Here is a 112,632-nt window from a genome sequence, read left to right on the forward strand (position 1 = left end):
CGAACTCAGTAGTGAAATGCAATAGCGCCGATGGTAGTGTGGGAGTTCCCATGTGAGAGTAGGACATCATCAAGCTTTTATTTAGAGAAACCCGTAGCGAAAGCTACGGGTTTTTTAACCTCTAATGATTAAATAATTATTAAGTTGTTTAACCATTAAAGGTTTTTATCTGGTAACCATAGCATTGTAGAACCACCTGATTCCATGCCGAACTCAGTAGTGAAATGCAATAGCGCCGATGGTAGTGTGGGAGTTCCCATGTGAGAGTAGGACATTACCAGATTCTTATTTAAGCCCTTGTCTAGCGACAAGGGCTTTTTTCGTTTACAGTAGTTTTATTTTATTTATCTATGTTTGAACCCACGTTAACTTGGCAGAATGCTAAGAAAAGAGCTGAAGTGATACATCAGATCAGATCCTTTTTTTATCAAAAAGGTGTTGTTGAAGTAGAAACGCCTTTATTATCACAAGGTACAGTGACAGATAGATACATGGAAGCCTTCTCCACTCAACCTAATGGTACTGCGCCATCACCCACTTATTATTTACAAACTTCGCCAGAATTTGCAATGAAAAGGCTTTTATCTGCGGGTTACAAAGATATTTATCAACTCTGTAAAGCTTTTAGAGATGAAGAACAAGGCAGGTATCATAATCCTGAATTTACTATTCTTGAATGGTATCGTGTTGGTATTGATCACCGAGAGTTAATGAAAGAAGTTGATGCTTTATTAATGTCAGTATTAGCTTGCAAGTCATCAGAAATTATTACTTATAGAAATATTTTTATTAATGAGCTAGCAATCGATCCTTTACTTGCAAGTGTGGAGCAATTGAAACATTTGCTTTATGAAAAAGGGGTTGAAGGAGATTGGATTGTAAATGAAGTGGATAAGGATATTTTGCTACAGGTGTTATTTTCTGAGTGTATTGAAAAAAATATCGGGCAAGATAAACCTTGTATCGTCTATGAATTTCCAGCATCACAAGCATCCCTTGCTAAAATTTGCCAAGAGAATCCGAAAGTCTCTGAAAGATTCGAGGTATATTTTAAAGGTATTGAACTCGCGAATGGCTTTCATGAGCTACGCGATGCTACAGAGCAATTAGCACGGTTTGAACGAGATAATATCCACAGGGTTAACGAAGGAAAAGAGGCTAAACCGATTGATAAACGTTTCATACAAGCTCTAGAATCAGGGTTACCAAGTTGCTCAGGGGTCGCATTAGGTATCGATAGACTTTTGATGATTGCGTTAGGTTTAAACCATATTGAACAGTCAATCTGTTTTATGTTTAATAATGCTTAATAGTTTATATTGTGACAATGTATCATGTGTGATATTATCTCATTAATTACTTAGGATAAGGTTAAGTTCATTGTGTTAGATAGAATTGGTATTACAGCGACATCTCTATGTGCATTACATTGCATATTGCTGCCTGTTATCTTACCTGCACTTCCTTTATTGGGGTTAAGCTTCTTAGCTGACCATACTTGGGAGCATGTATTTTTACTTGTGACAGGTATTCTTGGTTCTATAGCAATGTTTTCAGGGTTTAAACGCTATCACAAAAGGTTATATCCATTTTACTTGCTGATTTTAGGTCTAGTAATTTACTGGATGAAGCATGACTTTTCTGAACAAGCACAGCCTTTCTTTATCATAATAGGGGCAACGTTAATTGTTGCAGCCCATGTGATTAATCTGAAGCTTTGTAATAATTGTAAACGCTGTGATGAACATGGTTGTTCAAGCTAGAGCTTGACGTTAAAGTTTTAAATCTTTTAACTTCCTAGTTAGTGTATTCCTGCCCCAACCAAGTTTTTTTGCCGCTTCTTGTTTATGGCCATTGGTTATTTTTAGGGCAGCTTGTATCATTATTTTTTCAAATTCCGGCAGCGCTTCTTCTAATATTCCGTTCTCTCCTGACGATAATTTTTCATTAGCCCATTGTTTAAGAAGTAGTTGCCAACTTACGCCTTCAGCATCGTAGCTGATAGCTTCTTGAGTGAGCTCGCTTGGTAAGTCTTCTAGGTGAATCTCTTTACTACTTGCCATAACAGTTAAAAATCGACAAATATTTTCAAGTTGTCTGACATTGCCTGGCCAATCAAATTGCTTAAGGTATTCGACAGTAGGTTTGTCTAGTGTTTTCGTTTCAACGCTTAGTTCAATGGCGGCATGTTTAAGAAAGTGTTCACACAGTTGTGGGATATCTTCTCTACGTTCACGTAAACTCGGAATATGAATTCTGATAACATTTAATCGATGGAACAAGTCTTCTCTAAAGTCACCAGAACGAACTTTATCTTCTAAATTTTGATGTGTCGCCGCAAGTATACGAACGTCTACTTGAATAGGGGAGTGACCACCTACTCGATAGAATTGCCCGTCGGCTAATACTCTTAATAATCGAGTTTGAATATCTAGCGGCATATCGCCAATTTCATCAAGAAATAAGGTGCCATTATGTGCTTGTTCGAATCGACCTTGTCTTACTGAATTCGCGCCAGTGAATGCGCCTTTTTCGTGTCCGAATAATTCTGATTCGATCAAATCTTTCGGAATTGCTGCCATATTAAGTGGAATGAAAGGTTCTTTTGCCCTAGGGCTGTGCATATGCAATGCATGGGCGACAAGTTCTTTACCTGTTCCTGACTCACCATTTATTAAAACACTGATACTAGATCGAGATAACCGTCCGATAGCTCGAAAAACTTCTTGCATAGCAGGTGCTTCACCAATTATGCCAACAGCGGCTGAGCTGGGTGCATCTTGACGCGTTTTCGCTTTTACTTCGTGTGCATGAGCTAAGGCACGTTTGCTTAATGCAAGTGCCTCATCAATATCAAATGGTTTAGGTAAGTATTCGAATGCCCCACCCTGATACGCATTAACTGCGCTATCTAAGTCTGAGTGCGCGGTCATAATGATCACAGGAATATCAGGAAAACGTAAATTTATATCATTTAATAACTCCATACCATCGATATTAGGCATGCGAATATCAGATATGATCACTTCGGGTTGGCCGTGATCTAGAGCAGTTAACACATTTTCTGCACTATCAAATGACGCGGAACTGATATTTGCATTTGCAAAGGCTTTTTCTAATACCCAACGAATGGAACTGTCATCGTCTACAACCCAAATTTGTTCTGTAATCATGGCGTTTTATCTTCTGAAATTGGTAATAAAATAATAAATTCGGTATGACCCGGGCGACTAATACAGGAAATTTTCCCTTTGTGTTGGTTTATGAGCGTTTGTGAAATAGCAAGGCCTAAGCCAGTGCCATTAGAGCGTCCTGAAACCATAGGATAGAATAAGGTGTCTTGAATTTTACTTGGGATGCCAGGCCCATTATCGATAATGCTAATTTGTGCCGCAAGTTTAATGCGACGGCCATTAATCGTTTTATTACTGGCAGCGCGTGTTTTTAATCGCACTACACCACTTTCGCCGATAACTTGAATGGCATTACTGACTATGTTTAGTAACGCTTGCTGTATTTTATCAGCATCAAATTTTATGTCTGGTAACGAAGGGTCGTAATCTTTAATAATTTTGATGTCGTGAGGATTATTGAAGCTAACAAGCTGAGCAACTTTTTCCAGTATAAGGTGAATATTTTGACTGTTAAAATCTGGCAATTGATTAGGGCCTAATAAGCGATCAACTAAATTTGTTAACCTGTCTGCTTGTTCAATAATCATTGCTGTGTATTCTTGTTGATCTGGCGTAAGTTCTTTATTGAGTAGTTGAGCAGCACCTCGTAAGCCACCAAGTGGATTTTTTATTTCGTGCGCTAAACCGCGAATTAAATCACGCGCAGACTCCCACTGTTGATGCTGAAATGCTTCTTCACTAATTTGTTTTTGTTGATCAATTTGTTTAATTTCAAGCAATATAAACGGAGCGTTATCTAAGGAAAATGAGGAAGCTGTTAGTTCAACGGTGATTACACGTTTATCAAAAAACTCTAACACAACATCACTATCACTAAACTCTTGGCCTGAGGTCAACAGTTGTTTTAAACGTATACTACTAATGGGGCTATTAAAAAAAACATGTTGTAAACTTTGATTGCGCAACTTGTTAAGGCTTTTAACTAATAATGCTTCGGTAGCTGGATTTGCGTATTGAATGTTTAATTGGCTATCAAGCACAATCACAGCCGTTACCATATGATTGGGTAAATTCTGTTGATAATATAATTTTGCTGTTGCGTCTAATTTTTTTGTACTAGGCATAAAACCTCTATGCACTAAAATGGTGCGAATATTTTTTAGTGTAAAGTTAAAACCTATTTATTGCACGATTATATCGGCTAATTAGCGCTTATTTTTGAAGCTCTGTGCATATAAAAGGTTATTTGCTTAGACGATGCAATAACCTTGCCTTTCTCATTAAGGAGAGATAATTTTAATTGATGCTCGCCCCTGTCAATATTAGACAGCCTAAACTGAGCATAGCTTTGCGGAGAGTTGTAAGGTTTATTATCGAGTAAAAGTTGAATAGTGTGCCCTTGTTTAAATAAGGGTTTTATTCTACCTTGCACCAAAAGAGAACCAGTATTGTCTCGAATAGTTTGTTTATTGCTAGGTTGGGTAATTTCGACATTGAATTTATCTTCGATTACTTTAGGCTTTATATCAAGAATGGATGTATCCACATGGGTAGAGATAATGTTTTTTTCTTGAACCTCAACTTCTTCAGCGCCGGGGCGTGGGGTATCTGAATAAACGACTTTGCCAGATTCATCAACCCAAACATAGACCTTGGTAGATGCAGCATCAGCCACTTGTGAGAAAGAGATGCAAAGCATTAGAGCACAAATTAAATAGATATTTTTCAATGTGTACTCCTTTTAAATAAATCGATTACCTTTTAATCTATCGAAAAAATATCAAATTAGCTACAAAAAAGCTCACCGAAGTGAGCTTTTTCTTTAATCTCAGTAAATTACTGATTAAAGGCTGTAATACATTTGGAACTCAACTGGGTGAGTTGTCATATTTAGTGTTTCAACTTCTTCACGCTTTAAGCCGATATATGCATTTATCATATCTGTATCCATTACGCCGCCAGCTGTTAAGAAATCATTATCTGCTTCAAGTGCGTCTAGCGCTTCTTCAAGCGATGAGGCGACTTGTGGGATCGCTGCTGCTTCTTCTGCAGGCAGGTCGTACAAGTCTTTGTCCATTGCATCACCAGGATGGATTTTATTTTTGATACCGTCTAGGCCAGCCATTAACATTGCAGAGAATGCTAAGTAAGGGTTAGCTGTAGGATCAGGGAAACGTGCTTCAATACGACGTGCTTTCGGTGAAGGCACCACTGGAATACGAATAGATGCTGAGCGGTTACGTGCAGAGTAAGCAAGCATTACAGGCGCTTCAAAACCTGGTACTAAACGTTTGTATGAGTTAGTTGAAGCATTAGTAAATGCGTTTAATGCTTTAGCATGCTTAATGATACCACCGATGTAATAAAGTGCAGTTTCAGAAAGTCCGCCATACTTATCACCAGCAAAAAGGTTAACGCCGTCTTTTGCTAGTGATTGATGTACATGCATACCAGTGCCGTTGTCACCTACAAGTGGTTTAGGCATGAAAGTCGCTGTTTTACCGTAAGCATGTGCAACGTTATGAACAACATACTTGTAGATTTGTACTTCATCAGCCTTTTTAACCATGGTGTTAAAACGACATGCGATTTCGTTTTGGCCAGCTGTTGCTACTTCATGGTGATGTGCTTCAACAACTAAGCCCATTTCTTCCATAACTAAACACATTGCTGAACGTAAATCTTGTGAAGAATCAACAGGTGCTACTGGGAAATAACCACCTTTTACACCTGGACGATGGCCAGTGTTGCCATCTTCATAAGAAGTGTTTGAATTCCAGGCTGCTTCTTTATCGTCGATTGAATAGCTTGCACCGCTCATGTCTGCTTTGAATTTAACGTCATCGAATACGAAAAACTCTGGTTCAGGACCAATCAGTACTGTGTCTGCTATACCTGTAGAGCGCATGTACTCTTCAGCGCGATGTGCTACTGAACGAGGATCACGGCTATAACCTTGCATTGTTCCTGGTTCAACGATGTCACAACGAATGTTTAAGGTAACTTCTTCTGTGAATGGGTCTAAAACAGCAGTCGATGCGTCAGGCATTAATACCATGTCTGATTCGTTAATGCCTTTCCAGCCTGCAATTGAAGAGCCATCAAACATTTTTCCATCTTCGAAGAAATCTTCATCAACTTGATGGTACGGTAATGAAACGTGTTGTTCTTTACCTTTTGAATCAGTAAAACGTAAGTCAACGAACTTAACGTCATTTTCTTTGATTAAGTCTAATACTGCTTGTGACATGAGTGTCTCCAGTGAAATGAACAAAATTAATATAAATGCTTGTACCGCATTTTGCTTTGCTAGGGTGTAAGCTAAAAGTGTGCCAAGCGATAACTTGTTGTAATATAAGTTCTTTTGTAAAACTAAGTTTTGCCATTGCACCAAGATGATCCTTACCTTGCATCTGTATGGTGCAATAGCAGTGTAAGAGACAATGCGTTATTTTTCTAGCAAATGAAATTTATATTTCATTATATTTTCATTGTTAGGGAGACTGCTGTACAATACGCGCCCAATTGAAGCCCTTTGAGCAAATTCCAGTGTTAGATAAATTACGTAACATCGCTATTATAGCCCACGTTGACCATGGTAAAACTACCTTGGTTGATAAATTATTAGATCAATCAGGTACATTAGATTCAAGAACAGATCTTGAAGAACGTGTGATGGACTCAAACGATATCGAAAAAGAACGCGGTATCACCATTTTGGCTAAAAATACAGCCATTAATTGGAAAGACTACAGAGTGAACATTGTGGATACTCCTGGTCACGCTGATTTCGGTGGTGAAGTTGAGCGTGTAATGTCGATGGTTGATTCTGTACTACTTATTGTAGATGCACAGGAAGGCCCTATGCCGCAAACACGCTTTGTAACGCAAAAAGCCTTTGCTCAAGGGTTAAAGCCTATTGTTGTTATTAACAAAATTGACAAACCTGGTGCTCGTGCTGAATGGGTAATGGATCAAGTATTTGACTTATTCGATAACCTTGGTGCTACAGATGAACAATTAGACTTTCAGGTTGTTTATGCCTCAGCAATTAATGGTTGGGCATCTTTAGAAGAAGGTGAAGAAGGCGCAGATATGACGCCGCTTTTCCAAACAATTGTTGATCAAGTACCTGCACCAGAAGCAGATCCTGAAGGTGCATTTCAAATGCAGATTTCTCAATTAGATTACAGCTCTTATTTAGGCGTAATCGGTGTTGGTCGTATCACTCGCGGTACTGTTAAACCTAACCAACAAGTGACTGTTCAGGGTGCTACTGGAAAAATACACAATGGCAAGGTAGGAAAAGTATTTGGCTACTTAGGCTTAGAGCGTCACGAAACAGATTTAGCTGAAGCTGGTGATATTATTGCTATTACGGGTTTAGGCGAATTAAAAATATCAGATACAATTTGCTGTCCAAATGAAGTTGCACCTTTACCACCGTTATCTGTTGATGAACCTACAGTAACAATGACATTCCAAGTAAATACATCACCTTTTTCAGGTAAAGAAGGTAAGTATGTTACTTCGCGTAATATCAAAGATCGTTTAGATAAAGAACTTGTTCATAATGTTGCTTTACGCGTTGAACAATTAGACGATCCAGATAAATTCAAAGTGTCTGGCCGTGGCGAACTTCATTTAGGTATTTTAATTGAAAATATGCGTCGTGAAGGTTATGAATTAGCTGTTTCTCGTCCTGAAGTTATTATGCGTGAAGTAGATGGTCAAATTGAAGAGCCTTATGAAACAGTAACAATTGATGTTGAAGAAGAACATCAAGGTTCAATCATGGAAAAAATGGGCTTACGTAAAGCGGAGCTTACTGACATGGCCCCTGATGGTAAAGGTCGTATTCGCATGGACTTTATCATGCCAAGCCGTGGTTTAATTGGTTTCCAAACTGAGTTTATGACATTAACGTCAGGTTCTGGTTTGATTTATCATACGTTCTTCGAGTATGGACCACATAAAGGCGGTGAAATTGGCCAACGCTTGAACGGTGTAATGATCGCTAATGCTACGGGTAAGGCGTTAACTAATGCTTTATTCAATCTACAGGAACGTGGTCGTTTAATGATTGGTCATGGTGTTGAAGTTTATGAAGGTATGGTCATCGGTATTCATAGCCGTGATAATGACCTGACAGTAAATGCCCTTAAAGGTAAGCAGTTAACTAACGTACGTGCGTCAGGAACTGACGAAGCGCAAGTGTTAACACCGCCAATCTTGATGACATTAGAGCAAGCATTAGAATTTATTGATGACGATGAGCTTGTTGAAGTAACACCAGAGAATATTCGTATTCGTAAGAAATGGTTAAAAGAGTCTGATAGAAAGCGTGAAAGTAGAACGGCTAAAAAGTCATAGTTTTATTTATTCGCAATAAATTAGCAATAAAAATACCGCGTAATTCGCGGTATTTTTTTGCCTTTTAAAACTGTTATGGTGTTGTGTTCGGCTTGCAATATCTATCGCTGTAGTGACTGAAGAACGTTTCATTTTTATACGTGAAACAGTAGTAGGAAAATATGTAAAATACGATGTAATGCCATTTCGTCTAAGAAAGTGAGTGCTTAGCGAGAATTTAAAGGTGTAGAAGCACAGGTTAGTTGTTCCCGACCTAACTTAAGCGCCTACATCCTTCTACGCAAGGCACTGATTGCAGAGAATAGTTATTCTATTGTTAAAATCAATTTAATAGTAAGGTAAGTCAAAGCAGCAGAGTTTGTGAGATATATCTCAAGCTGCTGTCAGCATTTTGATTATTCTCTATCATATATATCCAGTAGTGCTTTTTAACCTTTTAATTTTAATAGGTTTTACTTTTTTTGAGTTTTGGTTTGTGTTTTCTAATAACTTAAGGATATTAATGCTCGCTGGCTGAATGCTCATTCAGTGCTACACTTATTTCCATAGTAAATACCTGATCTTGAATGCTATGGAGTGGTTAGCAAGGGGTGTAGTAATGGAAAGAAATAACATAAACAGGTTAAATGTGCTTTTTGAAAAAGCGATGTCTAACCAAGCAAATTTACTGGAGCGTAAAGAGCTGAATCGGCTTTATCAAGCGTTTATTGATGACGGACGTGATAAACCAAAAGCTACGGTTATTAGGCATGAACACATAAAAGTAGCAATTGGATAAGAGAATAAACATAACAATAACGATAAAAGGAATTAAAGATGTCTCCTGAGCAACTTAAAAAGCTGCATTCACTAAGCCAACTCTTTAGGGACGGGCAAGCAGGAAGTGAACAAGTGAAAGAGTTATCTGAGCTGTTAGCCTCGATAAATCATCATTTTGATCCAGATAATGATCTCGCGAGTGAAGAAAGATTAACGATAAGAAACAGAGTAAATTAATTTACTCTGTTTTTAATGTCTCAATAAATGCTTGAGAATCATCTATTGAACGATTCATTTGTTCTATTAATTGAGCAACATTTTGTTTGATACTGGTATATTCAGCGTTTAATGAACCAATTGCTTTGGCGTTTAAGTTATGTTTCAAATATAACATGTTGTCTTGTAACGCAGATAAAACAGGTTGCATTTTATCTTTGGCACGATGCATTGCACTGATAACATTTTTATAGCGACGCTCAGTGTCACGAAGTTGCACTTGGCTTTGTTGTTTGTACTGCTGATTAGAAAATTGTTCTATCTCATCTTGCCATTCATCGAAGAGAGCCTGAGCCACATCTTCAATGAGTGAAATGCGTTCGGCAACATCATCTGCAGCTTCTTTACTTGATTCATAATGATCTTTACTGCGTTCATAGTGTGATTGTAGCTCGCCACCTTCAAAATTCATCAACTTGGTAAATTGCTCAAGTGCATCTTGAAACTCTTGCTTAGCCTCTTCTTGCGAATCTGTCGCCTTTTCTACGCGATCAATGAGAATATCACGCTTATGTGTACCAACTTTTTCCATCGCGGAATAATAGGCAGATTGACAACCAACGAGAATAAATAGCGATATTATTCCCATCAATTTAATAGGTTTATTACAGAACATGATAATTAACTTCTAAATTTTGCGGCATCAATAATTGCCCATACGTGAAAAATAAACCCAGGTATTGCCATGAAAAATAGAATTCCTGTTGCTGCTAAAGAGTAATTTACCCAAGTAAGCAAGAAAAAAATAATTGCTGCAAGTATTCTTCCTTGCACTAATTGACCTAAGCCTGCGATAAAAAAACTACAGATAGCGGCTAATACATTACCACCAGAACCTTGACTAGACATAATTTCTCCTTTTGTATTTTTAAACTACAGTAAAGCTATGGTAGGCTTTCATCAGTAAACCATCATATACTCTATCATTAAACGATGTCACTAATTATGCAATATGAGCTTTGTAAATAAAATTGTAAATTCTCAACAATGGGTTTCGATTAGCCAATTTATCGTGTTTTTTGTTAAACGTTTATTCGTTGAGCAAATTCATGTGAATGCAGGTTATTTAGCATATGTCACCTTAATGTCGTTGGTGCCATTAGTGGTGGTCATGTTATCTGTAATGACGGCATTTCCGATTTTTAGTGAAATTAAAATTATCATTGAAAATTTTGTTTATCAAAATTTCTTACCTGCTGCCGGTGATGTTGTACGGGAGCACATTACTGGATTTGCAACAAATGCTTCTAAAATGTCAGCAGTGGCAATTACCTTTTTATTTGTGTTTGCTCTGATGTTAATTTCAGCTATTGATAAAACATTGAATAAATTATGGCGAGTGTCTAAAAAAAGACGTTTGATCACTGCTTTTTCTATGTATTGGATGGTATTAACATTAGGTCCTGTACTGGTTGGCAGTAGTATTGCTGCAACATCTTATGTCGTTTCATTTATGTCATTAGATGGCTATGAACTGTTTGGGCTTGATCATATTGTAATGCGTTTAGTACCACTACTTACATCGGTCGCGGCTTTTCTTATCATTTATTTAGTGATCCCAAATAAATATATTCCTTTTAAATATGCAATATCTGGTGCAACACTTGCGGCAATATTATTTGAAATTGCGAAGAAAGGATTTGCTTTTTATGTTACACAGCTTCCTTCCTATCAAGCTATATATGGAGCTTTAGCGACGATACCTATATTGTTTTTGTGGGTTTACTTGTCTTGGCTTATTGTGCTGTTTGGCGCAATTTTTACTGTGTGTTTGCAAGATTTTAAAACAGAATCTGCCGCAGAGGAGCAATAGAAAGTGACTAGAATATTAAACCCCAAAATATCTCCCTTTCATACTGAATTTGTTGATGTAGGTGAACAACATCAAATTTACCTAGAACAAGCTGGTAATGTAAAAGGTATTCCTGTTCTTTACTTACATGGCGGACCTGGCGGCGGTACTAGCGAAAATCATCGACGATATTTTGATCCTGAAAAATATCACTATATTAGTTTTGATCAACGAGGCTGCGGTCAATCTACGCCAGCGGCTGAAATTGAGAATAATACGTCTGAAAAGCTCATTGATGATATTGAATTTATTCGCCGTCATTTAAAGATAGAACAATGGCTAGTGGTTGGTGGTTCTTGGGGAACAACGCTCGCTTTATTATATGGCATTGAACACCCACAACGTGTTTTAGGTTTTATATTACGAGGTGTCTTCTTAGCCACTCAGCAAGAATACAATTGGTTGTACAAACCTGATGGTGTACAAGGCTTTTTTCCTGATTATTATCAAGATTTCATATCACCATTAGATGAAGCTCAAAAGTTAGATCCTATCAAAGGATATGGAGATATTTTCGCGGGTGATAATGAACTAGCAAAAAGTGCAGCTTGTAAAGCATGGTATTTATGGGAGCTAAGACTTTCAAGTATTGAACATCCTCCATTAGGGCTTTCCCAAGTTGAAGATTTTCATCAGGCCTGTTGTATGGCGAAAATATCACAGCATTATTTCCAACAAAAAAGCTTTATTAAAGAAAATTATATCATTGAAAATATTAATAAAATTTCTAATATACCTGCCATTGTTATACATGGTCGCTATGATATGGTATGCCAACTTCAACAAGCGTATAAACTTGTTGAACATTGGCCAAGCGCTCGTTTGCAAATATTACCGCAAGCAGGGCACAGCGGTTTTGAAAGCCAGACAATTGACGCAATGTGTAAAGCAACAGATGTTATGGCAGATTTTTTAAGAGATAAGTAAATATGATTGCATTAATTCAGCGTGTTAGCCAAGCTTCTGTTGACGTTGAGCACAACACTGTGGGCAAAATAGAAAAAGGTTTGTTGGTGTTATTAGCGATTGAACCAGAAGATAACGAAGCGAAAGCAACTCGGCTTGCTGAGCGTGTGGCCGGTTATCGAGTGTTTGAAGATGATAATGGAAAAATGAATCTTAACGTTGCTCAAGCAGAAGGCGATATTTTAGTCATTTCTCAGTTTACCCTTGCGGCAGATACCTCAAGAGGTATGCGCCCAAGCTTTACTGGTGCAGCAGCACCTGAATTTAGTAAAAAATTATATCAATATTTTTGTCAGCAGTTACGAGAAAAAGGCTTTCGTGTACCTACGGGAGTTTTTGGTGCAGACATGAAAGTAAGCTTGCTCAACGATGGCCCTGTCACTTTTCAATTAACGATCTAAGCTACGGTGTAGCCAAAGTTTACGCGCGCGATTTACGTATCGTGGGGGAATGTATTTGTTTTCTTTTTCACAAGCGTTGCTCGGATGTAAGTGAACAATTATGTTTTTATAGTGCGGCACTTGAAAGTAAATAAGTGAACGTGTTCGTTTTATTTTATTTAGCCGCTGTAAAGTTTCATTAACTTTATTATTTGAGTGATTTGAAATGTTTAACGTAAACCAGTTTTGTTCATTTGATTGATCTATCATTGATTCAATTAACGGCCATTCGTCATCATTTTTTTGTGAAGAAAATATATCATAAATGAGCCAGTCTACGCCTGACGTTGAATGATTTAACAGCCACTGTTTTACCGATTGTTGATGAATCAAATAAGGATGATTATTAGGGTTAAAATACTGTTGAAAGCACGCTATCACCTCATTACTCTGCTCAATACTTTCGATGACACTGTTTGGCGATATATGCGATAGAAAACGTAATAAATTTCCACCGCCTAAGCCAAACTCCACTACACGTTTAGGCACGATAAATAGTAAAGGCAACATCATGAAATACTGGTGTGGTAATGTTAAAACGAAAGGCTTGCGTTTTAACATAATACTTTGTGTTGTTTGTCCGAAGTTTAACCAACGGTAGTGCGAATTTTCTACAATGGATAACGAAAATTTGTTATTTAGATAATAACGTACCTTTCCTTGTTGTAAATGTGATTCTAATTTCATTTAATACTTTATTAACGACACTCTATTTACAGCATAGACAATGATTTCATGTATCGCTCCTCAAACGCAGGAACAATTTAAACAATACTACGCTTTACGCTGGCAAGAATTACGAGCTCCATGGCAACAACCTAAGGGTAGTGAGCAAGATGAGCTTGAAAAGACTGCTTTTCACCGTATGCTTGTTGATGAGCAAGGTAAAGTTTATGCTGTTGGTCGGCTGCATATCGATAACAAATGGCAGGGTCATATCCGGTACGTAGCAACAGACAAACATCAGCAAGGAAAAGGACTTGGTAAAACAATAATGCTGGCGTTAGAGCAGCTAGCAAAAGCGCATGGTGTGCATACTATCACTTTGAACGCGCGTGAAAATGCATTATGTTTTTACCAGAATATTGGCTATACAACGAAATCTATCGCGCATAAACTTTACAATGACATACAACATTTTTCGATGGAAAAAAGGTTAACTGAAATACCAGAGAATCAATGTTCATTGATCAAATCATTACAGCACATATGGCATAACACCATACCGCTAAGTAAAGTGATGGGTATTACCGCTGATTTTTATGATGGTAATACTTTTTTAACGCATTGTGATATTGCAATTAATAAGAACATTCATCAAACAATGTTTGCTGGCAGTATTTATACTTTAGCCACCTTAACGGGTTGGGGGTGGGTTTATCTACAAATTAATGCACAAAATGTTCAAGGAGATATTGTGCTTGCAGATGGAAAAATCAAATATTTTAAACCTATACCAGATGGAGCCAATGGGGTGATTGAACGTGAGAATACTTCAGGTGATGCATTGCTAACAGAGCAACAAGGTAAAACTAGTTTTATCGTTGAAGTTGGCATATATACAGGAGATACCTTAGCCGCTCAATTTAAAGGTAAATATGTGGTGGTAACGAAACGATGAGAAGGTTTTGGTTAATTTTTTCTTTTATTTCAAGCTTTAGCTATGCTCAACATGAGATAGAGCATGTACTTGATAATTTTCATAAAGCAGCAGGTGCCGCTGATTTTACAGGCTATTTCGCCTTATTGGCTAACGACAGTATTTTTCTTGGAACTGATGCTACAGAGCGTTGGGATAAAGCGAGTTTTAAAGCCTTTGCAAAACCACACTTTGATAAAGGAAACGGTTGGCTTTATCAGCCGACACACAGAAATATTACCATCATAGAAGCGAATAAAATCGCAATGTTTGATGAGTTGTTAACAAATGAATTTTATGGTCAATGTAGAGGCTCAGGAATCATTGTAAAACGTGAAGGGCATTGGAAAATTTTGCAATATAATTTATCAATCCCGGTACCAAATAAGCTTTCAAATCAAGTGGTATCAATCATTAACGGTTCAAAAAACAAGTGAGAATAACGAGCAATGGCTAATAAGCAAGACGCTATCAATATAAAAAAACCATCTGTTGGGATTATCGGCTGTGGTTGGTTGGGCTTAGCGTTAGCGAAAAAGTGTTTAGAGAAATCAATTAACGTGATAGCTACAACACAAAGTGAAACAAGTTTAACAACAGTAAAAGCGCATGGCTTGCATGGTCATTTGTTAAGTTTGCCTTTAGCACCTAATGATACGAATCAATATGCTGTTTTTGATCAGGATATTTTAATCGTTTGCTTTCCTCCTAAGCTTCGAAATGGTCAGAAAAACTATGTTCAAAAAATCAAAAATATCGTTAAATTTTCGAAAAATAGTCATGTTCGAAAAGTTGTGTTGATCAGTACGACTGCAGTTTATCAAGGGCATACCGGTGAAGTTGATGAAAACACGCCGTTAAAGCTTGATATTGAAAAAGTAGCGATACTCGCGCAAGCTGAGCAGCAAATTTGTTCGATTAATGATGACTGTGTCGTGTTAAGGTGTGCTGGGTTGGTCGGCCCAGAAAGATACCCAGGGAACTTTTTTACTAAAGGAAAAGTGGTAAAATCACCGAATGCATACGTGAACTTAGTCCATCAGTTTGATGTTGTTGAGCAAATATTCGCTTTTATCACGCAGCAATTACCTGGCGGAATATATAATTGTGTCAGTGAAATGCAGGTTACCAAACAACACTTTTATGAAATAGCTGCTAAATTAGCGGGAAAGCCAAGCCCCGTATTTGATCAATTATCTGAACTTGATTTAGGAAAATATGTTTTAGCAAATAAGCTACGCCAAATATCACCCGTACAACATCAATATGATGATCTGATTGCGTGGTTATCAACTCCCCAGAATGATTGATAGGATGTATTAATGTCAAACATCAAACAAACAAGTTTTTTTAGTCTTTGCTTATTTTTACATGTGTTTTTATTTAATTTAGTGATGGTAAATAGCAATGGCCTTCATTTTTATTGGCAAGAAAACTTAAACCATAAAGCACTTTTTGTGTATTTTTTGACGGCCTTATCAGGTGGAAGCGTATATTTTATTACGGGGCACATAAGGAAATTGGTGGCTCAGAAAGAAAACACCAATTTTGATCATGTTTGGCCAATATTGTCAGTGCTAGTGTTAAGCCTGTTGGTTTTATTATTAGCTTATTAAACCTACTTGAATGAAAACAAGTAGGCTTATGAGCAATTGTTAAACGAGCTAAATGGGTTTACTGCCTAATGTTTTAAGCCACTGTTCAAAGTCTAATAAGTTCGCAGGCAAAATTACCTTTCTGCTTTTATCGCTTAAACCTGAAAGCTTGCTGAGGTATTGTTCATTTAATTGCATTTGAATTGCCTGATCGCCACCTGGCTGTTCAATTGCTTGTGCCACTTTTTCAATGGCATTCCCTGTTGCTGTTGCAATGGCTAAAATTTCAGCCGCCTTACCTTCCGCAGTGTTAATCCTTCGCTGTTTCTCACCTTCTGAAATATTGATCATTTCGGTCATTTCACCTTCAGAACGGTTTATTCTACTTGCTTTTTCACCTAAGCTTTTTGCTAATATAGCGCGTTTTTCACGCTCAGCATTTACTTGTAACTCCATTGCATTAGTGACTGTTAGCGGAGGAGTTATATTTTTTATTTCATAACGATGAACGCGTATTCCCCAGAGTTCTCCGGCTTTATCTAATACTTCGACTACTTTAGCACTGATAATATCGCGTTCTTCGAAGGTACGATCTAAATCTAACGTGCCTATAACTGAACGGGTTGTCGTTTGTGCTAACTGCATGGCAGCAAAACGATAGTCCGTTATGCCGTAACTTGCTTTTAAAGGGTCGGTAACCTGTATATAAATCACCCCATCAACTTCGACATTAACTTCATCTTTTGAAAAGCATTCTTGAGGAGGGACATCTATGGTTTCTTCTTTTAAATCTTGTATAAAGGCCACGCGGTCAATAAAAGGTAGTAAAACATGAAATCCTGCTTCAAGAGTGCAGCGATATTTACCTAATCGCTCAATCACGTAAGCTGATTTTGTTGGTACTAAGCAAATTGCTTGAATAAACTTATAGGCTAAATATAGAAAAATAGCAGCCCAAATACCCAGTACAATAAGATCTAATTGTGAAATATTATCAGGGATCATTTCGTCGCTCCTTGCACGTTTTGCGTCACTTTATCCATACCTTCAAAGAAACCTTCAAGTTTTGCAAGCTCGGTAGGTAAAACGGAAACATCGGCAGTTTTCAATATATCACCAGTTTGTTGAATAAATTGTTCTAATAAGCGCATTCTAATCGCTTTATCACCACAGGGTTTTGAAGCCGCATTAGCAATTAATGAGATCCCTTCAGCCGTTGCTTGGGTTAAAATTTCAATTTCTGCTGCACGCCCATGTGCTTCATTTATTTGACGTTGTTTGTCACCTTCCGATAAATTGATTGCCTCTTGTCTTTGCCCTTCGGATAAGTTTATGGTCGATTCTTTTTCAGCAAGCGCTAAGGTGATTTCTGCTCTTTTTTGTCGTTCAGCTTCCATTTGTTTTTCTAAGGTATGAATAACATTGTCAGACGGGGTAATATTTCTTAGTTCGTAACGTAGTACTTTTATACCCCAAGGATCAGAAGCTTTGTCAATTTCACGAACAATGGTTTCATTGAGCGTATCGCGCTCTGAAAAGGTTTGGCTTAAATTTAATTTACCGATTTCACTTCGCATGGTAGTTTGGGCTAAATTAATGCTGGCACGCTTATAGTCTTCAATACCATAACTTGCTTTTGCGCCATCCATCACTTGAATATACACTAAGCCATCGACATTAATTTGAATGTTATCTCTTGATATACAGCTTTGAGCCGGAATATCTAACACTTGTTCGCGTGTTTCATGACGGTAAGCGACACGATCAATAAATGGAATAAGAAAGTGAATTCCTGGTTCCATGACCGCACGAAATTTACCAAGGCGCTCTATCACACAAACTTCTTTCATTTGCACAATCAACACCAACTTTACCACAATAAAAAGTAACGCAAGCAGTGCGAAAGTAAGCGTGGCTAACATAAAAACCCTCCAGGTTTTAAGGTAGTAGTAAAATTAAAAATTAGACGTTATTTAATCGGTTCAACAACTAAAGAGATGTTATCTTTACAAACGATAGTGGCTTGGCAGCCCGCTGGAATTTCAGAACCGTCACTTAGTGCTGTCCAAGATGTTCCTTGAAACGAAACTCTACCGGCATGTGTACCAGGGCCGATATTTTCGGTCACTACAACTTTTTTGCCATAGATATCGAGTTCTTCATAAATGTTGCCAATGGTTTGCTCGCCTTTGAAGAACTTTTCTGTGAAAAAATAGAGCACAAACAACAGCACAGTTGCACTAATAAACCAAGCAGTGAGAGTCAATACCCAAGTATCAAGAATGTTTTGTTGTACGCCAATGGCAACAAGTAAAGAAGCGATGCCAAGGTTCAGTAAAATTCCGCCAGGTATAAAAATTTCAAGGCAAGAGAATAAAATTGCAAGTACAATCCACGTTTCAAAATACAAAATATATTCCACTACTCACTCCTTGTTTTCTAGCTGGAAATTCGTTGTCTATGATAGACAAGTTAGTCCTAGTATAACGTAAAAAAAATGTTTCACTACTGTAATTTAAACGTTATTGTTTTTTTAGCTTAGATAACGAAGTGTCACTATATCAAGTGTTTATGAATATACGTTATACAAACAATGAAATAAAATAGAGCACAAGTGATGAACGGTTACTACGAATTGTTAACAATTTAGCTTTTTACAAGATGTAGAATGGTCGAAGTAACTTAATACCTAAAAAGCCGACGTTTTGTCGGCTTTTGTCTTTTTGCACTTTATTTAAAGCCAATTAAAAGCTAGGCAACATACCTTGAGGGATAAGTGTGTTTAAATCTGCTTCGGCAATTATACCGGATGCTTCAGCAATATCAGGCGCAAAGTATCGATCTTTGTCATAATAAGCAACATACTCACGTAAAATAGCTTTGGCTTGCTCGATAACGGTTGAACTTTTCAGTGGCGCTCTAAAGTCAAGACCTTGTGCAGCAGCAAGGTATTCAACAGCAAGAACCCCATTAGTGTTTTCTGCCATATCTGCCAGACGACGTCCGGCAAAAGCCGCCATTGAAACATGATCTTCTTGGTTTGCTGAAGTGGGTAAACTATCAACTGATGCTGGGTGAGCAAGTGATTTGTTTTCAGATGCAAGGGCCGCTGAGGTCACTTGTGCGATCATAAAGCCAGAATTAACCCCACCATTTTCAACTAAAAATGGTGGTAACTTACTTAAGTTAGCATCAATTAATAGTGCCATTCTGCGCTCAGATAGCGAACCAATTTCTGCAATAGCAAGTGCTAAATTATCTGCTGCCATTGCAACAGGCTCTGCGTGGAAATTGCCAGCAGAAATAAAATCACCTTCATTAGCAAATACTAACGGGTTATCTGTGACCCCATTTGCTTCTACTAATAATACCTCTGCAGCTTGGCGAATTTGCGTTAAACAAGCGCCCATAACTTGTGGTTGGCAACGTAGAGAGTAGGGGTCTTGCACTTTCTCACATTCAAAATGAGATTGACCAATCTGCGAATCTTCACCTAAAACGTGCCGATAAGCCGCCGCCGCATCAATTTGGCCTTGCTGACCACGAACTTGATGTACTCTATCATCAAACGGAGCGCGAGAGCCCAGGGCAGCTTCTACGGTCATAGAGCCAATGGTTACACCAGCAGCATATAAATCTTCAGCTAAAAACAGCCCTTCCAGGGCAAAAGTAGTCGATGCTTGTGTACCATTTAATAACGCTAAACCTTCTTTAGCTGCCAGTGTTATAGGTTGAAGACCAGCAATTTTTAAACCTTCTTCTGCGGATATTACTTGATCTTGGAAAGACATTTCACCTTCGCCTAACAAAGGTAGCACCATGTGAGACAATGGAGCCAAGTCTCCAGAAGCGCCAACAGAACCTTTTTTAGGAACACAAGGGTACACTTCTGCATTTAACAAAGTGATTAACGCTTGAATCACTTCTAGTCTAATACCTGAAAAACCGCGTGCTAATGAATTAATTTTTAACACCATCATTAAACGAACAGTCGCATCTTCCATATATTCGCCAAAGCCGGCAGAGTGGGATAAAACAATAGAGCGTTGTAAAAGTTCTAACTCATCTTTCTTAATGCGAGTATTGGCTAATAAACCAAATCCAGTGTTGATACCATATACTACTTGGTTTTTTTCGATAACTTCTTCTACTGCCGCAGCGCTTTTGTTGATGTTGTCAAAGGCGCTTTCGTCTAAAGAGTATTTAATACCGTCATAGCGGCTTACTGCTCGTAATACTTCAAGTGTCAGTGTACCTGGCTTTATGATTAATTCATTCATGATTAAGCTCCTTTCTTACCATTGGCACCATCAATCATTGGCAGATCTAGGCCTTGTTCTTTAGCACAATTAATCGCAATGTCATAACCAGCGTCAGCATGTCGCATAACTCCTGTACCTGGATCATTCCATAAAACACGTGCAATACGTTTTTCTGCTGCATCAGTACCGTCAGCAACGATAACTACACCAGCATGTTGACTAAAGCCCATGCCAACACCACCACCATGGTGCAAACTAACCCAAGTAGCACCACCTGAAGTGGATAATAAAGCATTGAGTAACGGCCAATCTGAAACAGCATCAGAACCGTCCATCATGCTCTCAGTTTCACGGTTTGGAGATGCAACAGAACCTGAATCTAAATGATCGCGACCAATCACTACAGGCGCTTTAAGCTCGCCATTTTTTACCATTTCATTGAATGCAACTGCAAGACGAGCGCGATCCTTCAAACCCACCCAACAAATCCTAGCGGGTAAGCCTTGAAATGCAATGCGCTCTCGTGCCATATCCAGCCAGTTGTGTAAATGAGGGTCATTAGGGATTAATTCTTTTACTTTTTGATCTGTTTTATAAATATCTTCAGGATCGCCTGATAATGCAACCCAACGGAATGGGCCAATACCTTCACAGAATAAAGGTCGTATATAGGCTGGAACAAAACCAGGGAAATCAAAGGCATTCTTGACGCCTTCTTCTAATGCCATTTGACGAATGTTATTTCCGTAATCGGTAGTTGCTGCACCAGCAGATTGCATCGCTAACATTGCTTGTACTTGAACGGCCATCGATAATTTTGCCGCTTTTACAACAGCTGCTTCATCTTTTTGACGCATTTCAGCGGCATATTCCATGCTCCAGCCTTGTGGAAGATAGCCATTTAGTGGGTCATGCGCTGATGTTTGGTCGGTGACAACATCAGGTGTTATGCTACGTTTAACTAATTCAGGATAAACGTCTGCTGCATTACCAACCAAGCCTACTGAGATTGCTTCGCCTTTTTCACAAGCGTTATTGATGATCGACAATGCTTCATCTAAGTCTGTTGCTTTTACATCAACATATCGAGTATTCAAGCGGAAGTCGATGCGTGATTCATCACATTCAACAACAAGCGCGGAAAAACCAGCCATCGTTGCAGCAAGCGGTTGTGCACCACCCATTCCACCTAAACCACCAGTTAATACCCATTTTCCGGTTGCATCACCATTAAAGTGCTGTTTTGCCATAGCAACAAAGGTTTCATAGGTTCCTTGAACTATCCCTTGAGAGCCGATGTAGATCCATGAGCCAGCGGTCATCTGGCCATACATCATTAAACCTTGTTTATCTAGCTCGTTGAAGTGCTCCCAGTTTCCCCAGTTAGGCACTAAGTTAGAGTTTGCAATAAGTACTCTAGGTGCATCAGCATGAGTACGAAAAACACCTACAGGCTTGCCAGATTGCACCAGTAGTGTTTCATCTTCTTCAAGGCGGTCTAATGTTTCTACAATTTTGTCATAACATTGCCAATCACGAGCAGCACGGCCAATGCCACCATATACAACTAATGATTGCGGATGTTCAGCAACCTCATCATCTAGGTTATTCATTAACATGCGTTTTGCTGCTTCAGTTAACCAGCTTTTAGCGGTTATTTCACTGCCACGCGCAGCACGAATTTTTCGAGTAGTATCTAATCTTTTGTCGATAGTCATGATTTGTTCCAAACGATTGAATGCGTTAAAAAGTTAAATGGCTACCAAGGCGATATTTATCACCAGGTGCCGTTAATGTTGCTAAGCTCACTACGCCCTGGCTTGACCAAGTACGACGTTTTACTTGAAGGCAAGGTGTGCTTGGAGCTATTTCTAGTAATTTGCAGTTTTCTGGTGCAGCAAGTACAGCTTCTATTTCGTGCGTTGCTTCTGTTAAAGGTGCTTCATTTGATAAATATTCATGTGGTGTAATGTTAGCGAAGTCTTGCAATAAATATTCAGGCACTAATCGTGGGTTAACAAAGCGTTGTTCGAGCTGAATAGGTTGTTTATTTTCAAGGTGTAATACTTCTGAATAAAACGCACGTTCTCCTTGTTTCATGCCTAGAAGTATTGCAAGTTCTTCGGTCACATCAACGGTGGTTAATTGAAGTTGCATTGCTTGATGTTCATGTCCGCGTTCGCCTATTTCATCAGCGATATTCCGAATCTCTAGCACAGATGATTGTGATTTAAATGTAGCGACAAAGGTGCCTGCGCCCTGAGTACGTACTAACAAACCTTGTTCAGTAAGTTCTTGTAAAGCTCTTCTTGCCGTCATACGGCTAACTGAAAATTGCTCAGCAAGTTCATTTTCCGAAGGAACTTTGCTATGTTGCTGCCAAACACCGGATTCAATCTTTTGGCAGATATGCTCTTTTATGACGGTAAACTTAGCGGCTTTTGCTTGACTCATGATTGCTTCACTTAAAGGCTATTGGTTAATGGTTGAACGCTATCTTGTATATACAATCTCATGTTTTATTAAGTGGGTCAATAGTTGTATATACAAGTTTGCAATATCTTTGTTTATTCGTTAGAGTTGCGACAATTAAAAACGTATTGTTGAGAATGTTATGAGCTTTAATGTTGCGAGTTGGCAAACTCTTTTTATCCATGTAAATGTTGCAACGATGTCACATGGTGGCGAAAACTATGGCGAAATAAAAAATGCAGCTTTGGCGATCGCACAAGGGAAAATTGCATGGATTGGTACGATGGAAAGTTTACCTGCTTATGACGTCAATAGTGTAGATGTCATCGATGGCCATGATCAATGGTTAACGCCAGGGTTAATAGATTGTCATACTCACTTGGTTTACGGCGGAAACCGTGCCAATGAATTTGAAATGCGCTTACAAGGCGCGAGTTATGAACAAATTGCCAATGCTGGCGGTGGTATTGTATCTACTGTATCTGCAACAAGAACAGCTTCTGAAGAACAATTGCTTGTTAGTGCATTGCCTCGATTAAAAGCGCTACATAACGAAGGTGTCACCACCGTCGAAATCAAATCGGGCTATGGTTTAGATACAGAAAATGAAATAAAAATGCTTAGGGTAGCTACAGCGCTCGCAAAGCATTTACCTGTTACCGTAAAACGTACGTTTCTTGGAGCACATGCGTTACCTGTTGAATATAAAAATATGCCTGATGAATATGTTGAGCTTGTTTGCAAAGATATGCTGCCAAAAGTATCGCAAGAAAAGCTCGCTGATGCTGTGGATGTGTTTTGTGAGAATATTGGATTTTCGAAGGTGCAAACTGAAAGGGTTTTTCAGGCTGCTAAACAGGCGAACTTACCCGTAAAAATACATGCAGAACAGCTTTCAAATTTAGGTGGTACTGAATTAGCAGCAAGGTTTAATGCGTTATCAGCTGATCATATTGAATACTTAGACGAGCAGGGTGTGAAAGCCATGAAGGAAAGTGGAATGACCGCAGTGTTATTGCCCGGTGCATTTTACTTTTTAAGGGAAACTCAACAACCACCGATAGATTTATTGCGTAAATATAATGTGCCTATGGCAATAGCGACAGACGCAAACCCAGGCTCATCGCCGATAAATTCATTACTATTAATGTTACACATGGCGTGTACATTGTTTCGTTTGACACCAAGTGAGGCGCTTGCTGGGGTAACATGCCATGGTGCAAATGCGCTTGGCATTGCTGACTTAAAAGGGAAGCTTGAAGTAGGCTATGATGCGGATATTGCGATGTGGAATATTCAGCAACCAGCTGAGCTTTGTTATCAATATGGTGTAAACCCTTTGACATTACTTGTAAAAGCGGGGAATACTGTTCTTTCTCGCTAATCTGCAACGATTAGTTATTGTGAAGCTAACTTTTGCTCCGGCTTGCTGTTGAAAGGTACATATGGTGATGATTGCTAATCGTTTTATTTTGCTGTTAATGATGCTTATTTTAGCGCCTTATGCCTTTGCAGCGGACAGTTTGTTCGTTGCTACTTTCCAGTTTTATCATCTTATTATTGCTTTAGTCGTCGGAGCACTACTCGCATTATTGTTAATGCAACTTATTGCCTACGGCAAAAGGCGTCAAATTCGTCAAACAAAGCACTTACCTACGACACAGACTTTTGCTCGAGATGCGGTCACGAATTTACCTGTAATGCAGCGTGGCTTAACAGTGCTTAAAAAGGTAATAAAAGAAAAAGGCGCAAATAATATCGCGGTTATCGTTTTTAAGCCGGTAAATTTTGATCAAGTGAATAATGTGCTTGGCCACCAAAACTCTGATCTAATACTGCTGCAATTTGCCTATAAAATGCAGCAAGGCTTACAAGATAAAGCGCTGTTAATCAATTTGGGAAATGATCAAAATGAGCAAATAAAGTTGTGTCGGTTACAAGGCTTAGAATTTGCTGTGCTTGTTGATAAAAGTGCTTTTCAATACCCTGAAAAAATAGTGCTTGAAGACTTATGCCAAACATTAATTAATATCGTGCCCAAAGCGATAAGTGTTAAAAGTTGCTCGTTGAATTTTGAATTAATGCTAGGAATTTGCTCAGGCACCTCGCAGCACCATGCCTCAAGTATGATGACAGATGCATGCGATGCATTATCACTTGCTGAACGTACGGGGGAAACGTTCCGCTATTATGAAACGAGTCATGCTATACATAGCAAACGTCAACTTGCTCTTATGGAAAAATTACGCAAATGTCAGCAACGAGGTGAGTTAACATCACTTATTCAGCCACAAGTATCTTTCACTCAAGATAAAATTATTGGTTTTGAGATGAAACTCGATTGGCGTAAACATTTTGATGAAAATCTATCCCAAGCAGAGTTTGAACAATTAGCATCTTATAGCAACGTATTATATCCATTGACTAAAATGTTATTCAGCGATGCCTTTGAACTCCTTGCATTAACCAAAGCGAATGGAATAACGGCAACGGTTTCGGTTAACTTAAGTAGTAGTGCGTTATTAGAAACTGAACTTGCTGACTTTATTGCACTGCAAGCAGAACAAAATGACATACCGTTAAGCCAGCTTATTGTCGAGTTACACGAAAAAGTATTACTGAGTAATGCCTATAGAGCGCGCATGATGATAGATCAATTAAAGGCGCTCGGTGCTAACATTTCAGTAGATGAATTTTCAGGCAGTTATGAAGCATTAAAGTATTTGCGTCGAGCATCAGTTTATCAAGTGAAAATTGATTGCAGTCATATTGATGATATAGCAGGTTATCGGGTTGATAAAACGATTGTTAATGCGCTGATAAACTTGATCAGAAAAATGGAAATTTCAGTGATAGGAAAAGGTATCGATAAATTATCATTGAAAGAAAATTTTGTCGCTATTGGCGGCGATATTGCTCAAGGAAAAATTATTCACGCTGGTTTACAAAAAGAACAAATTATAGATTGGTGTGTTAGCTGGCAAAACAAAACCAAGCAGCTTGGGTAGGTAATGCCAAAAAAGCTGACATTACTCTATATCAAGCGCATCTGGCGATAAAATGATACCGGTATTATCGGCATATATATGATCATCAGGTAAAAATGTAACACTGCCAAAATTGATTGGAAGATCTGTTTCGCCATGAGCTTCGTCGCTTGCACCGACTGGAATTGCAACTAAACCCTGAATACCTAAGTCGATATCTTCCAATAAGTCGACATCTCTGACACTGCCAAAACACACAATACCTTCCCAGTTATTTTTTGCAGCTGCTTCAGCGATATAACCATCGATTAGCGCACGTCTTGTCGAACCGCCACCATCAATAACTAATACCTTGCCGGTGCCATCGGTTTCAACCATCTGCGAAATTAAACCATTTGTTTCAAAACATTTAACCGTAACCACTTGTCCCCCAAAAGAACTTCTACCACCGTAATTACAAAATAGAGGTTCTACTACGTCAATTACATCGGCATACAAATTACATAATTCTGAGGTATTGTATTCCACGGGTGAATCCTTTTGTGGTTAATGATCTTACATTAGCGTTTAGTATACAGGGCTTACGGCACTTAACAAGTCGACAACAGAAATTGCACTTGTAATCAAATGTAAAAGTCGATTTAATGCGTTAATTCAAAGTAAAGACAAATTAGGTAATAGTGTAGTGATGCCAGAGAGCACATATACGGTAGGCTTTTTGTACACGTTTCAAATGTGTACTTCATTCGTGCTGGCATTTTTTCTTTATGAATATTATAAGGATGTTGATAAAGGTTTTGTGAAATATTGGGGGCTTGCTTTTACGGGATTAGCGGTAAAATATCTAGCACTAGCATGGCAAAATTTCACACCACATATTGCAGATACTACGTGGCTTAAAGTTATCATCGCGTTCATTACCCAAATGGGGGCTTACACCTTTGCGTTATTTTTTGTTTTAGGGTTTTTAGCTGCACTCAAGAAGTCTCCTGCTATTTTTAAGCATCAAAGTTGGTTACTCGGTTTAGTGTTGACGTTTTCATTAGCAGCATCCTTTGTTTTTGCTTTTGACGTAAACGCTGCTTTTAATCGTTTCTATTTACGGGTGAGCTTATTAGATTTCATTTTATCAGGGGTATTTCTCGCTGTTGCAATTTTATTGATCAATAGTCAAAAACGTTTTTTGGCTGCGAAGGTAATGGTTGTTATTTGCCTATTGTTTAGCATCCGTTATTTGATTTGTTCATTTTTGTCTGTCGTGATGCTGCGTGAAAATAATTTCGCTCAGATAGAGCTTATTTTTCGTTATTTTGATTTTGCCTGTTATGCCGTGTTGGGTGTTAATTTAATAATATGGATGCAAGGTGCTGAGAGAAGTGCTGCGGAAGTCGCGATAAGTCGCGCTAAATATATGGGGAAGCACGATTTACTTACTGGGGCATTAAACCGCGAGCAAGTGATTGAAAATATTCCATTAGCCATATCAACAGCAACCGATAAAAATCTCAAGCTGGCAATCTATTTAATTGATTTAAAAAGGTTTAAATTTATTAATGATACTTACGGTTTGAAAGTTGGAGATTTAGTGCTTGGTAAGGTTGCTAAGCGCTTAAAGCAAAGTGTGTTATTACCGCAGGTTATTGGGCGGATCAGTGGTGATTCTTTCGTTTTTGCGATCGAAATAGGTGATGAAGGCCAACTAGAAAAAGCGGCTCAACATTTACATGATGTGATTTCTCGCGCTTACCGTGTTAACAACCAAGAAATACACCTTCAAGCGAGTGTAGGCTATTGCTTAGCGCCTAGTGACGGCGATGAAGCAGAAAATTTATTACATAAAGCTAATTTAGCGCTGTTTCGCGCAGAAAATAAAAATATTCCAAGCTTACGTTATTCCGCAGGTATGCAAGCAGATGGTAGCCACTTACCTGCGGCTGAGAAGGCAATTAGATTGGGAATACAGCGAAAACAGTTTGTATTGTATTTTCAACCACAATTAAATTTAGTTTCTAACCGCATTGAAGGCGTGGAAGCACTCGTACGTTGGCAGCACCCTGAAAAGGGATTATTACAGCCTGATAGCTTTTTGCCAGATTTTGAAGCCCTTGGGCTGAATAGTGTACTTGATGGTTATGTGCTTGAACTTGCTTGTCAAACACTTGCTAACTGGTATCAAAGCTTTAAGCGACGTTTAACCATTGCTGTTAACGTCAGTGCGGCTGAGTTCCAAGATCCTGCCTTAGTTTCAAAAATACAAGGGTTGCTGCTTAAATATCAGGTTCCTTCAAAGTATATTGAGTTAGAAATCACTGAAAATGTGGTGATCACAGATATGGAGTCTGCAATGGACACCATTGTCACGTTACAAAATATGGGGATAAAAGTTTCTATTGATGACTTTGGCACCGGTTATTCTTCTTTGTCTTATTTGCGTGATCTGCCGATAGACAAAATAAAAATTGATCGTAGTTTTATTACCGATTTCGCTCGTAATGATTCTGACTTAACCATTGTTAAGTCGATGATCAAATTGTCTCATGGTTTAGGTAAACGTGTATTGGCAGAAGGAGTTGAGAATCAAGATCAACTCGCACTATTAAGAAAACTTGGCTGTGATGCCGTGCAAGGCTTTTATATCAACCGTCCGTTGACAGAAGAAAAATTAGTTAGTCAATTTTCACGCCGAGAATAAAATTGTACATAATTATAAAAAAGCGCTTACATTTCTCTCAATCTTGCCGATAAAGTCTATACTTACCTTGAACAAGTTTTACCATTAAAGGGTTGTATATATGTTGATTAAACATAAGCTAATCGCCAACACCACAATACTTGGCTTAGCAATGGTTTTTATGCTGCTGTTAATTTCGTATACCGAGTCATCTCTAGAACAAGACATCACCGTGGCCAGAACTATCGGAAATATTGAGGTGTCAGTTCTACAATTACGACGACATGAAAAAGACTTTCTTGCTCGTAAAGATTTAAAATATAAAGAAAGATTTGAAAAAACCTATAACACTCTTACCCATGATATTAACCAGCTCGAACAATTTTTAATAGATGATAATCCCCCAGAAATTGACAGAATGCGAAGTGTAATGACTGATTATGAACAGCATTTTACTAATATGATTGAAGCTCAACAACGCATAGGGCTTAATCCGCAAGATGGCCTTTATGGGGATTTACGAGCCGCAGTTCAGCATGTTGAAACGCTTATTGGTAATAAAGATCATCAAATGTTGAGCATGATGTTGCAATTACGTCGTGATGAAAAAGACTTCATGCTGCGTTTAGATGATAAATACATTTCGCGGTGGAATAACAACGTACAAAGGTTTGTCAATTACGTTAATACTAGTACGCTTGCTGCTGATACACGAGCAACCATTGTTGATAGCTTAGCGCAATATCAATCATCTTTTAAAGCATTAACTGATGCGCAGCGTGAACTAGGCTTTAAAGCGGACTTAGGGTTGATGGGGGAAATGCGGGCCGCGGTACATCAGGTGGATGAAAACCTATTATCGCTACTAAATACCAGTAAAGCATTGGTTGACAAGCACACTGACTTTGTAGGAAAAGTAGCGGTAGGGGTGTTTGCAATCGTATTACTTATTGCTGTTGCCTTTACCTACTATGTAAGTAAATCTATTTTAGATGGTGTAAACAATTTGAAAAACACCATGAATCGTGTTGCAGAAACGAAAAATCTCTCAATTATTGTTGAAACCAAAGAAAATGACGAATTAGCACAAGTGGCGAGGGTGTTTAATACTATGATCGCCAGCTTTAGAAATTTAATTGTTGAAGTGAACCATTCTGTTAATACGGTGAATACCGCAACTCGAAGTTTATCTGAAAATATTCACAAGGCAAACGAGGGTGTAGATACGCAAGTTCAGCAAACTGATTTAGTGGCAACTGCTGTTACTGAAATGGTTGCAACCGTGGAAGAAATTGCCAAGAACACCCATGAAGCTGCTGGAAAAGCGGAAACTACTCACGATAATGCACAAGCGGGGAAAACAGGCGTAGATTCTACCATTGGTCAAATAGATCACTTATCGGATACTTTATTAGAGTCAGAAAATGTCGTTAAAGAGCTCGCGAAAGATAGTGACACCATTGGCTCTGTACTTGATGTTATTCGTGGCATTGCTGAACAAACTAACTTACTTGCATTAAATGCTGCTATCGAAGCTGCTCGAGCAGGTGAGCAAGGTAGAGGGTTTGCCGTAGTAGCCGATGAAGTGAGAACCTTAGCGAGTCGTACGCAAGATTCAACACAAGAAATTGAAACCATTATCAATTCATTGCAAATGCGTACTAAAGATATAGTCACTCATATGGCTGCATGTAGAACGCAAGGCCAAGAAAGTGCGGAACAAGCAGCATCAGCGGGTAAAATGTTAGAAGAAATTACCCAAGATGTCTCAACTATTATGGATATGAATACGGCTATTGCGAGTGCTATACAACAACAAAGCACTGTTGCTCAAGAGGTCAACGAACACGTTGTTATGATCCGTGATGTGGCAGAAGAGGCTGGTCAAGCGGCTTTCCAAAATGCACAAATGAGTGAAGAAGTGTCACAACAAGCGCAGGTACTTGATAAAGAAGTTAATCAGTTTAGTGTGTAATTGGTATCACACTTTATTTTTATTAGCACAGACGAAAAAGCCATCGAAATATTTCGATGGCTTTTGTCATTTATGAAATATGAGCTATAAAATAAACCGACTTAAATCTTCATCTTGTATAACGTTATTTAAGGTTTTGTTCACGTAAGCTTCATCAATCACAACAGCTTCTCCACTTCTATCATTAGCGGAAAACGATAACTCTTCTGTTAGACGCTCTAACATGGTATGTAAACGACGCGCGCCAATATTTTCAGTGCTTTCATTTACTTGCCATGCCGCTTTTGCAATCGCTTGAATGCCGTCTTCACTGAACGATAAGTCGACGCCTTCAGTTGCTAACAATGCTGTATATTGTTCTGTTAATGAGGCACTCGGTTCGGTTAGAATTCTGACAAAATCTTCCGTTGTTAACGCTTGTAACTCAACGCGTATCGGTAAACGGCCTTGTAACTCAGGGATCAAGTCAGAAGGCTTTGCCATTTGGAAGGCACCTGATGCAATAAATAAAATGTGATCAGTTTTTACCATGCCATGCTTCGTTGAGACGGTTGAACCTTCAACGAGTGGAAGCAAATCGCGTTGTACACCTTCGCGTGACACATCTGGGCCTGAGCTATCACCGCGTTTACAAATTTTGTCTATTTCATCAACAAAGACAATACCGTTTTGTTCCACTGCTTCAAGGGCTTTTACTTTGATGTCTTCTTGATCAACAATTTTAGCTGCTTCTTCTTCTTGTAACGATTTAAACGCATCTTTAATTCTTAATTTGCGTTTATTTGTTTTTTCTGGCGATAAATTTTGAAACATGTTTTGTAGTTGCGAGGTCATATCTTCCATGCCTGGAGGTGCCATGATTTCAACGCCCATTTGCGGTGCAGCTAGCTCTAATTCAATTTCTTTATCGTCTAACTTTCCTTCACGCAGCTTTTTCCTAAATACCTGCCGTGTTGCGGTATTTTCAGAAGATTCATCGTTACCATAAGTATCGCGTGGGTTTGGTATTAAAACATCAAGAATTCGTTCTTCTGCACGTTCTTCGGCAAGATGTTTCACTCTGGCCATTTCTTGCTCTTTGGTCATTTTGAATGCCATGTCAGCAAGATCACGAATAATCGTTTCTACTTCTTTACCAACGTAACCAACTTCTGTGAACTTTGTCGCCTCTACTTTAATAAAGGGCGCATTGGCTAATTTAGCTAAACGACGTGCGATTTCTGTTTTACCAACACCTGTTGGACCAATCATGAGTATATTTTTGGGCGTTACTTCTTGGCGCAATTCATCATTTAACTGCATACGGCGCCAACGGTTTCTTAATGCAATAGCTACCGCTCTTTTTGCATCAGCTTGACCAACAATATGGCTATCTAATTCATGTACAATTTCACGTGGGGTCATATTTGACATAGATGATTCCTTTTCGCTGGTTATAGTTCGTCTAAGGTGTAACTATGGTTGGTGAATACACAGATATCACCAGCGATTTTTAATGATTTTTCAACAATTTCTGAGGCGGTTAACTCTGTATTTTCAAGTAATGCTGTTGCGGCTGATTGCGCAAAGTTTCCACCACTTCCAATCGCGATTAAATCGTGCTCTGGTTGAACAACATCGCCGTTACCGGTAATGATCAAAGAAGCTGTTTCATCAGCAACCGCTAATAATGCTTCTAATTTGCGTAATGCTCGGTCGCTACGCCAGTCTTTGGCTAACTCAACAGCAGCTTTTGTTAGGTGTCCTTGATGCATTTCGAGTTTGCTTTCAAAGCGTTCAAACAAAGTAAATGCATCTGCAGTGCCGCCAGCAAAACCAGCTAATACTTTGTTGTTATACAAACGGCGTACTTTTTTGGCATTGCCTTTCATCACGGTATTACCTAAAGAAACTTGTCCGTCTCCACCGATGGCAACTTTACCGTTTCTTCTTACTGATACAATAGTCGTCACGTTAAACCTCTACAGGTGTCTGCTAAATCATACTCACCTTAACTAAATTGCGGGAGTATAAATTAGCGAGTTAATTACATTGTAGATTAGATGGGTGCGCTTACGGGTTTTTCAAGATTAAGCGTACAATTAAGCGCAAACAACACGTTCAAAAGGGAAAGAAAGTCTGTTTGGCTTAATTGCCAAGATAGCGAGAGATAAAAATCGAGTCAGTTATCGCCATAACCAAATTTGGCAGGTGCTAATGCGGTTACCACGTAATTTATGTTTGTCGCGTTCAGCATCTCGTTTTTTATCATATGGACCTAAGTACACTTTATGCCAAGTACCATTACTACCGCTTGATGCACTAATATGAGATGACAATCCGGCAAAGGCTATGGTTGCCTTCATCTTTTCAGCTTGTTGCTGTGTTCTAAACGAGCCACATTGCATTTTCCAAGGGCCTCTGTCTTCTACGGTATACTCACCGGCATCAACTTCTTTTTCTTGTAACTGCTGAGGGTAAGCCCATTTTTCTTTTGGCGGCTCAGGTAAAGTAGTCGCCTTTTTAGTGGAGGGGTTGCTATTTACTGTTGTCGCTTCTTCAGGCGTAATATCTTTAATAGACCATAATAAATAACCAAAACCTATGCCGAATGTTAGTGCAATAACGATTAACAATTTTAATTTTGCTGTCACTACTTTTGGAGCAGGCGCTTGTTGCTTTTTATAAGGATTCTTTTTATTTTTGGTTCGGGAAACGTAATCTTGATGCGTCATTGGTTTACTACATGATAACTGAAACTTAAAGCGTGAATGGCTTATTGTAACTGAGCAAGTCAAAATTCAAAGCAATAATGAAAAATAATCGGTTTTATTTTGATATTGAAGGCCTGGTGGGCTCGTCAATATTTGTACTTACTATTTACTAAGGGGGTGTTTACCAACTTAAATCTATTGGATCTACGTCAATTGACCAACGCACTTTACTTTGACTTTCAATACTATCAACTTCAGCAAGTATTACCTGCAACGATTGATGTAACTCTTTACGAGCACCAGCCTGCACTAATAAGTGATAGCGATATTTACCCGCCTTTTTCTCCATAGCTGCAGGCATTGGGCCAGCAAGGTTACAAGTAAGCGTTAATTGACTAATATGTCGTAAAAATTGTTCAGGTAGATAAGGTGTGTTGGCTTCAGCACGAATCAATGCCTGAAAACTATAGGGCGGTAATTTAGCCCACTGACGTTCTTGCAAACCCGAGTTGGCAAATTCGGCATACCCTTGATGCACTAGTTGGTGTAATAACGGGTGTTGTGGATATTGCGTTTGAATGTATACCGTGCCTGGTTTACTGGCGCGACCCGCACGGCCAGCAACTTGTTCTAGTAGTTGTGCCATATGCTCGGCTGCACGATAATCAATGCTAAACAATGCGCCGTCAATATCGAGCATGACCACTAACGTAACATCAGGAAAGTGATGGCCCTTTGCCAGCATTTGAGTGCCAATAAGAATGTGATGTTGTTTGGCAGCTACTTGTTCTAATCGCTTACTTAGTTCACCTTTACGTCTGGTACTATCACGGTCTATTCGTACCACGCTATGATCACTAAAACGTTCTGTTAGCCATTGTTCAACTTGTTCGGTGCCTTGGCCAACAGGGTTGATCCGAATGCTGCCGCAATCAGGGCATTGTTTAGGAATTCGTTTTTGACTATTACAATGATGACAAATTAATAACCCTTGTGATTTATGCAAGGTATAAGGACGGTTGCATCGTTGACAGTCAGCCACCCAGTGGCATTCTTTACAGTTTATTGCGGGTGAAAAACCACGGCGATTAATAAAGACCAATACTTGCTCATCTTTAGCGATGGTTTGACTAATTGCTTGTACGGTTGCAGGCGTTAATCCACTTGCCATTGATTGGCCATTAACATCAATTAATTTTAACGTGGCTTGGACACTGTTACCGGGACGCTTTGTTAGTTGGTGATAACAATATTTTTTAAGGTTAGCATTTGCCAACGACTCAAAGCTTGGGGTAGCACTGCCTAGTACGATTGGAATATTTTGTTGCCTTGCGCGAATGATGGCTAAGTCACGGCCGTGATAACGAAAACTATCCTGTTGTTTAAAAGAGGGGTCGTGTTCTTCATCAACGATGATCATCCCAAGCTGTTTACAAGGCGTAAAAACCGCTGAACGCGTGCCTATGATTATGGCTGCGTTACCTTGCTTCGCGTGTTGCCAAGTGGCAAAACGTTCTTTATCGTTCAATCCTGAATGGTGTAGCACAACAGGTACATTAAAACGTTGTTCAAAACGAGCAAGCATTTGCGGCGTTAAACCTATTTCAGGGACTAATACTAGCACTTGCTTGTTTTCAGCAAGGATAGGCTCCATTGCTTGAAGGTAGACTTCTGTCTTACCGCTACCGGTAATACCATGTAAAAGATGGCATTGAAACTCAGTTTTATGCTGTGAAATTGCAGCAACAGCTACTGCTTGTTCGGTAGACAGCGACAGTTTATCTGAATTATTTAAGCTGTCTTTTCGCCAATTAAACTTAGTTAGCTCTTGCTCAACGGCATGTATAAATTGCTTTTCTTCTAATGCTGATAATTGTTGTTTACTATAACCAAGCGTTCTTAATTCGGGCCAAGTAATGTTTTGATGTTTCGCGATTAATGATAATAGTGCCGCTTGTTTCACTGCTCGTTTTTTTGTTAATTGTGCCAACACCTGAGTAACGTCGTTAGCTGATGAACGCCATACTCTTTCTTTTTCAGGCATTGAAGGCGATATTTGCCGCAATAAAACGGGTAATGCGTGCTGAAATACTTCACCGATAGGGTGTTGATAATAATGGGCACTGATGGTTAATAGTTTTATTAAGTCACTAGGAATTGCAAGTTCAGGGTTTACCCTAGATACAATAGGTTTTAGTTTTTTAAGATCAAAATCAACGTTTTCATCTGGTTGTAAGCCAATAACTACGCCGATTACTTGCCGAGAGCCAAAAGGAACTAATACCTGTTCGCCCTCTGAAATTTGAGGGTGCTGTAAAGCTTGTGGTACCAAATAAGTAAACTGCTGGCGTAGTGGTACAGGAATCGCAACTTGTACAAGAAAACAATCAGACAAAGTGAAAAACTATTATTAATGATCAGAGACACTATTTTGCTTATTATTGGCGATGATGCCAAGCGATATATTATTTGGTTATTTTTTCACTAATACGTCCTTATTTTTCTTGAATACCGACGAGTTATCAATTACTATTCGCCACCATTATTTTTTAACACGTATGGTGCTTAGCGAAATTGGTTCGACTGAGTGGCGATACGGCCCATATTTAGAGGTTTTCCATGAAAGAAGGTATCCATCCTGAGTACGTTGAAATCAAGGCACATTGTTCTTGTGGTAACGTAATCAACACTCGCTCAACGAGAGCGAAAGACATTCACCTTGACGTATGTTCAGAATGTCACCCATTTTACACTGGTAAGCAAAAAGCTGCTGAAACTGGTGGCCGCGTTGATAAATTCAACAAACGTTTTGGTGCATTAAGCAAGAAATAAGCTTAATGATGCATTTCGTTTGAGAAAAGCGCCTAGTGATGGCGCTTTTTTTATGCGTGAAACTTTTTCTTTTAAACCTTTTTTATTCATACTGCATCTAAATGATTAAACAGCCAACATGGAAAGAGCATTTGAGTAACTCTCAAGTTATTGACGCACAGCAACGCTTTTCTCAAGATCAAGACTTTGAGCTGGTAACACAAGCACAACGCGGAGAGCAACACGCGTTCATTGAATTATACCAGCGTCATCATAAACGCATATATGCGTTGTGTTGGCGAATGCTTGCAGATAAAGATAGCGCAGAAGATATTTGCCAAGAAGTATTTGTGCAAATGTGGCAAAAAATTAGTCACTTCCGTGGTGATAGCAAGTTTTCTACATGGTTTCATAGTGTCGCGACAAATGTGGTGTTAAATCATCTTCGAAAGCAAAAAACATGGATACAAAAAGTATTCAGCGTGGAAGACAAATTTGTTGAAGAGCAAACCGTTGTTATGTCTGATCATGTTGAAGTACATGAGTTAGATAAGCACATTCAACAGTTGCCAGAACGAGCGCGTATTGTGTTTGTGCTATTTGCGGTGGAAGGCTATCGACACGAAGAAATTGCTAGCATGACTGGAATGGCTGTTGGATCAAGTAAAGCTCAATATCACCGAGCTAAAACATTGTTAAAAGAAGCATTAAGTGAGTAGTAGCATGAAAAAACCGTTAACCGATAGCGAACTACAAACACAAGTAGCGCAATTACCGAAAGAGCGTACACCTGAACGAGACCTTTGGCCTGGTATAGAAAAAGCCATCGCGCAACAATCAAGTAATACAAGCAAACGACAATCATTTTACCCGGTAGCTTGGGCTGCCAGTATCGTTGTTGCAGTGGTAGTGTCTTGGTTAAGTTTAACGCCGGTCACTGACGTTACTGAACAGCAAAGCCTTGCCAAAATAATGAAGCAAGACTTTGAACAACAAAAGCAACTTATGTTAACCAGCTTAGGGCAACCTGATTTAACTCAGTTGTCATCTACAATGAAAACCCAGTTAATTGAGCTGCAAGAAGCACAGCTAGCAATACAAAAAGCACTTGCAAAAGATGAAAATAATGGTGATTTACTTAATTTATTACGTTGGACTCAAAAACAAGAGTTAGATTTGATCAAAAAGTTATACAGCCCGCAATGGCAAACAATTTAAAGGAAGGTTTATGAAAACGTTATTTTTACTGGTAGGCATATTTAGCGCTATTGTTACCTTACCTGTATTTTCAAATGATCTAATAGATGAAACCATGTCTGGTGAAGGTGTTAGCAAAGTGTACGTTGAAAATATGCGCGGTGAAGTTGCGATAAAGGGCTGGGATAAAAATCAAGTATTGGTAAAGGGTAAGCTTGATGAACATGCAAAAGCACTGGATTTTAATAAAAACGGAAGTGTTATTGATATTAAAGTGCGCATGAAAAATCATCATAACTATCGTAATAATGATGGTTCTGATTTAGTGATTATGGTGCCCAAACGCATGCGAGTAGAGTTTTCCGGGGTGTCATCTGATTTTAATTTAGAAAGTATTTCCAAAGGTATAGAAGGCAAAACCGTGAGTGGAGATATCGATATTCGCGATATTGACCATCAAATAGAAATTTCAACAGTAAGCGGCGATATTAAAAGCATTAACGCCAAAGGCAAAGTCACCATGACTACTGTCAGTGGTGAAATATCAGATAAAGCCTCAAGTGGTCGCTTGCAGCTTCGAGCAGTAAGTGGCGAAATTGATACGCAATCAAATGCGACAGAAGTTGACTTAGGTGTTGTATCAGGTGATCTAACATTTAGTTTGGCAACGGTGGATGAATTAGAATTGTCTTCAGTAAGTGGTGAAATTGAAGGTGAACTAGCATTAGCAGATAATGGTCGAGTTAAAATGTCTTCTGTTAGTGGTGATATTGCCCTAAAATTTACCGCTGATGTGAATGCAAGTTTTCGATTAAAAACACATGCAGGTGGTGATTTAATAAACCATATTACCAGTGATAAAGCGGTTGAAAGTAAGTACTCGCCAAGAGCTAAGCTTAACTTTGAGGCGGGGAACGGTAGCGCAACCGTAAAAGCAACAACCGTTAGTGGCACTATTCGCTTATTCAAATAAGTTTACCTTGAGCGGCTCATTAGCAGTCGCTCATAATCTTCTTCGCTTATTCTTTACTTAAAACGTTCTTCTAAGCCATAATACTCGCCTTAGCTTTCAGTGAATAAACGTTAGCAACGATCACTGATACAGATAAATCAATACAGGTGTATGAATGGCAGATCGCAAGCCAGCAAATTTTTCCAAAAACAATAAGAAACATGACCAATTAGTCGACGAGTTAAAGGTACCACCACATTCGCTTGAAGCCGAACAGTCTGTATTGGGCGGCTTATTGCTCGATAACGAAGCGTGGGATCGTGTTTCTGAACGTGTTGTTGCTGAAGATTTTTATAGTCGCTCTCACCGCATCGCCTTTGAAACAATTGGTTCATTGATTGAGCTTGGCGATCCTGTAGATTTGATCACGCTATCAGAAGCGTTAGAAAATGATCAAAAGCTTGATGATGCAGGCGGTTTTGTTTATCTCGCTGAAATGATGAAAAACACGCCAAGTGCGGCCAACATAACAGCCTATGCAGCCATTGTTCGGGAACGTGCAGTAACGCGTGAAATGATCGCAGTAGCTAATGAAATTGCAGAAGCCGGCTTTGATTCTCAAGGGCGTAGCAGTGCTGAACTGTTAGATTTAGCTGAAACACGTGTGTTTCAGATTGCCGAAAAAAGGGCAAATAAATCTGAAGGCCCAGAAAACATTAATAATGTGTTAGAGAAAACCGTTGACCGTATAGAAAAGCTTTATCAACAACCACATGATGGGGTAACCGGTGTTACGACCGGCTTTTCTGATCTTGATAAAATGACCGCAGGTTTACAGCCTTCTGATCTTATAATTGTGGCTGCTCGTCCTTCAATGGGTAAAACAACCTTTGCAATGAACTTGTGTGAAACCGCAGCAATGACATCAGATAAACCCTGTTTGATCTTTTCTCTCGAAATGCCGTCAGAGCAAATCATGATGAGAATGTTGGCGTCGTTAGGTCGAATAGACCAAACCAAAATACGAACAGGGCAATTAAATGACGAAGACTGGGCACGTTTGTCTTCAACCATGGGTTTGTTACTTGAAAAAGGTAAAATGTTTATTGATGACTCCGCCGGTTTAACGCCGACAGAAGTGCGTTCTCGGGCGAGACGTGTTGCACGAGATCATGGTGGCTTAAGTATGATCATGGTCGATTACCTTCAACTTATGCGAGCACCTCAGTTCTCTGATAACCGTACCTTAGAAATCGCTGAAATTTCACGCTCACTTAAAGCCTTAGCGAAAGAATTAGAGATCCCCGTCGTTGCTTTATCACAGCTAAACCGTAGTCTAGAGCAACGCTCAGACAAACGTCCTGTTAACTCAGATTTACGTGAATCAGGCTCTATTGAGCAAGATGCCGATTTAATTATGTTTATTTATCGTGATGAGGTGTATCACGATGACTCTGAATTTAAAGGGATGGCCGAAATTATCATTGGTAAGCAACGTAATGGTCCAATTGGCCGGGTACCGTTAACCTTCCAAGGGCAATTTTCTCGCTTTGATAATTATGCCGGCCCTCATGTATTAGAAGAAGATTAATTTAGTAATGAGTATTCGAAGCGCGACTGCATTAATTGACCTTGCCGCGTTACAACAAAACTATGCAGCGATAAAAGCGCAAGCGCCTAACAGCAAAATTCTCGCTGTGCTGAAAGCAAACGCTTATGGCCATGGGCTAGAGCGTATTGCAAAGGCGTTACCACAGGCTGATGCTTTTGGGGTGGCACGAATCGAAGAAGCATTAGCACTAAGAACAGATGGTATAGTCAAACCCATAGTGTTGCTTGAAGGTTTTTTTACCGCGCAAGATCTACCGATTTTAGCCGTTAACAATTTGCAAACGATTGTACATAACGAACAACAACTAACGGCTATTTTAAACGCTGATTTAGAGAAGCCTTTAAAAGTATGGTTAAAAGTTGATACGGGTATGCATCGTTTAGGCGTAAACCCTGAGCAATTTGAAGATTTTTATCAACAATTAACCGCGAGTGACAATGTACAAAATGATATTGTCGTGATGAGCCACTTAGGCTGTGCTGATGATACTCAAGATTCTGCTACCACCGAGCAACTTGCTCGCTTTAATCAGTTAACCGCCTCTTTTAGTAATGAAAAAAGCTTGGCCAATTCCGCGGGCGTATGGGCATGGCCGGAATGCCACTTTCATTGGGTTCGCCCTGGGTTAATGCTGTATGGTGTTTCTCCGATGCTTCATGATGCTAATAATAATGTTCATGACATTGTGCCGGTAATGACTTTGCAAGCGAGCTTAATTGCCATTAGAAACATTAAGGCTGGGGAAGGCGTTGGCTATGGTGCTAATTGGCGTAGTGATAAAGATACCACTATTGGTGTTATTGCCATTGGTTATGGTGACGGTTACCCACGTCATGCTGCTAATGGTACGCCAGTGTTAATAAATGGTCGCCGTGTCCCCTTAGTTGGTCGCGTATCAATGGATATGATAACCGTTGATTTAGGTCAAACATCAACGGATAACCTTGGTGATGTTGCAACACTTTGGGGCGAGTCATTAAGTGTTGCAGAGGTTGCCGCGCACGCAACTACTATTCCTTACGAATTATTATGTAATATTAGTAAGCGCGTTAATTCACGCCTTAAATAGCGTGAATTTATTAACGGTTATCTAGCAAATAAACAGTTAGCGAGTGTTTTTTGAATAGCGACAATGTCGTCACCTTTTCTTAGTTCTCTGCTGATTGGCGTATCGTGACCAGAAATATAAATTTTTAAATCTGAGTCGAGATCAAAGTGGCCGGCGCTTTCAATTTTAAAGTGAGTAATTGCTTTATATGGCACTGAGTGATATTCAACTTTACTACCTGTTAGGCCTTGTTTATCAATTAAAATTAATCGATCACTGGTGAAAATAAATTTATCACGAATTAATTTAAATCCAAGTTCAATGGTTTCATTGTTTGCTAAAATAGGTGAGAGCTCTTCGGCTAGCTCATTTACATCAACCTGTGATGCATTACCCATTAATCCTGATAAAAAGCCCATAAAATTTCCTTGTTATTGATGAGTTGTCATCAATACCATAAAACAAATTATTGTCCTTGAATAGTGGCGATGATGGTTCTTGCTTCTGCGAAATTGCGGTGTTCACCAAGATACACCCCTTGCCAAGTACCTAGGTTTAACCTTCCATGGGTAATAGGAATAGATACGCTACTACCTAACGTACTCGCTTTTATATGTGCTGGCATATCGTCAGCGCCTTCGTAAGTGTGTTGATAATACGGCGCATTTTCGGGAACAAAGGCATTAAAGTGGCGTTCTAAATCTTCTCTTACTGTTATATCCGCGTTTTCATTAATGGTTAAAGAGGCAGAAGTATGTTGAATGAAAAGATGTAACAAACCGCATTCAATGGTTGATATGTGCGGTAAGTGGTCTGTTATTTCATCAGTGATCAAATGAAACCCTCGTGATTTTGCGGGTAGCTGAAATGTTTTTTGTTGCCACATAATATTGATTACTTAAGTTCTTTAAAAGATTGTCGAATTAACGGAAGCACACTTCCAACCAACGCTGATAAATCTGATTGCTGTTGATACACTAATGATAGTGTTTTTTTCATAGGATGTTGAGTTATCCTTTTTACCTCTAATTGTTTTTGCCACGAAAAGCTATGAATTAACCAATCGGGTAACACGGCAATACCTAAACCAGCGGCCACCATTTGAGCCATTGAGTGACTATGATGAACCTGTTTAATTTGCTTTGGCGTAATTTTATTTGGCAATAGTACTTGAGTAAACACATCAAGTTCGGCCGTAGGAACAGGGTAAGTTAACAATACTTCATGACTGAAATCAGAAGCTGTTAATGCTGCTTTGTTAGCTAATTTATGGTTTTTCGGTAGAACAACTAATAATTCAAATTCGCCAATTTCTTCCACTTGATATTTATTGGAGAACTTAGTTTGGTCTGAAAAGCGCAAGTCGGCTTTGTTATCATCTTCACCGAAATAGCTGTCGATGATTTCTAATTGAACATTGTTCTCTTGTTCAATCTTGCTGATGACCGGGCTAAGCCATTGAAAGCACGCATGACAATCTATTGCTAACGATAACGTTTGATGTGGCGCGCGTCCTCCTTTTAATAGGGCAATTGTTTCATCAACACTCGGTAATACTTTTAACGCGAGCGCTAAAATAGCTTCGCCTTGAGCACTGAATTTTATTGGGTGCGTGTTTCGATGGAACAAACTGGCACCTAGACGATGTTCTAGTTCTTTTATTTGATGAGATAACGCAGATTGACTCATAAATAATTCATTGGCTGCACGTCGAACGGTGCCGTGCACAGACAGCATATGCACGGTTTTTAAATGTTTTATTTCCAACATATGAAATTATTTCCTCTTCCAGTGAAAAATATGCGTTATTCAACATGACTAATTTTTGATTATATATGTTTAAACATCTAGACGTCTATAATTAAAAGGAGAAAACATGCGTATTCACAACCTAGGATTTCCACGCATAGGTAAACAACGCGAATTAAAATTTGCCCTAGAGGCATATTGGCAAAACAATATCTCTCAACAAGAGTTATTAAAAGTTAGTCACGACATTAGAAAAGAGAACTGGTTGTTACAAGCTGAGGCTGGCGTTGATTTATTGCCTGTTGGCGATTTTGTTCATTATGATCACGTGCTAACCACAAGCTTAATGTTGGGTGTTATTCCTGAACGTTTTTCTCACACACTTGATGCGCTTGATCTAGAGTTTCAAATTGCACGCGGTAAAAGTGCAACAAGTTGTGGTTGTGCCGCTAGTGATATGACTAAATGGTTTGACACAAATTATCATTACCTTGTGCCAGAACTGGCAGAAAACCAAACATTCACTGCTGACGCATCAAGGTTACAAGCACAAATAAACCAAGCAAAAACGAATGGCTATAACATAAAGCCGGTAATACTTGGCCCTGTTACCTATTTATATTTAGCGCAAAATAGTGAAGCTAATATTAAGCATTTACCTAAGTTACTTGAAGCTTACAACGATATATTTCTGCAAATAGCACACACTGGCGTTGAATGGGTACAAATTGACGAGCCTATTTTATCGTTAGAAATTGGCCAAGAATGGCAACAGGCTATTAAAACAGCGTACCAGAAATTACAACCAGGTGACATTAAATGTTTATTAACGACATATTTTGGCAGTGTAGAGCCGCATATAGATTTGATTGCATCACTCCCTGTTCATGGTTTGCATGTTGACACTGTTGCTGAACCATTTAATGTTCAAGAGCTCGTCGCTAAATTACCAAATGATTGGGTTATCTCATTAGGGGTTGTTGATGGTAGAAACATTTGGAAAAGCCATTTAAGTAAGGTTTATCAATGGCTAAACCCGCTATATCAGCAGTTTCAAGAGCGCTTATGGATAGCACCAAGTTGCTCGCTATTACACAGCCCGGTAGATCTTGAATCTGAACAGTCACTTAATACTGAGATACAGCAATGGTTGGCGTTTGCGAAACAAAAATGCCAAGAGCTCGCATTACTAAAAACTGCGCTATTGACACAAAATACCGCAGCGTTAGATGACTACTCTAAGCCCGTTAATGAAAAACTCGCTTCAATTTTATGTCGTAATGCATGGGTAGAAAGGCGCGTTGATGGGTTAGCGTTTGATGACTATACGCGTAACGCGAACTTTGAAGATCGCAAGAAAATTCAGCAAAAACATCTCGATTTACCACTGTATCCAACGACCACTATTGGTTCATTTCCGCAAACAAAAGGTCTTCGTAAACTTCGATCTGACTGGCGAAAAGGAACCATTGATGATGTACATTACCAAGAAAGTATCTTTGAAGAAATAAAACAAGCGGTTCAGATACAGGAAGATATTGGCCTGGATGTGCTAGTTCATGGAGAGGCTGAACGCAATGATATGGTTGAATATTTCGGAGAGCAGCTAGAAGGGGTTACCTTTACTCGATTTGGTTGGGTACAAAGCTATGGTTCACGGTGTGTTAAACCACCGATTATTTATGGTGATGTAGCGCGTAAGCAGCCAATGACCACAACATGGCTCACCTATGCGCAGTCGTTAACTCAAAAGCCGGTTAAAGCAATGTTAACGGGGCCAATCACCATTTTGTCATGGTCGTTTGTACGCGAAGATAAACCCAGAGCAACCGTTGCTAAGCAAATTGCATTAGCCATTGCTGATGAAGTTACAGATTTAGAAAATGCAGGATTAAACATTATTCAGATTGATGAGCCTGCAATAAGAGAAGCGATGCCGCTCAAAAAAAGCCAATGGCAACAGTACTTTAACTGGGCAACAAAATGCTTTCGCCTAACGGTGGCAAACGCCAAAAATAGTACGCAAATACATACGCATATGTGTTATTCAGAGTTTAACGAAATTTTGCCGGCTATTAGTAGTTTAGACGCAGACGTTATCACCATTGAAACGTCGCGCTCTAACATGGCGTTACTTGGCGCATTTGAACAACAAAGATATCCAAATGATATTGGCCCTGGTGTTTATGATATTCATTCCCCGAATGTGCCAACGGTTGACTGGATTAAAACATTGATCAACAAAGCTGAGCATTATATCGAGAAAGAAAATATATGGGTGAACCCTGATTGTGGTTTGAAAACTCGACAATGGCAAGAAACAAAGCTTGCACTTAAAAACATGGTGACTGCAGCACAAGAATTAAGACAAGAAAGTTAATCGTACACGCGATTAACTTCTATTTTGGATAGTATAATAAAGCCTTGTAAAAAGGCTTTATTATTTATCGAAACTAAATTCGATATACGCTTTACCTTCTGGCGCGCTCAGTGAAATAATAACAATAGGGCCGTCTGCTTTATGGTTAATTGTATGGTTATTGCCAGACACAACCATAGGAGTTGCCATATCAAATTCGAAGCCTTTTTCGCTTAGCATTCTTTTGGCGCCACCTGTTACCATATTGGTAATTTCACCGACTAAGTCGGTAATTTCTTCATTGACTTCGTCAGGTGCTTCGCCAACCATATTTTTCATGGTTGCTAATGCTAATGGAGCATCAAATGTAATAGATAACGAGCCTTTTGTTTGCTCACTCACCATACCAATTAGACCTGATACGTCGCCCATGGCTACTTCATTTTTCTTAAGCTTAGGCTTTTCTGGGGTCAATTCCATCTGAGCCATTGTTGACATTACATTTAGCATTGACGATAAAAATGGGTTAATAAACTCTACATTCATGAAGGTACTCAAAGCCTTATCAGTTCTAGTATTCTGATTTTGCACATATAATTAGTAAATGTAAATCGAGAATACCAATTGTTATTCTAAGATACTAGCAACTTTATGCGCTTTGGCAAAAGTTATGTAAACATTTACTTCAGATTCTTGAAAATTCACATTAATTACCTAGTTGCCTGTAAGTATCGACGAGTATTGCTAATTTTACCAATAATAGTATGAAAATTTTATTATTTATCTGTTAGTAACCATTATTGGCAATCTATGCAGGCACCGTGTGCTTCTACAATTTGATGATGCACCGTGAAACCTTTTTGTCCAGCCATTTCTTTTAATGCCATATCAAAATCATTAGATTGAATTTCTTCAACTAAACCACATTTATCACATATTAATAATTGTACAGGGTGGTTACAGTCACCAAAGTGATGACATAAAACGAAGGCATTAATCGATTCAATTTTATGCACAAACCCTTGTTGGCTGAGAAAGTCTAGTGCACGATAAATCGTTGCAGGCTTTGCAGCGGGGTCGGTTTCTTTAAGTTCATCAAGTAAATCATAAGCGCCTACAGCTTTATTTCTATCTGCTAATAATTTAAATACTTGCTCTCTCGTTGGAGTAAACCTAACTTCTCTTTTTAAACAATAGGCTTTTGCTTGCTCTAACAATTTTTCAATATTCATTACATTATCGATATTTTCACTGTTTTAAATGAGTCTACCATAGAGAAAAAATGTTACCCAGCGTTTCAATGAAAACTCTTTAAATGATTGTTAATACATAGCGATTATTTTGCTTTTTCTGTATTTAGAGACGATGTTCTTTTGTTTAACGCATATAAAAAACGTATAATTACTGCAGAAGTAGCCTGATATCTTAAGAGGCTGACGTAATACTTTTATAGGCTGTTAATTAAACGTTATGATTTCTCATAAACTATCCGTTGCCCCTATGCTTGATTGGATGGATTTTCAGTAAATACAATGGTTGCAGCAAGTTATGGTGTACCTACGGTGTACGTTAGAAAAATCTAAGTTATACAATTTAACTTTTAGTACACCATTTTAAAAATTACCTCTATAAACTTTATTTAAATCAAAGACAGCTTATTTAACAGCTGTAAATACAACTGTTTAAATTTACAGTATTTATTGAATCAATTAACTTTACATAGTAAATTAATGAATCATATTATTGTATGCAATTTAAATTATAGAAGGATTAACGATGAGTACCCAAAGCGAACAATTGAACAAAAACAATGAAGATGATAAAGCTTTAGAAAAAGAAGATGCGGCAGCGAATACAGCCACTAACAATGAAACTGAACCGGAAGTTGACGGCCGAAAGGGCGGGGGCGGCGTTAAAACATAACGAGCTACGTCGATGTATTTAGATTTAATTACAGATAAAATAACAATACAAGCGTTAAGTGTAGTTATAACATTTCTTTACCTTGTTGCCTTCATTTTATCAGCGAAAAACTGGCGGTCATCTCCGTCGGTTTTTCTTTTATCATGCATATTATTTGTAAATTTCTTTATTGCCAACAATAGCCTTTATGGCTTGCTATTTGAAGAACGTGATATACCCACAGAGGTATATTATCTAAATTGGCTGCGTGACGATGTTATTAGCATTATAGCAACGATATTAAGCCACCTTATTCTAAGAGTAAAAGTTCAAAAAATAACAGTGTTCGCACTTTGGGTATTAGTTATAAACACAGTCATGTATGCAACAATGCATATAGACATAGTAGTATTGAACAATAGAACAGAACCTTGGTGGTTATGGGGCATCTATTCTGTTGTTGTTAACACCGTTGAGTTTATTGTTGCTGTGCTAATAATTGCTTTCCAATTATTGACAAATAATACAAAAAACAAGCAAAGGAGTGATTATGGGATATGATGCATTTGTTGCACTTTTAATAGTGGCAGCAATTTTCCTGTTAGTTTTTTATAAAAAATTGGAAAAACTACTTGATAATAAAGTAGATGAGCAACGGAAAAGAAAAGAAATAACTGAACACGCACATAGTTTAGTAATGGATATAGGCAACATTTTAGAAAATCACGAGGGTATAGATCAGTATCAAAATCTAAAACCCAAGTTAGAACAACTTAAACGCTATTATCGAAACAACGATAACCTAAACGTTGTACCAATTGACAGAGAACAGCAAACGGAAAAAGAACCTGTACAATTGAGAGTTGTTTAAATAACATTAACTAAGAGTCGGCATCAGCTGACTTTTTTGTTTATGGCTTCATTTAAATAAGGAAAGTTATGTCAAAAATTAGATGTGAGGTGTGCAAGGGTAAGAGTACGCCGCGTTGTGAAAAGTGCTTGCTACTTGAAGATAAGAAAGAGAAAAGCTTATCCACTACGATGAAAATAGTAAGCTGGTTTTTCGGTGTTGGTTGGGCAATATATGGTTTGCAAATAGCATTGAATACAAACATTATTGGCGGTTCATTAATTGTCATAGCTAGTTTAATTGTTATTCCATTTACTAGAAAAATAGTTAACAAATGGATGATGAAAAAAGACAATACTCTAAGTATTAATGATGGAAACGCCTTTGCTTTAGCAATTGTCAGTTTTGTTATTTATGAAGTGTTTTTTTCTCCACCTCCTACACCCGAGGAGTTAGCAGCTAATGCAGAAAGAGCAAAAATAATAGCAAAAGAAAAGCAGGAAAAAGAGAAAGCAGAAATAGCTGCTGATCGAGAAAGACAATGTCAGGAGAAAATAGCACCTTACCTTCAGGCAGAAATTTATGTTAAATATCAATTAAAGTCACCGGCTACAGCAGACTTTCCATCCTTTAATAAGAAACGAGTTGAGTATTTAGGAGATTGCACTCACAGAGTACGTTCCTATGTGGACTCTCAAAATTCTTTTGGGGCTATTGTTAGAACGCAGTATCTGGTTGAATTGAAACGAGGGGAAACCCAACACGATTGGGAATTAATTGATTTGCAGTTTCAAACCCAATAAAAAAAACCGCTAGATTTAGCGGTTTTTTATTTAAGAAAAAGTTCAACCTGTTTTTTCAGAGAAATCCAAATGATGTTGGTGTTGTGGCATCTTTTGAAGTAGTGACTTAACATCTTTTAAAATAGAGCTGCTACAGGTATCAAAGCCTATTTTATCGTCCTTAGTGAATTTAGGTTCTAACCATCCCAAATGACAAAACCATATCAAGCTATCCTCAACAGTTCTCATAAACTGCTGATCGAACTCTTCTTGCGCCAATATTTGATTAGTTAAAGCCACATCTGGTGCTTCATCACCTGGTGCAATTTGCCCAAAACTAGGGTCAGTCTTACCTGTCATAAACCAAAGAACATATTGATGACAATTAGAATTAGAAAGAATTCTCTCTAGATTTACCCCAGATATTTCACTTTGATTTTGTTCGTACTTTTTATAAGTACTTTCAGGAATACCAACTAATTGAGCAAATTTAGATTGACTCAAATCAACCGATGTACGAATTTTTTTTAATTTTTCGTAAATTTCCATTTGACACCCGCCCATATCTGGTTATATAGTTTCAGCACGAACCAAAAGTGGTTACAAACAAGTATTGTGAGAGCCATTAAAGGTTATATCGGTGCCGTATATTGCTTATAGAACAAGATATTAGCACTGATATAACCATATAAGAACCCGTAAAAGGTAAAAAGGATATCAAAAGGGATAACGATATGAACCAGAATCGTAACGTGAATAAATTAACAAATGTAAAAGGCGAAGAAATAAGCCTTAATGAAAGTTATCTAAGCATCAAAGAAGTTGTAGAAAAGTGCGGCGTTTCTCGTTCAACCATTTTACGACTTGAATCAGCAAAAAAATTCCCACCGTCACATAACATTACTGATAACCGCAAAGTTTGGTTTGAAAGTGACGTACAGCTATGGCGAACACTAGGCGCACAAGCATTCTATGCCATGTACGGAAAGCAACTAGAACAACAAGTTGCATAGGGCTTCATCATGAATATGACTTTTGCACTACTTGCACGGTTTAACACTCCAGCTGTACCGCTTAAAGATATTTGCCAAGAGTTTTTAGGGATCACCTATAAAACAGCAGAGCAAAAAGCGAAAGCGTGTGATTTACCTTTTCCAACGTTTAAAACGCGTGATTCTGAAAGGTCACCAACGTTAGTTAATGTTTCAGATTTGGGTGATTTTCTTAACCAACAGTATTCGCAAGCTCGTAAAGAGTGGGAAAGCGTAAACAGTTAATTTAAGCGAGGACGAACTAATGGCACTACCAAAAATTGATGTAATTGAACAATCGAAAAGTAATGTAGTTGAGTTGCTTGGCACAACTGACATGCCGAAAGGTTTAGTAGCAATTAAAGCGTTATTAGGTAACGCACGATTAAAAGCATCGTTTGTTTACAACCGAGTATTAAACCACCATCAACGGGCTGTGCTTTGCTACACCGCTAAACTTAACAGAAGCGCATTAGATAAAACCTTTCAAGAATTAAACAACGATGAAAGATTAGCTATTCAAAAAGCTGTTTTACAACTAGATAAAATCTACAACGCATTTAATAAAGTAAATGCAATAAGCCCTAAATTATTCCTTGAATGCGGCTATGCAGATTCAGAAGTAAAAGGAATTAGATCATGAGCAGCACAGCACGCGGCACAGTTCGCAACGCCAATGATTATTACGTCACACCACTATGGATGGTTGATGAATTTTTGGAACGCTTTGTACCAGAATATAGTATTGATGTTAATGACTCGATATTAGACCCGTGTGCAGGTGGGTGTGATAAGTATGAAATGAGCTACCCAACAGTACTCGCTAAACATGGATTTAAAGATATTACCACAATTGATATCAGGGAAGACTCAAGAGCCGAAAACAAAGGTGTTGATTACATAAAAGCATTTCTAGATTTTGACATAGATTTGGTGATCACTAATCCGTCTTTTGAGGATTCGGTAGAAATAACAAACAAAGCCTTATCTGATGTTAAAAACCGTGGATTCGTTGTGATGTTGCAGCGTTTGAATTGGCTTGGGTCTCAGAAAAGAAAGTCTTTTTGGGATGATGCGCCTTTAAGGGAAATATACGTACACCGAAAACGTGCAGGTTTTGACCCTGAAAAACCTAATAAAACAGACTCTATAGAATACGCGCACTTTGTATTCCAAAAGGGTTACCAAGGCTCAGTAAGCCTTTCAATTATTTAAACAAACAAAAAACCATTTTTAACTAAAGGAACCTTTAGCATGGCCAAACTCACTCCAAAAACAGCAAACGAACTTTATTACGACTTAACAAAGCAAGTAATTGAAACGGCAAACAACGCCATAAACCTGTTTTTAACGCGCCCGAGCACAAGCAATTTAATGCACGTTGAAGACACATTAATAGATTTAAAACCTTTCGCAAAAGTTGTTAAAGAACACCAAGGAGGCCACGCAGCATATATCGAATTACTAAAAAAATTGTCATCCGTGCAAGAACGAGGAACTGCAAATCTACTCAACGAAAACGAAATACTTTCTTACTTTGAAACCGAAGCATAAAAAGAGGGCACACCATGAATAACACTAATCAACCAAAGCACATAAGCAAGTTAGCGCGTGGCGTAATGCGCTTGAATTATCTGAAATCACACGGATTTACTGAACAAAATAATATCACCCAATACAGAGGAAAAGTAAAAAACAATAGGTTAGTTCAAACCTGTATACACACGAAAGAATTAGCGCAAAGTGCAAAACGCTTGCGTGCATTTTCTCAGCGTAATATTTGGGCTCAGTAAATGAGAGATCAGAAAGTCAACCTTGACGACTTAAACTTATCAAGTTTTGCTCGCGGCATTATCAGCACCATTGATGATGTGCGCGATCATAACTTTTTAGCGTTAGGGTTGAGTAGTATTCCTTATTCTTTGCAAACACGACTAGTTAAAGGTTATTACGACAGATACAACAAAAAACAGAGCAAAGCGCAGTACAAAGCGAACACATGGTTAAGAAGAACCATCATGAAGCTAAAACCGCGTTTTGGTGTGCTTTTTCGCATCATGCAAGAAATGCCATTGCCTTGGTATATTTTGAACAACAAAGACAAAACCAAAGAGCATGCATTTACAGCAACAAAGTACTGTATAGAAATAATGCTCGGCATAGCCGAAGAAATGCCAGACGATGCTACCGACGAAGAACGCTTAAAAGCCGCTTATCAAAAAGTTGGAGATTACGCGCAAACGGTTCAAGTCAGTTTGCAAAACTGGGAAAAAGACATTGACGATTTAAGCCTTGAAGACATGGAAGTCGCCCTACTAAAAGCAAAGTGCGAAAAGTGGTGGGCAAGAAAGCTTAAAACAGTTAGAGCACGTTATTTAGAATTGCTTGAACTTGCAACGGGCCAAGTAGGCAAAGATATATTACCCGCCAAGAAACAAGGCGTAATTAAACGCAAAGGCATTAGCCCGTACTCTTCAAAACAAGCGCAAGCAGAATATATAGAGTCGCAAAAATCAGGTAGACGTTTTTTAAAATCGTTAGAACTGCAAAGCGATAAAGGCGTAGTTATCGACATGATAGATGCGGTAGACGCTGGCATGGCGAACCCTGAAAACCGCCGAAATGAGCTAATGCTAAGAATTCGTGAAACCGAAGAACTAGCCAACGAAATGGGTTATGTAGGTGTTTTTTATACCATGACATGCCCGGGCAGATACCACCCTAATTCTGATAAGTGGGACGGCAGCACACCAAAGCAAGCACAAGCCTATTTAGTTAAAACATGGTCGCGAGGCAGATCAAAACTATCACGTTTAGGTATTAATTACTTTGGTGTTCGTGTGGCCGAGCCTCATGCAGACGGTTGCCCGCATTGGCACATGATGTTGTTTATGCCTAAAAATAAAGTGCAAACGGTTAATGCTATTTTACGTAAATATTTTATCGAGCAAGACCGTGAAGAACTATTAGGCCGCTATGGTGAAGTATCAACAAGGCTTAAAAATAGGCTAATTGCTGAACCTAATAAAAATGGTTTAGGCATAGCACACCGCTACCAAGAGTTTTCAAAGCAATGCCGATCAAACACTAAAAAAACGCAACTTTTCAAAACATATAAAACAAAGCGTCAGCAATGGGGCCTAAAGAAAAGCCAGGGTATTAAAGCCAAAGAGCCAGCAAAGTTTTATCGCACTTTTGTACCAAGATTTGAAGCTAAGTTGATCGACTCAAGCATCGGAAGTGCTGCGAGTTATCTTGCTAAATACATTTCAAAAAATGTTGATGGCCATAAAGTACTCGACCATGAAGATGACGAAACGGGCGACAACATCACCGTAAACCCAGTGCTTGCCTGGGCAAGTACCTGGGGCATTAGACAATTTCAATTCCAAGGCAGCCCAAGCGTTACTGTTTACCGTGAATTACGTAGAGTGCGCGAGCCAGTACAAGAAGAAACATTAGAACGCGTACGCGTAGCGGCTGACACTGCCCAATGGAAAGAATTTGTAAAACTTATGGGCGGCATGTGTGTTGGCCGTAATGCAAACTTTAAAACTGCTTATCAACAAACCCCGTTTGGTAATGACTATGGCGAAGTAGTGAAACGCGTTAAAGGTGTTTTTACCAATGACTGCCCTATAGCAGCTGCAGCAAACCAACTTAAAGGTGAATTCTGTATTGAGAATTACGCCACGCTTATAACCCGTGATACCGAATGGCAACGACAAGCAAAAGGCACGGGTGAACACGAGCGTTTGGGGCTTAATAACGTCAGCGCAGCTGACAGTTCTTGGACTAGTGGAAATAACTGTACGCCTTGTAGTACAGCCACGACAGCTGAAAACAAACTCAGCAAGCTAGGGATCACGCCTTTGATATTAGAAGATCTGAAAAAAGGTAAAAGGATCAAAATAAATGATCAAATTTATTACCTTTTTGGTGATCAATTACTTAGCTATAGCCCAGATGAAAAACAAGAATTACAGAAAAAAGCCGAAGTTAAACACTTTGCGCAAGTTTTTGCGCGTAAGGCTGGCAGAAAAACACCGTATGAAATTGATTATACACAAGCAAAACAGCTTGTAAGTGCCACATTTAATCACGCAGAAAACAACGGCCGAACAATGCCAAATGCTACTGATTGGCTATACGGCCAACAGCTATTAGACGGTGAAATAGAACCTGATTGGTGGGATTGATAACAAACAAACTTCAAACCGATTTGATCTTAGTGAATTTTAGTTAAAGGAAAGCTCATGACAATTAACGAAGAACAGCACGCAGCATTAGCAGTACAAGTGATTAAATTGCTGGGCCAATTGCCAAACCCAGAAAAACAAGCGGTATTAAAAACCGCGGCAACATTATTAGAACACTCATTAACAGCAGAAATTACAACACAAACGTTAATGAATCATTTTAAAAAATAAATAAGGTGTTAGAGACATGTACATATTAGAAAACGAACCACTAGATTTGAACCACTTATTAGCAGTAGTAACAGAAATGAAAAACACTGGGTAGGAACCTACCTAACACGCGTGTTTATTTCATGCTACCGCGGCAAAAGGAGCCCAATAGATTTACGTAAATTCGTAAGTCTTGACACATCAAACCAAGAACTATTCATGCAAATTATCCATATGCGTAGTTTCCCTGGTTGGAACGATGAAGATTTGTATCTATGTGAACAACACCTTAAAAAAATAGTAGGGATCAAGTAAAAGGAAAATACCACATAGTTTTATTTAACTATGTGGTACCTGCAGCATAGATTTATTTGGCTATGGAGTACTCGAGTGAGTATAGCGAAATATATCTATGCTCGATTGTAGATGGATATAGCTATACAGACAGTCATAGTCATAAAAAAACTATGTTGGCCACAATAGACAAATTTAGCTATGCCACCAGGACGCATAGACATAGTTAACTGTGTCAGCTGCTAAGAATTATTTTGGAATATACGAAAATGTCAGAGTCATATTTAGGTGCAAAAGGTGGATCAGGTGTTTACCAGGCAATTATTAACTTAATGCCACCACATGAAACGTATATTGAAGCGTTTCGAGGTACAGCCACTATTTACAGTAAAAAGGCACCTGCGCAAAAAAGCATACTGATTGATAAGAGCCAAACGACCATAGATAAATATAGCTATCCTGAAGCAATAAACTTGTGCTGTTGTGCTATTGAGTTTTTAGAAAATTTCGAGCCTGAAAACACCACGTTAATTTACTGCGACCCACCATATTTACATGAAACTAGAACAAGTAATGCAAGGTATGAATATGAAATGTCAGATGAAGATCATGCCAGGTTAATAGAAACGTTAAAGCAACTACCAGATAACGTTTATGTGATTTTATCAGGCTATAAAAACAGCCTTTACCATGGCTTGCTATACGATTGGTGGTCAAAAGAATTTCAGGCAATGACCAGGGGCGGGGTGAGAACAGAAACGGTTTGGTGCAACTTTGAACCATCAGACATTCACTATCATGCCTTTGCCGGTGAAAATTTTACCGACAGACAACGTATTCAACGTAAAGCGGCACGATGGGCTAATAACTTTAAGAACATGCCAAAGGCAGAGCAACAGGCCGTTCTAGCGGCAATGTTAGATATATAAAAATACGGAGCCAATACAATGAAAAACCAACTATCAAAAGGTGATCAATTCAACAACTGGACAGTGTTGTCATTTTCAGGAAGAAACGAAAAATGTGAACAGCATTATAAGTGCCAGTGTATTTGCGGAACAATCAGAGAAGTAAGACGAAGCAACTTAGGCAAAGTAATGGGGTGCGGCTGCGTTCGAAGAACCTACAAAGAACGTAAAGCTAACCCAAGCATACCTAAAAACATAAAAGTGAAGAATGCTGAAGTAACACCAAAAGCAAGCCAGGTAAAAAAGAAAAAAACAGTAAAGAAAGTGAACACCACCAACAAACCAACAAACATATTAATTGATCGAAAACTCGAAGAAATAAGGCTTGCTAAAGAAATACAAAGCCAATTTTCATTAACAAACTACTAAAAAAGGAAAAAATATGAGCACGCCAAGGCAAGAAGCATGCATGAGAAAAGTAGCACAGGGCATAAATGAAGCATTAGAAATTACTTACGGCCAGAAAATGGGCTTTGTGTTAGTAGCAACACCATTCAATGAAAGTAACGCTATTTCTGACTACATCGGAAATATTGATCGTGAAAACGTAATAGAACTAATGCGAGAAACCGCAGATAGATTAGAACAAAACCAAACAATACCAGCCACCCAAGGAGAAGCATAATGCAAAACAATACCGCACAAGTAATAGATAAAGGCCGAATTGTAGCTGCCGTTGATCAATACCCAGAAAAACAAAACGGACAAGTAGTAATGATACACGGTACCAACCAACCCAAAATGAAAAACAAATGGATGGCAATTGGTGAAGCAACAAAGTGGAAATATCCTGATGGAAGTACAGGCACTACCGAAAAAATTTACCTAAAGCCAGTTAATGTAAATGGCGCCTATTTTGAACAGCGTACGTTTTGGGACTCACAAAACCAACAACAACCGCAGCAACAAGGTTATCAACAACCGCAACAACAAGGTTATCAACAGCCACAACAACAAAGCTATCAACAAGCTCATAGTGGCGTGCGTTAAAAAAAGGATCACATGTCAGATATTAGAGAAATATGCAGCGTGTGCTCAAAAGAATTCTCACCCCTAGCATCGGCTAGGGGGAGAGAAGCAAGCATATGTTTAGCATGCAGAACAAAATCAAATACAACAGTGTTAAACACTAGAGTTTAACGTAACGAACAAAACAAAGCTTTGTAGAAGTTTATAAGCGTTTCAAGCTGATTTTCTTTTATAGAGTACTTTGACGGAATCTGACAATGAACAAAGGTTTAATAATCAGAAAGCAGTGGCTAGACAAGATTTTGAACAATGGTAAACATTGGGAAATGCGCTCTACACACACTAAACAACGCGGAATTATCAAGTTAATTGAAGCTGGCAGCGGCTTGATAGTTGGCGAATGTATGATTGCTGGCTCTCATAAAGTATCGCCTGATTTAGCTAGACATAGCTTTGAAGCGCATCAAGTAGAAGATTTATCACTACTCGAAAAATGGTGTTATGCATGGCGCTTATGCAACGTAAAGAAGTACGAAAAACCATTCCCATATGACCATCCGAAAGGCGCGGTTATCTGGGTAAATCTTTAATGCGCAAAAGTAGGATTGAACAATGGACGCTAAAACTTTTCAACAACAGTATCTAGGCGAGTTTGTAATATCCGAAGAAGAAAAGGTATTGCACAATTTAGCTAAGCAGTACCACGAAGAAACTGAAAATTATGATCGCATAGTATGCAGTGCTAGAAACGAAAGAGGTGTTGCGGTTCCTGTTAATGGCTGGGAGTTAGTTAATATCAATCGCAATGCAAGAGAAGTTAAAACAAGACTTCTAAAAGAAAATCCTAGCGTTTCCAGTGGTGATTTAAACAAAGCAATAAGTAATTACATTTAAGTAGGCTTAATTATGTTTAAGAGCATTTTAATTATGTTCGGGTGGCGTGGCAACACCTGCAAGCGATGTGGCTTTTGTGAAGCTGCACATTTAGATCGTACTAAACAGTGGCATCCTGATTTTGATGCGTGCCACAAATTTATATCAAGGTAGGCTTCGGCCTGCAACGAATTGTACTTAAACGGAGAATTGAAATGGCAATAAGTTTAACGAAATGGAAGGCAATGACCGACCAAGAACGTGTCGAATATCTAAGAAAAGGGATTATCAAAGTTGAACCTAGAATGGGTATACGTGCCGATTCAAAAGTCAATGACAATGAGCCAGCGGTGCTAATCAACTATTTAGCAAAATGTAGAGGTATCATGATAGGTGTGGGCGATTCAAAAGATGAAGCGTATCGAAATGGTCAGAAGTGGCTTAGTGATTATGATGGCAAATTGCCTGAATCCGCATAGTGAACGAGGAAGTAACAGTGAAACCATTTACTAATGATACGCATGGTCGAAATCATCACTACTATGCGCCAAAGGAACATAAGGTTCCAAAATCATCAAAGGACAGACGCGGTACGCGCTCAAGTAAGCGCCAAGAAAATCAACAAGTCATTCAGCAAGAAATGACTACGGAAAAGTAAAATTGTATGAATAAAATTAGTGAACTTAGGCAGCGAATTAAATCTGGTGATGAAGTTATTATCGACACAGAAGATTACAATCAGCTTCAAGCCGAGTGGATTACTCGAACAAGGTTGGACATAAGCATCAACGAACTTAAAGCTGATGCTATTGAAGAAATGATCGGGAATATGCCAGCAATCGGTTTTTGCTCAGAGCGAGAGCGCAATAACTGGATCGGTGACTACATCCATAAATTAAACACACAAAAGTAGGAACTTATGAAACCTAGAGATAATACCTGGTATTTCGTTAATTGTGTCAATCGTAAATCATCAGACATTGAGCCTGTAGAGCGTTGTTTGTTGCGAAAAGAGAGCAAGTGGTGGATTACAACAAGATTGTCATACGAAATGGACGAATGGCGTGTTGTACCGATTAAAGAATTATTCACACAAAAGCAGACAATGATGGCAAAACCACCAAAGCAACAAACCAAGCGTAAAAAGAAAAACGGTCATGCGCTTTGGTGTGATTGCCTGAAATGTACAACGAAAAAGTAGAGGTAATAAAAGTGCCAGAACAAAAAGCAGAACAAATAGGCAAGCGACTTAAAGACGAGTTCGACAAGATAACGGCGTTTGAGTCTCAGTGGCGACAACAAGAAATTTCGGGTTTAATAGATGATTTAGTATCACTAGCAAGCATAAAAGAACAGGTCGAAAAAGGAACGCAGGGATAAATTATGCCAGACTTTCAAACACCTAAATACAGAAAGCTCGCTTCTAGAAGAAAATGCAAATATCCATATATGAACAATAACTATGCTGAAAACGAAAGGTGTATAAGAATATTTGCTAAACGCCATGGATTAAAACCATATCAAGTTAATAGCAACTCAAAAAAATAGATTTAACCAATATTCAACAAATCTAACTGCTGTTCACGCGGCAGTTGTTTTAAATAAGCAGCTGCCATTTGGGCAGTGCTTGCCATTGGTGGGTTTAAGTAGTGATCAAAACCCAAGGTTACACGAAAAGTAGCACCACATTCCTTGGTATTAGTACATGAACAATACAAATGTGAAGCATGAGAACTAAGCGTTTCCTTTGAAGTTACAACAGCTTTACTTTGACAATTAGGACAATTAACGCGAGCCATACTCACCCCAAGAAAACAAGTGTAGCTGTAATTATATACAGGTCTATTTTTGTTGCAATAATATTTACCCACACACCCGAGGACAAAGAAAAATCACTCCTCTTCGCCTCCCGCGTTTATAAGAAAAATGCGAACTTTTGACATAGTTAATGACAGAGCAATTAAACAATAACAAAGTGTTTCAATTATTTATAGGATCTAAAAAAGGATCAGTATGTCAAAAGCATGACATTAAATGTCAAAAAAAGGATCGGAAAGGTTGAGAAAACTGAGTATTTATATAAACTAACTGAAATTATCACATATCAGATAAGTATTTTTATGAAATATCTATTGCAAGGATCAGAGCCAAAAGAAAAATCCAAATATTAATTTCAATGACTGGGCTGGAAAGCGAAAACATGGAACTAGCTATTATTGATCACTTAACATTTGGCATGAAACGTAGCGAAGCGGCGTTAATAAATAACGTTAAAGAATCGAATATGTGTAGAGACATAAAACTATTAAACGAGTATGCAGCAAAGCACGAACGCATGAAAGAAATAGAATGGCCAGAATATAAAGAATACAAAGAATATAAAAAAGCCCTTAGGTAAGGGCTTTAATTAATCAGTTGTTTTATTTTTAGGAGCCTCATCTTTAACGCGCCAAAATATTCTGAACAGCCGCATTAAACCGAGTGTACTTACTGCAATGCCTACTACAATGAATTCAAAATACCACGGAGCACCTTTATAGCCCATTGCTCTCCAACCTTCTGCCATTATTGGTTGAAGACCAGGAATAAAGTGAGCTATCCAAATTGAAAAAACAACAAGAATAATAAAACCATCCATAAAGGTTTCGCTACGATTTATCAGCACTTGCATATCGTAACTTATATCATTGTTTTCCTTGTTTTCTTCACGACTTGCCTTTGCATTTATTTTAGCAAGCTTTAATTTTACTTCAGCAGTTGCGACTTCTGCGGCCATTTCAGCCGCAATACGTTTTCGCTCTCTATAACTACCTGTTAAATCAGCAATGGGTGCAGTAAAGAAATCAAGGATTTTTGTAAAAAAACCCATAAATCACCTAAGTATTTAAAAAGTCACCTTCAGTGAAGTTATAAACACCTTGGCCCGTGTAATTTTCTGAATTTTGCAAAGCGCCAGTGTCTGTACAGTTTGTACCGTCCCATACCGCAAAGTGCGTAATAGTTTCACCCGCTGGAATATCAAAAACAGGCACGCCGTCTAATTCACGCAAGCCATTTGCAGCTTGTGTAACTGTAATTGCTTTACGAGCATAAGCCGGAGAACCACCCGACAATTCATTGGCCGACCCACTTGCACCAGGCGCACCGGTATGAAGTGAAATATGTGTATAAGTAATGGCATCAGCCTGCTTGTTGCGTTTGTAAACTGTAGCTGTCATAAGTCTAACTCTCTTTATTTTCTGTTGATTGAAAAACAATATCGCCCTTAAAGGCGGTTGAACGACCCATAACCGGGTCAACAATAGTTAATTCGTGGTAATACGTACCACATAAGTTTTCGCTGTCACTTTCAGAAATTGAAATAGAAAGCGTACTGGCATCGCGTGAAATACCATCATCAAGCGTTTTTGTTAATAACACCACACGCTTATTATTTGAATAAAGCTTATATAAAGCTTCACTTAAATTAGCGGTTTCGATCGCCTGACCTTCTCTAGTCACAGGCACCACAAGAACCTGATCGTTACGTTGAAGGAAATAATCACCACACAACATTAAAAAACCCCTTTGATCGTAATTTTATTATTTACATCGCAAGGCAAAACAAAGCCATTAACAATATGGCCCTCAATCACTATCTTGCGAACAACTGGCGTATACGTTTTGTTAAAACCGACAAGCGACACATCAGCATTAGATACAAGTTCAAAAACACCTGATGAATACTTAACACCAGAACCTAAAACAGAAGAAACCGACGGAACAACGAGAGCAGAAAAACCAGACTTAACACCAGAAACACTAATGCTTGCAGCACTAGTCAATGAAATAGCAGAGCTTGAACTCTTTTTACCTGCTAGAACAATACTTGAACCAGACTGCAGCGAAAAACCACCGCTTCTTGAAATAATGGTTGCCGCCGAGCCGCTAACCGTAACCGTAGCAACTACGTTAGAAGTAAAACCACCAAAAGCTTGTTTAAAACCATCCACGCTAATAACGGAAGAACAGTTAGAAACAACCTTACCTTTAGCTAACTTTTCACCTGCTAGCACAATACTTGCACCAGACTGCAGCGAAAAACCACCACTTCTTGAAATAATGGTTGCCGCAGAGCCGCTAACCGTAACCGTAGCAACTACGTTAGAAGTAAAACTACCAAAAGCTTGTTTAAACCCAGCAACCGAAACGCTAGATAAACTTGTTGAAGACAGGGCACCGCTTGAATTTTTGGCCCCGTTCGTTGATACACTAGAAGAACTAGAAGTATGAAGCTCACCAAAACCTTGTTTTATGCCATTATTAGAAACACTAGAAGAACCTGTTGAAGAAATAACACCAGAAGCATGTTTTTTGCCAATAACAACTGCGTCAGCATCGGCCAACAAAGCAAATTCACTTTTAGCAACTTTTTCACCCGCAAGCACAATGTTTGAACCAGACTGCAGAGAAAAACCACCGCTATATTCTTCAGGAGCCGCAATAGCACTTTCCAAAAAAGCGCCAATATTTTTGCCACCCGAAGCTGCACCTTCCAAGCTATTTCCAGACTTGAAAGACCAATCGTGATTTTCAGGATCCACATACTGATCAAGTAAAGAGAGGCTACGGAAACCTATGCTACCGCTTGTATCATCAGAAGCATTTTCATTGAACACCGTTGAATTACTAAGATAACAACGATTTCCGCCCGTGGAACCATAGTGAAAAACCGCGTTTCTTTCAACAGCACCATTGCCATAGCGAATGCCAGACCTAGCTATTTCAGCGTCACTAAACGTAGCAACCAAGGTATTATTGTATACATCAACATCACTGGCATTAGTCAAGATACCGTTTATATTTCCAGTAACCAGCACATTATTATATATTTCGCCATTCGTACCGCTGTCAACAAGTATAGTCCCGTACGATATGCCAGACCTGAACCAATAGTTGTTGTAGATACGAGTAAAATTATCACTCGGATTTGTTGTTCTAAAATCAGAAACTAAGTTAGTTGATGTAGCGGTATAATTAACAGTCAAGTTTCTAACAACTAAATGATGGCAACCTTCTCTACGTGTTATAAAACCATATGAACCACCACGCCCATATTCGATAACCGGGATATCGCCATTACCAGCTTTAAAGTCTTGAGCTCTTAATTCAGAAGATACCGCATCATACGTTTCAATTGTTATGAAATTTGACGCACTCGTTAATACATTAATATCAAAGGTTTTTTGCACATCATTTAATGATGATAAGTCATCTAATATTCGTGCGGTTTCAGGCTCAGTCAGTGTAGCAGGAAGTGAAGCTTTCCACGCACCAGGGCTAGAGTAATCACCACCAATACCGATAGTCTTAATGGCCATTAAACGACATCCTCAATTAATGGTAATGCTTCAGCATAATTCACTTCAACATAAGCATCATTTAACAATGGTTGGTAAAAAGGTGATCTATCATCAACAGGCTTGAAACGCTTAACTGGGAATTGGGCGCCTTCTGGTGTTAGTAATTCTTGTACTTCAACATCATTAATATTTTTATCAATAAATTTAACAATCACATATTCGCGCGGAAACTCTTCTAAATAACGCGGGTCGTTCTCTAGCATAAACTGTGATTTTTTCTGTTCAAAAACCGTTTTGCTTTCTAGCCTGCCAAATTGATGCCCTTCAGGAAACGCAGCAACAACCATTCCAGATAACCATTGCGATGGAATGTTTTTAATTAATAAATTAACAGCCATTAAAGCATCACCTCTTTTTTAACCATTTCACCGTCACTGTTTAAACGCTCATAAAGCGCCTTAGTACAGCCGAAAGCACGCGCAATATGAACAAAATCAATAAAATCTTTCTTGGTGAACGTGCCAGTTTTAAGCGTTAGCGCTGAAAAATGTGCGGTATCATCTTGAACGCTAAGCACAACTGAACCGGCAAAGTCATCACCGTATTTTTTGTGTTTTCTTAACGTCGCCACAATTGGCTTAACACTCCAACAACCAACATGAAACACCTGTTGCATTACTTAGCCTTTAAAAATGTTAAAAACTCTTTAGGATTTTGAAAAAAATACTGAACAAACTTATTCAAACCCTCCAAAATATGAGGCGCAGTATAAGCACACACCCCAATCACACCAGTGGTTAAATTACTGCCAAAATCTAACCACTCACAAAATTTAGAGGCTAAAAACGCTGAAAAAACAGCAACAATCACACCCATAAAATAATGAAAAAAAGTAAATTTCTTGCCGCTCAAATACATTTGCACCGCAGCTGCTAAAAAAGACAACACAATTAATTGCCCCCATTGTTTAAAAAAACCAACTACATCTACTAAATCAATAAAATCAAACCAATTCATTAGTACCACTTCCTTGCTAAGCGCTATTCTTCAATAGCAACAGGGTTTAAATCTGAATAATCAGGCTCTTTAAAACTAATATGCAAATGAGCGGGTAAATACTCATTCACTTGCATCATTTCTTGCTGAAGTGGTACAACTTCATTGTTGTAATAACTACGCGTAATCTTGTCTAAATCGCCAAAGCCCGGACTATCACCACTCGCTTGGCCGCTTAACGCTTCACTCGCTCGATGCATACTCAACATATCGTTAAGCGTAATTTTCTTAATACGTTCAAATTCATCTTTTGTTGAAATGTCACCAATAGGCGTTATTTTTATCGTTTTTTCAGCATCTTTAATGTTTGGGTTTTTCGTATTAATGAATAAACTTCTAAAATTACCAACGCCTTTACTGTCAGAAATAGCTTTTTTAAGGGCGGCTTCATCGTCACCATTTAAGCTAGGGTCAGCCATTGAAAAAATGAACCCCATATGCGCACCATTTTTATAATATTTACGTCTAAATAACGTTGCATCTTCATTTAATAATGCACTTTGAATACCCCCGTAATACTGTGGTATTGCGTAAATACCTTGGCGCGGGTCATATTCTTTAATTTGAATAACTTCACCAGGTTCAAAGCGTAAGATTTTGCCATTGTTTTGCAATTGCGCATAAACATCACGCGTGCTTGTATAACGCATGTTTAAAGCAGGTAAATGGCGTAACTTAATAGGCACACGAAAAGCATTTCGAATGACTTGAAAATACCCCATGCCCGACCACAAATAATCAAACGCAAACTTACTAAAATTATTTCTATTTAGAATGGGGTTCTTTTCAAACCATTTTAAAATCATATTACGTTTGAAATACAAAATAGGTGCGTGCTGGGCATTAACATCAAGCAGCTTAATAAGACCAATCAATGAAATAGGCGGGTTGTAAATACCGTTCGCATCGGCATAAATGCCCATGTATTCAGTGATACGATTATCCAAACAAGGCTCAGGATCACCAAAGCTAAAGCAATCAACACCCGAATTTGTTTTATTTTCTTTTTTTATATCATCAACCATTAAGCTGCTATTCCTATCGAAGTTCGTGTACTGTCAATGCCACCACTTAGCGGCTCATAAATTAGGGCGTGCATAATTGCCCAAGCAATATCAGCATGGCCAGTACTAGCCGTTCTGTTTGTTGCATACGTTATTTGGTCACCCACCACCTTCTTACGAATATTAATAAAGCTGCTTGCAATACCAACCGACTCTTCATCAAACTCAAGGCGCTTATTGGCGATAACATTAATCGCTTTTTGCACCAGGCGATTTTTCATAATTGGGTTGTAATGAATAGGCATGGCCATAGGGAAGAATTTTTGTATAAGCTCGAAAACACCAAGGCCAATACCAGTGGTATCAACACCAATGTGCACCACATGATACTTGCGCGTAAGGTCTTCAATTTCACGAGCCATACCTTCAAAATCGTTACCGTTTAAATTTAACGTTTCAATAATTCTAAATTTTTCACTGGCATTGGCTGGTAATGACATAACAACAACAGCTGCATTATCTCGTGTTCGTGCGGGGTCAAAACCAATTACAACTGGTTTCATTGCATATGGGCGCGGCCAACTGTGGTCAATATCTTTCCACTTGCTTGAATTACCCACACACGCCATAACTTGTTTTAAACTAAAGGCTGAATGCGCATCATCAATAAACTTGCACATAAACAAGTTGTCGAACTCGTCTTTTGAATACTCATTTTCAAGCATTTCAATATCAATGCGATCAAAACCTTGTTTAACAACATCATGCACATGCAAACGTTGTCGCCAAATACCATCCCCGCAAAGCACGCCGCTTTGTAATGCTTTATGGCTAGTATCAACATCAAATTCAGGGTCGTTACAGGCTTTAGTTTTTCTATACCATCTACCATTCCATAAATCGTAAGCTTCATGGCTAGTAACACTAGGCGTACTAAAATAAGTAATCTTAAAATCTTTGTGCGTAGCCATTGCTTGAGCTAGACCGCGTAACTCTTTAAATTTAGGGATCCAAAACACTTCATCTATATACAAATCACCACTGGCCGACTGAGCCGTGCGCGCGTTCGTACTCTTAAAGTAAAGCGTTGTCGATTTACCGCCATTATTTAACGTAAGCGGTGAACCACTTAATTCAATGTCAAAATGCTCACGGCACAACGCAATAATGTTTGCCTTAAAAATTTCAGCCTGATCACGAGAAGCCGAAATAAATATTTTATTACGACCATTAACCACCGCATCGTAAAACGCTTCAAAAGCAAAATAGAAAGTGGCACCAATTTGGCGGGGCTTTAAAATAAATCGGCTTCGGTGTTCTTGGTTATCAAACCAAAATAACTGGTGGGGGTATAACAATTCGTCTTTTAACTGGTCCAGCATTTCCTTAGTAATGCCAGACACATCATTTTTAATGCGCTTTTTACGGCGTTTTTTACCGCTCGGCTCATCGTCGTTAGCACTTTGTTTAGGCTGAGATTGACCATACTTTTTAACAATGCCCGCACTGGGCAAACGCGACTGATTTAACGCGCATTGTTGTTTCGTTAAAAAATCTAATTCTTTGTAATCAGCATCAGTTTTATTTTCACGGTCTGCTAATAAAACAATTCTACGAGCAATAGCCGTTTCAGCGTTAATTGAAGGGCACAAATCATTCCACGCACCTTCATCAGCCCACCTTCGCAACGTTCTTGCACTTGGCATACCGTCCATTTCTGATATTTCATCAAACGTGTACGAACCAAAAACATAATGGTCGCGTGCTTGTTTAATAACAGAAGGGTCATACCGAAGTTTCATTAACAATAAAGCTGCTAAAAAGTAAAAGAATAAAAGCAGTTTATATAGCTGAAAGGGTTAATTCTTTAAACACAAGCCCTAAAAAATCCTAGAAACAAAATATAGGAATTACAAAGAATTAAAACAATGGAAAGCAACAAAACGAGAGCGCAAACTTAAAATATCAAAGCATATTAATTAACACATAAAACGGCCATAGGTTCAATGAATGAAAAGTAGTTTACGCACATTACCCCAAACAATAGCCGCTGTTGGTTTAACGGTAGATGGCAGAGAAATCACTGAACAAGACATTGACGACATCGTAGAAACATACAACTACGATATGTATGGCGCCCGTATTAATTTAGATCACTACGGCAACTGGGGAGCATGGGCCGCAAGCGACTTAGGCATAGAGCTAAACGGCTGTATGCTAGGTGATGTAGTAAGCGTAAGCAAAGGTAAAACAGCAGACGGAACCACTGTATTGAATGCAATACTATGCCCAAACGAATCACTGCTAAAACTTAACCAGGCAGACCAAGCAGTATATTACAGCATTGAAATAAACCGTGACTTCATGAAAACAGGTAAAACTTATTTAACCGGTTTAGCAATGACAGACTACCCCGCATCAACCCGCACAACCCGTGCAAATTTCAACAAAAACGAAACACCAAATTCAGAACAAAATAATGAAATTACGCGTTCAACGCTAAACATAGAAACACAAAGCGAAGAAACCGCAGGATTTAAAAATATATTTAAAAATTTATTTAACAAGAAGGACGAAGAAATGAAGCCAGAACAATTTGCGCAACTACAAACCGCGTTAACTGAGCCATTAACACAGTTAGCCACTGGCTTTACTGCTATGCAAACATCAATGCAAAACATTGAAGAAAAGCTGACAGCACAGCCAACTGAAAACGAAGGTGAAAACGAAGAAAACACACCTGAAAAACCAACCGAATTTTCATTAACAGACAACGACGACTTTAAAAACGTATCTGAGCAAGTCGGCGACATGGCCACACAAATTGAAAACCTAAGTAAAAAGCTAGACCAGGCTATTGGTAATCCGGCTGGTAACACAACACCTGCCGACGAAGAAAACTTAGGCGATGCGCAATTTAACGGTATTTATTAAAAACCAAATGATCGCATTAAACATCAATTTATCTAAAAATTAAGAGTGAAAAAATGAAAGCAAAAACATCGCAATTATTTACCGCCATTATGGTTGGTTTAGCATCAAATTACGGCACAGCATCAATGAGCACACAGTTCTCAGTTGAGCCAACAGTAGAACAAAACCTTTACGACGCAATGTATGAATCAGCAGAATTCTTACAGCAAATCAATACTGCAATGGTTGATGATATAGTTGGTCAATCAGTGATCATGAGCGTTGACGGTGGCGTAACTGGCCGTGCAGGTGTAGAAGATAACCCATCAAACACTCGCCAAACTAAAGACGTATCAGGTTTAGAAAAACGTGAATACCGCTGCTATCCAGTTGAGTGCGACGTACATTTAACGTGGCAAAAAATGGATCAATGGTCAAAGTTTCCAGACTTCTTGCAACGTTATCGTAATCACGTAAAACAAGCGATTGCACTCGACATTATTAAAGTTGGGTTTAACGGCACAAGCGCAGCAAATGTAACAGACTTAGCAAGCAACCCAATGCTGCAAGATGTAAATATTGGTTGGTTACAGCTTGTTCGCCGCGATGCGTCAGAACGTGCAATTTCAGAAGGTGCAAATGCCGGTGAAATTCGTATTGGTGAGGGTGGCGACTACGAAAACCTAGACCAAGCAGTACATGACGCGTTACAAGCAATTCCAGAGCACAAACGCACAAACATGATTGCAATCATCGGCGACGAACTGTTAGCAAACGACAAAAACAAGTTGTATGCAAAGCAAGCTCACACACCAAGCGAAAAAACAAAAATTGAACTTGAACAAGTTATTGATACATACGGCGGTTTACGCACATATAAAGTGCCATTTTTCCCCGCTCGTGGAATTTTAGTAACAAGTTTCGACAACTTAAGTCATTACATACAAAGCGGTTCAACACGTACGCACATTAAAGACGTACCAGAAAAGAAACGTGTTGAAGACTATCAATCACGTAACGACTGCTTTTATGTTGAAGATTTAGAAAAAATCGTATTTTTCGAATCAGCAAACGTAAAAGTGCCAAACGCGGCAGGTAACGCTTGGGAATAGCATAACGAATCCCGGACTTACTCAAATGAGTAACGCTACCTAGTTAATCTAGGTAGCGCTTTTTAAAACATCATCACGAAGAGAATTGTTTAACATGAGCATAGTAAAAAAAGCACTAGCCAGAAAAGCAGCATCAAAAGCACGCCAACAAGGCGCAACAATTGCGCAAACGCAAGCGGTTGAAAACAACAAACCAGAAAGCGACATTAGCAACCAGGTAAAAGCAGAATTCGACATGCAAAAAATCGGCATGGAAGCCGACCTAGCTCAACTTAAACAGTTTTCAACCATTGAAGAAAAAGACCAATACAAAAGCGAAGCCTTAAAAAACAACAACCACCTTGAATACGTTGAAAAATATGTAGCAAGTGGCGGCAACCACCCAAACATCATACTTGCTTGGGTATTCATTTGGTTAATTGATCTGAAACGTTGGACGAAAGCACTAGAGCTTTTACCGCTAATGGTTTCTCAACAACAACCATTACCCACAGTATTTAACACTAAGCATTGGGGTGTGTTCGTAGCCGACCAACTCTACACAGAAGGTGCATTGCAACTTGAAAAAGGCTTAAAAAGTATTGAACAAACGCAAATTACCCAGCAATTCATTAGGTTTATCGCGCTTATAGAGCAACAAAAATACGACCTTGGCGACATTGTTGGCGGCAAAGTATATGCAATGGCAGGAAAACTAGAACAAGTACAACATAACTATGGCAATGCACTAAAGCATTATGTAACGGCCACCAGCCTCAATGATAAAGCAGGGGTTAAGAAGTCCGCGCGAGACATTGCCAAAAATCTAAACATTGAAATAGATATTTAAGAGCAGAAAAGACTCTAACGCCGGTGGGCATGCAACCTTAAACCAGTTTGATACTTATTTCTCGGTTTAACGGTTGTAGGCGCCCACACCCATTACAAACATTGTTAGCAAAGGTAAAACATGAACTTAAACGGTATGCCCCATGCAGAAATGCCAAACAACAAGGTACAAAGCGACAGCTTTTACCCACAGTTGAGCATACAAGAGCTAAGTGAAAACTACGCCATTGCCACCGAATACGGCAACAACGTAGACATGGTAACCACAAAACTCACCGAAGCAGCGTTTTTTGTTAACAATGAACTAAGCGAATACAACGTAATTAACTGGTCAACGTTCAACAAGCTAGAAGAAATAAGCAATGAAAAAATAGACGGCATCGATCGGCTAACCACGCTTTACAAAAAAGCGGTTTATTCACTTGCTAAATCAAACTTATTGATTAGCAAACTTGGCGAAACGCATCGCGACCAACAAGCAACACAAAGCGAAGTGGCAATTGACAGTAAAAAGTATTGGAAAAACCAAGCATTCAGCGCAATACGCCAAATAATGAGCGTAAGTGAAAACATAAGCGTAGAACTAATATGAAAAACAAACTACAACGCCTTGTTGCACACTTAACAACCGCCCAATACCAAGGGCGATTACTCGCAAAGCCAGGCGAATTTGACGCATGGATAGAAGGTGGCGAAATAGAGCCAAGCAGCAAAAAAATAAACGGCAACGGAATAATAGCCGCAAGAATAAATTATAGCGGCGTAATTAGCATAAACCCATGCGCAGCACCCGCAGAACTAATAGCAACATACGTAAGTTTTTGGCTGCAAGAGAACGGCGAAAAACACGAAAGCGATACGGTTGAATTTAGTGTAGACAAACTCGACGACAACAGCGTAGAGCTTGAACTAACAATTGAAAACATCAGCGAAGAAATACAACTGATCGAATCTAGCACGGGGCCATTCGTACTAAACGATAAAAAATACGATTTTGGCGAATCAAGCTTATGGATAGCTGAAACGTTCACCTTAACAGGTGAAATTGATAACGACTGAACATGCTAAGTGCAACAACGAACAAAGCACAAACTGGGCAAGTACTTAAAGAACTTAAGTTACTAACCCTTAACCCACAAAAAAGACGAAGAATATTACGTGGTGCAGGTAGAAAAGTAAGGCGAGACAGTAAAAAAAGAATAACCAAACAAAAAGATTTACAAGGCAAAACGTGGCAAGGCAGAGCAAACGGCAAAAAAACAAAAATGCTACGTAAGTTAGGTAAAAATTTACAAGTGCATACAAGCCCTAACAAAGCACAAGTAACGTTTGGCAATAAATTAGTAGGACAAATAGCAAGGGCGCATCAACAAGGGGTAACCCTTGAAATGACAGCAAAAGAAGCTGCAAAAAAATACGGAACGCCAAACAAAACAGCCAAAGCAACAAGGCAGCAAGCAAAAAGCTTAAGGCAAGAAGGTTACAAAATTAGAAAAAACAAAGGCAAAGGCTGGAAAAACCCAAGCCTTAAATGGATACAAGAAAACCTAACGTTTTATCAAGCAGGGCTAGTACTAAGAACAATGCGCGACGAGCAAAACAAAAAAACGAAGTGGTCAATACCACTACCAGAACGCTCGTTTTTAGGACAAGAAGCAAAAGAATACAAACAGTTAAAAAATTACATGTTATCTGAAGCGTTCCGCATCGGCTAACCAAACAAACTTACAGCACAGGAAAGGGTAACAACATGGCACAAGGTAAAGTTTCCGTAACGTCGGCAAACACAGGTAGCGGAGCAACGAAAGAAGTAGAACGCTCAGTATTATTCATTGGTGAAGGCACAGAAAACCTGAACACCGTTGTAGCAATTAACGCACAATCTGACTTTGATACGCTAATTAGCGATACAGATTCACCATTAAAAACACAACTACAAGCGTGGGTACGAAATGGTGATGACCTAGTAACCGGCTGGGCTATTCCCATCACGAACGGCGACAATATCATGGCAGAAATTGACAAAGCCATGGACCAAGACGTAAGCCCAGAAATTATTGTTGTTTCAACCCCAGTAACGGGAAAAGCTGACGTAGAAGCATATCAAGCAAAAATGCAAACAATTTTGGCAGCACACGCCCGAAGAATCCGTATTTTACTTGCAGCGCCAGGTTGCGACCCTGACCCAGCCACAGGCGAAACATGGGCAGAGCATAACACCGCAATTCAACCACTAATCGATGGTGTGGTAGCAGACCGAACCGCCGTAATTCCTTTACTTTACGGCGACGAACTAGGTGCTGTTACTGGCCGTTTATGTAAGCGTTCAGTCACTATTGCAGACAGCCCTATGCGTACACAAACTGGCTCATTATCGTTATTACCTTCACCAGTCGATAAAACAGGCGCACCACTGACCAACGCGGTTACCGCCGCACTAGATGCCTTGCGTTTTAGTTGTGTGCAATTTTACCCAGACTTCGATGGCATATATTTTGGTGATGTAAACATGCTAGACGCAGAAGGCGGAGACTATCAAAAAATTGAAGCAGGTCGAGTAGTAGACAAAGCAGCAAGGCAAGTACGCATTATTGCTATTTGGCAAATTAAAAACCGTCGACTAAATAACTCAAGCTCAGGCATTGCGTTTGGTAAACGCGTACTTAGTAAACCTTTACGCGACATGGCAAAAAGCATCAACTTAGGCGCTGACAAATTCCCTGGTGAAATACAAGAACCAAAAGAAGATGCAATAGGCCTAACATTCACTAGCCCAACCGAGTTACACGTATTACTGAAAGTAAAACCAATTGACTCACCAAGCACAATTTTAGTCGGCATCATGCTAGACAACGCACAGTAAGGAATAAAACATGAAATCATTAGGCGGCAAAGACTTCGACGTATTCATGGGTGACAAAATGGTACACATCAATGAAGCAACAGTAACCATTACCGACGGTAGAACACCCAAAATAGTAAGAGGCGTTCCAAAGGGATATATCGATGGGCCAGTTTCAGCAGAAGTTTCAATAAAAGTTGATCACGAAAACTTTTTACTAATCGAAGCGCAAGCACAATCAGCAGGCAGCTGGAAAGGCATTGAACCATTCGATTTATCATTTTTAGCAGAAGCCGCAGCCGGCTCTAAAAACGTAGAAGTGTTTGGCGTACTGCCATCACTTGAAGAAATTCTCAATATCAAAGCAGAAGGTGGAGAAGAGGATTTAACGACAATCAAAGGGCAAGTGGTATCACCAGACTTTGTGAAAATTAATGGTGTTCCGTACTTAACAGCCGAAGAGGTGCGCGACTTATAGCGCACACAAAACAACGCAGAAAGGTTAAAAAATGAAAAGCACACTAATCACCATAAAAAACGTATTAGCAGCGCTAAAGCATAGCCAATATCAACTATTTGAAGGTGAATTAAACCTCAATATTATTGGTGTTCGCAGCAAAAACACGCGCGCAAATACATTTAACGACATGATGTGTGTGCTTTATCAAATGAACGGCCAATGGCAATTAGTACAATATAAATGCACAACCGACCCAGGCATATACTATCGCAAAAACCCGATTAACGTTGACGGAACGGCAGTAGTAGCACCCATGCAACATAAAAGTGTATGGACCTTCGGAATGCATCAGGGTAAATACCCCGCACTTGTACAAAACAAACCGATCACCGTATTTCGTGATGGAAACAAGGACGAAACGATAGACACGGACGTCACCCTTAAAAGCGTAAAAAAACAAAAAGGCTACTTTGGTATTAATTGCCACCGAGCCAGCGAAAAAAACGAATCTAAGCAAGTGAATAAATGGAGTGCAGGTTGCCAAGTGTTAGCAAAGCCAGAAGACTTTGACGAGTTTTTAACACTCTGCCGTCAGTCGGCAAAAACATGGGGCAACACCTTTACTTACACCTTATTAGAACAACAACAGCTTGAGCAAAAATAAAAGCTAAAGCATAACCGTAACTAGAAAAAAAAAGAGAGAAACATCATGGCGTTTGAGAAAAAAATTACATTAACTGTTAATGGCGAAGACATGGTTTTTAATGTCAACGTAGCCGCTTATAACAAATATATAAACGACACAACACCAAAAGATAAAGTGAAACCCGCGTTTAATTTCATCACCGCAATTGTTGACCCAAAAAGCAGAGAAGCAGCAATAGAATTCATGAAAAAACCGGGCGGTGCCTTGCATTTACTGGGGGCAATTGTTGAAGAATACCAAGAAGACTTTGACATAACCGTAAAAAAATAACAGAGCGAGCAAAAGCCATAGGGAATAACCCAACGGAACAAATGCTCGCATATCACAGCAAATGGTTGCCAAGCTTACCGATAACCGAAGAAAGCTTGGCGCAAGCCATGTATTTAGAAAACAACAGCATAGAGCAACAAGCAATAGCAATAAATAATGGCATTTGCATGTTCTTTAAAAACAATGAATAAAAGTAAAGAGGCAAAAAAAGTGAACAATAAACAATTCAATAAAGCCACCAAAACAAGCCTGCTTTACTTTTTTTCCGCGGCTATTTCAGTAGTACTACTAACAACGATTTTTAGCCAAGTATTTAGTTAATTAGGCACACAACTAATGAGCTCATTAAGTAAATTAGAAAAACTCATGTATACCATTGGCGTAGTTGATAAAGCATCAGCACCCGTCAATAAAATCATGAGCAAAATAAATCAAATGAGCGCACAAGCAAACAAAGCACAAGATCAAATGATGAAAGGGTTTGTTGGTGCTGCAGCTGGTGGTGTGGCGCTTAACCGTTCGTTAATGCCTGCCATCGATCACATGGCAGCTCTTGGTGAAGTTCAGTCACTTGGCGTTGCGCAAAGCGGGCTAGAAAAATTAACAAAATCGGCTTTTGAATTTGGCAGTGAATTTGGTGGAAATTCAGCCGAATTTGTGCGCAGTGCTTACGACATTCAGTCAGCAATTGGAGGCTTAACAGAAAATGACCTTTCATCATTCACAAAGACTTCAAACATATTAGCAAAAGCAACAAAAGCTGACGCATCAACCATTACCAGTTACATGGGTACTATGTACGGTATCTTCGAAAAAAACGCTAATAAAATGGGAAAATCTAACTGGGTAGACAAAATAGCTGGGCAAACTGCCTCAGCAGTAAATTTGTATAAAACTACTGGTTCAGAAATGCAAGCTGCATTTTCAAACTTAAGTAATACAGGTTCCAGTGTAGGGTTAAATGCCGCTCAGCAATTTGCAATGGTTGGACAATTACAACTTGTAGCCAAGTCAGGTTCTGTTGCTGGAACGCAAGCAGAAAAATTCATACAAGGCGTTGGCAAAGCAGAGAAAATGCTAGGGTTAAAATTAACAAAAGAAAATGGCGACATGATCGCCATAGACTTAGTTCTCGGCAAAATAAACAACAAACTAAAATCATTAGGCTCTGTAGAAAAACTTGGCGTTTTAACAAAAGTATTTGGCGAACAAGGAGCCAAAGCGGTAAACGTACTTAGTGAAAAAGTAAAAGGCCTAAACTCAGATATAAAGATATTCGAAAATATACAAGACGGGTCAAAAGCTGTTGAAATGGCAAAAATAATAGCAAGCCCTTGGGATAGATTAAGCGGATCGTTCAACGCAGCTGCAACAGCAATGGGGCAAAGATTATTGCCTGTAGTTGAACCCTTTGTTGAAAAACTATCAACCGCTTTGTATGCAGTAGTAGGATTAACAGAGAGGTTCCCTATTTTAACGTCAACAATTGCCACAACCGTAGTGGGCGTAGTTGGCCTAATGACAGCAGTGGGGTTATTTAACATTGTTATGGGGCTATCTAAATACGGAATGATCGGCTTTTCAACATTCACTAAAGCATCAAGCGTGGTGCTAGGGCTATTTAGCAAAGCCGTAAAAGCATCTCGTATTGCCTTGCTAAGCTTTCATATGCAAAGCGCGCTTAGTGGTGGTGCGCTAGGTGCTATGCGTGTTGGCTTAATGGCAGCAACAACAGGGGCGTGGGCATTTACCACGGCATTACTAGCAAACCCATTAACATGGATAATCGCTGGTGGCATTGCTATTTATAAGTATTGGCAACCAATAAAAGCGCTTATGAGCGGATTTTGGGACGGATTAACACAAGGCTTTGGCCCCGTTACGCCGATATTGGCAAGCTTTATCGACAAACTAGGTTTTGTGGGTGATTTATTCTCATGGCTAGGCGAAAAAGCCAGTGGGCTAATGAGTTGGTTTAGCAACTTATTAACTCCTGTAAACCAAACTAGCGAACAATTATTAGCGGCAGGAAATGCAGGTAAAAGCTTTGGCACTACCGTAGCTAATGTTTTTAAAATGTTAACAGCACCAATGCGCGCTTGGTTTTCATTACTTAATGATGGTATTGGGTTATTAAAAACAGCTGGAACGTGGGTTGGCAGTTTATTTGGCGACGACACAAATATTACAGCAACAAAAACGAGCAAACTAGAATCACTACCCGTTAACAACGTAGTGCCTATAAATATAGCGCAAATACAAGCAGAAAAGGCCGAAAAGCAAAAAACGAAAAACAAACAGTTAGCTAAAAGCAATTACGTACAAATTGAAAAATCAGCCATTGCACAACAGTTTTCAAACTCGCTCACTAATAACAGTAACAGCAGTGATCAAAGTAAACATGTACACATTGACGGATTAACAATTAAGTCAGAAAACGCACTGGCAGACATTGAACAACTAATGGAGTTAGCCGGGTAATGTCAGAAACAACACATCACATAGATTTAAACATTGTTGAAAGTGACTTATCACTTGACGACATATTAAGCCCAACAAAACTAACAAAGCAGCAAGTTATTGCTCAAGACATAAAGCACAGAATATTAGAAAGCGGGCTACTTGTAAGGCTAGTAGGACTAAGAAACAACAATGCAATTTCAACAATATTAACCGAGTTGGAATTAATAGTAGAACAAGACGAACGGTTAATACCAGGCACTATTGAACTCTATTACAACTCAGACAAAACAATAAAAGTGCTAGCTGATACATACGACTACGGAAAAATAGAGGCAAGCAATGTCAATTAATTTAGACCTAACAAAGCAATTTACCGAACTGCTTAAACAGGCAAACATTCCTACAACCGAGCAAGAGTTTCAGGCTCAATGGGATGCGCTATTAATTGAAAACGGCTTTGAAATAAACAACCAAAGCCCGTTTAGCCCATTTTGGCGACTGCAAAAAGCATTAATCGCTAAACCAGCGAAAGAAATGGTAGACATACTCACTACACAAATTATGCCCAATACGTTTGTACTGTCAGCACAAAACGAATGGTTAGACGCAAAAGGCGCAGGCCGAAACACACCACGGCTACAAGCAGTTAAAACACAAGGGAATGTGCAAATACACAGAGTAGATAGCAGCGGCGAGCTAACGATTCAAAAGGGCACGTTAATACAAAGCACGCCAATAAATGGCGTAGTGTATCAAGTACAAACTTTATTTGATGTAACCCTAGCTGACGGGGTAGCAAGTATAAACGCACTAGTAGAAGCAACAGAATTTGGCAGTGATCATAACTTACCAGGCGGTTACTACAATAACTTTGTAATACCGATAGAAGGCGTAAGCGTAACCAACAATGATGACTGGCTAGTTAAAGCAGGCCAGTTAGTCGAATCAGATAGTAATTATCAATTGCGTATTCGTGACAAATTCGCCACAAGCGGTAATTTTCACGTTGATGCAGTGTATCGTTCTATTATTTCAGAGTTCCCAGGCATATTGGCCGACAACATAATATTTGATCACACCGCACCGCGGGGGCCAGGTAGCGCGAACGCATACGTATATTTACCCGTAGGCACAGTAACGCAAACAGTAGTAGACAGTATAAACAACCATACCGCCAGTGGCTATCATGGCCATGGCGACGACTTGTTAGTATTCGCCATACCAACAACACCAAAAAACATTGAATTGCAATACTGGCTAAAACCAAACGAAACCGACATAAAAACACAAATAGAGCAATTTATTCGCGCAGCGTTCCGTGAAAATTCAGCATATGAAGCAACAACATGCAAACCCAATGAAAACTTTAGCTTTAGTTTATTAGCATCAGAACTACATGCGCAGTTTCCGCAAATTAGCTCGCTAAACTTTATTACCAACGATTTCAATACAGGAATGAGCTTGCCAGTTATCGACACATTAACCGTGACAAAACAGGGCTAGCCATGAGCAATAATATTCAATTACCCACATGGTTAAACGGCGAACAAACCACAAAATTGGCAAAAGTGGCAAACCAGTTTTGGCAAGAATTCGAGCAAAAATTATGGTGGTGGCTTGAACAAATAAACGAAGACGAAGCCGCACTACCAATTTTAAATTTGCTCGCATGGGAACGCGACATAACAAGATTAGAAAACGAACCGGTAGAGCTTTACCGATTACGCATTAAACACGCCCTGGCAAACGCAGAAGATGCAGGTTCAACCCAAGGAATGGAAGCAATATTCAAACGTCTTGGTTTTGGTTATATGGAAATTAACGAAAGAATACCCGGTTACGACTGGGATATGGTAGGCATATCAATGATCGAATCAGAATTTGCCGACAAGCAACAGCTAGTAGAAGAACTGATAAGGCAATACGGAAGAACGTGCCGACGTTACTTTTTGCAAGTGTTAAACGTGTTGGAAATATACGTACTAGGTGGCCAAGTAGAATTTAATAAAGAGGTAGTAGGGTGAGCACATTACTAATAACAAACGCAGGGCTAAGTTACAAAGATGCCGTTTTTGCAGGCAGTGAAGTGCAAAACATAACACACTTTGTTTTTGCTAACGTTAACGGGTTACAAGAAACTGACCCAATAGACCCAAATGCAACAGTGCCAACAGCAGACGTAGTACACACTCAACCAGTTGAAATGGTATCTCAACTGAACGACAACGCAGTCGTAATAAGTTGCGCAATGGGGTACAACGTAGGCACGTTTGATTTTAACTGGTACGGCGTAATAGCGACAAAAGCAGATAATAGCGAAGTGCTCATTGCTGTTGTTCACACCAACAGCCAAACAAAAACTAAAACCGTTGGAGCCAACGCAGGTGACTACAGTGTAAAAAGCATAGTATGGCGCAGTAATTCAATAGCCGCTCAACTAAACGTTAGCTTGTCAGCACTACCATGGCAGGCAAGCCATGAAGAATTTGTAAGCAAAGCAGAATTTGACGCGCACAACCATGATGATGACAACGAACCGTTTTATGTTACAGAAGATGAAACCGCTATAACTACAAAAGACAAACTTCATGTATTTATGGATTTTGCAGATCTACAAATACCAACAGACTCAGGAAAAGCCTTTGACTTTGTTATTGATCAGTCTGTAACGCTTAGTGAATTAAACAAATGCCGACTGTTAGCACCAACAGGAAAAAAGATCATAATGAATGAAACACCTTACGACTCTATAAATATAAAGGTAAAAAACGTTAGGTATACAGCGTATAAAAACAGCAATGGGGATTACAAAATATGAGCGAGGGAACATTAAGAGCAAGTGGAAACCCAGTTACAGAACTATTTGAATTATTAAACGAAGATAATATTTCATCGCAAGAGATAATAGATTTTTGCCTTACGACAAAAGGGAAAGCAGCTATTGTTCAAGTAGATGCATTTCCTGAATTTATTGTGAGTAATGCTTCTATAGTAGATGCACTAATAAGTAACATTACGACACTAAAAATAATATTAGAAAACAGCGGTGTTACTAACAGTATTGCTAGTAACAACACTTCATTATTAAGGTTAGTAGATCTAGCCGTAAATAATTCTGCTGTATTAACATTAATTGCTGAAAAAGCAGTGATAATGAAAGCAATTGCTAATAATGATACAGCGTTAGCAAGTATATTTAGCGATTTAGCTAATCGAGAAATATTGTTTGATAGCTACACAGCAAGCCAAAATTTACTTAACACTCAAAATGCGAGAGATTGGATGCATAATAACGTTGAAGTAAGTCACAGGCAAAACGCAGGAACAACACACACCTTAAATAAAAAGTGTTATTTTTTAAAGATGTATTCACGTTGTTCAACTAGCTCTACTGCTAACGATTCATATGCTGGTGAGTTTATTGATTACGAACATACTTCAGGACTTGTTCAGTTACAACATAATGTTACTAGCACATCAGGAAGTCAGAGCACCGGAGAAAACAAAATATACAAACGCGCATTTCCTTTACAGCATTATCAATATGGTGGTGATACCTCTTTTTACACCACATCATACTTTGTTGAAATGTCAGGAGTTAACCCGTGAGATACTTACTAAACAATGAAGGACGAGTTATAGGCTCGACTAAAGATAATTTACATTCTACAGCAGTGTCAGGTTACATTCCTGAAAATGCCAATATTTACGATTACATTTACGAAGAGGGTGGTTTTGTTTATTCACCACTTAATGAACAAACCCCCGACATTATTAACATAGAAATTTCTGGTGTTTCACCAACACTAACCGGGTTTGACAACAAGCCAAACGAATACACGGTAAACGAGTTAACAGAAATTACCGCAACAGGTAGCGGATTAAACGCATTGGTGGCAATGGGACTTACAAAGTTTCGCGTGCCATTTGTGCGAACTGATACGCAGAGAAAAGCCTACATGGTGGCAACTATCGAGCAAGACGGAACGTTTAGTATAAGCATTACTTTCAAAACGGGTGGTAAGTGGATTGTCAACACAGAGTTGTTGAACTCAGAACTAACACCAGAAGAATTAGCACAGTTTAGTTTTAGCATTGACGAGCACGTTTTCAAAGTAATTTAACATGCAGAAAAGTAAAAAAAGTTACCTACTTAGGCTTCTAATAGTAATTGACGCATTTTTTAACGTGTTAGTTTTTAATGGTAGCGAAGACCATACAATTAGTGGCCGCGTAGGCTATAAAGCCCTCACAACACAAAAAAGAAAATGGTTAATACTTGAAAAGATGATCAATACATTATTCTTTTTTGATAAAAACCACTGCTACAAGTCAATAGAATGGGACGAAGTTTAACGTGCAATTTCCACCAAGCTTTAACACTGATCGTAACGGCCTAGCCGGAAAAACAACGGCAATAAATAGCATTAGTCTAAACAGTTACGAAACACCTACAGCGCTAAGTAGCGCCAAAGGTGCGTTATTACTTGCAAAAAGCATAGAAGATCTTACCAGACAGCAAAGGCCAACGTCGTGGAATGCCTTAGTGTTATATGCTATTGCAGAAAAGCCGGAACAACTTGCCGAAAAACTAGAAACCATTAACGAAAAATGCCCGTTAATGCCATTTATTAACGCCCAACAATACGCGCAAAGCTTAAGCACAATAAACGAAGACAAAACAACACCAAGCACAGGCAACGAGCAAAGCCGAGAATGGCAACAGCAAGCAGACAACCGAGCAATACCCGCGCTAAATGATGCATATAACGATGCATCACTGGCGTTAGTTGAAAGCGAAAGCCAAAACGTGATAACAACACTAGACAATGCAATAACAGAAGCAGAAACATTAAAAGCTGAACGCGACATACGTTTAGCACAAACAAAGTTTAACGCAGTAAGCACAAGCATAAAAACACAAAGCATTACGGCTAACAGTGCAAGAGGCCTAGCCAATGCCATTAAAAAAATAGGCAATAACCAAATGCATTGGGCGTACATCGTTTACACCGGAAGCACTAGCGAATTACAACCTATTACCGAGTTATTTACATGATCACATTAGACGGCTGGCAAGTACCAGGGTACGACATAAAAATAAATTGCAGCGTAAAAATTGAAAACCAAGATCTAAGTGGTGCAAGCTCCTACATTATCAATATGAATAAAGGGGTTAAAGGCGCAGTGGTAACCGTTAATGCAAAAATACCTTTTGTAGAAAAAGAAAAACTCGCAGAACTGATCAACAAAGCAAAGGCACTTGACGAGGGTGCAAGCGTCATATACACATTAAATAGCGACATAACCACAGCTTACAAAGTAAGAAAAGCTACGTTTGACGGTGAAATAAAAACAATTGAGCTAGAAAAAGCAAAAGGCTGGCAAATATCATTCAAAATGCGCGAAGTGTTAAGTAAATCAGAACGTGAACAACAAATACTCAACGCAAAAGCCGAGAGCAATACGCAGCCACAAGCCGAAAACGGACACAGTGCCATTCAAGAAAAGTTTGAAAAAACAGGCGCAGTGTAATGACAACAACAAGACTAACAAAGGTATTGTTAATTAATAACGAACCAGTAAAAAACATTGTTAGCGATACTGTACAGCTAGATTTATTTAGCCCAGGGCGCGCCATATTTACTGTAATATGCGAACAAGAGCCAAAAGGGTTGGTAGAACTGCAATTAGGGTATAAAACAAGCGAACTTACGCCGTATTTTTTAGGAGTAATTGAAAGCAAGCACCAAATAAAAAACCAATGGATATTAACGTGCCGCGAGCTCATTGGTGCATTGTCGTTCTATGTACCTATTTCAATTCGTTTTGCAACAGCTGAACAAGTACTAGCAAACATAGCAGAGCTAGGCATTGAATTCATAATACCAAACGAAGAATACATGAAAACACCAGTAGCTTGTTTTTATCACAGCGGCAACGGTATTAGCGCATTAAAACAACTGGGCAAAATATATCAAATAGAAAACTATATATTTCAACAGCAAAACAACGGCAAAATATACGTAGGAAGTTGGGACCACTCACCATGGGCCCAAGAAACAATTGAAAATTTCGACGAAAGCGTAATAAACGTAAAAAATGCAACAAACGGTGAATGCGTAGCAATACCAAAACTAAGACCGGGTATAAAAATAAACAATCGTTACATTACTGAAACAACACTAACAGGAAATAAACAAGGGTTAAAATGGTCAAAAGTTATATACGACGCTTAGTATTACGCTACTTTCCAGAAATAGGGCAACGAAAACACTTGCCGCAGTTAGCGCGTATTGAAAAAATATACGACTTGCCTACTAATGGTTCAAAAGTAAGCACAAACTTTAGACCATACAAAGCCGCAGATATTCAACTACTAAACACAGTGACTAACGAACCGCTAGAGGCTCCAATTTTTGAACAGGTAACATTAGCGACAGGCCAAGGAAACGAAAGTGGTTTATATATTGAACCCAAGGTAGGCATGCGTTGCTTAGTTCAATACATAGACGGGCTAGATTCTCACCCAGTTATTACCGCCATTTTACCATGGCAAACACTGGTGCCTGAAAACCGCGCAACCGACGTAGTAATGCAACAATCAAAGCATAGCAAAATAAAAGGCAGCAACGAAAACTGGCACATAGAAACACCAGGCGAAATAAAACAAACAAGCCAAACGTCAGAAGTTAACGCGCAAGTTCGCGAAGAAAACTACCACGAAAAACACTGCAGCATAGACACACATGCCACAAACAAAATTGACGGTAACCAAATCAATGAAATAATGGGGGCTTTAAAAACCATAGTGGGTGAAAAAGCCTTAATTATGGCGCTAGAAGACTTAACACTTGGCAGTAAAAAACAGGTCAACATTAAAGCACACGAAAACATGAACCTTGAAAGCCTTAAAAAGTTTGAAGCCAAGGCAGCACAGCTGGCAAAAGTGCAAGGTGCTACAGTATGGCTGGGTAATAATAGTGTAAACGTAGTACAAGTATTGCTAGACCTAATCGCCGTAGTTAAAGACACCAACGACACACTAGCAACACACACACATTCTGGCGCTGGCACATCACCACAAGCAACAACGTTTACAGGTTATAAAAGCGCAGCTTCAGGGCTTGAAAGTAACTTATCACCGATAACTGAATAAAACTAACCTTACGCAAATTTATCATGCAACTTATGCGGAAATAGTTGCGTGTAAACCTGCCATAAAATATTCAAATTTCTATGTCCAGTCACTTGGGCAACTTCTTCAATAGAGTAACCCTTTTCAAACAATCGACTAGCCCCTTCACGCCTTAAATCATGGTAACGCAAATCATCAATTTCTAAATCATTACGCACCAGTTGAAAACCAGCCGTAACAGAACGCGAGTTATAAGGAAAAACAAGATCACTCGTTCGAGGTTGAGACATTAAAATATCAAACGAACCGGCCAATAACGGCACAATCATATGATTACCCGTTTTTTTACGTGGGTCTTTACGATCACGAACAACAATGGTTTTATGCTCTTCATTTAAATCATCCCAACGTAACGCGCAAACTTCGCCAATTCTCATACACGTTAAAATACTAAAATCTAAAATATCAATAAACGGAATACGAACAACACCGTTTGAACGGTAACTCATACGTTTTTTTAAACCGTCGCGCAAACGGTCTAACTCGTTCTCAGTTGGTCGACGCGTGCGCTTTTGGCTTTTACCAACTAACCCCATTTCAATTAATACCGGTACAGCATCTTCAAAAATTTTATAATTAGCATCAATATTCCAAACGGGGTTTGCCTTTTTCATCACAGAGCGCAAATAAGCAATATCATGATAAATAGTAGCGGGGCCAGCACCAGCCGCACGCCTATTTTTACAATGCTCGATTAAATCACTTGTTCTTAGCTCATTTGATAAAATTTTACTGATATCACTATCCATAAGCATCTTTATTACATAGCGTTTAGTGCGGCCTGTTTTATTCCAAAGATCAGCATTCTCAAAATAGTTATTAAGTAGGGTGCCAATAGTAACTGACTTATTAATTTTTAAACCATTAAGGTCAATTTCATTTACACGCCTAACACCAAATGTTCTAGCCAGTTCTTTTTTTCTGAATGTTTTAGTTTCGCGGTGTATAATCTCACCACCTTTTTTAACAACAATAGCGCAACGGTAGCTATATTCACCGCTTGAACGTTTACGCTTTTGTATGCTGAAAGATGCCATTTGTCCTACTCAATAAAGGTGTACTTATGGTGTACTTTAAAAGGAAACTCGGGTAAACTCAAGGCAATTAGAGGTAATTCGCAAAGAATGAAAGAACAGTCAGAAGTAGGTTTAAAGCCAAGTGTGCCAATGAATACAGTAGATCACAAGCTAAGCATTGCGCCTATGCTTGATTGGACCGATCGCCATTGTCGTTACTTTTATCGAACTATGTCAAAAAACGTAGTGCTGTATACGGAAATGGTGACAACAGGCGCTATTTTATTTGGTAAAGGTGATTATTTAGGGTTTAACCAAGAAGAACATCCAGTTGTTTTACAGTTGGGTGGTAGCGACCCAAAAGCCATGACCGAATGTGCAAAAATTGCTGAACAGCAAGGTTATGATGAAATAAACATTAATGTTGGGTGTCCTTCTGACCGTGTTCAAAACGGTAAGTTTGGTGCGTGTTTAATGGCTGAACCTGCTTTAGTCTCTCGCTGTGTAGAGCAAATGCAACAAGCAGTAAATATCCCAGTTACTGTGAAATCACGTATAGGCATTGATGATCAAGATAGCTATCAATTTTTACATCAATTTATCAGTGAGGTATCTCAAGCGGGGTGTGAACATTTTATTGTACATGCGCGTAAGGCATGGTTAAGTGGCTTAAGTCCTAAGCAAAACAGGGAAGTACCGCCACTTGATTATGAGCGGGTATACCAAATTAAACGCGACTTTCCGTCATTAAACATTTCTATTAATGGTGGTATTAAATCTTTTCAAGAAGCAAATCAACATTTAACCCATATTGATGGTGTAATGATCGGCCGAGAGGTTTATCAAAATCCATATTTACTGTCTCAAGCGGATCAACAAATTTGGCAGCAAAACACTGCTGTAAAAACGCGAACACAAGTGATTGAAGAAATGGCTGTGTATATCGACAACTATGTCGCTAACGGTGGTCGTGTGTGGCATGTTGTTAGGCATATGCTTGGTTTATGTAATGGTTTGCCTGGAGCAAAACAATATCGTCGTTACTTAAGTGAAAATGCTGGCCGTGAAGCTGCAAATAGTCGTGTTCTACTTGAAGCGTTCGATAAAGTGAAGGGTATTTAATGACGACAAAGTTCCGAAATCGGGAAGTGTATTCCCGTATTCGGGAGGCTAATAACGTTGTTTACTTTCAATAAAACAGTTATTAGCATTTTTTTACTAACAAATAGTGAAATTCACCAACTGATTATGATAATCAAAAATTTGTTTCGAAAACTATTTTTTTGTAAAAATCAACTTTCTTTATAATTCAATGCTTTATGTTTTTTTTGCTGCAATGGCACAACCTTTGTTTACTTTCTTGCATCTTAATCACTATAACCTTATGAAAGGACAAGAAGATGCTAAGTTTATTAACCATTTCTATGATCATGATGATCCCTGCTGCAGCGGTACTTGCTTGCTCAGTTGTGATTCGGTTTTTTGAAAAAAAGCTCAATACAAGTAAGCGAATATCTGTTTGTGATATTTGATTGCTTGAAAGTAAAACGAATTGAATACCTTAGCTAATGTACCTTTTTCATCAAAGTGAATTATTTCTACGTTCTTATAACGAATATTATCAATGTGTACACATGCTTCTCTTGAGCTATTAACGACAACGCATTCTTGAGTTCTTTGCTCTTTTCGGTTATGTACTGTCATCCAGCGAAAACATAATACCTACTTCTGATATTTTACCTGTTAAATACCAACCACACATGTGCGGTTCCATTCTTTGTCGTGCCATTAGTTTAATTAAACCCCTAATGTCATCTGAGCAAGTATTTTCTATTTAGCAACGCACAATTACTTAGATGATAAAAACGTTGAACGCGGTATCTCATTGCTAGGTATAAAAAACGCAATGCTTAAGAATAATACTTTCTGATTGCTCTCACCTTATTGATAAATAATAGCGTTCGTAGATTAGAGCTATCACAGCTATGAACACTCAGAAGCTGGTTCAAACAAGATTATTGTCTCTACGTATCTATGGCGTGAAGAGCAATACTCACAGTCAAATAATCATATTGGTCAATTAGACTAAATCGGTAGTTATATTCACTATAATTTCGTTTGACATATTATGTCGTGAATTATTGTAAATGTAGAGTTAATTAAATTATTTGTTATAAAACAATTATTTAAATAATTTTACGCTGTTGGCACAAGCCTTGTAATGTATAGATTAATGAAGGATAAGTTTTAAATTTTTTAGATGACACACATTCAGGAGAGCAACATGAACCGTCAACGTTTTTCATTATTATTGACTTCACTTGTTATAGGACTAACGACAATTACGAGTGCATCGGCAAATCAAAGCAGTATTGAAGATAGCGTAAATAAAGCGGTAGCAGAACAAACTAAACAAGTGTCACAACAAATATCAAAAGCATTGAAAGATAATATTCAAGCGCAACTTAAATTGACCATCGCCTTAGCGGATAAGCCAGTTGTTCATACTGAGCAAATGATCGCACAGGTATCACCATCATCAAAAAGAACTGTAGAAGAGTAGGAGAAGTACCATGGGAATGTTTTCAAGATTTACAGATATCATAAATGCCAATATTAACAACATGCTAGACAAGGCAGAAGATCCAGAGAAAATGATCAGGTTGATCATCCAAGAAATGGAAGAAACACTTGTTGAAGTAAGGGCGACAGCGGCAAAACATATTGCTGAGAAAAAGTCGGTGTTACGACATGTTCGTCAACTAGAAAAATCTGTTGGTAATTGGCAAGAGAAAGCTGAAACAGCAATAGCGAAAGGTCGCGATGATCTTGCTAAAGCAGCCTTAGTTGAAAAACATAAAGCACAGAGTGAACAAGAAAGCTATGAACAAGAGCTATCTCAATTAGAAGAGTTTTTAACTGCGGTACAGGAAGATAGCCAGCGTTTACAAAGTAAGTTATCAGAAGCAAAACGCAAACAAGAAGCCTATTTGTTAAGACAAGAATCAGCAACGGTGCGTTTAAAAGTAAGAGAAAGCGCACAAGTGCATAATATTGAAGATGCGATTAGCAAGTTTGAACGTTACCAGCAAAAAATTGATGAAGTTGAAGCGCAAGTTGAAGCATTTGATTTAACGGCTAATCAAGATCTTGCAAGCCAAATATCAGCGTTGGAAACAGATGAACGTATTGACGAAGAGATCGCAAATTTGAAGAAGAAAACAGTCAATAGCTAATGACCACGTTACCATGACACTTTATGTTCAAGGTGTCATGATTCCCCATTAATTAGAAGGAAAAACACATGAAATATCAACGTCAATATACTCATAAGTCTACTTTATCAAAAGATCAATTGTATAAGAAGGTATCAGGTGTTTGTGCTGGTATTGCTCGTCATTACCAATTTCCACGTTGGGGAGTAAGAATTGCAGCGATTGTATCTTTATTTGCATTTCCTGTGGTAACAGCAGTTGCTTATATTTGTGCAACAATTCTACTTCCAAATCATTATTAGCCGATATTAAAGCAACATTTTTAAACGATAGGAGTAGGCTATGTCATTATTTAAATCACTGTTACTTGCCATTATTGCCACGTTGTTTCTTACTTATGTTTTAGGGACCAGTTTCGTCGAATATTTTGACATTGACGTTTACATGGGAGAAGAACTTATTGAACCTTTAAAGGCGATCAGTATCTCAGCGTTAGTTGTTGTGATATTGACCCTTGTTGCCGTGGCGATAGTTGTCAGTGTGTTTGGTACGGTGATTTTTCTTGCTATGCTTGTTTTTGGTGCCGTTGCTATGGCATTACTTGGTGCCTTTTGGCCGATATTCATGATAGCCGGCGTTATTTGGTTGTGTACGCGAAACAAACAACGACAATATAATTAATCTTAATTTACAAAATATGGACAAAGGATAATAAATGAAAGCGCTAATACTAATAATATGGTTTTCTTTATGCTCAGCGAGTGTCGCTTCAACAATGGAAAAAGTGGAGAAAGCATTAACTGAACAAGATATTGCGTTAGCAAAAACTGAATATTCAGCCTTGCCAGATGATGTTAAGCAAACCTTACCTGCTAAAATCGCCAAAGGGCGTTTACTTTTATCAAATGAAGATGGAGAGCCCGCCTTTGATTATTTTGAAGCATTAAAAGAACAACACGGCTCAAATGCGCAAGTTAATTACTATTTCTCAGTAAGCGCAATTGTTATGGCTCAACAGGCGAGTATTTTTTCAAAGCTGGGCTACGCGGAAGACTTTGTTGAGTCGATTGAAAAAACATTAACGTTAAAGCCTAACTATATTGAGGCACTTGATACAGCCATTGGTTTTTATTTACATGCGCCCGGTGTTGCCGGAGGAGATATAGATAAGGCCACACAATATGCGAAAAAACTGTTAACAATTGCACCAGTTAAGGGGTATAAGCATCTTGCTACTATTTACCGAGCCAATGAAAAACCACAAGAAGCATACAAAACACTAGCAGAAGGGTTGGTGAAATACCCTGAAAGTAGTGAATTGTATTTCTATCGTGCAATAACAAGCATGGATGATAAAGCATGGCAAAAAGCACGCGAAGACTTCAAGCTTGCGGTTAAATTTGCCCAAAATGATGAAGAAAAAACCAAAGCGCTTTATCAACAAGGTAAGTTAGCAGCAGAAACCGGTGAAGAGATAGAAGTAGGTATTCTCGCCTTGCAAAATAACCAAGTAAAAAATAGTAAGCAGTATGAAAAATGGAGTCAATTAAGGTTAGCGCAGTTATACACGCATCAGAAAAAATATGACATAGCGGAAAAAACGTTAACGAGTATCGAGTTAAACGACGAAGAACAACTAGCAGACAAGATAAAAGAGCTTAAAAAGAAAATTAAAAAGTTAAAGAGCTAAAAGTTACTGACCCTTTAACTTTCAAAAAGCTTGTTAATTAAAAAAGCGTTGTAGTATTTGCTGGCAATCGTTTGTTTTTATTAGTCTTGAAAATTCTTTAGCTTCTTGTTCAATTGCTTTAAGTACCTGCGGTTGTGTCGCTTGCTTAATTAAGCGCCGGCTTGTTTGAGTGGCATCTGCAGGTAGTTTGGCTATTTTTTCAGCTACTGCCAGTGCATCAGAAAGTAACGCTTCATCAGAAGATATTTTGTTAACTAAACCAATGTCGTGAGCGTATTGTCCACTAAAGGTATCGCCCAATACAAGTAACTCAAAGGCTTTGTTATGACCTAACTTTAGCGGTAATAAAGTACTTGAAGCAGCTTCTGGACAAAGCCCTAATTGGCTAAATGGTAGTTTTAATTTTGCGTCATTTGTTGCGATAACATAATCACAATGAAGCAACATAGTGGTGCCAATACCAACAGCTGGGCCTGCAACTGCAGCAATCAGAGGTTTGTTGAAATGGACTAGTGCTTTGACAAATTGAAAGGCAGCAAGGTCGTCGTCATTAGCATGTTTAATGAAATCAGCTAAATCGTTGCCGGCACAAAAGCAACTTTCATTGCCTTGAATGAGTACACTATTCACTTTATCGTTCGTTGCCGCTGACGCGAGTAAATCACACAATGTTAAATACATTTTTGAATTTAATGCATTTTTTTTGTCGAAGCGATTAATTGTTATCTGAAGAACATTATTTTGTAAATTTGAAAGAATTAGATTATCCATTTGAAATTAGCTTAGTTACAATGGCAGTATGAATATAATATGAGTATATAAAGGAAAGATAGCAAGCCATGAATATTAGATTTTTCACAAAGACTTGTCAGAAATGGATGTCGGTGGCATTTGCCAGTGTGCTGATATTATCATCGCACATTGCTCATGCAGAGCAAAAAGTGACGGTAGAAAATGGTTATATACGAGCAACTATACCTGGTACTGATGTTTCTTCTGCATATATGGTGATCAGCAACCATAGTATGAAAAATAAAAAGCTAATTGGTGCAAGCAGCGATATTAGTTCTAGAATTGAAATTCATGAGCATCAAATGTCAGATGGCATGATGAAAATGCGTCAGCTTGATGCCATCGAAATTAACATGCATGACACAGTGACATTGCAGCCGTCAGGGTTACATTTAATGATTTTCGAGCTTACCGAGCCATTAAATGCCGGTGACAACGTTGCTTTAAATTTGCATTTTGAAGACGGAGAACGTTTGGCTATTACATTGCCGGTTGAAAGCATTAAACGGAAAAGCGAAAAAGCGCATCAACATAATCATCATTAGGAGTGAGTTATGAATCTTAACGTGTCAGTAAAAACCGTTACCTCCATCGTTGGCATTATTTGCCTAGCGCTTTACTTTTTGGGTGTTTATTGGAGTTTTGAGCCTGAAAAGCTAGACATTAGACAAGAGGTAATCGACGCGGCAAAAACTGAAAATGTATCACCCGTTGTAGGTTATACCACTACCACCGCGTTAATAAGAGTGACAGAAACGATTTTAAACAAACCGGGTGGATATTTGGCTAATGATGCCTTACCGCCGTCAGTGTTTCTTGACAATATTCCAGCATGGGAATTTGGCGCGTTAGAAATGATCCGCGATATGGCGTTAGTTATGCGACAAGAGTTTAGTCGTTCTCAGTCGCAATCAGTTGAAAATGCACAGTTAAAAATAGCACAACCACAATTAAATATTGACCATACGAGCTGGGCAATGCCGAGTGCTGAAAATGAGTATCAAAAAGCAATTGATGCACTTTATATTTATCGCAAGCAACTCACTGATGTTAACTCACAAGATGCACAATTTTATGCCAGAGCAGATAACTTACGTGATTGGTTACAAGAAGTTACTAAACGTATGGGAAGTTACTCACAACGATTAAGTGCAAGTGTTGGGCGCGAACAACTCAATACTGATTTAGCGGGCGATGATGTAGCAAGTCAATCAACCTATGCAAACCAACAACAACAAGTAAAAACAAGTTGGTGGCAAATTGATAATGAATTTTATGAAGCGCGTGGTGCAAGTTGGGTGTTATTACACTTCTTAAAAGCGATTGAAATTGATTTTAATGATGTATTAGCAAAGAAAAATGCTAAAGTAAGTTTACAACAAATTATTCGTGAATTAGAGGCTAGCCAAGAAGCTATTTGGAGTCCGATGATTCTCAACGGCGACGGATTTGGCATTTTGGCAAATCACTCTTTAGTGATGGCTAATTATATATCGCGAGCAAATGCCGCACTTATCGATTTAAATGATTTATTAAGTCAGGGATAAACCAATGAATAAATTAGTAGCAACCGCTATATCAACAATAATGTTTAGCACGTCAGTACAAGCAGATGCAATTGGCGTCTACTTAGGTGGTCATATATGGGACAACGAAGCATCTGGTATATTTGGTGAAAGTGGTGGCCAAAGAAATTTTAATCTTAAAGATGAACAACAAGGTTCATTGTATATTGCGGTTGAACATCCACTCCCTTTTATTCCAAATGCAATGATTTCGCAAACAGACCTCGCAACTAAAGGTACAACTGAATTTAATTCAGACTTTGTGTTTGATGATTATACCTTTGAAGCAAATAATCAATTAAACGCAAACTTTGATGTAAGCTATACCGACTATACCTTATATTATGAATTTTTTGATAATGGCCTGTTTTCGTTTGATCTTGGTATTACAGGGCGTGACTTTGACGGAGACGTTTCAGTTTCTGGGTTAGCTACCGTTTCTAACGATGGCACAACAACTACCACGCAAGTTACCGGCTCATTATCTACAGATGAAATAGTGCCTATGTTATATGCTTCTACCATCGTAGGTTTGCCATTTACTGGATTCAACGTATTTGCTCAAGGCAATTTTTTATCATTGGATGATCATACCTTATACGACTATCAAGCGGGTGTTAGTTATGATGTTATTGATAATTTGGCGGTCGATGTCAGTCTTACGCTAGGCTATCGCGCAGTTAAGTTAGAGCTCGAAGACATTAATAATTTATATTCTAACATTGAATTTGAAGGCATCTTTGCCGGAGCGATTGTACATTTTTAAGTATTCGCTAATAACGCAATAACCACCTACCGCCTACTTTGGTAGGTGGTTATCAAGAGTAAATACTGTCATCGACATTAATCATTTACCTTTACGGCTTTTTGCTCAGACAAATAATGTTTGCCAAGCGCATGTTGATGTTAATTGACTATTTTTTCAAAAATCGTACAAAATTAACAAAGATTAAAATTTGTACGTGATCTTATGTTTTTTTTTCTGTATAATCCTGCGCTCCCTAACGTTACAATTTTGTTTATTAGGTTTTTCCCAAACCGTAAACAAAGGGCTCGATACTCGAAGGGGTACAGCGAAGTCTTATTGAACTGCAGCGTGAAGCTGTTTTTTAAGTAACATATTTAATATTGGGTTTTTCAAATGAAAACTTTTGTAGCTAAGCCAGAAAGCGTAGAACGCGAATGGTTTTTAGTGGACGCTGAGAATAAAACTCTTGGTCGTATCGCTACTGAAATTGCTAGCCGTTTACGCGGTAAGCACAAGCCAGAATACACGCCTCACTGTGATACAGGCGACTACATCGTAGTTGTTAACGCAGAGAAAGTAAAAGTAACTGGTAACAAAGCGAAAGGTAAAATTTACTACTCGCACACAGAATTCCCTGGTGGTTTAAAGCAAATTAGTTTTGAAAAACTAATTGAAAAAGCGCCAGAGCGTGCGATTGAATTCGCTGTTAAAGGTATGCTTCCTAAAGGACCTTTAGGTCGTGAAATGTACCGCAAGTTAAAAGTGTATGCTGGCCCTGAGCACAAGCATGCTGCACAACAACCACAACCTTTGGAGCTGTAAGCAATGGCTGATAATCAATATTACGGTACTGGTCGTCGTAAGAGCTCTACTGCTCGTGTGTTCATGAAAGCTGGTAGTGGTGCAATTACAATTAACAAGCGTGACATTACAGAATACTTTGCACGTGAAACTGCGCGTATGGTTGTTCGTCAACCTATCGATGTTGCAGAAGTAGCTGAAAAGTTTGACTTTAACATTACTGTTGCCGGTGGTGGTAGTACTGGTCAAGCGGGTGCAATTCGTCACGGTATTACTCGTGCATTATTACAATATGATGAAGCATTACGTAGCGAATTACGTAAAGCAGGTTTCGTTACTCGTGATGCACGTAAAGTTGAACGTAAGAAAGTTGGTTTACATAAAGCACGTAAACGTCCACAATTTTCAAAACGTTAATTTATTACGTTATGCAAAAAACCGGCAAAAGCCGGTTTTTTTTTGCCTCTTACTTTTTGTTTTTAATGTTAGCTTTGTAAAATATAGAGTTGATCAAAATTAGTAAAAACGTGCGTACTTAAATTAACACGAACTCTTGTCGTGTAATTAACTTCGAAAACATCACGTTAGCTTTATTAACTTTCCCTAGCTTGATTTTCCCGCCAGATTTGTTTGAATTCTTACATCAATACAGCTATGTTTGTATGGCGTGTTTACGCAAAAAACTGCAAACACTTTGTGGTATTTGTAAGGAAGCAACGATGAAGCATCGCTTGAGTTTCGGGCAATTTAATCTGCTTTCTAACAATATTGTAGAAGTTGTAGTCGATGAAGGCATAGTGATGGATCTTGAGATGGTTGATGAATGTCATCATTTTATTCAATCAAGGTTCCGCAATAATTTTGCAATGCTTATTAATAAAGTTAATCACTATACTTATAGCTATGAAGCAAAACTAAGTGTTGCGTCTTATGCGCATTTAAAAGCGATAGCCTTTGTATATTATTCAAAAGAAGCACAACAAATATCGAATAATTTACAAGCATTACGTGCTATAGACAAATGGAATTGTCGTGTTTTTTCTGGGTTGGAGTTGGGGTGGCAGCAAGCCTACAATTGGTTACAGAGTGAACTACAAACTGTAAAAACAAAAGTAGAATAAATCGTTAAAAGCGAAAGGCGACTAATTTTAGTCGCCTTTTTTCGTCGCTATAAATGCTTTGCTAATATAGCAAAACATTTTTCAGCCGCTGCAATTGTTTTTGCAATATCTTCATCAGAATGTGCGGTTGATAAAAAGCTTGCCTCAAATGCTGATGGCGCTAAATAAATGCCTTCCTCGAGCATTAAATGATAGAAACGTTTAAACATTTCACCATCACATGCCGTGGCCTGTGAAAAGCTTGTTATCTGCTGTTCTTCGGTAAAGAAAAAGCCAAACATTGCGCCTACGTAGTTGATAGATAACGGTATGTTATGACTATCAGCGGCAGCTTTAAATCCTTTAGCTAGAGCTTCCGTGTTAGCAGTAAGCTTCTCGTGCTTATTACCCTGGCTTAATTCCTGTAAAGAAGCTAAACCTGCTGCCATCGCAAGTGGGTTTCCAGATAGTGTGCCTGCTTGATAAACTGGCCCTACTGGCGCTATGTAATCCATAATTTCTTTTTTACCACCAAAAGCACCGACTGGCATACCACCACCGATGACTTTTCCTAAAGTGGTTAAATCAGGCTTAATATTGTAATGAGCTTGAGCCCCACCTAATGCTACGCGAAAGCCTGTCATCACTTCATCAAAAATCAGTACAGATTGATATTGATCACACACAGCACGTAAGCCTTCAAGGAACCCTGCAACAGGTGGAATACAATTCATATTGCCTGCAACAGGCTCAACGATAATACAAGCGATTTGATCGCCTATCTCGCTAAATACTTGTTTAACTTGTGCTATATCGTTAAAACTCACAGTGATAGTGTGCTTAGCAAAATCTTCAGGGATCCCAGGCGAATTTGGCACCCCCATTGTCAATGCACCTGAACCGGCTTTTACCAGCAGTGAGTCAGCGTGTCCATGATAGCAGCCTTCAAATTTTACTATCTTATCTCTGCCAGTAAAGCCTCGTGCTAAGCGAATGGCGCTCATGGTTGCTTCGGTTCCTGAACTTACCATGCGTAATTGTTCCATCGAAGGAACAATCTCACGTACTTTTTCTGCCATGGTGATTTCAATTTCGGTTGGTGCACCAAAACTAAGACCATTTTCAGCAGCTTCAATAACCGCTTTTTTAATCGCAGGGTGGTTATGACCTAAGATCATCGGGCCCCATGAGCCTACGTAATCGATGTACTCTTTGCCATTTTCATCAACGATATAGGCACCATCTGCGCGGTTGATAAAGCACGGTGTCCCTCCAACCCCATTAAAAGCACGAACAGGAGAATTAACGCCACCTGGAATAATTTGCTTTGCATGTTCGAAAAGTTGTTCTGATTTGTTCATATCACGTCCTTAACCGGCTTTATTGGTATACCAAGTGATCGGTTTTTCATACTTTGTTAGTGAGTTTTCAACGCCAAGCGTCAATGCAAATAGTGCCATTCTTACCAGTACACCATTTTGTGCTTGCCTAAAAATAGCGAGATTATCAAGATCATTTAGATCGGTATCTAATTCATTGGCTTCGGGCCTAGAATCTCTGGGCAATGGATGCATTATTACTGTATGCGCCTGACAATATTGTTGGTATATCTCGCGATTCAAACTAAAATGACCACGGTATAGGTCAGCTTCGCCAGGGCTTGCAAAGCGCTCTTGTTGAATACGTGTTTGGTAAATAACGTCGCAGTCAAGGTTGCCTTCTACTGTGTTAGTAAGGATGACCTTATGGCCTGCATTTTCAAGCGTAGCAATAACATTATCAGGCATTTGCAGTGCATCAGGTGCAATCATTGTGACGGTAATGTTGTTGTATAGGCTCAGAAGTTTAGATAACGAATGTACCGTACGACCATGCTTTAAATCCCCCATTAAGGTGATGTGTAAACCGTCTAATGTGCGCCCAAAAGGTTTCATTTCAGATTCAATGGTAAATAAATCTAATAATGCTTGTGTGGGGTGCTCGTTAGCACCGTCACCACCATTAATTACGGGGACACTACTACCGGTAGCAAATTCGCTGACTGAATGCATTTTTGGGTGACGCATGGCGATAACATCTGAATAACCACTAATCACTCGTGCGGTATCAAATAATGATTCACCTTTACTTAATGATGAATTTTCTTCGCCTACGGTTTCTCGAACGAAGCCCCCAAGCAAGTTAAAGGCAGTGCCAAAACTAACTCGTGTTCTTGTACTGGGTTCAAAAAAGAGGTTATTAAGAATAGCGCCTTCTAATACATGACACCGTTTTTGCCGCATGGCATATGGTGCCATTTGCGCAGAGACAGTTAATATTTTTGAAATAGCTTCACGATCAAATTGTGAAACTGAAAGGATATGGCTACCTTCAAAGGTCATCATAGTCTTTCCTAAATAATGGAATGGTGTTTACTTTACGTGCGAAATACACGGAAAAAATCCGCCGAAATATAGCACATTCAATGAATATTTAGAATGAATAAACGTGTGATTTGTCAAAAACTAGGTTTGAGGTAAGCTAGAATAATCACGGCAAATAAAATGATTACAGGCACTTCATTAAAAATACGATAAAAACGGCTACTTCGTTGATTTCTATCATGCTTAAAAAGATACAACAAACGAAAACAATAACCATGATATGCCAGCAAAATGAAAACTAAGGTTATTTTAATATGTAACCAAGTAGCGCTGTTAAACCAAGCAGAACCGTATGAATTTATTAACAATAAGCCGAATATCACCGTTAAAATAGCAAAGGGCGTAATAAAAAAGAGTAAACGTTTCTCCATCCCTTTTAATTGCTCAACAACCTGTTGATTTTTGGCTTCTGCGTGATTGACGAATAAGCGTGGCAAATAAAAGATACCTGCGAACCAAGCAACCATAAAACTAACATGTAAAGCTTTTAACCATAGAATTGTCATGATTTTGTATTTCCTTCGAGTAAAAATCGGCGAATATGTGCAAAAGGCAATATGCCTAAAATTTTACTCTTATCGTGTTGATATATATAAACAGCACCTCTGCGAGCATCACTTAACGCATTATATGCTTCTGCGAGGGTTGCTCGACTATCAATGGCAATGAGAGGGTGGTTATCAAATGATTGCACGCTGTTATCTTCTGATACTCGTGCTTGGTGCCAGATGAAGAGACCAGGCTGATCTAACGCGCGAGAAATAAGTAGTGTTCTGCCTTCGTCTTTTAAGTATCGGTTGCTTAAAGCATTAATATTGGTATCGCTTACTAACTCAAAGGTTGTGTTCATTGCAGCTAAGACACCAATACGTTGTAACGTTTTTTCTATTGGCGGTTGACGGTACAGTAAATTTTGCACTTCTAATTGCATGACAAAAACACTGCGGTTTTTAAAAAATTGTCCGGAGGATACACAAGCCGTTGATATAACTAACATCGCAGGCACAATCACTTCAAGTTGACCGGATAACTCGACCACAGCTAGTAAAGCAGCTAAAGGCGCGTTTAACGTTGCAGCCATAAAACCAGCCATCCCCATTAAAGCATAATCAGTGGGGAGGTGTTCACCGGGTAAAAAGGGCACAACTGCTTCTGCGGCAACAACGCCTGAAATAGCACCAATGACTAAAATGGGCCCGATAATGCCACCTGGAATACCTAAACCTAGTGCCGTAATGGTCATGAGCAATTTAGCTAATAATAACAATAATACCATTATGACAGGTTGAGAAAACTCAGTGTTAAAATGGCTGAATTGAATTTCTGTACTTATTGCCGCAGGAACAAAAGCGCTGCAGATCCCGGTAATTAATGCTGCAATAAGTAGTCTTCGTTTTAAAGAAAATTGGCTTGAATAAGCGATTAACGTCGTTAGGTTTTTATTAAAAATAGACGCTAAAATCCCTAGTGCAATACCAAATAACATTAAAATTGGATAATGAACAACGGTTAAATCAATTTTATCGAAAAATTCATATTGATGTGCTGGCCCATATACACCTTGTGTGATCATAGAGCCAACTAATGCCGCAATCATTATTGGAATAAATATGTACACTTTATATTCACGTAAAATCACTTCCATGACAAAAATAACCGCAGCGATCGGTGTGTTAAAGCTAGCGGATATAGCAGCAGCGATACCACAGGCACATAATGTTCTCACCGTATTAAAAGGTAAATGTAATTTATTACCAATGTAGCTACTGCAAGCAGCGCCTAAATGAACCGCAGGGCCTTCACGACCTACAGAAAAGCCACTAGCAATGGCTAAAGTACTTCCGATAAACTGATTAACTGTATTTCTTAGTGGCATTACACCGTAAGCGACTTTTAAACGATGAAGTACAAAAGGTATTCCGGTGCGTAAATACTGATAACCGGTGAGCATAGCGGACAATAATATAACTAATGCACCAATAATTGGTAATAGCATACGACTTACGAGGTCAGAGTTGATATAATTAGCGGACAAGACGAGGTATAAATTTTGTAGTTCTTTGATGCTAAATGTAAAAAGTATCACTATTGCAGCAGAAGCAACACCACCTAACGCAGCAAGTAAACAAAGCTGCCAAGACGTCTTGGGTTGAGCAAGATGTTTTTTTAGCGCTAAGTTATTCATCATAGTGTGAAACTTGTTGTTCGTTATTATTGTTGTATTTCATTGGTATCATAATACTTTTTATATGAGTTGGTTAGCAAAATTAAATTTAAATAGTATCGTAGAGCGTCTAGGCACTTTTCGATCTTCATTATTGTTACTGGCGTTAATTGTGACCTGTTTATTTTGTGGTTATCGTATTGGAAATTTCTTTCACGGTTTTCAACAGCATACTCTTGAACAAATGCAGCAACGCTTAGATCACCTATACGACCAACAAGAGAATCATATTCGTCGAATTAATACGTTAGAAGTTGAGTTAGAAGTTGAGCGTTTGGCTAATCAAAAGTCACAACAGCTATTAACAACCATAGAACAACAGCACTTTAAAGTGAAAAAAGATCTGGCGTTTTATGAAAAGGTGATGGCACCAGAAAAACAAGCTGATGGCGTTGTGATTGACCAGTTTGTGATTTCAAATACCGCCAGTGAACATCACTATCGGTTTAAAGTTATATTAGTACAACAAAAAATACGAAAACGTTATGCTAAGGGACATATACAATTAGCATTTCATGGTAGCTTACAGAATAAACCTACTAAACTTGCATTGAGTGAAGTATCAAACATTACGAAAAAACAATTAGGTTTCAGTTTTCAATACTTTCAAGTAATTGAAGGCGAAATAACATTACCGGAGCACTTTACAGCTGATCAAATTGTATTGTCGGCAGTGCTACCAAAGAGTAAATGGCAAGCGTACCAACGTATTGATCAAAGTTACTCATGGGCTGATGTAACCGAGAAGACTGAACAATCCATGTCGCTAATACTTGATTAAATGGGTCAAGTTTACGATAATTCCCGCATATTAAAGTAAGAGTTGAAATCTATGTCAAATCCAGAAGTACCAATTAAATTTACTGATGCCGCTGCAAGTAAAGTATTGGCTTTGATCACAGAAGAAGAGAATCCAGAGCTAAAATTACGTGTTTATGTAACAGGTGGTGGTTGCTCAGGGTTTCAGTACGGCTTTACCTTTGATGAAAAGATCAATGAAGGTGATATGACGATTGAAAAGCAGGGTGTAACCATGATTGTTGATCCAATGAGTTTACAATATTTGGTTGATGGCGAAGTCGACTATTATGAAGGCTTAGAAGGGAGTCGATTTTTGGTGAATAACCCTAATGCAAGTACAACTTGTGGTTGTGGTTCATCATTTTCAATCTAATGTTACCTTTGGGTAGCTATACTTCATAGCGCGCAAGAAATATTTGTGCAGTTTCTTGCGCGACAAATATCTGTTCTTCTCTTATCAATAAAGCTTTGCAACCAACGAATTGTAGCCAATAACGACGACCGTTAATAAAGCTATTTACCTGTGTGCTTGCCATTTTATAATGCTATCAGCTATCCGAGAAATAAACATAAGTATTTATGTTTATTAAAATACTTATGGTGTTACGCCAATAAGTTAATTTTTATACAAATTTTAACAATTTAGATCATCTTTTATGATTGCGCGAATAGGCTGTTCGGTGTACTTTATCTGTGCAATATTAAAAATCATCAAGTTTAACAACCAAATCAGAATCACCTACTTTTAAAAGTAAATGGCAATGGAGTCAGCATGGCTAATCGTATTAGCAATTTTAGAACCTTCTTATCTCAACGACCCTATATTTTGGCGATTATCATTTCTATTTTGTTGATATTGTGGATGTTATCCGGCATGTTTCAGGTAAAAGTGTCGGCTGCTGAAAACGAGCAACCACAAGAAGTAATCCCAAAAGTTAAAGTGGAAACGATGTATGCTGATGCGGTCAGTGACGCGATCGAATTATATGGTCGTACTGCTCCTGATAGAATTACAACGTTAAAAGCAGAAATTTCTGGTCAGGTATTAAAAGTACACGCTAATCGAGGTGCTGCAGTTTCCCAAGGTCAAAAAATTATTACATTGGCTAGCAATGAACTTCCTGCGCAGCTTAATCAAGCTAAAGCGCTATTGGCTCAGCGAGAAATTGAATATCGCGGTATTAAAACGTTAAATGCTGATGGCTACCAAGGTGAAGTTCAGCTCAGTCAAGCAGATGCTAATTTACAAGCGATAAAAGCACAGATAGCACAACTTGAGATTGCTTTAGAAAACACAGTTATTCGTGCGCCATTTGATGGAGTACTTAATACCCGTTTTGTTGAACAAGGTGATTACTTACAAGGTGGAGACGATGTAGCAATAATTGCTGATTTAAATCCGCTGATTGTGACGGCTCATGTGACTGAAAACCAAGTTGGAAAAATAAAGGTAGGCCAACAAGCGCAGGTCACATTATTAAACAAATCTAATTTCACAGGCGATGTGCGATATATTGCAAGTTTGGCTGATGAATATACCAATACGTTTAAAATTGAAGTCGCGATAAACAACGATGGTCATAAGTTATTTTCGGGGCTAAGCAGTGAAATTTCCTTAGCATTTGAGCAAGTACAAGCCATTAAAGTATCACCGGCATTACTCGCACTTGATGATCAAGGAAATTTGGGTGTCAAAACGGTAAACAATAATACGGTTAAGTTTACACCAATTAATGTGGTTAAAAGTGAAAATGATGGCATGTGGCTTGCCGGCCTTGGTTCAAAAGCTGATGTTATTACTCTCGGTCAAGGCTTCGTTCGTGAAGGCGATCGTGTTGAAGCGGTTCATGACGTTAGTGACAAGGAAGAATAATGCTGACTATTATTGACGGAGCCCTTACAAGAACTCGTTCAGTATTGCTTATTTTTATTTTATTGCTGATTTCTGGGGCTGTCACTTATTCAAATATTGCAAAAGAATCGAATCCAGACATTACAATTCCAATGATTTATGTGTCGATGATTCACGACGGAATTTCTCCAGAAGATGCTGAAAGAATGCTGGTTCGCCCAATGGAGAAAGAATTAAAATCCATTGCCGGCATAAAAGAAATGACAGCAGTCGCCAGTGAAGGGCATGCGTCCATTACTTTAGAGTTTTTAGCTGGCCTTGATCCTAAAGAAGCACTTGCCGATGTTCGTGACAAAGTAACGTTAGCTAAAGCCAAGTTGCCTTCAGAAACTGAAGAGCCAGAGGTGCACGAAGTGACGATGGCTAACCAAGTGCCTGCGGTAACCGTGATACTATCAGGACCTGTTACAGAGCGTGGTTTACTTACTTTAGCACGAGATCTAAAAGATGATATTGAAGGCATGAAAGAAGTGCTTGAAGTAGATATCGGTGGTGATCGTGAAGATATGGTTGAAATTATCGTTGATCCATTATTGTTAGAAAGCTATGGATTGGATCAAAACGATATTTTTACTTTAGTCGACCGCAATAATCGGTTAGTACCCGCAGGTACTATGGATACTGGTAAAGGGCGATTTGCCGTTAAAGTCCCTTCGGTATTTGAATCTGTTAAAGATTTATTAGAGTTACCAATAAAAGCAGAAGGCGACAAAGTTATTACCTTTGAAGATGTTTCAACGGTAAGAAGAGCATATAAAGACCCTTCAACGTTTGCCCGTTTAAATGGTGAGCGTTCAATTTCACTGGAAGTTAAAAAGCGTTCTGGTGAAAATATTATCAATACAGTCAATAACGTAAAACAATTGATTGCTGAAAAACAGCAACTTTGGCCGCAGCAAGTCGTGGTTGACTACGTAGGTGATCAGTCAGTTGATGTTAAAGATACCCTCAGTGACCTACAAAACAATGTGTTATCAGCGGTATTACTTGTCGTTATCGTGGTGATTGCTGCACTTGGCGCACGCACCGCTTTATTAGTCGGCCTAGCGATTCCGGGGGCATTTTTAACTGGAATTTTAGTGCTAGCGATTTCAGGCTTAACAGTAAATATCGTTGTACTCTTTGGTCTTATTATGGCGGTAGGTATGCTCGTTGATGGCGCTATCGTAGTTACCGAATTTGCAGATAGGGAAATGAGCGAGGGTAAATCTAAACAAGCGGCTTATGCTAACGCGGCTAAACGCATGGCTTGGCCGATTATCGCTTCTACTGCAACCACTTTGGCAGCATTTGCACCGCTAATGTTCTGGCCGGGTATGATGGGGGAATTTATGAAATACCTCCCTATTACCTTGATAGCCGTGTTGACAGCATCACTCGCAATGGCACTTATTTTTGTGCCTACGTTAGGCACTGTTTTAGGCAAGCCTCGCCCAATGTCAGATGAGCAAAAACAACAAGTACTGGATAGCGAAAAAGGAGACTTTTCGCAATTAACGGGTTTCACTGCAAAATATATTGGTTTACTTTCTAAAGCGATAAAACATCCATGGAAAGTGATTATGAGCACCATTGTTATGTCTGTTGTGGTGATGTTTCTTTATGGCGCTTCCGAGTTGGGTGTTGTGTTCTTTCCAGAAGTGGAACCAAATAGTGCAACTATTGTGGTGCGCTCACATGGCGATCTATCAGTTTATGAAAAAGATGCCATTATGCGTGATATTGAGCAACGCATTTTACCTATTGAAGGTATAGACACCCTATATAATTTAACCGGTGGCAATGACATAGTAGGTACCTTTCAAGTTAACTTTTTAAATTGGCAGTTACGTCGTAAAGCAGATGAAATAATTGAAAATATTCAAAAAAATACTGCCGATATGGCAGGAGTTGAGCTTGAAGCAAGAAAAAATGAAGATGGCCCTCAAAGCGGAAAAGATGTTGTCATTGAGCTAAGTTCACGTTTCCCCGAACAGCTAGAGCAAGCAGTAAAAGCGATACGAGGGGTGTTAGTGACATCAGGAAAATTCACTGATCTTGAAGACACAGCGCCTAAACCTGGTATCGAATGGCAACTTAATATTGATCGTAAAAAAGCCGCGACTTATGGCGCAGATGCCGCCTTAGTTGGTTCAACAGTACAAATGGTAACGAATGGCTTAAAGCTTGGGGAATACAGACCTGATGATGTGGATGATGAATTAGACATTCGTGTTAGATTTCCGCAGGAAAAACGCAGTATCGGGCGACTTGATTCATTAAGGATAAAAACCTCTGCGGGTTTAGTGCCAGTAAGCAGCTTTGTTGAGCGTGTAGCTGCACCTAAAGTAGATACTATCAGGCGTACTGATGGCAAGCGAGTGGTTACTATTCAAGCGAACTTGATTACGGGGGCTCAACTGCTTAAAGAGTTACCTGTCTTGCAAGCAAAATTACCAACCTTAGGTATCGCGCCTACTGTACATATTGAGCTGAAAGGGCAGAATGAAGATCAGCAAGAATCACAAGCTTTCTTGGTTAATGCATTTGGCGTTGCTTTATTTGTGATGGCGATTATTTTGGTTACTCAGTTTAATAGTTTCTATCAAGCGTTCTTAATTTTAAGTGCTGTGGTGTTTTCAACAGTAGGGGTATTTTTAGCGCTTGTTTTGGTACAAAAACCCTTCGGTATTGTGATGGGTGGTATAGGTGTAATTTCATTAGCGGGTATTGTCGTAAATAATAACATCGTATTAATTGATACCTACAATGTCTTGCGATCGCGAGGCATGTCAGCAACTGATGCTGTATTAAGCACCGGAGCACAACGCCTTCGCCCTGTTATGTTAACAACAATCACTACAATCCTAGGTTTATTGCCTATGGTGATGCAAGTTAATCTAGACTTTTTTAATCGCACGGCTGTATATGGTGCGCCTTCTACGCAATGGTGGACTCAATTAGCAACGGTAGTTGCTGGAGGTTTGGCTTTTGCCACTATTTTGACATTGGTTTTAACACCTTGTTTGTTGATGTTGCGAACTAAGAAAGGTGTTTATCAATCAGCAAAACAAAAAATGAGCCTGTTTACCCGCAATAAGCGTGAAAAAAATGCAGCCTAGATACGTTACAACGCTATGAACATGGAATAAACAAGTACTTTATGTTTAGGAGATGATAGCTACGCCGATGGGTATAAGGTAATTTAGCGGTAGGTTAACCGCATTACGATAAGTATTGTTGTTAACCTTCAGTAATTAATTGTTCGATGATCTGATGCATATCCAAATCTAGATCATCGGCCTTAATACCTTTGACAATAAAATCTTCTGATTGAGATAAATCAACATACTTGGTTTCAACAAAGTGATGATGTTTTGCGCTGTAAAAAATTTTTACTTTTGGGTTCAATAAATCTTTTGCGTTTTTTTCTTCTACAATGGCAATTTTACCTGAGTTTAACTCTACTAATGTACCCACAGGGTACACACCCATGCATTGAATAAATTTTGTCACTAAACTCGCATCTAAATGCTGTTGTTCTGCTAAGTTTTTTAAAATTGCAAAGGCTTTGCCATGACTGTAGCCGTCTTTGTAGCACCTTGCTGCAGTCAACGCATCAAAAATATCACAAATAGCAATCATTCTTCCATAAGTAGAAATATGATCACCAGGAATGTTAAAAGGGTAGCCTTGGCCATTCAGTTTTTCGTGATGTAACGCTGCGACTTCTAGACTTAATTCTGAAATGCCAGGTGTATGCTGAATAATATCGATTGAATGCGTAACGTGAGATTTCATAATACTAAATTCATCTTCAGTTAAGCGACCGGGTTTATTAAGCACTTCTTCTGGGATCATAATTTTTCCCACATCATGTAAAAATGCGCCAATGGCCAGTTGTTGAATAATGTTTTTATCAAGTTTTAAAAATTTGGCGAATATTGTGATCAAGATAGAAACAGAGATTGAATGTTCAAGTAAGTATTCATCTTTATTTCTAATATTAATGATACTAGCAAGTGCGTTTGAATTTTTGAATATTTCTTCTATGACCTTGTCGGTAATTTCTGTGACAGGGGATAAATCTAGAGGCCTACCTTGTGCAGCGTCGTTAAATACTTTTTGTTGGATCTCTTTAGAGACTGAAAAAATTTCTTTTGCATCTTTAGCTTGAATGGTCACACGTTTATTTACGGTTTCCTGTGCGATAGCGGCCTGATCTTGTGCAAAAGTAAGTGTTTTATCTGTATCAATAATAACTTGTTGTACGCCTTTATTTGACAAATTTTGAATAACGCGATCACTTTTGATATGACCTGCACTAGTTAACGTATATTGCGCGGATTGCTTTGCAATACTGACGACAAAATGGCCAACTTTTAATTCAGATATACATATTTGTTTTATCATATGTTTCTCAACTATTTGATATTATATTATTATGTTGAGTTTCCATTCTGTACAACATGATGGTTTACATACTAAAGGTATATTATTAATTGTAGAGTAAATATCATAGAAGATAATTGTGCAACTTGGTAGAAAAATTAAAACTTCTCAGTTAATCAATCGGTTTTTATTGATCTTATTATCGTGCTCAATACGGTTCGATAAACGAATGTGTTCTGATATTTTTGGTGTTAAATTTGCATAGAAATACCGATGAGTGTTTTCTATGCTGTTAGCCATTCATTAAATTATTAAGTGCTTTTATGAATAAAGGCTAAAATTTTTCTGAAAAGTGTCGATAATAAGGCATTATCGAGCGTGTTTTTTTGACCGTTAAAGTAGGGTAGTTATGTTGCGATTTTTAATCAGTTTTCTAATGTTATTCAGTGTCACGTTAATTACGCATGGAGCGTCTATCAAAGCGGTACAAGTGTATACTGATGATATGCTTTTAGATTTAATAAAAGAAAACAAGCATTTAAGTCAAGTTGTCATTGATGAATGTCAACTTGTTCAAGATATCGAAGCTCGCGCAACGATTTCAGAAAAGCCTGCTTTTCAGTTTTTATGGGGTGATATGCTCGCTTACGGCGTATGTATAAAAAAAGATATTCCGCTAGGGTTACACTATATGAGAGAGGCTGCAGATCAAGGTTTACCAGAAGCTTTAGAGCAATTAGGCCGATACTATCACGTTGGAAAGTTTATGCAGGTTGATATGAGACAGGCAATTATTTTCCTTAAAGAAGCGGCAAGCCTGCAAAACCTCAATGCTCAAATTCGCCTTGCTGAAATATACAATGCAGGCAACGGCAGTCCTTTAGACTTTCCAGAGCTTTACGCTCAACTTCATCATTCAGTAACAGATGATAAAAAAACTCATAAAAAAATATCAATATTACTGTCTGATCTTGCAAACAAAATGCCTACGCGTGTTGTAGATATGGCTAAACAAGGCAAATATTAACCAAATTTATTTTGTGCGAGTAAAGTACGTTTTCATTTGATAATGATTTATTACTGATAAAAAGTGGTTAATATTTGACGTGTCTTAGGTGAAGTAAGATATAATATAAACGTCAGTCCATTAACAACGAAGAAAAACGATTATTAAAGATTCAAAACCAAAAAACACTCAACAAGAATATGAGTTTCCGGTTGCTAGCCGTGAAGAGCTCTTGTCTGTTATTGAAAAGTCTAACATTCCTCCAACCTTTAAAGCATTATGTAAAAAATTAACCTATCAACGTGATGAACACATTGTTGGATTAAAACGTCGCTTGCGTGCAATGGAAAATGAAGGACAACTGATCTTTAATAAATTTAAACAATATGCTATTCCTCCTAAAAACAGCTTACTAACCGGGAAGGTTTGTGGCCACCGCGATGGTTATGGTTTTTTTACACCAGATCAACCTGTTGAAGCTGCATCAGGCAAAGATTTGTTTATTTCTTCACATGAAATGCGGCGTGTTATTCATGGTGATATTGTTGAAGCCATGATTGTCGATAGAACAGATCGTAAAGGTCGACAAGAAGTTAAAATTATTGATGTGATTGAACCGCGAAAGCACGGAATAGTTGGCCGCTTTTATGTTGAGCATAATATTTTATTTGTGGTGCCAGAAGATACCAGAATTAAACAAGATATTTTGATTGATCCAAAAGAGCGTTCCACAGCAAGACATGGGCAGATGGTGGTGGTTGATATTATTCAGCGACCCAGTAAACGTAGTAATGCCGTAGGCAAAGTATCCGAAGTATTAGGCGACTATATGGCGCCAGGTATGGAAATAGATATAGCGCTAAGAGCACATGATTTACCCCATGAATTTCCTGTCAGCGTGCTTGAGCAAGTGAATCAGATCAATGATGAAGTTGATGAACCAGCGAAAGCTAATCGAAAAGATTTACGTAACCTTCCTTTAGTGACCATTGATGGTGAAGATGCACGAGATTTTGATGATGCAGTGTATTGTCAAAAAGAACCAACAGGTGGGTGGCGATTATGGGTGGCAATTGCTGATGTAAGCTATTATGTGCGTCCAGGAAGCGCTTTAGATGATGAAGCAATAGCGCGAGGCAATTCCGTCTATTTTCCTAGCCAAGTTATCCCGATGCTGCCAGAAAAACTATCGAACGGTTTATGTTCTTTAAATCCTGATGTAGATCGTTTGGCCATGGTATGCGAAATGACGATTAACGCTGATGGTGAGTTAGCTGAAAGTACGTTTTATCCTGCGGTTATTAAATCTCATGCACGTTTTACCTATACGAAAGTTGCAGCAATATTAAACGATGACCAAGCACTTAGAGAGCAATATGCTGATAGAGTGCCTGAGCTTGAAACACTAAATCAATTATATTTAGCGCTAAAAACAGCACGAGAGAAAAGAGGCGCGATTGCTTTTGAAACACAAGAAACACGCTTTGTGTTTAATGAGCATCGTAAAATTGAGTCTATAGAACCTTTATTACGAAATGATGCTCACAAAATTATTGAAGAGTGCATGATCCTCGCCAATGTAGCGACGGCAAACTTTGTTTTAGCCCATCAAAAACCTGGGCTATATCGCGTACATGATAAGCCTAACGATGAAAAATTTACGCACTTTGTAAACTACTTAGCTGAGTTAGGTATTACTATGCCGTTAAAAGGTGCGATGGAAGATGGACCTGAACCTGCGGATTACAGTGCGATTTTAGCAACGATAGAAGGCAGGCCAGAACAAGAACTGATACAAACCATGTTACTTCGTTCGATGAAACAGGCTGTTTATCAGCATGATAATATTGGTCATTTTGGCTTGGCATTAACCTCGTATAGTCATTTTACTTCACCAATTAGGCGTTATCCTGATTTAATTATTCACCGTGTGATTAAAGCAATATTGCAATCGCAAAAAGCTTCCGAGGCAAATGAAGGACATCACCTTTACGAACAGCAGCAAATTGCGGAACTAGGCGAACATTGCTCGATGACAGAACGAAGAGCAGATGATGCAACGCGCGATGTTGCAGATTGGCTTAAGTGTGAATTTATGCAAGATCATGTTGGAGATGTATTTACTGGGGTAATTTCTACCGTGACTAACTTTGGCTTATTTGTACGCTTGCATAAAATTCATATTGAAGGGTTAGTACATATCACTTCATTAGGTCATGATTTTTATCACTTCGATGATGCACGTATGTGTTTGACGGGAGATAAAACAGGCAATAATTTTCATGTAGGTGATGAATTAGAAGTGCAAGTAGCTGCGGTGAATTTAGAAGAAAAGAAAATTGACTTAGTGTTGGTTGATACCCTTAATAAGGTGGCTAAAAAACCGTCTAAGTCAACAGCAACGAAAACTAGAAAGCGCAAATTACAAAAAAATGTTGATAAACAAAACTCACCAGCAGCATCGAAAAAGCAATCAAAAGCAAGCCAGTCAAAAAGCAGCAAGAATAAGAAATCACGCCCTGGTAAAAATGCGAGAAAGAAAACAAAAGGTTAAACTATAAAATGGCTAAACATGATGAATTGGCTTTTGGTATTCATGCCGTAACAGCACTAATTGAAAACCAACCTGAACGCTTTAAAGAATTATTTTTATTAAAAGGTCGTGATGACCAACGATTATCCACGATTATTAATTTATCAAGAAAGTATGGCATTCCTACGCAAGTGGTACAGAGAAAGGTGCTTGATGATAAAGCTAAAGGTGAGCAACACCAAGGCGTTTTAGCCAAAATAACCCAAGAGAAACAACTATCAGAAGCTGATCTAGATGATGTGTTATTAGCTGCTGAGCGTAAAGGTGAACCACCTTTTTTACTGATTTTAGATGGTGTAACTGATCCGCATAACTTAGGTGCATGTTTACGAAATGCCGATGCCGCAGGAGTTCAGGCGATAATTGTTCCTAAAGATAACGCGGCACGCATAAGCGCTACTGTGCGAAAAGTGGCAGTTGGCGCTGCTGAAACTGTACCGCTGATTCAAGTGACTAATTTAGCCAGAACCATGAAATCTTTGCAGCAACAAGGTATTTGGTTGGTGGGAACAGCGGGCGAAACAGATTGTTGCTTGTATGATGATGTAAAACTAGATGGGCCAATGGCACTTGTTATGGGAGCGGAAGGTAAAGGTATGCGTAGGTTGACCAAAGAAAATTGCGATCAACTTGTTAAGCTGCCAATGGCTGGGAGTGTTTCAAGTTTAAATGTATCTGTGGCAACAGGTATTTGTTTATTTGAAATTGTTCGTCAGCGTCAAGCAAAAATGCTGCACAAATAAACGCGAAAGATCAACAGTCCCTAAATAAATAGCTACGCTTTTCTTGTATTTTGTTTATTATGATACCCATTAGATTAATAACTTATACCGTTGATCTAGTGGGCGCACATCGCAGTTGTAACTTCACCATTAAAGATAATTGATAAAGGTTAGCTTAAAATTAACATACTTATTTACCTCGTTACATTATTGCTAAGTACTTTTACGTATGCACAATACAATGAAGTTAACCTAATAAAACTTGCTGTTTCAAATGTTACTGAAGGACCAGCGGGGCAAATTGGTATAAGATTAAATCAGGGGGCAGAGGTTTATTTTCAGAGAGTAAACCTTAAAAATGAGCTTCCTGGCTATCGTATTGAAATGATACATCGTAATGATAATTATGAACCGTTTAATACACTTAAGAATACGCAATATTTTCTACAACAAGGCGACTTTTTTGCTTTCTTTAACTATGTTGGTACACCGACCACTGCAGCCATTCTCGATACCATCAAAAACAACAAATTACCTTTTTTAACCCCTTTTACGGGGGCATATTTTCTTCGAAAACCTGCAATTAACAATGTGTTTACCTTGCGAGCTAGCTATTATCAAGAAGTAAAAGCACAACTTGATTACCTTATAAATACTCAAGGATTTAAAAGCATCGGTTTATTGATCCAAGCGGATGATTTTGGCTATGCGGTCGAAAAAGGTTATAAGAAAATTATGGAAAGCTACCATGTTACACCTACGGTAACGGCAAGGTATCGCAGAAATACCGAAGACATACACACCGCATTAATGCTATTGCGTAAACACAAAGTTGAAGCGGTCGCTTTTGTTGGAACATATAAACCACTGTCAAAGCTAATTAACCAAGCGTATGAGCAAGATTTTACGCCATTTTTTTCGAGTGTATCCTTTATTTCAAGTGCTGATTTATTCCCATTGCTTAAATACCACAGCGATGTATTGGTCACCGAAGTCTTTCCCGATCCAAACGATTGCCAAAAAGCATATTGTCGCCAATTTGTTGAAGATATGAACGCTGCTGGTTATGTTGATTTAGATCGTATTCAGTTAGAGGGGTATATGAATGGCTATTTATTTACCCAAGTAGCTAAGCAATGTATCAACGCTATGACCTCCACTTGCTTTTTGAATGAAATACAAACTTTTTCATCACAACAGCTTGATATTAATATTGAATTTTCACCGTTAGATCATCAAGGTCTTAACAACGTATATTTAAATTTCTACTCATCGGATATAAAATAAAACGCTGGCTATTCGGTGAATAAATAATCATTAAATTAGCTTGCCTTTATCGGTTGTTTTACCTACAATACGCGACCTTAAATCAGCCTGAACATATTTTTGTTCCTTGCCTCAATACTGGTGCTTTGGGCTGAGCCAGCTAAGAGGCTACAACCGTAAGGAGCTCGTAATGCGTCATTACGAAATCGTATTTATGGTTCACCCTGATCAGAGTGAACAAGTGTCTGGTATGATCCAGCGCTATACTGACTTGATCAACGCCGCTGAAGGTAAAATCCACCGTCTTGAAGACTGGGGTCGCCGTCAGTTAGCATACCCAATCAACAAACTGCATAAAGCACACTACGTTTTAATTAACGTTGAAGCGCCGCAATCAGTTATTGATGAATTAGAAACTTCTTTCCGTTATAACGACGTTGTTATTCGTAACATGATCATGCGTACTAAAGGCGCGGTAACTGAAGCATCACCTATGGCTGTTGCTAAAGATGACCGTCGCGAAGTGAAGAAAGAGGTTACTGAAGCGCCAGCTGCTAAAGTTGAAGAAAAAACTGAAGAAGCTGCAAGCGAAGAATAAGTAATCTGTGGTTGATAATCACTTAGTGTTAGTTGGAGAACTGGTGAAAAAACCTAGTTATTCAACAAGTCCTGCGGGTATAGAGCATTGCCAATTTTCAATTGATCATCGCTCAATGCAACAAGAAGCTGGCTTAAACCGTCAAGCGTTTGTTCGCATACAAGTAGTGGCTACTGGTGAATTAACCCACATAACGCGTGAGTTCATTGCAAGTGATGTAGTTAAAGTGACTGGTTTTATCAACCGTCACGAATCAAGAAACGGTAACCCAATTCTTGTACTGCATGCCTCGCAAATAGAAAAGATAAATTAGGAGAAATCCATGTCTCGTTTTTTTAGACGTCGTAAGTTTTGCCGCTTTTCAGCGGAAGGCGCTAGCGAAATTGATTATAAAGATATCGCTACGTTAAAAAATTATATCACTGAAAGTGGTAAAATCGTTCCTAGCCGTATTACTGGTACAAGTGCTAAATACCAACGTCAACTTGGTCGTGCGATCAAGCGTGCTCGTTACTTAGCATTATTACCGTATACTGATTTACACAAGTAACCTAATAAGGGGTTTTGAAAATGGAAGTAATTCTTCTTGATAAAATCGCCAAATTAGGCGGCCTTGGTGACAAGGTAACTGTTAAGTCTGGTTATGCACGTAACTTCTTATTACCTCAAGGTAAAGCTGTTTTCGCATCTAAAGC

The 112,632-nt window shown here is 38.7% G+C and carries 136 protein-coding genes and 1 rRNA gene (1 of these 137 only partly in view); 95 read left to right on the forward strand and 42 right to left on the reverse strand.

Annotation, left to right across the window (positions count from 1 at the left end; genetic code table 11):
* Nucleotides 1-168 precede the first annotated feature (168 nt).
* From rrf to Q4489_RS03945, 3 genes are all read left to right on the forward strand, one after another.
* A 5S ribosomal RNA gene (gene rrf / locus Q4489_RS03935) occupies nt 169-283 on the forward strand.
* Between the two features lie 67 nt (nt 284-350).
* Nucleotides 351-1,310, forward strand: a complete 960-nt coding sequence (gene epmA, locus Q4489_RS03940) for an elongation factor P--(R)-beta-lysine ligase (RefSeq protein ID WP_303477385.1) — start codon at nt 351-353, stop codon at nt 1,308-1,310.
* A gap of 72 nt (nt 1,311-1,382) precedes the next feature.
* Entirely contained in the window at nt 1,383-1,763 is a 381-nt protein-coding gene (locus Q4489_RS03945) for a MerC domain-containing protein (protein ID WP_074499513.1), read from the forward strand.
* Between the two features lie 9 nt (nt 1,764-1,772).
* Here the strand turns inward: Q4489_RS03945 and glnG are convergent, their stop codons facing one another.
* The 4 genes from glnG to glnA form a co-directional block, all read right to left on the reverse strand.
* On the reverse strand, nt 1,773-3,173 hold the full coding sequence (glnG, locus tag Q4489_RS03950; protein WP_303477389.1) for a nitrogen regulation protein NR(I): 1,401 nt from the start codon (nt 3,171-3,173) through the stop codon (nt 1,773-1,775).
* The gene (gene glnL, locus Q4489_RS03955; protein ID WP_303477391.1) at nt 3,170-4,258 is read right to left on the reverse strand and encodes a nitrogen regulation protein NR(II); all 1,089 of its coding nucleotides are present in this window, start codon (nt 4,256-4,258) and stop codon (nt 3,170-3,172) included. Before glnL ends, glnG begins: the two co-directional genes overlap by 4 nt.
* Before the next feature lie 77 nt (nt 4,259-4,335).
* Complete coding sequence (locus Q4489_RS03960; RefSeq protein ID WP_303477394.1) at nt 4,336-4,863, reverse strand: DUF4124 domain-containing protein; 528 nt, start codon at nt 4,861-4,863, stop codon at nt 4,336-4,338.
* 114 nt (nt 4,864-4,977) lie between these two features.
* Nucleotides 4,978-6,384, reverse strand: a complete 1,407-nt coding sequence (gene glnA / locus Q4489_RS03965) for a glutamate--ammonia ligase (protein WP_303477397.1) — start codon at nt 6,382-6,384, stop codon at nt 4,978-4,980.
* Between the two features lie 299 nt (nt 6,385-6,683).
* Here glnA and typA point away from each other — a divergent pair, with 299 nt between their 5' ends.
* From typA to Q4489_RS03980, 3 genes are all read left to right on the forward strand, one after another.
* Nucleotides 6,684-8,507: a translational GTPase TypA gene (gene typA / locus Q4489_RS03970; protein ID WP_303477400.1), complete on the forward strand. Its 1,824-nt coding sequence runs from the start codon at nt 6,684-6,686 to the stop codon at nt 8,505-8,507.
* A 598-nt stretch (nt 8,508-9,105) separates the two neighbouring features.
* Nucleotides 9,106-9,285, forward strand: a complete 180-nt coding sequence (locus Q4489_RS03975) for a hypothetical protein (protein WP_303477403.1) — start codon at nt 9,106-9,108, stop codon at nt 9,283-9,285.
* 38 nt (nt 9,286-9,323) lie between these two features.
* Nucleotides 9,324-9,503, forward strand: coding sequence for a hypothetical protein (locus tag Q4489_RS03980; RefSeq protein ID WP_074495193.1), 180 nt, complete (start codon nt 9,324-9,326; stop codon nt 9,501-9,503).
* 1 nt (nt 9,504) lies between these two features.
* Here the strand turns inward: Q4489_RS03980 and Q4489_RS03985 are convergent, their stop codons facing one another.
* Both Q4489_RS03985 and Q4489_RS03990 read right to left on the reverse strand, forming a co-directional pair.
* Nucleotides 9,505-10,158 carry a DUF2959 domain-containing protein gene (locus Q4489_RS03985; RefSeq protein WP_303477408.1) on the reverse strand — a complete coding sequence of 218 codons (654 nt, stop codon included), beginning with the start codon at nt 10,156-10,158 and terminating at the stop codon, nt 9,505-9,507.
* A 5-nt stretch (nt 10,159-10,163) separates the two neighbouring features.
* On the reverse strand, nt 10,164-10,391 hold the full coding sequence (locus tag Q4489_RS03990) for a hypothetical protein (protein WP_074495195.1): 228 nt from the start codon (nt 10,389-10,391) through the stop codon (nt 10,164-10,166).
* Between the two features lie 103 nt (nt 10,392-10,494).
* Here Q4489_RS03990 and Q4489_RS03995 point away from each other — a divergent pair, with 103 nt between their 5' ends.
* From Q4489_RS03995 to dtd, 3 genes are read left to right on the forward strand one after another with little or no spacing between them, the layout of a single operon-like run.
* Nucleotides 10,495-11,355 carry a virulence factor BrkB family protein gene (locus Q4489_RS03995; protein WP_303477413.1) on the forward strand — a complete coding sequence of 287 codons (861 nt, stop codon included), beginning with the start codon at nt 10,495-10,497 and terminating at the stop codon, nt 11,353-11,355.
* A gap of 3 nt (nt 11,356-11,358) precedes the next feature.
* Nucleotides 11,359-12,321: a prolyl aminopeptidase gene (gene pip, locus Q4489_RS04000; RefSeq protein ID WP_303477415.1), complete on the forward strand. Its 963-nt coding sequence runs from the start codon at nt 11,359-11,361 to the stop codon at nt 12,319-12,321.
* Nucleotides 12,322-12,323: 2 nt separating this feature from the next.
* Nucleotides 12,324-12,761, forward strand: coding sequence for a D-aminoacyl-tRNA deacylase (dtd, locus tag Q4489_RS04005; protein ID WP_303477419.1), 438 nt, complete (start codon nt 12,324-12,326; stop codon nt 12,759-12,761).
* Here the strand turns inward: dtd and Q4489_RS04010 are convergent.
* Nucleotides 12,750-13,487, reverse strand: a complete 738-nt coding sequence (locus Q4489_RS04010) for a hypothetical protein (RefSeq protein WP_303477422.1) — start codon at nt 13,485-13,487, stop codon at nt 12,750-12,752. The genes dtd and Q4489_RS04010 overlap by 12 nt on opposite strands.
* A gap of 40 nt (nt 13,488-13,527) precedes the next feature.
* Here Q4489_RS04010 and Q4489_RS04015 point away from each other — a divergent pair, with 40 nt between their 5' ends.
* Genes Q4489_RS04015 through Q4489_RS04030 form a run of 4 tightly spaced genes read left to right on the forward strand, consistent with a single transcriptional unit; the run spans nt 13,528 to nt 16,055 of the window.
* Entirely contained in the window at nt 13,528-14,421 is an 894-nt protein-coding gene (locus Q4489_RS04015) for a bifunctional GNAT family N-acetyltransferase/hotdog fold thioesterase (RefSeq protein ID WP_303477425.1), read from the forward strand.
* Nucleotides 14,418-14,876: a nuclear transport factor 2 family protein gene (locus tag Q4489_RS04020; RefSeq protein WP_303477428.1), complete on the forward strand. Its 459-nt coding sequence runs from the start codon at nt 14,418-14,420 to the stop codon at nt 14,874-14,876. Before Q4489_RS04015 ends, Q4489_RS04020 begins: the two co-directional genes overlap by 4 nt.
* A gap of 12 nt (nt 14,877-14,888) precedes the next feature.
* Entirely contained in the window at nt 14,889-15,749 is an 861-nt protein-coding gene (locus Q4489_RS04025; protein WP_303477431.1) for an NAD(P)H-binding protein, read from the forward strand.
* Between the two features lie 12 nt (nt 15,750-15,761).
* Complete coding sequence (locus Q4489_RS04030; protein ID WP_303477434.1) at nt 15,762-16,055, forward strand: hypothetical protein; 294 nt, start codon at nt 15,762-15,764, stop codon at nt 16,053-16,055.
* A gap of 48 nt (nt 16,056-16,103) precedes the next feature.
* On the opposite strand, the gene Q4489_RS04035 is transcribed toward Q4489_RS04030, so the two are convergent.
* From Q4489_RS04035 to hutC, 6 genes are all read right to left on the reverse strand, one after another.
* On the reverse strand, nt 16,104-17,039 hold the full coding sequence (locus Q4489_RS04035) for an SPFH domain-containing protein (protein ID WP_303477436.1): 936 nt from the start codon (nt 17,037-17,039) through the stop codon (nt 16,104-16,106).
* Nucleotides 17,036-17,956: an SPFH domain-containing protein gene (locus Q4489_RS04040; RefSeq protein WP_303477439.1), complete on the reverse strand. Its 921-nt coding sequence runs from the start codon at nt 17,954-17,956 to the stop codon at nt 17,036-17,038. The genes Q4489_RS04035 and Q4489_RS04040 overlap by 4 nt, the downstream gene beginning before the upstream one ends.
* 47 nt (nt 17,957-18,003) lie before the next feature.
* Nucleotides 18,004-18,456 (reverse strand): NfeD family protein, encoded by a 453-nt coding sequence (locus Q4489_RS04045; RefSeq protein WP_286270087.1) that lies wholly within the window; start codon nt 18,454-18,456, stop codon nt 18,004-18,006.
* 322 nt (nt 18,457-18,778) lie between these two features.
* On the reverse strand, nt 18,779-20,314 hold the full coding sequence (gene hutH / locus Q4489_RS04050) for a histidine ammonia-lyase (protein WP_303477447.1): 1,536 nt from the start codon (nt 20,312-20,314) through the stop codon (nt 18,779-18,781).
* A 2-nt stretch (nt 20,315-20,316) separates the two neighbouring features.
* Nucleotides 20,317-22,008, reverse strand: a complete 1,692-nt coding sequence (gene hutU / locus Q4489_RS04055) for a urocanate hydratase (protein WP_303477884.1) — start codon at nt 22,006-22,008, stop codon at nt 20,317-20,319.
* Nucleotides 22,009-22,039: 31 nt separating this feature from the next.
* Complete coding sequence (gene hutC, locus Q4489_RS04060) at nt 22,040-22,750, reverse strand: histidine utilization repressor (protein ID WP_303477449.1); 711 nt, start codon at nt 22,748-22,750, stop codon at nt 22,040-22,042.
* A 160-nt stretch (nt 22,751-22,910) separates the two neighbouring features.
* Between hutC and hutI the strand changes: the two genes are divergently transcribed.
* The gene (gene hutI, locus Q4489_RS04065; protein WP_303477451.1) at nt 22,911-24,152 is read left to right on the forward strand and encodes an imidazolonepropionase; all 1,242 of its coding nucleotides are present in this window, start codon (nt 22,911-22,913) and stop codon (nt 24,150-24,152) included.
* A 67-nt stretch (nt 24,153-24,219) separates the two neighbouring features.
* Nucleotides 24,220-25,776 carry an EAL domain-containing protein gene (locus Q4489_RS04070; protein ID WP_303477454.1) on the forward strand — a complete coding sequence of 519 codons (1,557 nt, stop codon included), beginning with the start codon at nt 24,220-24,222 and terminating at the stop codon, nt 25,774-25,776.
* 21 nt (nt 25,777-25,797) lie between these two features.
* On the opposite strand, the gene rraA is transcribed toward Q4489_RS04070, so the two are convergent.
* Nucleotides 25,798-26,283, reverse strand: a complete 486-nt coding sequence (gene rraA / locus Q4489_RS04075; protein ID WP_303477457.1) for a ribonuclease E activity regulator RraA — start codon at nt 26,281-26,283, stop codon at nt 25,798-25,800.
* A 160-nt stretch (nt 26,284-26,443) separates the two neighbouring features.
* Between rraA and Q4489_RS04080 the strand changes: the two genes are divergently transcribed.
* Both Q4489_RS04080 and Q4489_RS04085 read left to right on the forward strand, forming a co-directional pair.
* Nucleotides 26,444-28,447, forward strand: coding sequence for a bifunctional diguanylate cyclase/phosphodiesterase (locus Q4489_RS04080; protein WP_303477460.1), 2,004 nt, complete (start codon nt 26,444-26,446; stop codon nt 28,445-28,447).
* Between the two features lie 100 nt (nt 28,448-28,547).
* Nucleotides 28,548-30,401, forward strand: a complete 1,854-nt coding sequence (locus tag Q4489_RS04085) for a methyl-accepting chemotaxis protein (protein ID WP_303477463.1) — start codon at nt 28,548-28,550, stop codon at nt 30,399-30,401.
* Between the two features lie 84 nt (nt 30,402-30,485).
* Here the strand turns inward: Q4489_RS04085 and hslU are convergent, their stop codons facing one another.
* The 4 genes from hslU to priA all read right to left on the reverse strand — a co-directional run bounded on the left by hslU (nt 30,486) and on the right by priA (nt 35,489).
* A complete protein-coding gene (hslU, locus tag Q4489_RS04090; protein WP_303477465.1) occupies nt 30,486-31,814 on the reverse strand; it encodes an ATP-dependent protease ATPase subunit HslU in 1,329 nt (442 codons plus the stop codon).
* 20 nt (nt 31,815-31,834) lie between these two features.
* The gene (gene hslV / locus Q4489_RS04095) at nt 31,835-32,353 is read right to left on the reverse strand and encodes an ATP-dependent protease subunit HslV (RefSeq protein ID WP_303477467.1); all 519 of its coding nucleotides are present in this window, start codon (nt 32,351-32,353) and stop codon (nt 31,835-31,837) included.
* Between the two features lie 213 nt (nt 32,354-32,566).
* Entirely contained in the window at nt 32,567-33,115 is a 549-nt protein-coding gene (locus Q4489_RS04100; protein ID WP_303477469.1) for an SPOR domain-containing protein, read from the reverse strand.
* A gap of 160 nt (nt 33,116-33,275) precedes the next feature.
* Entirely contained in the window at nt 33,276-35,489 is a 2,214-nt protein-coding gene (gene priA, locus Q4489_RS04105; protein WP_303477471.1) for a primosomal protein N', read from the reverse strand.
* 224 nt (nt 35,490-35,713) lie between these two features.
* Between priA and rpmE the strand changes: the two genes are divergently transcribed.
* The 6 genes from rpmE to alr all read left to right on the forward strand — a co-directional run bounded on the left by rpmE (nt 35,714) and on the right by alr (nt 40,735).
* Complete coding sequence (gene rpmE, locus Q4489_RS04110; protein WP_074495253.1) at nt 35,714-35,926, forward strand: 50S ribosomal protein L31; 213 nt, start codon at nt 35,714-35,716, stop codon at nt 35,924-35,926.
* 131 nt (nt 35,927-36,057) lie between these two features.
* Entirely contained in the window at nt 36,058-36,624 is a 567-nt protein-coding gene (locus tag Q4489_RS04115; RefSeq protein WP_303477474.1) for an RNA polymerase sigma factor, read from the forward strand.
* 4 nt (nt 36,625-36,628) lie between these two features.
* Nucleotides 36,629-37,123, forward strand: a complete 495-nt coding sequence (locus Q4489_RS04120) for a hypothetical protein (protein WP_303477476.1) — start codon at nt 36,629-36,631, stop codon at nt 37,121-37,123.
* Nucleotides 37,124-37,133: 10 nt separating this feature from the next.
* Entirely contained in the window at nt 37,134-38,075 is a 942-nt protein-coding gene (locus Q4489_RS04125) for a DUF4097 family beta strand repeat-containing protein (protein ID WP_303477478.1), read from the forward strand.
* Nucleotides 38,076-38,229: 154 nt separating this feature from the next.
* Nucleotides 38,230-39,645, forward strand: coding sequence for a replicative DNA helicase (gene dnaB / locus Q4489_RS04130; RefSeq protein ID WP_074495263.1), 1,416 nt, complete (start codon nt 38,230-38,232; stop codon nt 39,643-39,645).
* Between the two features lie 13 nt (nt 39,646-39,658).
* Nucleotides 39,659-40,735, forward strand: coding sequence for an alanine racemase (gene alr / locus Q4489_RS04135; RefSeq protein ID WP_303477886.1), 1,077 nt, complete (start codon nt 39,659-39,661; stop codon nt 40,733-40,735).
* A 17-nt stretch (nt 40,736-40,752) separates the two neighbouring features.
* Here the strand turns inward: alr and Q4489_RS04140 are convergent, their stop codons facing one another.
* Genes Q4489_RS04140 through Q4489_RS04150 form a run of 3 tightly spaced genes read right to left on the reverse strand, consistent with a single transcriptional unit; the run spans nt 40,753 to nt 42,484 of the window.
* Nucleotides 40,753-41,133, reverse strand: a complete 381-nt coding sequence (locus Q4489_RS04140) for a PH domain-containing protein (RefSeq protein WP_286270064.1) — start codon at nt 41,131-41,133, stop codon at nt 40,753-40,755.
* Between the two features lie 47 nt (nt 41,134-41,180).
* Complete coding sequence (locus tag Q4489_RS04145) at nt 41,181-41,600, reverse strand: secondary thiamine-phosphate synthase enzyme YjbQ (RefSeq protein ID WP_303477485.1); 420 nt, start codon at nt 41,598-41,600, stop codon at nt 41,181-41,183.
* Between the two features lie 8 nt (nt 41,601-41,608).
* Nucleotides 41,609-42,484 (reverse strand): LysR substrate-binding domain-containing protein, encoded by an 876-nt coding sequence (locus tag Q4489_RS04150; RefSeq protein ID WP_303477487.1) that lies wholly within the window; start codon nt 42,482-42,484, stop codon nt 41,609-41,611.
* 106 nt (nt 42,485-42,590) lie between these two features.
* Here Q4489_RS04150 and metE point away from each other — a divergent pair, with 106 nt between their 5' ends.
* Nucleotides 42,591-44,843: a 5-methyltetrahydropteroyltriglutamate--homocysteine S-methyltransferase gene (metE, locus tag Q4489_RS04155; protein ID WP_303477490.1), complete on the forward strand. Its 2,253-nt coding sequence runs from the start codon at nt 42,591-42,593 to the stop codon at nt 44,841-44,843.
* 60 nt (nt 44,844-44,903) lie between these two features.
* Here metE and Q4489_RS04160 read toward each other — a convergent pair whose 3' ends face one another.
* Both Q4489_RS04160 and zur read right to left on the reverse strand, forming a co-directional pair.
* Nucleotides 44,904-45,368, reverse strand: coding sequence for a chemotaxis protein CheX (locus Q4489_RS04160; RefSeq protein ID WP_074495270.1), 465 nt, complete (start codon nt 45,366-45,368; stop codon nt 44,904-44,906).
* Between the two features lie 251 nt (nt 45,369-45,619).
* Nucleotides 45,620-46,054: a zinc uptake transcriptional repressor Zur gene (gene zur, locus Q4489_RS04165; RefSeq protein ID WP_303477495.1), complete on the reverse strand. Its 435-nt coding sequence runs from the start codon at nt 46,052-46,054 to the stop codon at nt 45,620-45,622.
* A 544-nt stretch (nt 46,055-46,598) separates the two neighbouring features.
* On the opposite strand from zur, the gene Q4489_RS04170 reads away from it, so the two are divergent.
* The 3 genes from Q4489_RS04170 (at nt 46,599) to Q4489_RS04180 (ending at nt 48,377) form a co-directional block, all read left to right on the forward strand.
* Nucleotides 46,599-46,745: a hypothetical protein gene (locus Q4489_RS04170; RefSeq protein WP_303477498.1), complete on the forward strand. Its 147-nt coding sequence runs from the start codon at nt 46,599-46,601 to the stop codon at nt 46,743-46,745.
* 529 nt (nt 46,746-47,274) lie between these two features.
* Complete coding sequence (locus tag Q4489_RS04175; RefSeq protein ID WP_303477501.1) at nt 47,275-47,595, forward strand: hypothetical protein; 321 nt, start codon at nt 47,275-47,277, stop codon at nt 47,593-47,595.
* A 68-nt stretch (nt 47,596-47,663) separates the two neighbouring features.
* The gene (locus tag Q4489_RS04180) at nt 47,664-48,377 is read left to right on the forward strand and encodes a hypothetical protein (RefSeq protein ID WP_303477504.1); all 714 of its coding nucleotides are present in this window, start codon (nt 47,664-47,666) and stop codon (nt 48,375-48,377) included.
* A gap of 42 nt (nt 48,378-48,419) precedes the next feature.
* Here Q4489_RS04180 and Q4489_RS04185 read toward each other — a convergent pair whose 3' ends face one another.
* The gene (locus tag Q4489_RS04185; RefSeq protein WP_303477508.1) at nt 48,420-48,905 is read right to left on the reverse strand and encodes a helix-turn-helix domain-containing protein; all 486 of its coding nucleotides are present in this window, start codon (nt 48,903-48,905) and stop codon (nt 48,420-48,422) included.
* Between the two features lie 185 nt (nt 48,906-49,090).
* On the opposite strand from Q4489_RS04185, the gene Q4489_RS04190 reads away from it, so the two are divergent.
* The 19 genes from Q4489_RS04190 (at nt 49,091) to Q4489_RS04280 (ending at nt 58,280) form a co-directional block, all read left to right on the forward strand.
* The gene (locus tag Q4489_RS04190; protein ID WP_303477511.1) at nt 49,091-49,369 is read left to right on the forward strand and encodes an AlpA family transcriptional regulator; all 279 of its coding nucleotides are present in this window, start codon (nt 49,091-49,093) and stop codon (nt 49,367-49,369) included.
* Nucleotides 49,370-49,378: 9 nt separating this feature from the next.
* Nucleotides 49,379-49,633 (forward strand): pyocin activator PrtN family protein, encoded by a 255-nt coding sequence (locus Q4489_RS04195; RefSeq protein WP_303477513.1) that lies wholly within the window; start codon nt 49,379-49,381, stop codon nt 49,631-49,633.
* A gap of 19 nt (nt 49,634-49,652) precedes the next feature.
* Nucleotides 49,653-50,030 (forward strand): hypothetical protein, encoded by a 378-nt coding sequence (locus Q4489_RS04200; RefSeq protein ID WP_303477515.1) that lies wholly within the window; start codon nt 49,653-49,655, stop codon nt 50,028-50,030.
* Nucleotides 50,027-50,602 carry an SAM-dependent methyltransferase gene (locus tag Q4489_RS04205; protein WP_303477517.1) on the forward strand — a complete coding sequence of 192 codons (576 nt, stop codon included), beginning with the start codon at nt 50,027-50,029 and terminating at the stop codon, nt 50,600-50,602. Before Q4489_RS04200 ends, Q4489_RS04205 begins: the two co-directional genes overlap by 4 nt.
* A 39-nt stretch (nt 50,603-50,641) precedes the next feature.
* Nucleotides 50,642-50,941: a hypothetical protein gene (locus tag Q4489_RS04210; protein ID WP_303477519.1), complete on the forward strand. Its 300-nt coding sequence runs from the start codon at nt 50,642-50,644 to the stop codon at nt 50,939-50,941.
* Nucleotides 50,942-50,955: 14 nt separating this feature from the next.
* A complete protein-coding gene (locus Q4489_RS04215; RefSeq protein ID WP_303477521.1) occupies nt 50,956-51,180 on the forward strand; it encodes a hypothetical protein in 225 nt (74 codons plus the stop codon).
* On the forward strand, nt 51,181-53,586 hold the full coding sequence (locus Q4489_RS04220) for a replication endonuclease (protein WP_303477524.1): 2,406 nt from the start codon (nt 51,181-51,183) through the stop codon (nt 53,584-53,586). It abuts the gene before it with no gap.
* 57 nt (nt 53,587-53,643) lie between these two features.
* Complete coding sequence (locus Q4489_RS04225) at nt 53,644-53,817, forward strand: hypothetical protein (protein WP_303477527.1); 174 nt, start codon at nt 53,644-53,646, stop codon at nt 53,815-53,817.
* Nucleotides 53,818-54,344: 527 nt separating this feature from the next.
* Nucleotides 54,345-55,019, forward strand: coding sequence for a DNA adenine methylase (locus Q4489_RS04230; protein WP_303477529.1), 675 nt, complete (start codon nt 54,345-54,347; stop codon nt 55,017-55,019).
* Nucleotides 55,020-55,037: 18 nt separating this feature from the next.
* Nucleotides 55,038-55,427: a hypothetical protein gene (locus tag Q4489_RS04235; protein ID WP_303477532.1), complete on the forward strand. Its 390-nt coding sequence runs from the start codon at nt 55,038-55,040 to the stop codon at nt 55,425-55,427.
* Between the two features lie 13 nt (nt 55,428-55,440).
* Nucleotides 55,441-55,683 (forward strand): hypothetical protein, encoded by a 243-nt coding sequence (locus Q4489_RS04240; RefSeq protein WP_303477534.1) that lies wholly within the window; start codon nt 55,441-55,443, stop codon nt 55,681-55,683.
* Complete coding sequence (locus tag Q4489_RS04245) at nt 55,683-56,048, forward strand: hypothetical protein (protein WP_303477537.1); 366 nt, start codon at nt 55,683-55,685, stop codon at nt 56,046-56,048. The genes Q4489_RS04240 and Q4489_RS04245 overlap by 1 nt, the downstream gene beginning before the upstream one ends.
* Nucleotides 56,049-56,284: 236 nt before the next feature.
* Nucleotides 56,285-56,617, forward strand: a complete 333-nt coding sequence (locus tag Q4489_RS04250; protein WP_303477539.1) for a hypothetical protein — start codon at nt 56,285-56,287, stop codon at nt 56,615-56,617.
* A gap of 22 nt (nt 56,618-56,639) precedes the next feature.
* Nucleotides 56,640-56,921 carry a hypothetical protein gene (locus Q4489_RS04255; protein ID WP_303477541.1) on the forward strand — a complete coding sequence of 94 codons (282 nt, stop codon included), beginning with the start codon at nt 56,640-56,642 and terminating at the stop codon, nt 56,919-56,921.
* 194 nt (nt 56,922-57,115) lie between these two features.
* Complete coding sequence (locus Q4489_RS04260; protein WP_303477544.1) at nt 57,116-57,379, forward strand: hypothetical protein; 264 nt, start codon at nt 57,116-57,118, stop codon at nt 57,377-57,379.
* A 17-nt stretch (nt 57,380-57,396) separates the two neighbouring features.
* Nucleotides 57,397-57,558 carry a hypothetical protein gene (locus tag Q4489_RS04265; RefSeq protein ID WP_303477546.1) on the forward strand — a complete coding sequence of 54 codons (162 nt, stop codon included), beginning with the start codon at nt 57,397-57,399 and terminating at the stop codon, nt 57,556-57,558.
* Between the two features lie 6 nt (nt 57,559-57,564).
* On the forward strand, nt 57,565-57,813 hold the full coding sequence (locus Q4489_RS04270) for a hypothetical protein (RefSeq protein ID WP_303477548.1): 249 nt from the start codon (nt 57,565-57,567) through the stop codon (nt 57,811-57,813).
* A gap of 6 nt (nt 57,814-57,819) precedes the next feature.
* Nucleotides 57,820-58,101, forward strand: a complete 282-nt coding sequence (locus Q4489_RS04275; protein ID WP_303477549.1) for a hypothetical protein — start codon at nt 57,820-57,822, stop codon at nt 58,099-58,101.
* Between the two features lie 11 nt (nt 58,102-58,112).
* The gene (locus Q4489_RS04280) at nt 58,113-58,280 is read left to right on the forward strand and encodes a hypothetical protein (protein ID WP_303477552.1); all 168 of its coding nucleotides are present in this window, start codon (nt 58,113-58,115) and stop codon (nt 58,278-58,280) included.
* A gap of 170 nt (nt 58,281-58,450) precedes the next feature.
* Here the strand turns inward: Q4489_RS04280 and Q4489_RS04285 are convergent, their stop codons facing one another.
* The gene (locus Q4489_RS04285; protein ID WP_303477554.1) at nt 58,451-58,699 is read right to left on the reverse strand and encodes an ogr/Delta-like zinc finger family protein; all 249 of its coding nucleotides are present in this window, start codon (nt 58,697-58,699) and stop codon (nt 58,451-58,453) included.
* Nucleotides 58,700-59,100: 401 nt separating this feature from the next.
* Between Q4489_RS04285 and Q4489_RS04290 the strand changes: the two genes are divergently transcribed.
* Nucleotides 59,101-59,298: a hypothetical protein gene (locus Q4489_RS04290; RefSeq protein ID WP_303477555.1), complete on the forward strand. Its 198-nt coding sequence runs from the start codon at nt 59,101-59,103 to the stop codon at nt 59,296-59,298.
* Nucleotides 59,299-59,307: 9 nt separating this feature from the next.
* Here Q4489_RS04290 and Q4489_RS04295 read toward each other — a convergent pair whose 3' ends face one another.
* Nucleotides 59,308-59,769 carry a hypothetical protein gene (locus Q4489_RS04295; RefSeq protein ID WP_303477558.1) on the reverse strand — a complete coding sequence of 154 codons (462 nt, stop codon included), beginning with the start codon at nt 59,767-59,769 and terminating at the stop codon, nt 59,308-59,310.
* On the opposite strand from Q4489_RS04295, the gene Q4489_RS18280 reads away from it, so the two are divergent.
* Nucleotides 59,743-59,805: a hypothetical protein gene (locus tag Q4489_RS18280; RefSeq protein ID WP_368389585.1), complete on the forward strand. Its 63-nt coding sequence runs from the start codon at nt 59,743-59,745 to the stop codon at nt 59,803-59,805. The genes Q4489_RS04295 and Q4489_RS18280 overlap by 27 nt on opposite strands.
* On the opposite strand, the gene Q4489_RS04300 is transcribed toward Q4489_RS18280, so the two are convergent.
* From Q4489_RS04300 to Q4489_RS04335, 8 genes are read right to left on the reverse strand one after another with little or no spacing between them, the layout of a single operon-like run.
* The gene (locus tag Q4489_RS04300; RefSeq protein ID WP_303477561.1) at nt 59,777-60,118 is read right to left on the reverse strand and encodes a hypothetical protein; all 342 of its coding nucleotides are present in this window, start codon (nt 60,116-60,118) and stop codon (nt 59,777-59,779) included. The genes Q4489_RS18280 and Q4489_RS04300 overlap by 29 nt on opposite strands.
* 4 nt (nt 60,119-60,122) lie before the next feature.
* Nucleotides 60,123-60,455 (reverse strand): hypothetical protein, encoded by a 333-nt coding sequence (locus Q4489_RS04305; protein ID WP_303477563.1) that lies wholly within the window; start codon nt 60,453-60,455, stop codon nt 60,123-60,125.
* Entirely contained in the window at nt 60,455-62,260 is a 1,806-nt protein-coding gene (locus tag Q4489_RS04310) for a hypothetical protein (protein ID WP_303477566.1), read from the reverse strand. Before Q4489_RS04310 ends, Q4489_RS04305 begins: the two co-directional genes overlap by 1 nt.
* A complete protein-coding gene (locus Q4489_RS04315) occupies nt 62,260-62,640 on the reverse strand; it encodes a hypothetical protein (protein ID WP_303477568.1) in 381 nt (126 codons plus the stop codon). Before Q4489_RS04315 ends, Q4489_RS04310 begins: the two co-directional genes overlap by 1 nt.
* Nucleotides 62,640-62,918 (reverse strand): hypothetical protein, encoded by a 279-nt coding sequence (locus Q4489_RS04320; RefSeq protein WP_303477570.1) that lies wholly within the window; start codon nt 62,916-62,918, stop codon nt 62,640-62,642. Before Q4489_RS04320 ends, Q4489_RS04315 begins: the two co-directional genes overlap by 1 nt.
* A complete protein-coding gene (locus Q4489_RS04325; RefSeq protein WP_303477573.1) occupies nt 62,918-63,259 on the reverse strand; it encodes a phage holin family protein in 342 nt (113 codons plus the stop codon). Before Q4489_RS04325 ends, Q4489_RS04320 begins: the two co-directional genes overlap by 1 nt.
* Nucleotides 63,260-63,282: 23 nt before the next feature.
* A complete protein-coding gene (locus tag Q4489_RS04330; RefSeq protein ID WP_303477575.1) occupies nt 63,283-64,323 on the reverse strand; it encodes a phage portal protein in 1,041 nt (346 codons plus the stop codon).
* Nucleotides 64,323-66,104: a terminase family protein gene (locus Q4489_RS04335; protein ID WP_303477577.1), complete on the reverse strand. Its 1,782-nt coding sequence runs from the start codon at nt 66,102-66,104 to the stop codon at nt 64,323-64,325. Before Q4489_RS04335 ends, Q4489_RS04330 begins: the two co-directional genes overlap by 1 nt.
* Nucleotides 66,105-66,312: 208 nt before the next feature.
* On the opposite strand from Q4489_RS04335, the gene Q4489_RS04340 reads away from it, so the two are divergent.
* The 22 genes from Q4489_RS04340 to Q4489_RS04445 all read left to right on the forward strand — a co-directional run bounded on the left by Q4489_RS04340 (nt 66,313) and on the right by Q4489_RS04445 (nt 83,055).
* On the forward strand, nt 66,313-67,236 hold the full coding sequence (locus Q4489_RS04340; RefSeq protein WP_303477580.1) for a GPO family capsid scaffolding protein: 924 nt from the start codon (nt 66,313-66,315) through the stop codon (nt 67,234-67,236).
* 53 nt (nt 67,237-67,289) lie between these two features.
* Nucleotides 67,290-68,327: a phage major capsid protein, P2 family gene (locus Q4489_RS04345; RefSeq protein ID WP_303477583.1), complete on the forward strand. Its 1,038-nt coding sequence runs from the start codon at nt 67,290-67,292 to the stop codon at nt 68,325-68,327.
* A 94-nt stretch (nt 68,328-68,421) separates the two neighbouring features.
* Nucleotides 68,422-69,156: a phage terminase small subunit gene (gene gpM / locus Q4489_RS04350; RefSeq protein ID WP_303477585.1), complete on the forward strand. Its 735-nt coding sequence runs from the start codon at nt 68,422-68,424 to the stop codon at nt 69,154-69,156.
* A gap of 120 nt (nt 69,157-69,276) precedes the next feature.
* On the forward strand, nt 69,277-69,747 hold the full coding sequence (locus Q4489_RS04355; RefSeq protein WP_303477587.1) for a head completion/stabilization protein: 471 nt from the start codon (nt 69,277-69,279) through the stop codon (nt 69,745-69,747).
* Entirely contained in the window at nt 69,744-70,214 is a 471-nt protein-coding gene (locus Q4489_RS04360; RefSeq protein ID WP_303477589.1) for a phage tail protein, read from the forward strand. The genes Q4489_RS04355 and Q4489_RS04360 overlap by 4 nt, the downstream gene beginning before the upstream one ends.
* Nucleotides 70,215-70,216: 2 nt before the next feature.
* On the forward strand, nt 70,217-70,870 hold the full coding sequence (locus tag Q4489_RS04365; protein ID WP_303477591.1) for a phage virion morphogenesis protein: 654 nt from the start codon (nt 70,217-70,219) through the stop codon (nt 70,868-70,870).
* A 35-nt stretch (nt 70,871-70,905) separates the two neighbouring features.
* Nucleotides 70,906-72,018, forward strand: coding sequence for a DUF2586 domain-containing protein (locus tag Q4489_RS04370; protein WP_303477594.1), 1,113 nt, complete (start codon nt 70,906-70,908; stop codon nt 72,016-72,018).
* A 10-nt stretch (nt 72,019-72,028) separates the two neighbouring features.
* The gene (locus Q4489_RS04375; RefSeq protein WP_303477597.1) at nt 72,029-72,475 is read left to right on the forward strand and encodes a phage protein; all 447 of its coding nucleotides are present in this window, start codon (nt 72,029-72,031) and stop codon (nt 72,473-72,475) included.
* Nucleotides 72,476-72,506: 31 nt separating this feature from the next.
* Complete coding sequence (locus Q4489_RS04380; protein WP_303477600.1) at nt 72,507-73,121, forward strand: hypothetical protein; 615 nt, start codon at nt 72,507-72,509, stop codon at nt 73,119-73,121.
* 45 nt (nt 73,122-73,166) lie between these two features.
* Nucleotides 73,167-73,433, forward strand: coding sequence for a putative phage tail assembly chaperone (locus Q4489_RS04385; RefSeq protein WP_303477602.1), 267 nt, complete (start codon nt 73,167-73,169; stop codon nt 73,431-73,433).
* A gap of 41 nt (nt 73,434-73,474) precedes the next feature.
* Nucleotides 73,475-73,624, forward strand: a complete 150-nt coding sequence (locus tag Q4489_RS04390; RefSeq protein ID WP_303477605.1) for a hypothetical protein — start codon at nt 73,475-73,477, stop codon at nt 73,622-73,624.
* A gap of 145 nt (nt 73,625-73,769) precedes the next feature.
* On the forward strand, nt 73,770-75,914 hold the full coding sequence (locus tag Q4489_RS04395; protein ID WP_303477607.1) for a phage tail tape measure protein: 2,145 nt from the start codon (nt 73,770-73,772) through the stop codon (nt 75,912-75,914).
* Nucleotides 75,914-76,246, forward strand: coding sequence for a DUF2590 family protein (locus Q4489_RS04400; protein WP_303477610.1), 333 nt, complete (start codon nt 75,914-75,916; stop codon nt 76,244-76,246). Before Q4489_RS04395 ends, Q4489_RS04400 begins: the two co-directional genes overlap by 1 nt.
* Nucleotides 76,236-77,399, forward strand: a complete 1,164-nt coding sequence (locus tag Q4489_RS04405; protein ID WP_303477612.1) for a baseplate J/gp47 family protein — start codon at nt 76,236-76,238, stop codon at nt 77,397-77,399. The genes Q4489_RS04400 and Q4489_RS04405 overlap by 11 nt, the downstream gene beginning before the upstream one ends.
* A gap of 2 nt (nt 77,400-77,401) precedes the next feature.
* Entirely contained in the window at nt 77,402-77,920 is a 519-nt protein-coding gene (locus Q4489_RS04410) for a phage tail protein (protein WP_303477615.1), read from the forward strand.
* Entirely contained in the window at nt 77,917-78,714 is a 798-nt protein-coding gene (locus Q4489_RS04415; RefSeq protein WP_303477619.1) for a phage tail protein, read from the forward strand. The genes Q4489_RS04410 and Q4489_RS04415 overlap by 4 nt, the downstream gene beginning before the upstream one ends.
* On the forward strand, nt 78,711-79,505 hold the full coding sequence (locus tag Q4489_RS04420) for a hypothetical protein (RefSeq protein WP_303477621.1): 795 nt from the start codon (nt 78,711-78,713) through the stop codon (nt 79,503-79,505). The genes Q4489_RS04415 and Q4489_RS04420 overlap by 4 nt, the downstream gene beginning before the upstream one ends.
* On the forward strand, nt 79,502-80,020 hold the full coding sequence (locus Q4489_RS04425) for a hypothetical protein (RefSeq protein WP_303477622.1): 519 nt from the start codon (nt 79,502-79,504) through the stop codon (nt 80,018-80,020). The genes Q4489_RS04420 and Q4489_RS04425 overlap by 4 nt, the downstream gene beginning before the upstream one ends.
* Before the next feature lie 233 nt (nt 80,021-80,253).
* Entirely contained in the window at nt 80,254-80,955 is a 702-nt protein-coding gene (locus tag Q4489_RS04430; RefSeq protein WP_303477623.1) for a hypothetical protein, read from the forward strand.
* Nucleotides 80,952-81,431 carry a hypothetical protein gene (locus Q4489_RS04435; protein WP_303477626.1) on the forward strand — a complete coding sequence of 160 codons (480 nt, stop codon included), beginning with the start codon at nt 80,952-80,954 and terminating at the stop codon, nt 81,429-81,431. Before Q4489_RS04430 ends, Q4489_RS04435 begins: the two co-directional genes overlap by 4 nt.
* Nucleotides 81,431-82,135, forward strand: a complete 705-nt coding sequence (locus Q4489_RS04440; RefSeq protein WP_303477629.1) for a hypothetical protein — start codon at nt 81,431-81,433, stop codon at nt 82,133-82,135. Before Q4489_RS04435 ends, Q4489_RS04440 begins: the two co-directional genes overlap by 1 nt.
* The gene (locus Q4489_RS04445; protein WP_303477632.1) at nt 82,108-83,055 is read left to right on the forward strand and encodes a hypothetical protein; all 948 of its coding nucleotides are present in this window, start codon (nt 82,108-82,110) and stop codon (nt 83,053-83,055) included. Before Q4489_RS04440 ends, Q4489_RS04445 begins: the two co-directional genes overlap by 28 nt.
* An 8-nt stretch (nt 83,056-83,063) precedes the next feature.
* Here the strand turns inward: Q4489_RS04445 and Q4489_RS04450 are convergent, their stop codons facing one another.
* Nucleotides 83,064-84,131: a site-specific integrase gene (locus tag Q4489_RS04450; protein WP_303477635.1), complete on the reverse strand. Its 1,068-nt coding sequence runs from the start codon at nt 84,129-84,131 to the stop codon at nt 83,064-83,066.
* An 87-nt stretch (nt 84,132-84,218) separates the two neighbouring features.
* Here Q4489_RS04450 and dusA point away from each other — a divergent pair, with 87 nt between their 5' ends.
* The 7 genes from dusA (at nt 84,219) to Q4489_RS04485 (ending at nt 89,015) form a co-directional block, all read left to right on the forward strand.
* Complete coding sequence (dusA, locus tag Q4489_RS04455; protein ID WP_303477639.1) at nt 84,219-85,232, forward strand: tRNA dihydrouridine(20/20a) synthase DusA; 1,014 nt, start codon at nt 84,219-84,221, stop codon at nt 85,230-85,232.
* Nucleotides 85,233-85,510: 278 nt separating this feature from the next.
* Nucleotides 85,511-85,642 carry a hypothetical protein gene (locus tag Q4489_RS04460; protein WP_303046022.1) on the forward strand — a complete coding sequence of 44 codons (132 nt, stop codon included), beginning with the start codon at nt 85,511-85,513 and terminating at the stop codon, nt 85,640-85,642.
* Between the two features lie 752 nt (nt 85,643-86,394).
* The gene (locus Q4489_RS04465; RefSeq protein ID WP_303477641.1) at nt 86,395-86,673 is read left to right on the forward strand and encodes a hypothetical protein; all 279 of its coding nucleotides are present in this window, start codon (nt 86,395-86,397) and stop codon (nt 86,671-86,673) included.
* 10 nt (nt 86,674-86,683) lie between these two features.
* Nucleotides 86,684-87,346 carry a phage shock protein PspA gene (gene pspA / locus Q4489_RS04470; protein WP_303477642.1) on the forward strand — a complete coding sequence of 221 codons (663 nt, stop codon included), beginning with the start codon at nt 86,684-86,686 and terminating at the stop codon, nt 87,344-87,346.
* A gap of 68 nt (nt 87,347-87,414) precedes the next feature.
* Nucleotides 87,415-87,627, forward strand: coding sequence for a PspC domain-containing protein (locus Q4489_RS04475; protein WP_303477644.1), 213 nt, complete (start codon nt 87,415-87,417; stop codon nt 87,625-87,627).
* 40 nt (nt 87,628-87,667) lie between these two features.
* Nucleotides 87,668-88,006 carry a hypothetical protein gene (locus Q4489_RS04480; RefSeq protein ID WP_303477647.1) on the forward strand — a complete coding sequence of 113 codons (339 nt, stop codon included), beginning with the start codon at nt 87,668-87,670 and terminating at the stop codon, nt 88,004-88,006.
* 34 nt (nt 88,007-88,040) lie between these two features.
* The gene (locus Q4489_RS04485; protein WP_303477650.1) at nt 88,041-89,015 is read left to right on the forward strand and encodes a lipopolysaccharide assembly protein LapB; all 975 of its coding nucleotides are present in this window, start codon (nt 88,041-88,043) and stop codon (nt 89,013-89,015) included.
* 33 nt (nt 89,016-89,048) lie between these two features.
* Here the strand turns inward: Q4489_RS04485 and Q4489_RS04490 are convergent, their stop codons facing one another.
* A complete protein-coding gene (locus tag Q4489_RS04490) occupies nt 89,049-89,786 on the reverse strand; it encodes an enoyl-CoA hydratase-related protein (protein ID WP_303477653.1) in 738 nt (245 codons plus the stop codon).
* A gap of 68 nt (nt 89,787-89,854) precedes the next feature.
* On the opposite strand from Q4489_RS04490, the gene Q4489_RS04495 reads away from it, so the two are divergent.
* From Q4489_RS04495 to Q4489_RS04520, 6 genes are all read left to right on the forward strand, one after another.
* A complete protein-coding gene (locus tag Q4489_RS04495) occupies nt 89,855-90,352 on the forward strand; it encodes a copper chaperone PCu(A)C (RefSeq protein WP_303477655.1) in 498 nt (165 codons plus the stop codon).
* Between the two features lie 9 nt (nt 90,353-90,361).
* On the forward strand, nt 90,362-91,354 hold the full coding sequence (locus tag Q4489_RS04500) for a DUF2333 family protein (protein WP_303477657.1): 993 nt from the start codon (nt 90,362-90,364) through the stop codon (nt 91,352-91,354).
* Between the two features lie 4 nt (nt 91,355-91,358).
* The gene (locus Q4489_RS04505) at nt 91,359-92,138 is read left to right on the forward strand and encodes a TIGR04219 family outer membrane beta-barrel protein (protein WP_303477661.1); all 780 of its coding nucleotides are present in this window, start codon (nt 91,359-91,361) and stop codon (nt 92,136-92,138) included.
* Between the two features lie 375 nt (nt 92,139-92,513).
* Complete coding sequence (rplM, locus tag Q4489_RS04510) at nt 92,514-92,942, forward strand: 50S ribosomal protein L13 (RefSeq protein ID WP_074500208.1); 429 nt, start codon at nt 92,514-92,516, stop codon at nt 92,940-92,942.
* 3 nt (nt 92,943-92,945) lie between these two features.
* Nucleotides 92,946-93,338, forward strand: a complete 393-nt coding sequence (gene rpsI / locus Q4489_RS04515; RefSeq protein ID WP_303477666.1) for a 30S ribosomal protein S9 — start codon at nt 92,946-92,948, stop codon at nt 93,336-93,338.
* Nucleotides 93,339-93,640: 302 nt separating this feature from the next.
* Nucleotides 93,641-94,042, forward strand: coding sequence for a hypothetical protein (locus Q4489_RS04520; protein ID WP_303477668.1), 402 nt, complete (start codon nt 93,641-93,643; stop codon nt 94,040-94,042).
* Between the two features lie 47 nt (nt 94,043-94,089).
* On the opposite strand, the gene hemL is transcribed toward Q4489_RS04520, so the two are convergent.
* From hemL to Q4489_RS04540, 4 genes are all read right to left on the reverse strand, one after another.
* Entirely contained in the window at nt 94,090-95,382 is a 1,293-nt protein-coding gene (hemL, locus tag Q4489_RS04525; RefSeq protein ID WP_303477670.1) for a glutamate-1-semialdehyde 2,1-aminomutase, read from the reverse strand.
* A 9-nt stretch (nt 95,383-95,391) separates the two neighbouring features.
* The gene (locus Q4489_RS04530) at nt 95,392-96,405 is read right to left on the reverse strand and encodes an aspartate carbamoyltransferase (RefSeq protein WP_303477673.1); all 1,014 of its coding nucleotides are present in this window, start codon (nt 96,403-96,405) and stop codon (nt 95,392-95,394) included.
* 113 nt (nt 96,406-96,518) lie between these two features.
* Nucleotides 96,519-96,950 carry a CopD family protein gene (locus Q4489_RS04535; protein ID WP_303477675.1) on the reverse strand — a complete coding sequence of 144 codons (432 nt, stop codon included), beginning with the start codon at nt 96,948-96,950 and terminating at the stop codon, nt 96,519-96,521.
* Nucleotides 96,947-98,632: a chloride channel protein gene (locus tag Q4489_RS04540; RefSeq protein ID WP_303477677.1), complete on the reverse strand. Its 1,686-nt coding sequence runs from the start codon at nt 98,630-98,632 to the stop codon at nt 96,947-96,949. The genes Q4489_RS04535 and Q4489_RS04540 overlap by 4 nt, the downstream gene beginning before the upstream one ends.
* 10 nt (nt 98,633-98,642) lie before the next feature.
* Between Q4489_RS04540 and Q4489_RS04545 the strand changes: the two genes are divergently transcribed.
* Together Q4489_RS04545 and erpA are read left to right on the forward strand one after the other, a co-directional pair.
* A complete protein-coding gene (locus tag Q4489_RS04545) occupies nt 98,643-99,449 on the forward strand; it encodes a DUF6776 family protein (protein ID WP_303477679.1) in 807 nt (268 codons plus the stop codon).
* A 51-nt stretch (nt 99,450-99,500) separates the two neighbouring features.
* The gene (erpA, locus tag Q4489_RS04550; protein ID WP_303477681.1) at nt 99,501-99,842 is read left to right on the forward strand and encodes an iron-sulfur cluster insertion protein ErpA; all 342 of its coding nucleotides are present in this window, start codon (nt 99,501-99,503) and stop codon (nt 99,840-99,842) included.
* Nucleotides 99,843-99,858: 16 nt separating this feature from the next.
* Here erpA and Q4489_RS04555 read toward each other — a convergent pair whose 3' ends face one another.
* Nucleotides 99,859-100,005 (reverse strand): hypothetical protein, encoded by a 147-nt coding sequence (locus Q4489_RS04555; protein WP_303477685.1) that lies wholly within the window; start codon nt 100,003-100,005, stop codon nt 99,859-99,861.
* A 236-nt stretch (nt 100,006-100,241) separates the two neighbouring features.
* Here Q4489_RS04555 and Q4489_RS04560 point away from each other — a divergent pair, with 236 nt between their 5' ends.
* Together Q4489_RS04560 and Q4489_RS04565 are read left to right on the forward strand one after the other, a co-directional pair.
* On the forward strand, nt 100,242-101,342 hold the full coding sequence (locus Q4489_RS04560) for an efflux RND transporter periplasmic adaptor subunit (RefSeq protein ID WP_303477686.1): 1,101 nt from the start codon (nt 100,242-100,244) through the stop codon (nt 101,340-101,342).
* On the forward strand, nt 101,342-104,482 hold the full coding sequence (locus tag Q4489_RS04565; RefSeq protein WP_303477689.1) for an efflux RND transporter permease subunit: 3,141 nt from the start codon (nt 101,342-101,344) through the stop codon (nt 104,480-104,482). The genes Q4489_RS04560 and Q4489_RS04565 overlap by 1 nt, the downstream gene beginning before the upstream one ends.
* Before the next feature lie 121 nt (nt 104,483-104,603).
* On the opposite strand, the gene Q4489_RS04570 is transcribed toward Q4489_RS04565, so the two are convergent.
* Nucleotides 104,604-105,773 carry an HD-GYP domain-containing protein gene (locus Q4489_RS04570; RefSeq protein WP_303477692.1) on the reverse strand — a complete coding sequence of 390 codons (1,170 nt, stop codon included), beginning with the start codon at nt 105,771-105,773 and terminating at the stop codon, nt 104,604-104,606.
* A gap of 388 nt (nt 105,774-106,161) precedes the next feature.
* Between Q4489_RS04570 and Q4489_RS04575 the strand changes: the two genes are divergently transcribed.
* From Q4489_RS04575 to rplI, 8 genes are all read left to right on the forward strand, one after another.
* Nucleotides 106,162-106,779, forward strand: coding sequence for a tetratricopeptide repeat protein (locus tag Q4489_RS04575; RefSeq protein ID WP_303477694.1), 618 nt, complete (start codon nt 106,162-106,164; stop codon nt 106,777-106,779).
* Between the two features lie 139 nt (nt 106,780-106,918).
* The gene (gene rnr, locus Q4489_RS04580; RefSeq protein WP_303477887.1) at nt 106,919-109,312 is read left to right on the forward strand and encodes a ribonuclease R; all 2,394 of its coding nucleotides are present in this window, start codon (nt 106,919-106,921) and stop codon (nt 109,310-109,312) included.
* Between the two features lie 8 nt (nt 109,313-109,320).
* A complete protein-coding gene (gene rlmB / locus Q4489_RS04585) occupies nt 109,321-110,094 on the forward strand; it encodes a 23S rRNA (guanosine(2251)-2'-O)-methyltransferase RlmB (protein WP_303477696.1) in 774 nt (257 codons plus the stop codon).
* A 189-nt stretch (nt 110,095-110,283) separates the two neighbouring features.
* Complete coding sequence (locus tag Q4489_RS04590; RefSeq protein ID WP_303477699.1) at nt 110,284-111,360, forward strand: ABC transporter substrate-binding protein; 1,077 nt, start codon at nt 110,284-110,286, stop codon at nt 111,358-111,360.
* A 169-nt stretch (nt 111,361-111,529) separates the two neighbouring features.
* A complete protein-coding gene (rpsF, locus tag Q4489_RS04595) occupies nt 111,530-111,937 on the forward strand; it encodes a 30S ribosomal protein S6 (RefSeq protein WP_074500229.1) in 408 nt (135 codons plus the stop codon).
* A gap of 7 nt (nt 111,938-111,944) precedes the next feature.
* The gene (gene priB, locus Q4489_RS04600; RefSeq protein ID WP_303477705.1) at nt 111,945-112,250 is read left to right on the forward strand and encodes a primosomal replication protein N; all 306 of its coding nucleotides are present in this window, start codon (nt 111,945-111,947) and stop codon (nt 112,248-112,250) included.
* Between the two features lie 9 nt (nt 112,251-112,259).
* On the forward strand, nt 112,260-112,487 hold the full coding sequence (gene rpsR, locus Q4489_RS04605) for a 30S ribosomal protein S18 (protein WP_074500237.1): 228 nt from the start codon (nt 112,260-112,262) through the stop codon (nt 112,485-112,487).
* 20 nt (nt 112,488-112,507) lie between these two features.
* Nucleotides 112,508-112,632, forward strand: partial view of a 50S ribosomal protein L9 gene (gene rplI / locus Q4489_RS04610; RefSeq protein WP_303477712.1) — the 5' portion only. The gene runs 328 nt beyond the window's last position; 125 of the gene's 453 nt are visible here — the first part of the coding sequence; the start codon lies at nt 112,508-112,510; its stop codon lies beyond the right edge, outside the window.

The organism is Thalassotalea sp. 1_MG-2023 (assembly GCF_030546745.1).
Taxonomy (GTDB): domain Bacteria; phylum Pseudomonadota; class Gammaproteobacteria; order Enterobacterales; family Alteromonadaceae; genus Thalassotalea_C.

Excerpts from the sequence above, each read along its gene's own strand:
- epmA (WP_303477385.1), top strand. The coding sequence starts at position 351 with ATGTTTGAACCCACGTTAACTTGGCAGAATGCTAAGAAAAGAGCTGAA.
- glnG (WP_303477389.1), bottom strand. The coding sequence starts at position 3,173 with ATGATTACAGAACAAATTTGGGTTGTAGACGATGACAGTTCCATTCGT.
- glnL (WP_303477391.1), bottom strand. The coding sequence starts at position 4,258 with ATGCCTAGTACAAAAAAATTAGACGCAACAGCAAAATTATATTATCAA.
- glnA (WP_303477397.1), bottom strand. The coding sequence starts at position 6,384 with ATGTCACAAGCAGTATTAGACTTAATCAAAGAAAATGACGTTAAGTTC.
- Q4489_RS03975 (WP_303477403.1), top strand. The coding sequence starts at position 9,106 with ATGGAAAGAAATAACATAAACAGGTTAAATGTGCTTTTTGAAAAAGCG.
- Q4489_RS03980 (WP_074495193.1), top strand. The coding sequence starts at position 9,324 with ATGTCTCCTGAGCAACTTAAAAAGCTGCATTCACTAAGCCAACTCTTT.
- Q4489_RS03985 (WP_303477408.1), bottom strand. The coding sequence starts at position 10,158 with ATGTTCTGTAATAAACCTATTAAATTGATGGGAATAATATCGCTATTT.
- Q4489_RS03990 (WP_074495195.1), bottom strand. The coding sequence starts at position 10,391 with ATGTCTAGTCAAGGTTCTGGTGGTAATGTATTAGCCGCTATCTGTAGT.
- Q4489_RS03995 (WP_303477413.1), top strand. The coding sequence starts at position 10,495 with ATGAGCTTTGTAAATAAAATTGTAAATTCTCAACAATGGGTTTCGATT.
- dtd (WP_303477419.1), top strand. The coding sequence starts at position 12,324 with ATGATTGCATTAATTCAGCGTGTTAGCCAAGCTTCTGTTGACGTTGAG.
- Q4489_RS04010 (WP_303477422.1), bottom strand. The coding sequence starts at position 13,487 with ATGAAATTAGAATCACATTTACAACAAGGAAAGGTACGTTATTATCTA.
- Q4489_RS04015 (WP_303477425.1), top strand. The coding sequence starts at position 13,528 with ATGATTTCATGTATCGCTCCTCAAACGCAGGAACAATTTAAACAATAC.
- Q4489_RS04020 (WP_303477428.1), top strand. The coding sequence starts at position 14,418 with ATGAGAAGGTTTTGGTTAATTTTTTCTTTTATTTCAAGCTTTAGCTAT.
- Q4489_RS04025 (WP_303477431.1), top strand. The coding sequence starts at position 14,889 with ATGGCTAATAAGCAAGACGCTATCAATATAAAAAAACCATCTGTTGGG.
- Q4489_RS04030 (WP_303477434.1), top strand. The coding sequence starts at position 15,762 with ATGTCAAACATCAAACAAACAAGTTTTTTTAGTCTTTGCTTATTTTTA.
- Q4489_RS04035 (WP_303477436.1), bottom strand. The coding sequence starts at position 17,039 with ATGATCCCTGATAATATTTCACAATTAGATCTTATTGTACTGGGTATT.
- Q4489_RS04040 (WP_303477439.1), bottom strand. The coding sequence starts at position 17,956 with ATGTTAGCCACGCTTACTTTCGCACTGCTTGCGTTACTTTTTATTGTG.
- hutH (WP_303477447.1), bottom strand. The coding sequence starts at position 20,314 with ATGAATGAATTAATCATAAAGCCAGGTACACTGACACTTGAAGTATTA.
- hutC (WP_303477449.1), bottom strand. The coding sequence starts at position 22,750 with ATGAGTCAAGCAAAAGCCGCTAAGTTTACCGTCATAAAAGAGCATATC.
- hutI (WP_303477451.1), top strand. The coding sequence starts at position 22,911 with ATGAGCTTTAATGTTGCGAGTTGGCAAACTCTTTTTATCCATGTAAAT.
- Q4489_RS04070 (WP_303477454.1), top strand. The coding sequence starts at position 24,220 with ATGATTGCTAATCGTTTTATTTTGCTGTTAATGATGCTTATTTTAGCG.
- Q4489_RS04080 (WP_303477460.1), top strand. The coding sequence starts at position 26,444 with ATGCCAGAGAGCACATATACGGTAGGCTTTTTGTACACGTTTCAAATG.
- Q4489_RS04085 (WP_303477463.1), top strand. The coding sequence starts at position 28,548 with ATGTTGATTAAACATAAGCTAATCGCCAACACCACAATACTTGGCTTA.
- hslU (WP_303477465.1), bottom strand. The coding sequence starts at position 31,814 with ATGTCAAATATGACCCCACGTGAAATTGTACATGAATTAGATAGCCAT.
- Q4489_RS04100 (WP_303477469.1), bottom strand. The coding sequence starts at position 33,115 with ATGACGCATCAAGATTACGTTTCCCGAACCAAAAATAAAAAGAATCCT.
- rpmE (WP_074495253.1), top strand. The coding sequence starts at position 35,714 with ATGAAAGAAGGTATCCATCCTGAGTACGTTGAAATCAAGGCACATTGT.
- Q4489_RS04120 (WP_303477476.1), top strand. The coding sequence starts at position 36,629 with ATGAAAAAACCGTTAACCGATAGCGAACTACAAACACAAGTAGCGCAA.
- Q4489_RS04125 (WP_303477478.1), top strand. The coding sequence starts at position 37,134 with ATGAAAACGTTATTTTTACTGGTAGGCATATTTAGCGCTATTGTTACC.
- dnaB (WP_074495263.1), top strand. The coding sequence starts at position 38,230 with ATGGCAGATCGCAAGCCAGCAAATTTTTCCAAAAACAATAAGAAACAT.
- Q4489_RS04140 (WP_286270064.1), bottom strand. The coding sequence starts at position 41,133 with ATGGGCTTTTTATCAGGATTAATGGGTAATGCATCACAGGTTGATGTA.
- Q4489_RS04145 (WP_303477485.1), bottom strand. The coding sequence starts at position 41,600 with ATGTGGCAACAAAAAACATTTCAGCTACCCGCAAAATCACGAGGGTTT.
- Q4489_RS04150 (WP_303477487.1), bottom strand. The coding sequence starts at position 42,484 with ATGTTGGAAATAAAACATTTAAAAACCGTGCATATGCTGTCTGTGCAC.
- metE (WP_303477490.1), top strand. The coding sequence starts at position 42,591 with ATGCGTATTCACAACCTAGGATTTCCACGCATAGGTAAACAACGCGAA.
- Q4489_RS04160 (WP_074495270.1), bottom strand. The coding sequence starts at position 45,368 with ATGAATGTAGAGTTTATTAACCCATTTTTATCGTCAATGCTAAATGTA.
- zur (WP_303477495.1), bottom strand. The coding sequence starts at position 46,054 with ATGAATATTGAAAAATTGTTAGAGCAAGCAAAAGCCTATTGTTTAAAA.
- Q4489_RS04170 (WP_303477498.1), top strand. The coding sequence starts at position 46,599 with ATGAGTACCCAAAGCGAACAATTGAACAAAAACAATGAAGATGATAAA.
- Q4489_RS04175 (WP_303477501.1), top strand. The coding sequence starts at position 47,275 with ATGGGATATGATGCATTTGTTGCACTTTTAATAGTGGCAGCAATTTTC.
- Q4489_RS04180 (WP_303477504.1), top strand. The coding sequence starts at position 47,664 with ATGTCAAAAATTAGATGTGAGGTGTGCAAGGGTAAGAGTACGCCGCGT.
- Q4489_RS04185 (WP_303477508.1), bottom strand. The coding sequence starts at position 48,905 with ATGGAAATTTACGAAAAATTAAAAAAAATTCGTACATCGGTTGATTTG.
- Q4489_RS04190 (WP_303477511.1), top strand. The coding sequence starts at position 49,091 with ATGAACCAGAATCGTAACGTGAATAAATTAACAAATGTAAAAGGCGAA.
- Q4489_RS04195 (WP_303477513.1), top strand. The coding sequence starts at position 49,379 with ATGAATATGACTTTTGCACTACTTGCACGGTTTAACACTCCAGCTGTA.
- Q4489_RS04200 (WP_303477515.1), top strand. The coding sequence starts at position 49,653 with ATGGCACTACCAAAAATTGATGTAATTGAACAATCGAAAAGTAATGTA.
- Q4489_RS04205 (WP_303477517.1), top strand. The coding sequence starts at position 50,027 with ATGAGCAGCACAGCACGCGGCACAGTTCGCAACGCCAATGATTATTAC.
- Q4489_RS04210 (WP_303477519.1), top strand. The coding sequence starts at position 50,642 with ATGGCCAAACTCACTCCAAAAACAGCAAACGAACTTTATTACGACTTA.
- Q4489_RS04215 (WP_303477521.1), top strand. The coding sequence starts at position 50,956 with ATGAATAACACTAATCAACCAAAGCACATAAGCAAGTTAGCGCGTGGC.
- Q4489_RS04220 (WP_303477524.1), top strand. The coding sequence starts at position 51,181 with ATGAGAGATCAGAAAGTCAACCTTGACGACTTAAACTTATCAAGTTTT.
- Q4489_RS04225 (WP_303477527.1), top strand. The coding sequence starts at position 53,644 with ATGACAATTAACGAAGAACAGCACGCAGCATTAGCAGTACAAGTGATT.
- Q4489_RS04235 (WP_303477532.1), top strand. The coding sequence starts at position 55,038 with ATGAAAAACCAACTATCAAAAGGTGATCAATTCAACAACTGGACAGTG.
- Q4489_RS04240 (WP_303477534.1), top strand. The coding sequence starts at position 55,441 with ATGAGCACGCCAAGGCAAGAAGCATGCATGAGAAAAGTAGCACAGGGC.
- Q4489_RS04245 (WP_303477537.1), top strand. The coding sequence starts at position 55,683 with ATGCAAAACAATACCGCACAAGTAATAGATAAAGGCCGAATTGTAGCT.
- Q4489_RS04250 (WP_303477539.1), top strand. The coding sequence starts at position 56,285 with ATGAACAAAGGTTTAATAATCAGAAAGCAGTGGCTAGACAAGATTTTG.
- Q4489_RS04255 (WP_303477541.1), top strand. The coding sequence starts at position 56,640 with ATGGACGCTAAAACTTTTCAACAACAGTATCTAGGCGAGTTTGTAATA.
- Q4489_RS04260 (WP_303477544.1), top strand. The coding sequence starts at position 57,116 with ATGGCAATAAGTTTAACGAAATGGAAGGCAATGACCGACCAAGAACGT.
- Q4489_RS04270 (WP_303477548.1), top strand. The coding sequence starts at position 57,565 with ATGAATAAAATTAGTGAACTTAGGCAGCGAATTAAATCTGGTGATGAA.
- Q4489_RS04275 (WP_303477549.1), top strand. The coding sequence starts at position 57,820 with ATGAAACCTAGAGATAATACCTGGTATTTCGTTAATTGTGTCAATCGT.
- Q4489_RS04285 (WP_303477554.1), bottom strand. The coding sequence starts at position 58,699 with ATGGCTCGCGTTAATTGTCCTAATTGTCAAAGTAAAGCTGTTGTAACT.
- Q4489_RS04290 (WP_303477555.1), top strand. The coding sequence starts at position 59,101 with ATGGAACTAGCTATTATTGATCACTTAACATTTGGCATGAAACGTAGC.
- Q4489_RS04295 (WP_303477558.1), bottom strand. The coding sequence starts at position 59,769 with ATGGGTTTTTTTACAAAAATCCTTGATTTCTTTACTGCACCCATTGCT.
- Q4489_RS04300 (WP_303477561.1), bottom strand. The coding sequence starts at position 60,118 with ATGACAGCTACAGTTTACAAACGCAACAAGCAGGCTGATGCCATTACT.
- Q4489_RS04305 (WP_303477563.1), bottom strand. The coding sequence starts at position 60,455 with ATGTTGTGTGGTGATTATTTCCTTCAACGTAACGATCAGGTTCTTGTG.
- Q4489_RS04310 (WP_303477566.1), bottom strand. The coding sequence starts at position 62,260 with ATGGCCATTAAGACTATCGGTATTGGTGGTGATTACTCTAGCCCTGGT.
- Q4489_RS04315 (WP_303477568.1), bottom strand. The coding sequence starts at position 62,640 with ATGGCTGTTAATTTATTAATTAAAAACATTCCATCGCAATGGTTATCT.
- Q4489_RS04320 (WP_303477570.1), bottom strand. The coding sequence starts at position 62,918 with ATGCAACAGGTGTTTCATGTTGGTTGTTGGAGTGTTAAGCCAATTGTG.
- Q4489_RS04325 (WP_303477573.1), bottom strand. The coding sequence starts at position 63,259 with ATGAATTGGTTTGATTTTATTGATTTAGTAGATGTAGTTGGTTTTTTT.
- Q4489_RS04330 (WP_303477575.1), bottom strand. The coding sequence starts at position 64,323 with ATGGTTGATGATATAAAAAAAGAAAATAAAACAAATTCGGGTGTTGAT.
- Q4489_RS04335 (WP_303477577.1), bottom strand. The coding sequence starts at position 66,104 with ATGAAACTTCGGTATGACCCTTCTGTTATTAAACAAGCACGCGACCAT.
- Q4489_RS04340 (WP_303477580.1), top strand. The coding sequence starts at position 66,313 with ATGAAAAGTAGTTTACGCACATTACCCCAAACAATAGCCGCTGTTGGT.
- Q4489_RS04345 (WP_303477583.1), top strand. The coding sequence starts at position 67,290 with ATGAAAGCAAAAACATCGCAATTATTTACCGCCATTATGGTTGGTTTA.
- gpM (WP_303477585.1), top strand. The coding sequence starts at position 68,422 with ATGAGCATAGTAAAAAAAGCACTAGCCAGAAAAGCAGCATCAAAAGCA.
- Q4489_RS04355 (WP_303477587.1), top strand. The coding sequence starts at position 69,277 with ATGAACTTAAACGGTATGCCCCATGCAGAAATGCCAAACAACAAGGTA.
- Q4489_RS04360 (WP_303477589.1), top strand. The coding sequence starts at position 69,744 with ATGAAAAACAAACTACAACGCCTTGTTGCACACTTAACAACCGCCCAA.
- Q4489_RS04365 (WP_303477591.1), top strand. The coding sequence starts at position 70,217 with ATGCTAAGTGCAACAACGAACAAAGCACAAACTGGGCAAGTACTTAAA.
- Q4489_RS04370 (WP_303477594.1), top strand. The coding sequence starts at position 70,906 with ATGGCACAAGGTAAAGTTTCCGTAACGTCGGCAAACACAGGTAGCGGA.
- Q4489_RS04375 (WP_303477597.1), top strand. The coding sequence starts at position 72,029 with ATGAAATCATTAGGCGGCAAAGACTTCGACGTATTCATGGGTGACAAA.
- Q4489_RS04380 (WP_303477600.1), top strand. The coding sequence starts at position 72,507 with ATGAAAAGCACACTAATCACCATAAAAAACGTATTAGCAGCGCTAAAG.
- Q4489_RS04385 (WP_303477602.1), top strand. The coding sequence starts at position 73,167 with ATGGCGTTTGAGAAAAAAATTACATTAACTGTTAATGGCGAAGACATG.
- Q4489_RS04390 (WP_303477605.1), top strand. The coding sequence starts at position 73,475 with ATGCTCGCATATCACAGCAAATGGTTGCCAAGCTTACCGATAACCGAA.
- Q4489_RS04395 (WP_303477607.1), top strand. The coding sequence starts at position 73,770 with ATGAGCTCATTAAGTAAATTAGAAAAACTCATGTATACCATTGGCGTA.
- Q4489_RS04400 (WP_303477610.1), top strand. The coding sequence starts at position 75,914 with ATGTCAGAAACAACACATCACATAGATTTAAACATTGTTGAAAGTGAC.
- Q4489_RS04405 (WP_303477612.1), top strand. The coding sequence starts at position 76,236 with ATGTCAATTAATTTAGACCTAACAAAGCAATTTACCGAACTGCTTAAA.
- Q4489_RS04410 (WP_303477615.1), top strand. The coding sequence starts at position 77,402 with ATGAGCAATAATATTCAATTACCCACATGGTTAAACGGCGAACAAACC.
- Q4489_RS04420 (WP_303477621.1), top strand. The coding sequence starts at position 78,711 with ATGAGCGAGGGAACATTAAGAGCAAGTGGAAACCCAGTTACAGAACTA.
- Q4489_RS04435 (WP_303477626.1), top strand. The coding sequence starts at position 80,952 with ATGATCACATTAGACGGCTGGCAAGTACCAGGGTACGACATAAAAATA.
- Q4489_RS04440 (WP_303477629.1), top strand. The coding sequence starts at position 81,431 with ATGACAACAACAAGACTAACAAAGGTATTGTTAATTAATAACGAACCA.
- Q4489_RS04445 (WP_303477632.1), top strand. The coding sequence starts at position 82,108 with ATGGTCAAAAGTTATATACGACGCTTAGTATTACGCTACTTTCCAGAA.
- Q4489_RS04450 (WP_303477635.1), bottom strand. The coding sequence starts at position 84,131 with ATGGCATCTTTCAGCATACAAAAGCGTAAACGTTCAAGCGGTGAATAT.
- dusA (WP_303477639.1), top strand. The coding sequence starts at position 84,219 with ATGAAAGAACAGTCAGAAGTAGGTTTAAAGCCAAGTGTGCCAATGAAT.
- Q4489_RS04460 (WP_303046022.1), top strand. The coding sequence starts at position 85,511 with ATGCTAAGTTTATTAACCATTTCTATGATCATGATGATCCCTGCTGCA.
- Q4489_RS04465 (WP_303477641.1), top strand. The coding sequence starts at position 86,395 with ATGAACCGTCAACGTTTTTCATTATTATTGACTTCACTTGTTATAGGA.
- pspA (WP_303477642.1), top strand. The coding sequence starts at position 86,684 with ATGGGAATGTTTTCAAGATTTACAGATATCATAAATGCCAATATTAAC.
- Q4489_RS04475 (WP_303477644.1), top strand. The coding sequence starts at position 87,415 with ATGAAATATCAACGTCAATATACTCATAAGTCTACTTTATCAAAAGAT.
- Q4489_RS04480 (WP_303477647.1), top strand. The coding sequence starts at position 87,668 with ATGTCATTATTTAAATCACTGTTACTTGCCATTATTGCCACGTTGTTT.
- Q4489_RS04485 (WP_303477650.1), top strand. The coding sequence starts at position 88,041 with ATGAAAGCGCTAATACTAATAATATGGTTTTCTTTATGCTCAGCGAGT.
- Q4489_RS04490 (WP_303477653.1), bottom strand. The coding sequence starts at position 89,786 with ATGGATAATCTAATTCTTTCAAATTTACAAAATAATGTTCTTCAGATA.
- Q4489_RS04495 (WP_303477655.1), top strand. The coding sequence starts at position 89,855 with ATGAATATTAGATTTTTCACAAAGACTTGTCAGAAATGGATGTCGGTG.
- Q4489_RS04500 (WP_303477657.1), top strand. The coding sequence starts at position 90,362 with ATGAATCTTAACGTGTCAGTAAAAACCGTTACCTCCATCGTTGGCATT.
- Q4489_RS04505 (WP_303477661.1), top strand. The coding sequence starts at position 91,359 with ATGAATAAATTAGTAGCAACCGCTATATCAACAATAATGTTTAGCACG.
- rplM (WP_074500208.1), top strand. The coding sequence starts at position 92,514 with ATGAAAACTTTTGTAGCTAAGCCAGAAAGCGTAGAACGCGAATGGTTT.
- rpsI (WP_303477666.1), top strand. The coding sequence starts at position 92,946 with ATGGCTGATAATCAATATTACGGTACTGGTCGTCGTAAGAGCTCTACT.
- Q4489_RS04520 (WP_303477668.1), top strand. The coding sequence starts at position 93,641 with ATGAAGCATCGCTTGAGTTTCGGGCAATTTAATCTGCTTTCTAACAAT.
- hemL (WP_303477670.1), bottom strand. The coding sequence starts at position 95,382 with ATGAACAAATCAGAACAACTTTTCGAACATGCAAAGCAAATTATTCCA.
- Q4489_RS04530 (WP_303477673.1), bottom strand. The coding sequence starts at position 96,405 with ATGATGACCTTTGAAGGTAGCCATATCCTTTCAGTTTCACAATTTGAT.
- Q4489_RS04535 (WP_303477675.1), bottom strand. The coding sequence starts at position 96,950 with ATGACAATTCTATGGTTAAAAGCTTTACATGTTAGTTTTATGGTTGCT.
- Q4489_RS04540 (WP_303477677.1), bottom strand. The coding sequence starts at position 98,632 with ATGATGAATAACTTAGCGCTAAAAAAACATCTTGCTCAACCCAAGACG.
- erpA (WP_303477681.1), top strand. The coding sequence starts at position 99,501 with ATGTCAAATCCAGAAGTACCAATTAAATTTACTGATGCCGCTGCAAGT.
- Q4489_RS04555 (WP_303477685.1), bottom strand. The coding sequence starts at position 100,005 with ATGGCAAGCACACAGGTAAATAGCTTTATTAACGGTCGTCGTTATTGG.
- Q4489_RS04560 (WP_303477686.1), top strand. The coding sequence starts at position 100,242 with ATGGCTAATCGTATTAGCAATTTTAGAACCTTCTTATCTCAACGACCC.
- Q4489_RS04565 (WP_303477689.1), top strand. The coding sequence starts at position 101,342 with ATGCTGACTATTATTGACGGAGCCCTTACAAGAACTCGTTCAGTATTG.
- Q4489_RS04570 (WP_303477692.1), bottom strand. The coding sequence starts at position 105,773 with ATGATAAAACAAATATGTATATCTGAATTAAAAGTTGGCCATTTTGTC.
- Q4489_RS04575 (WP_303477694.1), top strand. The coding sequence starts at position 106,162 with ATGTTGCGATTTTTAATCAGTTTTCTAATGTTATTCAGTGTCACGTTA.
- rlmB (WP_303477696.1), top strand. The coding sequence starts at position 109,321 with ATGGCTAAACATGATGAATTGGCTTTTGGTATTCATGCCGTAACAGCA.
- rpsF (WP_074500229.1), top strand. The coding sequence starts at position 111,530 with ATGCGTCATTACGAAATCGTATTTATGGTTCACCCTGATCAGAGTGAA.
- rpsR (WP_074500237.1), top strand. The coding sequence starts at position 112,260 with ATGTCTCGTTTTTTTAGACGTCGTAAGTTTTGCCGCTTTTCAGCGGAA.